The organism is Butyricimonas sp. (assembly GCF_019423355.1).
Classification (GTDB): Bacteria; Bacteroidota; Bacteroidia; order Bacteroidales; family Marinifilaceae; genus Butyricimonas; species Butyricimonas faecihominis.
In genome coordinates, this window is sequence record NZ_JAHZBP010000003.1 from 230,686 (window position 1) to 346,028 (window position 115,343).

The window sequence follows — 115,343 nt, forward strand, 5'->3', positions numbered from 1 at the left end:
ATTTCTTGATTACGGTGAAGTAAGCGAGTTTATAAAATAAATGAATAGAGGCTGCATTGGATGCAGCCTCTATTCATTTATTGTAATTGGAAATTAATAGGAACCGTGAAAGATACTCTCACCGGTTTCTGTCTTTGCTTTCCGGGAGTCCATTTCGGCATGGATTGAATGACACGAATGGCTTCCTTGTCTAGGGAAGGATCCACGGATCTAGTGACTTGCACGTTTGAAACGCTACCATCTTTCTCGATAACAAATTGTACAAAAACTTTACCTTGGATGTTATTTTCCTGAGCGATCATCGGGTATTTGATGTGCTTGGAAATCCATTTCTGTACATTGCCTCCCGGGAATTTGGGCATTTCTTCAACAACCGCGAATACTTCGGATTCCCCGGAATATTCATCCCCATACCCGTAGTCACCTTCGTACCCGTTACCCGTGCCGCTAAAGTCGTAAACTCCGTGGTTGGCAACGTTGGCTTCCACGTCCATGATGTCCAAGTTGTCGTCCAAGTTTATTTCTTCATCTACGATCTCTATCAGGTCGGTTAGCCGGGGTGCGGGAGGTGGTGGCGGAAGAGCGTGTTGTATTCGTTGGGTGACGGGTATGATCTCTTCATCCAATTGTTCTTCCGTGTTTATTACTATGAAGCCTTCTTCCATCTTCACGTCGACTTTCCACTCGAAAGCAAGGAATATGCAGGCTAATGCTACGATTAGTCCGATCTCGAAGAAGATTCCTTTTTTGTTTTCGAGGTTTGCCTTTGATGATTTCTTTACTTCCATAATGTTTATTTATGATGGTTAAGCTTATACCTCTAATATACAAAAAAATAGCCAGAAATCAAAATAAACGAATGGTTTTGTCAGAAAATAGGTGAAAGATGTATAATTATATATATTACTGATTCCCAGTATAAAAAAGGAGCGGCATCCAAATGTCGCTCCTGAAGGGGAAAGGGTCTGATTTCCCTATTTTTTTTTTCTTGATAGCACCTTATTTTGTCTCTTCGTCTATCTCGAAATCCCGGTACAAGAAATCGTTGAATGGGAAACGTGCCGAGTGAATGTCTTTGGCAATATCGTATATCTTTTCTTTCAATTCCTCGATATTTTCTTTGGATTTAGCTGAAATGTACACGGTTTCTCCTTCCTGTTTGGACATCCACATTTGTTTCAAGTCCTCTAGGCTATAGTTTTTCCGTTCGATAGGAGTGAGATCGTCTTCCTCCTTTTTCGTGTACGTGAAGGCATCTATTTTATTGAATACGGTAATCGTGGGTTTAGAATTATCCATTAGCTCTCCCAGCGTTTCATTTACAACCCGGATTTGATCCTCGAATTGGGGATGTGAGATGTCGACTACATGCAAAATGACATCTGCTTCTCTCACCTCGTCCAGCGTGGATTTGAATGATTCCACGAGGTGGTGGGGAAGTTTACGGATAAAACCGACCGTGTCCGCCAGTAGTAGCGGGACATTTTTTATGGCTATCTTGCGTACCGTGGTATCTAGGGTTGCGAAAAGCTTGTTCTCGGCGAATACTTCCGATTTGCTCAGGAGATTCATGAGCGTGGATTTACCCACGTTGGTATAACCCACTAAGGCTACTCGTACGAGTTTTCCGCGGTTTTTCCGTTGTGTGACCATCTGTTTGTCAATCTTGGCTAACTGCTCTTTCAGGCGGGTGATTTTGTCCCGGATGATGCGTCTGTCGGTCTCGATTTCACTTTCACCCGGACCGCGAAGTCCGATACCTCCTTTTTGTCTTTCCAAGTGAGTCCACATACCCGTCAGACGAGGAAGTAGGTATTGATATTGTGCCAGTTCAACTTGAGCTTTTGCTTCTGCCGTACGGGCTCTTTTGGCAAAAATATCCAAGATGAGATTGGTGCGGTCAAGGACTTTTCTTCCTTTTAATTCTCGTTCCAAATTTCTGATTTGTGTCGGGCTTAGTTCATCATCAAAAATGATCAAGTCAATATCGTTATCTTCAACGTATGTTTTGATCTCTTCCAATTTTCCTTTACCGACAAAGGTAGCCGTTACCGGTTTATCCAAGTTTTGCGTGAATATTTTCACGGTTTCCGCTCCTGCCGTTTCTGCTAGGAAAGCGAGTTCGTCTAAGTATTCACACATCATGTCGTAGCTGATGTTTTCTGATTGTAGCGCTACACCTACAAGAATGGCTTTTTCTGCTTCTTTTTTCGTGTAAAAATATTCGCTCATAAATAGGAAAAGAAGGGGCTGACGATGATCGACAGCCCCTTGTTATAATTTAACATGTCTTATTTACTGTAACTGGAAGTTGATAGGTACAGTGTAAGATACTCGAACCGGTTTACCTCTCTGTTTCCCAGGTTTCCATTTCGGCATGGCTTTTACCACGCGGATAGCCTCCTTGTCCAAAGATGGGTCAACGGATCTGGCAACTTTCACGTCGCTAACACTACCGTCTTTCTCGATCACGAATTGTACGAAAACTTTACCCTGAATGTTATTTTCTTGTGCGATCATCGGGTATTTTACGTTCTTCGCGATCCATTTTTGTACACTACCTCCGGGGAACTGCGGCATATCTTCTACTACTTGGAAAATATCAGCTTCTCCATCACTCTCTTCTTCTCCCCAGCTGTCTCCGTCGTAATCGAAGTTATAATTACTCTTGTTTTCAACATCTGCTTCAACGTCGTCGATTTCAAGTTCCTCGTCAATACTTAATTCATCTTCCACGATCTCGATCAAGTCCGTCAATTTCGGGGCTGGAGGAGGAGGTGGGGGCGGTTTCATCATTTGTTGAGTAATAGGAATGATTTCCTCCTCAACCTGCTCTTCTTGGGTAATAACAAACCCTTCTTCTACTTTCGTGTTGGTCTTCCAGTTGAAAGCACTCAGTAGAATCCCTAGAGCTATAACAAAACCGATCTCAAGGAAAATGGTCTTTTTCCCTTCAAGATCTGCTTTAGGTGATTTTTTTACTTCCATGTTATTAGTTTAATATTATAGTTCTGTTTTTCTCACAATTTGCGTGGGTAAAAATAGTCAAATTCATAATAAACCGCAATATTTCTCTCCTTTTTTTTGAAGAAAATGTTAAAATGATCGCTAAACTTCATTAAAATCTTCTTAAAAGTTTGGGTTGTTGTTCATATCAGGTTGATTTCATGTCGATGATAGCTTGGGAGAGGGAAAGTAAAAAAGGACAACCTTGATCGGTTGTCCTTTTTCGGAATGTTCGTATTGTATGTAAATCACTGTATGTTTCTCTTATTTTAACTGGAATGTGATCGGGATGGTAAACCGAACTCTTACGGCTTTGTCCCGTTGCATTCCCGGAACCCATTTCGGCATGGCCTTAACCACGCGGATGGCTTCTTGTGACAAATCTGGATCAGCGGAGCGTACCACGTTAATGGAACTGATGCTACCGTCTTTCTCTACCACGAATTCAACAAATACTTTTCCTCCGATGCCCATTTCTGCACATCTTGCCGGGTATCTTAAATTTTTCCTAAGCCATTTGTTCAAGTCTCCGTTAAAACGAGGCATTTTTTCAACTGTAATAAACGGAAGATCTCTCTCCCCGGGATCATCACCCTCGTCATCATACCCGCTCTGCCAGTCGGTAGCCTTACCCGTTAAAGAGCCTTTCGTATTTTCGTTATCATCAACAACGTCCATCTCATTTTCAAGATCCATCTCGTTTTCCACGACCTCGATGAAATCCAAAGGTTTCACGGAAATCTTGGGAAGTGGTTGTGAAGCTCTTTGTGGTACAAAAACGGGAAGAACTTCCTCTATATCACTCGTCTCTACTGGAAACGTGATCTCTTTGGCCTCTTCCTGGTAGTATTTTGTCTCAAAGGCAAAAAACACCGTAGCCAAGGCTACAATAAAACCGATCTCGCGGAAAATAAACCGCTTGTTCTCAAGATCGGAACGGGATGTTTTCTTTGCTTCCATGACGTTTCTTTAAATGTTATTTAAACGTTAATTTGATGTTTCAAAAATAGAAGATAAAAATGATATAAACAAGTTTTTTGCCGAGAAATGTGAATATTTTCTTAAAATTTTTATCTTGTAATTTTAAAATAACGTTAAGATGGCCGTGTTTATTAGGTTTTTTGGATTATTTGTTTTAGAAAAGAAAAATAGTTGTCTCTAACTTTTTTACCTTTGTGTTATGATTGAAGTATTATTTATTCAAATTCCGGCAGGAGCTAATCGGGATAAAATGTTTGTCGGGTTACGATCTGTTGTGTCTAAAGAATGTTGTGCCGAAGCCCTCGGGTATGGAAACAAGGAAGTTGCCCTTCGCAGGTTGTTAGGAGAGGCATTGGTTCGTTTTGCTCTGAAAAAATGTTGGAATTTGACCTCGGAAGATTATCGGATTGACCGGGGAGAGAAGGGAAAACCTTTTATTGTGGGTGTAGAAAATGTATTTTTTAATATTTCACATTCAGGGGATTACGTTGTTTGTGCCGTGTCTGATCGGGAGATCGGTATTGATATTGAAAAACGGGCAAAAGCTCGTATGGAGGTTGCGGGACGTTTTTTTCACGGGGAAGAGGTGGCACAATTGAAAATGTTGGAAGAGGATAAGCAGGATCAATTATTTTTTAATTATTGGTCTGTGAAGGAAAGCTTTTTGAAATATATAGGTACCGGATTGGCCCGCCCGTTAAATAGTTTTATTGTTTCGTTTTCCGGGGGAGGTGTGTCTTTATTTGAAAGGGGAAATAAGTTACCGCTATACGTGCATGCCTGTCCGGTGGATGATGGATATGCCTGTCATGTCTGTTGCGAGTACGAAGAATTAACGGGGATACATGAAATCTTTTTAGAAGAGATCACCGGGTGTTAGATGATCTCTTCGTGGGGTTATTACTTGATGCGTGTAATTATTCTTTCGACTTGTTTTGTTTGAGTCGGTTGGAGTTTTTTGCAGATCTCCTCCAAATAAGAACAAGCTTTCTCTTTCTGTTGTTGATTTGCTATTTGTTGGAATCCTTTGAGTTCTTGCAACACGTTCATTTGTTCTTTGGTATCTGTAATCCGTTCGGGTAGATCCCGTAATACCGTGAGAATTTCAGGAATCCTGTCTTTTTGCTTGTTGTCGATTATTTGGCGGAATAACATACAATATCTTAGTGAAAGAACTCCTTTGTAATGGTCTTTTTCAAAAAGTTTAAGGTCAGCGATACGTTTCTCGAAGTCTATTCCCATTGATTTAAAGATGCGGAATTCTTCTAAATAGGCCGACATGATTTTCTCTTCGACTTCTTGCTGTCCGATTTGTTTGCTAAAAGCTTTTCGATTGTCAACCAGATAGCGGAATAGAGGGGTGTCGACATTTGTTATTTCTGTTTTAATGAGGGACCAGTTTTCTGCTTCGCATAGTTTTTTGACTCCCAGTTGGGGCATCGTTTCTCCCAGAACGATTTGTAGTTTTTGTTTATCCTGTTTTTGCAAAATAGTTATATATTTTTTTAGAAATGCCTGCTCTCGGTTTCCCGCGGCGTACTCCTTGTTTAATTCTGTCAGTTCGATTGCGTTTTTGACTTTTTGCACGAAATTATCTTCGGGCTTTGACACGCCTCCCCCGTCCATGCGGCAATAGAGACTTCCGTCATGGTTGATAAACAAGTATGTCGGATAGATTTGTACGTTGTATTTTTGCGCAATATCAATCCCTTCTCCTTCTTGCATATCTTTCATGATGCAGATATAGTTCTTGTTGAAATATTCCCCGCATTCTTTTAACGGGAAAATAAATTTGACCATGTATTTGCATGGTCCACAGGTTTTCGTGTAACAGTCGATGAATAATTTCTTCCCGGTTGTTTTTGCTTTTGCTAGGGCTTCCTGAAAGGTTAGATCCTCGAAGTTCGTACCTTCTTGAGCAATGCTGTTGCTGGTTAGAAGAAGTAATAAGCTAATGATAGAAATAAATTTCATGGTTATGATTTTAAGATGTTTTGAATTAAGTCTTTCATTTCTTTGTCGGGACTAGGGGCAAATACGGTGATGATTTTTCCTTCTTTGTCTATGATGAAATAACGAGGTACTCCTACTATTTGATAATCTGTTTCAAAATGAGAATCTCCTGTGGGAGAGATAATAAGATTTATTAATCCGGTCATGTTGTTTTCCTTGATAGCTTTTAACCACTTATCCCGGGTTCTTTCTTGATCAATAGAAACTGTTAGGAAAATAATGTTTCCATTTTCTTGAAATTCATTCTTTAATTGAATGAACTTCGGCATTTTTTCAATGCAACTGCAACACCACGTGGCCCATACGTCTACAACGATGACTTTGCCTTTAAAATTACCGAATGTGTAGATGTTCCCATCCGAATCTTGTAATGAAGATAATGGTGCCGGTTTGCCTTGGCCCAAGAGTTCATATTGCGTGTATAGTTTTAATATTTCAAGTTTTAAGGGAGAGGATTCTACATGTGATTCTATGATTGGGCGTAGTTGGGCAATTTCTTTTGTACAGCCATTGTTTTGAAGAAGGAATTTTATTTTTTCCAGATAAATCTCATGTAATAATTTATTGTTACCGGAAAAGATTTCATTTAGTTTCGTGTAGTCATTATGATTGAGGGCTCTTGTGGGAAATTGTGTCGAGATGGTGATACCGTCTCTTGCTGCATCAAAAGACTCTCCTTCTTTTAAGGCGAGAATCATGTAATAATAATTCGTGAATTCTTCTGGAGAATTTTGTTGCATGAATGTGATGACCGAGGAGTCATTTAACACTATGGGTGAAATTTCCTGAAGTAAAAGTTGAATATCTTCTTTTTCTCCTTTACTGCAAATGATGTATTCTCCGCTTTTTAAGGTCATAAAGCAATTATTGATGGTAGTAAATGCTGCCGTGTTTGTTCGTTTGGTATTATTGTGATAAGTCTTGATAATATCTTTGGCGGAGGAAAAATTCTTTGACCATTCTTGCTTTAGATGCTGATATGCATTGAGGTTTTGTGCAAAAAGAGGAAAATATAATAGTTGCAGGAAAATTAAAATTTTTATCTTCATATCTTGTGAGAGATTATGTTTTTTTCGAGTTACTCCAACTCCCCTCCCGTGTAAGGAGAGGGGAGTTGTGGTGTGGGATTCGTAATTAACGAAAGGACTTTTGACGCACCTTATTTCTGAGGTCCTTTGGCTATTCCTTCGAGATCAATGTTGTAATTGTTTTTTATATGGTTTACTACGATCTCATATCTTGAGTTGACAAGAGGATATGTTTCCGGAGAATATTTTTCTTGAAATTCTTCTTTCGTGTAAAATATGGCTGCTCTTATGTAGGATAGATAGTCTCTATACGGGTAGGCTTTTGTGTCCCAACTTGCATTTGTATATTCGGATATACTATACGGCGAGCTTTCTTTACTAAAATCTCTGGCAAGAATGTTAATAAAACCTCGAGTTAAATAATAATTTGGCTTGTCTTTTTGACTGTTTGTAATTGCAGTGGTGTAGTCAATTCCTTGTTTAAAACTATCCGGTTCATTTATTACTTTGTTTTGTAAAGCCGCTTCAAACATTAGATAAAGTAATGTTGCTCTTTTGATTTTTAAATCTTGTGAATTAGGATGAGCAATTTGATCGGCAGTGAAGCTAATTGCCCAATAATCAAAACCGTCTGTTTTTAATCCTACAAAATTGCGGTCCCCCGTTCCTGTTCCGGTCCCTGTTCCTGTTCCTGTTCCTGTTCCCGTTCCTGTTCCTGTTCCCGTTCCGGTCCCATTGGGATCCTCTCCCGGGTACAATCCTCTTAAATTATCCAGCATATATATTTTGGCTGGTAACACTAGTTTAGCAATTTCCGGAGTTACATAATTGAGAACATGATTTTTGAGAAAGTCGACGTAATACGGTGTTTGTTCGTCTGTTAAATCATTCCCGTAATATAATTTGCCTGTACCCAAGGAAGTCCATTTGCGATTAAGATCTTGGGGGGTAATACCTTTATATAGTAAGTATACCCCATAGACATCGTGAATGTCCTTGATTTCTTTATCCCACGAATTGTTTCCTTGAGGGAATTCAAGTCGTAAAACCGAATAATTACCGGAAGGGGTAACATCACCTTCATTGTAACAGGAGGTTAATATGAAGATACTACTTATAGCTATTAACAATATGATCTGTTTCATGGCATACTATTTAATTAAAGGTTAATACCGTTGCGTGGTGCGGGGGCCAATGGGTTTTGTTCTAGTAAATTATTCAATTCCAAAGCATCGGGAGGTAATGGAATCGTGTATCCGGGATCATGTTCTTTGAGCGTGTAAACGAGCGTTGATTGCGCATCTGGGTGCCATGTGTGTTGAATTTGTGGCATTCCCCAACGGCGTAAATCAAACCAGCGATGATCCTCAAAGCAGAGTTCTCGACGTCGTTCGTTATGTATAAATGTAATTAATTTCTCGGGGTCCGTGATATTCTCGTTTTGATAATTTAAAGGAAACCGGAATCTTCTAAATTCATTTAGTGTATTTAGGGCTTCTTGTCCGGCATTCGCTACTCCGGCTTTGTAAAGCATGGCTTTTGCCTCACAGAAATTCAAGTAAGCTTCCGACAATCGAAGACTTCTACCAAAAGCATCATTCGTTGCAACCGGTTGATAATATGCCTTAGAACTTACGTTTATTTTCCCGAAAGCTGAGGGCATTGCTTCAAGCTCGTTATCTTCATTGATAATTTGAAATTTACTACGAATGACGTAACGTTCTTTACGCAGGTCGTTTTCTGTTTCGTCAAAACAATTCATGAGTTCTTTCGAGGCTCTAAAAAACGGATGGTCATTTGTTGAGGCGCTTGCGTTGTAAACATATTTGGTTACATCTGTAATATTTCCGTATACCCAAATAACTTCGCTCGACGTCGTGTAAGAGTGATAGTTTATGTAAGAGGGGATACTAGGGTCTTCTTCTGAGTATGTTTTGATTGTGTTCAGATCCAATAAATGAAAATTCCCGTTTGTAATGACATGATTTGCGAAGGTTGCGGCTTTTTCCCATTCTTCCATGTATAAATAAACTCTGGAAAGAAGGAGATGAACCATGGGAAGGCTGGTTCTTTTGTTGGGTTGCCATTGTTGATCGCTCGGTAAGGTCTTATATAAGCGTTCGGCTTCTAGAAGATCTTTTATAATTTGAACATACACTTCTTCTACGGTGTTTCTCTTCAGTTCGGATTCCTCAATACCACTATTTAACTTCAATGGAACACCTAGCGCTGTTTTATCGTAGTTGTAAGGGGTTCCGAATATGTTGATTAAATTGAAATAAAGGAATCCGCGAAGGGCTAAAGCTTGGGCTTTTACCGAATTGATAGCATTCTTGTCATCGTTTATATCATCAACATAGTCCAGAATAGCATTTGCTCCTAATATCAAGGCATAATAAGAGCTATAAAGGTTTGTGTATTTCTCTCCGGCAGAACCCATAATGTCATACATGTTGGATTGCCAAGTGTAAGGAGCATACCATCTGTTTGCATCTGAACCGACCTGCACTTCTTGATAAGGAGCTGGGGCGATATCGTCATCCAATAGGTGGAGAAATACATTTAATTCTGTAATATCGTTACGAGGATAAGCTTCTCCAAGTAAAAGTTCACTTAAGGAGTTGGCGTCTTTGGGAACAAATTCACTCTTGGATTTGGGTTCGAGAAAATCTCCACAACTTCCAAGAATTAGACTTACAATGCAAAGAAATATAATTCGTTGTTTCATAATGTTATCTTTAAAATCCTACACTTAAACCACAAGAAAAGATCTTGGGCATGACACTATCTCCTAACTCCGGGTCGAATCCATTGAAACGATTACTGCCAATGACGAATGGGTTATTGAGGTTTGCACTAATCGAACAATTGGTGGCTCCGAATTTAGAGCATATCCGGGGTGGCATATTCCACGATACTGAAATTTGATTACATCGTAAAAAAGAGGCATTAACAACCATTGCATCGGAATTTGCCCACATGGAGTAAATGGAATTGGATTGTGTTCCGTCAGGAAGTTGTATGTTATATACGTCTTCGACGGAAGTGTATAAAGCCGGGTAAATCGTGTGTTTTTCATCGCCGGGTTTTTGCCACCGTTTTAGCAGGTCTTTCGACAGGTTATGGTAAGGGTCCGGAAGTTTCCCGTAGTTGAAATTTGCATAAGGATTCGGAAGGCGTTTCTTGGCACCGAGTAACACGGAAAAATCGACACCTAATGACAGACTCTTGTAGCGCACACGTGTGTTAACTCCACCCGTGAAGTAAGGGTCCTTTTGACCGGAATATACCAAAAACGTGGTAGGATCAATATCGGGGTCGATTTCGTCGAAATCAATGCGGTTGAAGGTAGGGTAACCTGTTTGCGGGTCAAGTCCGGCAAAAGAATATGACCAGAAGGCACTTAGTGGATATCCTTTCTTTAATAAACGGTCAGTACTACCGTTAAGGAAATTATCTTTTGTCAGTTTATCTGCTTTTATCCGGACGTCATCGTTTTGGGCTTTATTCCAGTTTTTCGATGCGTTGATACCGACGGTCCATGCGAAATCTTTTCTTTTGTATGGAGTTAAATTTATAGAGTATTCAATTCCGTGATTATGAATCCGACCTCCGTTTAATTTCATAGTTGCTATACCGTATTCTTGTGCAATATCCTGATTGATAATGGCATTTGAACGTCTTCCATAGTATTCGAAACTCATGGTGATACCATTAAACAATTGCATGTCTAACCCTAAGTTCCAAGTTTTTGTGCGTTCCCATTTTAACAGGGGATTGGGCAAACTGGATATGCTCAAGTAATATTCGTCATAACCTTCCATAATTCCCCGGTACTGGGCGATAAGATCAGGGCTTACGGAATTTACAACATTTCCTTGAATCCCGTAGGTCGCACGTAAATTCAATTGGTTGAGCCATGACAGGTAGTTTTTTATAAATTCCTCCTCGGCAATTCTCCAAGATATACCGAAGGAATATGTCGGGTCAAATTGGTTGTTGACATCTTGCCCGAATCTATTAGATGCGTCTGATCTTATGTTGGCATTGAATACGTAGCGATCTTTTAAAGAATAGGCTAACGTAGCAAAAAATGACACGAAATTATTGGTAATACTTGTGTTTGCCCATCCTCCTTGGTAGAGTTTATCCAGCGCACCCCAGGAAATAGGGACGACTCCGCCAACGGGAACAATTTCTGTCGGCTTGGAGGGAGAGACTAATATCTCGCCTCGTTCGGGAACGTATCCCCAAACCGTGTTTGTGTTATTTTTGTTTGCTTCTGAACGGATTTCCATTCCGGCCATTGCGTTGATCCGGTGGAATTCGTGAATGGTTTTGAAGAACACGATTTTGTGTTGCATATTGTACGAGGTATTGTTTGTCTCGTTTGTGGCCAGTTCACCTCCGAATGGTAATAACGCTGCTTTGAATTTGGCGGAACCGGATGACTCTGAGCCATAAGCGTAACCTCGATAGTTGAGTTCAATGTAGGATGTTTTCTCTCCTGCAAATGATTCCGAATTATTCAGGTTGAAAGCAATACTTCCCACGAATTGGTATTGAAGCCAGGTAACAATATTCCAATTCACGTTAAGTGACATATTTACGTTTTTTGCTTTATTTTTAGAGTAACTGTTTTCCATCTCGTTCAAGATGTTGTAACCGTATTCAAGTTGTCCGGTTCTATTTAGTTTGTACTCGTAGTATTGTTTATAAAATACCCGATCTCCGTTTTCATCAACAAAAGGAATTGCCCGGCTGGTTTGTTTTGCGTAAGTTTCAGGACTAACTCCCGGTCCATATCCTTTCCTGTCAGTAAATGAATTACTTAGATTGAAATTAACAGAAAGAGATTCCAGTAGTTGGGCGTTGACATTCAATCGAGCGTTAAATTGTGTCATGTCATCACCTTTTTGCGTTCCGTGGCTTGAAGAGTAGCCAAAAGAAGCATTGTATGTCACTTTCTGGGAACCTCCGGTAATACTTAAGTTATGAGAATGACTGACAGAATTTCGACACAGGATGTCAAACCAATCAGTGTTACACGTTTCCAAGTATTCCATCTGTTTCATGAAATTTTCTTCGCTGATTTGACGATTATTGTACATGGCCATTAACCCTTCATAGGTATATATTTGAGGAAGAGGATCGCTCTGGTACCTGATTCCGGCGTCATAAGCTTCTTTACTGAATTGAATCCGTTCTTTGGAGTTCATGAAGTTGAACATCCCGTAGTTAGGACGGGCTCTAAATGATAAATTCGTTGAATAACGAATGCTTGTTCTCTCTGCGCTCCCTTTCTTCGTGGTAATCACGATGACCCCGTTGGAAGCTTTTGAACCGTAAATAGCCGTTGCGGATGCGTCTTTTAAAACAGTAATTGTTTCAATGTCAGCAGGATTTAACCATGATATCTGGTTCCCGATCAAGTTTTTCATATCTTCCGTTACAGCGGAGCTGGCATCAATGGGGAGTGGGTCTGGCTGGATGATGCCGTCAACGACCCATAGCGGATCCGTGTTTCCGAAAATAGTGGAAGTTCCGCGGATCGTGATTTTAGGTGAACTACCTATACGAGAAGAGGAATTGACGACAACCATTCCCGGAATCTTCCCTTGTAACATTTGGTCGATAGAATTGTATGCCGGCATCATAATATCTGCGGCTTTTACTGTCGTGTAAGAACCTACCATGTCCCGGCGATTGATGCTTTGATAACCTGTCACCACGACTTCATCCAGTTGGGCCTCCTCTGGCTCAAGGATTACCGTCACGGTTTTCCCGGCCATGCAGGAGACCTCTTTCGTTTGCATACCCACGAATGAGAAAATGAGAGTTTGTTCTTTTTGTTCATTTAACGTGATCGTGAAATTTCCGTTTACGTCTGTTGCGACACCCGATTTTGTTCCTTTAATAATTACCGTTACCCCGGGGAGCGGGTTGCCGGCTTGATCGACGACTTTGCCGGTGATCGTGTGTGTCGAAGTCGTAGGGGATGTTTCTTCCGTCTCTTTCACGACGACCACCCCTTCCACCATCGAATAGGTTAAACCGAAGTGTTTTAGTACGGTTTCAATAGCTTTGTTTACAGGTACATTTTTCAGTACGAGGTCTTTACATCTTTTATCTTTTACTTTTTCCAAGTTGTAAAGAAATTTTACCCCGGTTTGTTGCCGAAAAGAATTGATCGCTTCGACAAAAGAAACTTCTTTGTAGTTCATGTTTACTGCTTTGCCTTGTGCTTTTAAGTTCATATGACACGTAAGCAAAACAAATAAAAACAGAAAGCTTGCAAGAACCTGCATGATTCTTCCTTTTTTTTTCATAATTTTGAGACGTTTAGTTATATAAATTAAACCATATCAAACCGGATTTTAGTTGGCGCTTGGTCCGGTTTGTTTTTTTATAAACCTACTGTTAAAGTATTCCCTTTTAATGTTAGTTTTACATCAGCACTTTTTTCGAACATCTCGATGAAAGTTATAATATCCTTGAAACGACTGAGGTCTCCCGAAAAATGCAAATCTTTTACCTCTTCATTCGTGTAGAAAATGTGAATATCGTACCATCTGGACAATTGTTCCAGAATATCTTCCATCCTCATTTCCTCAAACAAGAACATACCATCTTTCCAGCAGGTGAAGTACTTGGTGTCCACTGTTCTTAACTTACTTTCTCCGTTCCCGTTGATCGATAATTGTTGATCGGGAGCAAGGACAATGCTCTTACCATTCGGTAGATCACAAGATACTTTTCCTTGTACTAACGTGGTTACGAGTTTCTCTTTTCCCGGATAGTTACACACGTTAAATTGAGTACCGAGAACCGTGATGTTTCCTAGGGACGTCTTCACGATAAAAGGTTTGCCTTCTTGTTTTGTAACTTCAAAAAAAGCCTCTCCTACCACGGAAACTTCTCTTGTGTTACCCGTGAATTGGATCGGGTACCTTAATTCAGAATCGGCATTCAGCCACACTTTTGTCCCGTCTGCCAACACTAACGAGTATTCTCCTCCCCGGGGAACAACCAGCGTGTTATAGAGGGTTGCCGTTTGCTGTTGAGCCTGTTCGGTATCATACCGTAGCCCCATGGAATCGATATGAATGTTAATCCCGTTTTGTTCGTCGATTTTCACGGAGTCTCCTTTCAATTCAATTTCCAGACCATCATGTTTAATCAAGAAAGCTTTACGTGTTCCCGGATGTACTTCGGTAAGAAAGAGTTCATCTGGGGTAGGTGTCAATTCGGGAAGTTGCTGGAAATACAGGAATGTCCCTGTTCCGATTAGGATAATAATGGCGGCTGCAATTTTTAATAAGCCGGGTGACACCCATCTTTTTCTTGGTTGAACAACTTGCTGGTAGGCCTTTAGGTAATTGAAGCGTTGTTGTTCCCGAAGTTTTTTGGATACGTAACCCTTCTCTTGCAGTTTATCTGCAAGTTGTTTTAGCATATTGTCATCGATAGGTTCTTCCGTGTGTTCTGTGATCTTTTTTAATAGCCACTCGGTCTTATCTGATAATGCATTCCATTTCATCGGATTCGATTTTTATGCGTTATTTTATCTATAAATCCGAAAGTGCTATATGCGGGTGACAGCTAGAGTAATTTTTTTACTTTAATATTTCTAGAATGTATATGAGAAGTAAACTTTGTTTTAAATTTTCTTTGAGAAACACGTAGGCTCTTTTCTTTTGCGTTTTTACCGTGTTGATGCTGATATTCAGTTGGTCGGCAATCTCTTGCACGGTCAACCCGTCAATACTCAATAGCAAGATGTTTTTACGTTGTTCCGGTAATTGATCAATGACCACGTGTAATTTGCGGATAAGCTCTTCTTCGACGGCTTGGTAGAAATCAACATCTTCAACATCGTCTTGTTCTTTGCTCCATCTTTGTAATCTTTGATTATCGACATTTTTATCCCGGAGATATTTTAAAGCGTTATTGTGTACCGAACGGTATAGATAAACCGAGAGGGCTTTCATCTCTTGGAAATGGAGCGAAGAATTCCAGATGGAGATAAAGCATTCTTGAACGATGTCTTCCGCCACGGTTTCGTCTACAACAATTTTGGTCGTGTAATTGCATAGAGTCCCGTAGAAATAGCGATATAGCTCTTTCCATGCATCAGATTCTTTCTGATTTATCCCTTTTAAGAATTTCTCTTGACTTGACACGGTGTGATTTCCAATTGTTTTTGCAAATAAACAAAAACTTATTGAAATAAAAAAGTTGCGGCCCCATGCACGGGCCGCAAAAGTCTAATCTTGGATGGTCTCTTTGATAAAATCTTCCATGTTGGAAGACTGGAGAGGGGCTTGTAATTCTATGATCTTTCCAGCGGGATCAATGAAAATAAATTGAACCATGCTGGCAGCACTGTAATGACATTTCTGTAAAAAATGTTTATCGAATCCCGCGTAAAGATGAGTCCCGACTTGTGCTTCCTCGTTTTGTATGGTTTGAACCCAGTTGTCTTTTTTATTGTCAATAGACAAGTTAACCAAAACGATGTTTTTCTTTTTAAATAGAGGTTGTAGTTTTTTCAACTCGGAAAATTGTTGTATTGCGGGACTGACACATGGCCACAAATAGAGGCAAACATATTTGCCCTTGAAGTCTTTAAGGGAGAATTCTTTATCTGAAATATCAACGGCTTTAAAATCCGGAGCAGGTTGTCCGGGGGAAACTGCGGCCCAACTATCATACGTCTGCTGGTATTGGGCAAGTAGTTCTTTGTCTGTCACGTGTTTCCGGTAGAAAGCATCCAGTTCCGTACTTTTCTGAATTCCGGCATCCTTGATATAATTGTTGGCAATAATGGTGAGTAAATTCTGTTTAACTTGTTCATCTTTGGTGTTATTGTTGATGTACTCCATTTGTTTCATGGCTTTTTCGTAGGGAGTATGAATAGGCGTTTTACGACTCATGATGAATGTGGGAACTTCGGTCATGAGAGTGCGATATTGCCATAGGCACAATGAATTTAGGTCTTCTTCCAACCAAGCTTTAAGCTCGTTGTAATAATCATCTCCCGGGGTATATTCAATCTTTGCCATATAGGGGTGCATCCGGGGATAGTCGAGTAATGACAAGCCTAGCATGTATTTAATCCGATTTTTTTCGAGTTTGATGAATTTACTGCTTTCCTTTGTCAAGGCTGGTGTCAGGCTGTCTAACAATTGTTGATTCTTCTTTACTTTTTCTTTCAGCAATTTCACAAAGTCTTTTATGTCTAAAGCGAAGTCCTTATTCGCGGGCCCTGATATTTTCACGTTCTTCAAGTAATCGGCAATGTTTTCTCGCACTCCCTCCATTTTTAGTGTTTTCTTCATGCTTTCTCCGTCAAAGGATAATTGGATGTGATCTCCTTTTTCGGCATAAATCGTCTTCTGCTCGGCAAAGCCGTTATGGAGGGTTAAGTAAATCGCATCCATATCTTCGATACGATATTCTGCATGTCCTTTGTCATCGAAATCCATACCAATCATGGACTCTTTCAAGTAGGAAATGACAAAACCCATTTCCGGGGTTTTCTCCACATCTACGGAGAGCGTGATGTTGTTTTGACTTCTTGCAGTATGAGTACAAGAGGTTAGTGCGATTAGAAAAATAATAAACTTACATTTCATGTTACAAGTTTTAAATTTACAATGATTTTACGATCACAGAACACGTTATTAAATCCGGAACGGGTAGTTGCGGGTGACAGTGTTTATAAAAAAAATGAAGGCCGGCAAATAATTATTGCTGACCTTCATTTTTAATAATGAACTTACGGGTTCTTACAAAAGATCGTGTTTGTACAAGTATTCCGCTATCTGCACGGCGTTTGTGGCGGCACCTTTGCGTAGGTTATCGGAAACTACCCACAGGTTGAGGCTGTTGGGTTGGGAGAAATCCCGGCGTAAGCGGCCCACGAAGACTTCGTCTTTCTCGTTGGCTGTGATGGCCATCGGGTAAAGGTTCTGGGCGGGATCGTCCTGCACGATGATACCTTCTGAATGGGCGAGCAGGTCACGAAGTTCGTCAAGGTCGTAATCCTGTTTGAATTCGATGTTTACACTTTCGGAATGTCCGCCCATGACGGGAACCCGTACGGCTGTGGCAGTTACTTTAATCGTGTCGTCATTTAATATTTTGCAGGTCTCGTTGACCAGTTTCATTTCTTCTTTCGTGTACCCGTTGTCGGTGAATGAGTCGCAATGCGGCAGACAGTTCCGGTCAATTGGGTGAGCGTATGCTTTTTTCACCTCCCGGCCTTCCCGTTCGCCTTCGAGCTGGTTGATTCCTTTCAAACCGCTCCCGGTCACGGATTGGTACGTGGAAACGACGACGCGTTTGATCCCGTATTTTTTGTGAAGAGGGGCTAGGGTGACCAGCATCTGTATTGTTGAACAGTTCGGGTTCGCGATAATCTTATCTTCTTTGGTTAAGGTGTTTGCGTTGATTTCGGGGATCACCAATTTCTTCGTCGGGTCCATTCTCCAAGCTGACGAGTTGTCTACCACGGTAATTCCGGCTGCGGCGAATTGGGGTGCCCATTCCAATGAGGTGTCTCCCCCGGCAGAGAAAATAGCGAGTTGAGGTTTCATGTTGATTGCGTCCCGCATACCCATGACCTTGTAGTTTTTCCCCTTGAAGGTAATTTCTTTGCCTACCGAACGCTCGCTGGCTACCGGTATTAACTCTGTTACCGGGAAGTTTCTTTCTTCCAGAACCTGCAACATTTTTCTTCCGACTAATCCTGTTGCTCCTACTACTGCTACTTTCATCGTGTATAATTTGATTTAATGATTAGATTCCCTTTCCGGGAGTCTTTTTATGAGTTAGGTTATATTAACGCCTCAAAAGTAGTGAATAAGCATTGCTTGAACAATAGGGGCATGTTATTTTTTCAACAATCATACGGGATGTTAAATTCTTAACTCTTTTTAATCATCTAATCATAAAATCACTTAATAGGAAATCATAGAATCACTCAATTGAACAGTCCATTCCCCTTTTGAGAATCATCTCTTTATCTTGTTTCTTCAATCCGACCTCGTAATAATTCACGGGTTGGTCGTGGTCTCCGAGGTACATACGTGGTCTCCGGACAAAACCGGGATTGACGAGCGAGTAAGTGGAGTCAAAATAAGGGGTCTGAATCTCGGCCATATTCAACAGGGTATGGAAGATTGAGGCGTTCGAAGAAATGGGGGCGCTACTATTGTAACGTGCGACCTCGTACATCCTCGGCCTAGCGTCGATGTAATTATCCGAGAACCACATCAGGAATGGAATGTGTATCTGGTAATAGGTCGGGATCGGTGAGGCGTGCAGGAATCTTTTCCGGCTGTCGTCCAGTAAATCCTCCCCGTGGTCCGGCGAGTAAATCATGGTAGCATCAGCTCCCGAGTTCTTCAATATCCCGATCAGGCTGTGCAGGAAGTAATCCGTGTACAGGACACTGTTGTCGTAAGCGTTGATGAGTTGGTCCTTGTTTTTGTACTCGACTTCCGTGGCGTTGGCCGGTTGGAATTTGGCAAATTCTTCCGGGTAACGTTCTTTATAGTTGAAGTGTGATCCGTAGGTGTGGAAGACAATAAATAGGTTCTCGCTCAACGAATCCACGTATTGCTGTATCAACGGGAGCATTTCTCCGTCGAATTTATTGACCGTGATTAACCCTCCGTCCGCTTGTGGACGTACATTGACATGAATGTCTGCCTCCGCGGCAAAGTAATCCGTGAATGATCGGTTCGGTGTCTGGTTTGACAGGAATATTGTTTTAAACCCGGCCTCTTTGAAGGCAGTTACGATGCTTTTATGCGTGTAGAGGTACTCGTAGTGGCAAGCGTCGGCGGCGGACAAGATGAGTGGTACGCTTTTGTGTGTCGTGTTAGATTGTGTTAAGGCATCTTTGTATAGTACCAAGTTATCCTCGTTTTTTAATAACGGGTTGGTTTCCCGATGATACCCCCACAGTTCCCAGTTTTCAGCCCTTCCAGCCTCCCCGATTACCAGCACGTATATTTCCCGGCGTTGATGAACGGAATCACGGGTGGCATGATAGACGAAATCTTTCGAGGTGACGGGGTAGTTCATGCTGCGGTTCCATTTCACTCCCGCGTAATATAGGTTATACATCACGTTTGCCGGGTATATATCTGTTTTTACCTCGTAGGTGTTATCCCGGTGTTTCTCGAAAGCGACCAGTCCGGAACCAATGATAAAGAAGATGATTCCCCACGTGATCATGTGCTTGCGGAATACGGCAGTACGTTTCACTTTATAGTGTACGGCAATAGAGGCCAGCACGATAACGGGGATATAAAGGACGCAGACAATGATAATGGAGGGCCATATATTTCCCAGCAATTCCCCGGCCTCGGAGGCGTTCGTGGTGGGTAGGTTCAGGAACATATCAACAGCGATGACCGACTCTCCGAAGAGATAGAACAAAACGAGCTGGAAGGCGTGTAAGATCAGTACCGGAATCAGTATCAATTGCATGAGGCCCGCCCGTTTGAACAGGGAGAACACGACCATGTAAACACCAAGTGGTAGCAGAATCAAGATCGTTTTGCCCAGTCCGGAGAGAGGTTCCGTGAAAAGCAGACAGAAATTCGGGACTAAATTCAATGCGATAAAGAGCCAAAACAATAGTTTTGGCCGTTTCACGAAATTCACGATCCCTTTAAAAAGCTTCGTTAATGCCGAAGTAGAATGCGCTGACGCCTTTGCCGAATCCATAATCTAATCTTACGTTTACTCTGTTTTTAAATTCCCAGCGATAACCTATTCCGTAGGTCGGCAGGGTTTGTTTCCACTTGAATTTGTCCATGTCGGGGAACACGTTTCCGGCTCCTGCCCATGCGGTGATTCCGTGGCGGTTGTATATCTTCTGGCGATACTCTACCTGAAATTGTATCAGGTCGTTGTCCCGGTATCTTCCCTCGTAATACCCTCGCATGGCGTATGATCCTCCCATGAGGGAAACCATGCTCCAAGGGGTATTCCCGTAGTTGAATGTTCCTTGTAACTGGCTGGCGAGTATGGCACCTTTCCACATTTTCTGGTAATATCTGAAATCCACGCTTGTGCGTTTGAAACTATCGTCATTTCCCAGCCATCCGGGGAAGAATTGTTGTTCCAGTTGGGCGAAAAAGCCTCTTGCCGGGTTCGGGATAAAGTCTCGCGAGTCATAAGATATAACGAGTCCCGGTCCGAAGGTGTTCACGTTTTTCTTGGCCCCGTTGAGGAACGTGATGTCATCGAAATTCCTTGCCGTGACATTGCGGAACATGAGGTTTGCCCCGGCGTACAAGTTGGGTGCGAGTTTGTATAGAAGTTCCAGTTTTACCTGTTGTTCCAATCGTTTGTACTCTGTCTTGTGATCCTCGTCTTTCCCCGCATCGTAGCCGATTCCCCAGTATTCACTGGGAAACGAGAAAAAGTACATATTGATGTTTGCCCGGAAACGGTCTTTCGGGAAAATCATGTTGCCCCGGATACCTAGCAGGTAAAAACCCGTGGTCGTGACATCCCCGTAAAGGGAAATGTTTGACGGGGAGATGGTTTTATCTTCCCGGTCGATGCGGAACAGTCCGGATGCGACCACGCCGAGTCCCAGTTTCGTGTCACTCGAAAAGTGCGGCCCGCCGATGATGGAGAAGTCGAATTTCTTTTCTTCTTTCACCTTGTTCGATTGCTCGAAATAACGATAGAGACGGTGAAAGAATCCATTCTTCAACGTGTCAGTTGTATTGTTCAGCGAATCTCTTGTCACGAGTTCCCCCGCCATGATGTCATGGAACGGGATAAACAATAAAAGGCATAACGACAATGCACATATTATTCGTTGAATCATATAATTAACCTGTAAAAATGTTTATAATCATTCATCTTGCGTCTTCTTGTACGCAATATCTATGCCAATTGTTTGCAAGGACGAATAATCATTAACGAGAAATAGGGGAAGTCTTTGCGTGTGATGTCGTTGTAAGCAGTCGTGTGTAGCTCGTCTGACGTGCCTACATTTTCGTAATAGTGGTACTCGTGGCAGGGACTTTTTTGCATGAAACGGTGTATTTCTTCCGTGCATTGCGAGAGTTTCATGATCACCACAACATGACCGTTGGAAAGAAGGGTGTCCAGTTCTTTGGCGGTGGTTATTCCCGGTAGGACGACGAGTTTTTCTTCTTGTTTCACAATGTGAAGGCCCGAGATGGCTCCTGCCGCGATAAAAGCAGGGACACCGGCCACGGTGGTAACGGGAAGGTTCATGGAAGCGAGTCTGTCGAACATGTAATTCACGGAAGAGTAAAAACCGGAATCCCCTTCCGCCGTGATGGCAACGTTTTTACCCGTGGCGACAAGGGATGCTATTTCCGTGCAAAGGGCATCATAGGCTTGATTGGCAAACGTGCGATCCTTGGACATGGGGACGTGGAAAAGTCGTATTCGTTCCATGGCCACGGGCAGGGCTTGCAGGATGTCCCGGGAACGGGATTTGGTCTGTGTGCCGGGACAATAGATAATGTCCGCTCCCTGTAAGGCTTTTAATGCCTTCAACGTGATCAATTCCGGTTCTCCCGGTCCCAACGATACTCCTAATACTTTGCCTTGGCTCGCCTGCGGCAAGTTACAAGTTACAGGTCCTTCCATTTTAGTTTTCTTTTTTCTTCGTTGCAAAAGTCGCTAAAAAAGGAATAGCCTCAAAATAATATTTATATATTTGCAGGCGTCTTGGTGCTTTCATGTTGGAAGAAAAGGGAATCCGGTGAAATTCCGGGGCTGTCCCCGCAGCTGTAAAGTCATTGCCCGTCCGAGAGGGCGGATCTTTTCGTTAGGCCACTGGTGATACCGGGAAGGGGAAAAGATGACAAGCCAGAAAACCTGCCATGAGACGTGATTAATTAATACTTTCGGAGGAAAAGAAATGAATGTAGTGCGTTTTTTTTATCTTTTATGCTTTTGTAGTGTTCTCTTTTGTTGCAAGTCGACTTCACGCAAACAGTCGTCGGGAGAACAGACCGTGAAAGAGAAGGTCGATACGGTTTCCCGGATTCATATTAAGTATGCTAAAGGTTTTTGGTTGGAGGAACGTGAGGGGTACGTGGTACTGAACATCAAGGACCCGCAGGAGAGTAGTCATACTCATTACCAGTACGCTTTGGTGCCGCGTGGATCGACGGTGCAGACCCCAAAAGATTTACCGGTGGTGGCGTTGCCCGTGCGGAGTGCCATTTGCATGACTTCGTTGCAGCTCTCCAATTTCATCAAGTTGGGGGCGATGGATCGGGTGGTGGGTATCACGAGTACTCGTTTCCTGTTTAACAAGGATATGCAACGGCAGGTGGACGAGGGGCTAACCCGTCGTATCGGTATCGAGGGAAATTTCGATAACGAGGTGATTATGAGTATTAATCCCGACCTGATGTTGATTTCCCCGTTCAAACGCGGGGGGTATGATGCCGTGAAAGATATTGGAATCCCGCTGGTGCCTCATCTCGGTTACAAGGAGATGACACCGCTCGGTCAGGCCGAGTGGATCAAGTTTGTCGGTCTGTTACTGGGCATGGAGGATGTGGCAAACCGGGAGTTCGACCGTATCGAGCAACGTTATAATTCTTTGAAGGGGATGGTGGGAGAGGTGAAAAGGCGTCCAGTGGTGTTTAGCGGGGAGTTACGTGGGGGTGTTTGGTATGCCGTGGGAGGAAAGAGCTTTTTGGCGCAATTGTTCCATGATGCGGGGGCGGATTATTTCTTGAAGGATGATCCCCGTTCCGGTGGTGTGACGCTTGATTTCGAGACCGTGTACAATCAGGCAGAGAGTGCCGATTACTGGCGGATAGCGAATAGCTTTGCCGGGGAGTATTGTTACGAGGCCCTGAAGGCGCAGGACGAGCGTTACGCGGACTTCAAGGCGTTCAAGGAAAAACACGTGGTCTATTGTAATATGCGGGAAAAACCGTTCTACGAGAGTATGCCTGCCGAACCGGAAGTCGTGCTGGCGGATATGATACGGGTGTTCCACCCGGAAATCCTTCCTGATCATGAACCGGTGTATTATGATATTTTAAAAAAGTGAGCCGATGAAGAGAGGTAAGTACACGATACTCGTTTTTGCGATCACGATTTCCATTCTCGTGTTCTTGTTGTTAAACTTGTTGCTGGGTTCAGTGGCCATCCCGTTTCGTGCGGTTTGGAATATCTTGACGGGAGGCGAGGGAGATCCGGTGGCATGGCAGAATATTATATTGAAATCCCGTCTTCCCCAAGCGTTGACCGCTTTGGTGGCGGGTGCGGGACTTTCGATAAGCGGTTTGCAGATGCAGACGATTTTCCGCAACCCGTTAGCGGGGCCGTCCGTGTTGGGTATCAGCTCGGGGGCAAGTCTCGGCGTGGCGTTCGTGGTGTTACTTTCCGGTCAACTGGGTGGGGTGGCATTAAGTCGTCTCGGTTTTATCGGGGAGGTAGCCCTGTCGATTGCGGCTATCGTGGGAGCCTTGTCGGTGATGGGGCTGATCGTGCTGGCATCCCGGAAAGTGGCGGGGAGCGTGACATTGTTGATTATCGGGGTTATGATCGGGTATATCGCTAACGCGGTGATCGGGGTGTTGAAGTTTTTTAGCGTGGAAGAGGATATTAAGGCTTACGTGATCTGGGGATTGGGGAGCTTTGCCCGGGTTTCGGGTAACCAGATGATGCTGTTCGTGACGATCATGGCCGTGATTATCCCGTTATCGTTTTTGCTGATCAAGCCGTTGAATTTGCTGATGTTGGGTGATGGTTATGCCCGTAATCTGGGGTTGAATATCAACCGGGCCCGGGTGTGGGTGATTACCTGTGCGGGGGTGTTGACGGCAATCGTGACGGCGTATTGCGGGCCGATTATTTTCCTTGGGTTGGCGGTGCCTCACTTGTGCCGGGCCATTTTCCAGACATCCGATCACCGGATGCTGATGCCGGCCTCGATGCTTGTCGGGGCATCGCTGGCGTTGCTCTGCAACTTGATTGCCCGCTTGCCGGGATTCGAGGGTGCGTTACCCGTGAATTCCGTGACGGCATTGGTGGGGGCGCCCGTGGTAGCGTCGGTGTTGTTTAGGAAGAGGAAAAGGCGGGATGCGGTGGAGTTTTAGGGATTCAGTGATTTCGTGATTTATGATTTTAGATTTACAACTACCCCCACCAGTTCCCCCTTGCACAGGGGGAGTTAGAGGGGGTAATTAATATGTTTTCAGTTATAACAAATATGAAACAGGCAACCATTCAATTAAGGAATCTGGCGATCGGGTACAAGGGAAAGAACGACACGAAGGTGGTGGCGAGCGATATTTGCACGGCGATTAATGGCGGGGAGCTAACCTGTTTGTTAGGGGCGAACGGGGTGGGTAAATCCACCTTGTTGCGCACGCTATCCGCTTTTCAACCCAAGCTGGAAGGGAAGATTGACATTATGGGGCGGGAGATTGGCACGTATTCCGACAAGGAGTTGTCCCGCACGATCGGCGTGGTGCTGACGGAGAAATGCGATGTCCGGAACATGACGGCCCGGGAGCTGATCGAGATGGGGCGCAGTCCTTACACGGGTTTTTGGGGTACGTTGCACGGGGAGGATCGGGAGATTGTCGAACGATCAATTGCTCTCGTGAAGATCGAAAATCTGGCGGATCGTATGGTTCACACGTTAAGTGATGGCGAACGACAAAAAGTGATGATTGCCAAAGCGTTGGCACAGCAAACGCCCGTGATTTTCCTTGACGAGCCGACGGCATTCCTTGATTTCCCAAGTAAGGTGGAAATCATGCAGTTACTTCACCAGTTGACCCGGGAGACCGGAAAAACGATATTCCTTTCGACCCATGATTTGGAGCTAGCCTTGCAGATCGCCGACAAAATCTGGCTCATGGATCGCCAACACGGCATCACGATCGGCACGCCAGAGGATTTGGCTCTTGAGGGACATTTGAGCGGTTTCTTCGCTCGCAAAGGAATTGTTTTCGACATGGAAACCGGATTGTTTCGCGTGGAAAACCAGTATTCATCCCAAGTGCGGTTAGTGGGCCACGGTCAGAAATACGCCATGGTGCGTAAGGCGTTACAGCGTAACGGCATCTTGGCAAACCGGAACGTGGAATCGAGCGTGTGGGTAGAAACGGGAGATTTAACAACTTCCGGTTTCCGGATCTGCCGGGAAGGGGAAAACGTGATTGAAGTGGGGACAATCGAGGAACTACTGGAACAATTGAAAATTGAAAATGAAAAAGACTACCCCCTTTGGCTCCCCCTTGCACAGGGGGAGAAACGAACGCAAGAAAGCGCCTCAATGTTTCAATGTAGCATGTCCTCCCCCTGTGCAAGGGGGAGTTAGAGGGGGTAGTTGGAAAGATTGGAGCTAAAAGATAAAAACTAAAAACTAAAAGATAAAAGTTGAAAATCTAGAAGGGTGATTTCGTGGGTGGAAATCTAAAATGAATAAACCTGTAACTTGCTGAGGGCAAAAAAATAAGGCAGATCCTTATTCAGATCCGCCTTATTTCTTTTGCGGTTATACACTTTCTTGGATTTGTGTACCCGGTTGATGTTCACCGGGTGGAGATGTTCTCGGATCTCCTCGTCCCGCCGGGCTTTTCTCATGGCTTTGAGGTAGTCGGCCCGGGTAATTTTAAACTTGCTTTTCATGCTTCAATTGTTTTAACGTGTTTCCAGTCACGTGTTTTTCAAGTACAAAGATAGCATTTATTTTCGGGATTATTCCGTGTCGGGAAGTGTGATCGCTTTATCCTCGGAAAAGGCCGTGTTATCTGTGCGTGCAAAGAATGGGTGGATACATACTTCACCGTCGTCATCGCGAAGGATGATTTCGCATTTCCCGTCTCTACGGGTAGCCCCGGTTTCTTTTTCGAGCGTGAAAGTGTCGCGGTAATCTGCATAGAATATACCTACCATCATGCGGTCTGTCGGGGCTGCGGAGGGTTCATCCCGCGGATCGTCCCACGTGATGGAGACAAGCGTACCGTTCCGTGTCGCTCGTAGGTTGAGGGGGAGGGCGAGAGGGCCAAGACTGACTTGAAAACCTTCCATATCAAGAATTTTCCCCTTTTCGTCTAGGTATTTATAGTTGGTTGATTGTATCAGGTTATCATCGGTCATCCCTCGTTGGGCTGCGGCAATCTTCCAGACGGGTAGATCCCCGAATCTCTTGCGAATGAAGGCGAACATATAGCGAGCAAAGGTGAATTTGGTGTTATTTTTCCTTTGTTTCGGTGTTCGATCAGGGATAATGTTGCCGTTCTCGTCTTTTCTTATCTTTTTCTTGAGAGTAATGCGCTTACTCGGGCAGGCTTGTAACTTGCCAAGCCTGTAATAATAGGTGATGCCTCCCACTCGGAAGCGTTTTTTCGGGGTTAACGAGGTGCCTTCTACTTGCATGATGATGTTTTTAGTGTTTTCGTGCGTGATTCGGAGATTCTTAAACTATTCACTTACTTCCCTCCGGTCCTTCGCTAATGTAAAAATAATCATTTAATTTGATATAAACAATACTTATACTGTATAAGTAGTATATGAATAGTAGAAGAGCAGTAGAAGAGCAGTAGATAAACTAAAGAGAGGCCAAAGAAGAGCCAGCGAAGGATTGGCGAAGAGCTATCGTTGGCTATGTTCGGGAACTAGCATAATATCTAGACTGGCGTGTGGAAGTAGTGGACGGCAGACGGCGAGACAGCGATCAACAAGTAGGGCGAAAAAGGCCGGTGTGTCGGCAAAAAGTTCCCAAAGTTCACGGGCAAGGGTTATTCCGGCGATGCGGGCAACGCTTTCCGGGGAGCAGTGGCTTTCACGGGCGAGGGTGGCGATGAAGTCCCGGTTCATGATGACGTTGCGGCTATGCGTGTCCAGATGTCCCTCGGCGAGCTTGACGGCTTTACCGATCATGATGCCCATCGTGAGGTGGGTGATGCCTTCCTCTTCGGCAAGACGGAGGGTATCTCCGATATAGTTGCCGTAATGTACGAAGGCTTGCGGTGGGAGGTGGGGAAAGCGGGAGCGGAGGTAATTTTCGCTCTTGGCTCCGGAGTTGATAACGAGTTCCGTGCATCCAAGGGCCCGGGCAACTTGTATCTCTTTGCGTATGGAGTTGACAAAAGCCTCGGAGGAGAAGGGACGGACGATGCCGGAAGTACCGATAATAGAGATTCCCCCGGTAATACCGAGTTTGGGATTGAAGGTTTTTTGAGCGAGTTCGCTACCTCCGGGTACGGAGATGCGGACGGACACGCCGGACAACGTACCATGAGTGTGGAGCAACCGTTCGATCTCACCGGTGATCATGCGGCGGGGTGTCGGGTTGATGGCGGGATCGCCAACGGGTATGCCGATGCCGGGAAGGGTGACCGTACCGACACCTTCGCCGGGCAGGAATCGTACTCCGGGAATGTCTGTGAGAGAGACGGTGGAAAGAATGGTGTAGCCGTTCGTGACATCCGGGTCGTCTCCGGCATCCTTGGTAACTCCGCAGGTGCAACTATCCTTGGTGAAAGTACACGAACTGACGGGGAGGGTTACTGTTTCTCCATCGGGAAGGGTAATTGCGGCGGAGTGTTGTGGAATTCGTGAAAGAAGGCCTTCGAGGGCAGCACGGGTGGCGGCGGTGGCACACGAGCCGGTGGTGAACCCGCTACGGAGAGGGTAAAAACCGGGAAGGAGGCGTTCCACGCGGTAGCGCAAGCCATGTTCACCGTTCACGACGTAGAAACTGTCGGGGAGCGGCGGACGGCGAATGACGATGACCGGGATGCCCAGTTGCCGGGCTGCGGTGATTTTTTCCTCGTAGTACCCGGATTCACCGCTTTCTTTGGTAAGGATAGCCCCGGGACGTAGCTGGCGGAACAGGGTTAGTTCGTCCTGTCCCTCCTGCCAGAAAAGGAGGTTTTCTGCGGGAAATCCTGCCCGGTGGGCGATCTCCCGGGAGTCATCCCGGTCGAGGACACGGAAATGGCAGGGATGTTTTTCCCAGTAACGTTGTAGTTTGGTTATGGTCTGGACCCCGGAAAGGGCCAACAGATCATGTATTTCGTGAGATTCGAGGTAATCAATGGCGTCATCGAAGGTGTCACACCACACGAGCGATTCGTCTCGTGGCGGATAACGACGTTCGAGGCGTATGACGGGCAGATCCAGTTGTTCGGAAACGGCAGCCACGGTGGTGTGGAGCAAAGAGGCGAAGGGATGGGCGGCGTCGATGATGAGGCATATGTCGTGTGTCGAGCAAAATTCCATCATGGCGTCATGATCCATGCCTCCCGCTACCCGGGTCCCATGTTTACATTCGATTTGCTGGGCATTGCCACGGGTGGAGTAGTAGTAGGGACTACCTGCCTCATCGAGTACTTTTACCGCTGTTCTTCCTTCTGTTGTTCCTCCGAAAATGAGAATCATGACGTTTTAATTTTAGATTTAAGATTCCAGCCACGCAAGGCCTTGCTAATTTTAGATTTTAAATTTTAGATTCCAACCGGGATTCGCCTTTGGCGAGTTACAGGTTTCTTTTACTTTTATCTTTTAGTTTTTATCTTTAACCTTTTCGACTACCCTCTCTAGCTCCCCCTTACACAGGGGGAGGATGCGCTACATTGAAACATTGATACGATTTCTTGCGTTCGTTTCTCCCCCTGTGCAAGGGGGAGCCAGAGGGGGTAGTTTTTTCATTTTCAATTTTCAATTCTCCATTTTCAATTTCTAAACAGGTGTTTGAACTGGTGTGAATAGAGTTTTGACAGGCCTTGTCGGTTGTCGATGGCGTCACCCACGACGATCATGGTGGTGAGGGTGAGATTATTCTCTTTCACGATCTTCGCCAAGTCTTGCAATTCTCCCCGGTATATCCGCTCGTCTTTCCACGTGAGATGGTAGCAGGCGGCGACGGGGGTGGTTGGCGGGTAGTGTTGCATCAGTTCGGATTGCACTTGATCAACGATAGAGGCACTGAGAAAGATGCACATCGTGCTTTGCGAACGGGCCAGCAGGTGGAGTTTCTCTTTTTCCGGCATCGGGGTACGCCCTTCTCCGCGGGTAAGAATGATTGTCTGCACTTTTTCGGGGATGGTGAACTGTGACTGCAAGGCCGCTGCCGCTGCAAGGAAAGAGGATATACCCGGTGTGATGTGGTAATCCATGCCGTATTCGTCAAAGAAAGCCATCTGTTCCTGAATGGCTCCGTAGATGCAGGGGTCCCCGGTGTGCAGGCGCACGATAAAGAGGCCCCGGTCATAGAATTCTTTCATGAGAGCGAATTGTTCTTCAAGGGTCATGTCGGCAGAACTGCGCACGGTGGCACCGGGTTTGGCGTAGTACGTGAGTTCCACGGGGACAAGACTGCCGGCGTAGAGGATGAGGTCGGCTTGTTCAAGGAAGTGCTTGCCTTTAACGGAGATCAGTTCCGGATCTCCGGGGCCGGCCCCGACGATCTCGATGAATCCCCGGCGTTCGACAGTACGATTCATGGCAACGGCAAAAGTAAAGTCATTGCCCTCACTGAGTTTACCTTTCTGTTTTTCAAGGAGCAGACGGGTATTCCCGGTAGATTTCAGGGCGGCGGCCTCGGCGACGCTGGGGGAAGAAGTTACTTCACATACTTTCTCCGAGGGGTTGGGAACGGAGATGTTCCGGAGTTCGTCGGGCGAGTACGAGTCCATTGAAAGTATTAAACTGTGAGTAAGAAGGTCGACAACAGGTTCATCCTTTTTGATGTCAATCGTCGCGAGGTTCGTGAGACTGGTCGGGGAGATTCCCGCCTCGATAAGACGTGCGGTGATGTATTCCCGTACACCCGACGGGTCACAGTTTTCCCGACACCCAAAACCGAGGGAAAGCACGTGTGGGCGATAGTAGAGGGTTGGGATAACGACGGGGTAGATGAAGGGGCTGACGATGAGCAGGGCCTCGTAACGATTCTGGTCTATTTTCTGAAAGGAGTTGTAAATGTCGACGTGAGGCGGTGCGGTACGTTCGAGGTTCCGGGTTCCGCTATCTTGGATGTCTAGGAGTAGGGCCACGGGACGGCGGTTGACGAACTTGTAGATGATTTCATTTATCGGCCCGACGGGTTCCGGGATCCATCCCTCGAACCTTTCGTGAATGGTGTCGAGGGCCCAGAGGTCGTTGTTGTCGCTTTGGGTGGTGATGACGGGGACGGCTCCGAGTATGGCAGCGAGCCGACGAGTAAGGGCATTGGCCCCACCGACGTGACCGGAGAGGACAGAAATGGCGTTCCTACCCATGGAGTCGATGCAGACGACGGCGGGGTCCGTGTACTTGGATTGCGTGCAAGGGGCGATGGCCCGGACACAGATGCCGAGAGCGCCGATAAAGACGAGACCTTCGTAGCGGGTAAAGTTGGTGGCGATGAAGGCCGGGATGGAGTCGATGGAGGTACAGGGATTTGCCTCTCCTTCGCCTGCGTAGAATAGTTCTGTTCCGGGAAGTTCCCGGTGTATGGTAAGGGCTGGTGCCAGTCCTTGACGGGAGGCTATGATGATGGCTATTTTTTTCATGGGATTATATTTTTTGTGCTTTCATGATTAATATGGGGTTGTGGTCGTCGATGGCCACGTGTTGGGTGCTGACGAGAGTGAAGCCGTGTTGTTTGACGGTTTCGGCGAATAATTCCTGACTTTGCTTAGAGACGGAATTGAAGACGATAATTCCGTCCGGGAGCAGGTGTTCGCTGACTTTCCGGACGATTTGATCCATGTGGCCGCCGTGGCCGCCGATGAATACGGCGTCGGGGGCGGGAAGGTCGTCTAGTTCAGCCTGCAGGAAGTCTCCGATGCGGGTGATGATGCCGGGCGTCCCGAAACGGGCAGCGTTGAGTTCCATGAGGCGCTTGCCCTCGGGGCGTTGCTCGAAAGCCACGACGTGCAGGTGAGGGAACTGGAGTTTCGCCTCGATGGAGACGGAACCCGTGCAGAACCCGATGTCCCACAGGGTTTGATGGCGACGAAGATCCAGTTGTGCCAGCGTGAGCAGGCGGATCGGTGCTTTCGTGATCATGTTGACACGTCCGTCGAGCAGTTCGAAGTCGCTTTCGGGAATGCCGAAATGCCGCTGACGCTCGTACGTGCGGTAGAGAATGAGGCAGTTCGGGTGGCGGAAGGTGAGGGCCGTGGCATCATCGGGAATGAGGACACGGACGGTTTCGGTGTCACTACCGAGAGCTTCACCGACGTACATGATGTAGTTGTCATACCCGTAACGGAGCATACGTTCGGCGATGGTGGTCGGCGTGTGTTCCCGGTCGGTAAGCACGCCGATTTTCTCCTGTCCCTCGATGAGTGCCCGGTCGAACTCGTGCCACGGTCTCCCGGTGAGGGAAACGACGTGCATATCATGGTAGGGGAGCAGGAGGCGGTGAGCCAGTGTCTGCAAGGAGTTGAACGTGGGAATCAGGGTGATCTTGGCATCGGGGAGACGTTTGAGTACGGTGTTGGCGAAACCGAAAAAGAGTGGGTCCCCGGAGGCGAAAACAACGATGTCCGGGTGGTTCTCGTATTGGCGGAACACCTCGTCCAGCGGGACGGTGATGTCGATCCAGAGGTGGGCCTCCGGCAGGTTGTCACGCATGATCTCGTGGTGCCTTTTCCCCCCGGAAAAAACGTGATGGGTGGCGATGGCCGCCCGGGCCTGTTCCGGTAATTCGGGATGATCCTTGTCATCTATACCGATGATTGTGAAGTTATTCATTTTAGATTTAATAATTTTAGATTTAACTCTCTCCCGGTTCCGCCGTACTCCCTCTATAAACAGAGGGAGAGTTGGATTACTCACCATCTTCGGGAATGGTTACCAGCTCCTCCTCTGTTTATAGAGGAGGTGGCAGCGTAGCTGACGGAGGAGTTTGTTGCGTTCCTTCAGCCAGTGCTATCCTTATCGTTTCGAGTATATTTTCCGGTTGTTCAAAAATTAGCTTGTTTTCAAAACGGAGAGTACGGATTCCATGTTTTTGCCAAAGAGATTCTGTCCGGCGTTCATCACTATATCCGCCATCGGGACTGAAATGACTTGCCCCGTCTAGTTCAATGCAAAGTCGGGCCGCCGGGCAATAGAAATCGAGAATATAGGTTTCGATACTAAATTGTCTACGCCATCTTAAATTATTTATTTGTCGTCCCTTGAAGAATTTCCAAAGAGTCGCTTCCGCTGGTGTTCCGTGCTGGCGTAGTTCCCTACGAATGTCCCGTTGTTTTTTCGTGTTGTGGGTAATTTTTGGGTTTGTCATGGTTTATCTTTTATGTTGAACTCCCTCCCCCTTCGGGTACTCCCTCTATAAACAGAGGGAGAGCTGGGTTACTCACTGGCTTCGGGAAATTTTCAATTTTCAATTCTCCATTTTCAATTCCTCAAAGGTCTCTTCCCGGTCGTAGCTGTGCGGCGTCATCGAAACAAAGGATGGCGTTGACGAGGGTGGCGGCGAGGTTACTACCTCCCTTGCGGCCCTCGATGACGAGCTTGGGTAGACGGGTGAAAGATTTCAGCATATGTTTAGATTCCCGAACGTTGACAAAACCGACGGGCGCACCGATAACACCGATCGGATGGGCCTTATCCTGGCGCATGAGCTTGCATAGTTCCATGAGGGCCGTGGGGGCATTACCGAAAACGTAGAGTGCTTCGGGATGTTCTTCCACGGCAAGGCGTATGCCGGCTTGCGTGCGGGTGATTTTGAGACGGGATGCCATTTCTGCCACGCGAGGATCGTCGAGGTAGCATTTGACTTCAATGCCGAGGCGTTCGAGGGCTCCCTTGCGGATTCCGGAGGCTGCCATGGTGACGTCGGTTACTATCATGCGAACCTTGCCATCGTGCAGGGCAGTATGGAGTGTTTCCACGGCGTCATTGTCGGTGTAGAGAATGTTCTCCATGTCGAAGTCTGCAGTGGTGTGGATGGCGTGTAACAACGCCCATTTACGGCCGAGGGGGATGTTTTTGTCCCTTAATTCGGATTCGATGGTGCGGAAACTGCGCATCATGATTTCCTGTCCGATACCGACGTTTTCGGTAGATTGTTCCCGGTAGTAACCGCGGGGAGTGATGATCTTGTCATTCCACGTGTAGGACTGAGAGTTGCCGATGATTACAATCGTGAACATATCGATCTCTTCCGGGTTGAAATCATGTAGAGTCGTGATCTTAATTTCTTGTTCTTCACGTCCGGCTTGGCGGATGTAGCCGACAGGGGTTTCCGGTTTGCGGTATTTGAGAAATAGTTCTTTCAGGCGATAGAGTTGCCAGTAGCGTCCCTCGCTTTTGGGGTTGTAGACGGCCGTCACGAAATCGGCAGATGCGGCGGCTTCTATGCGACGCTCGATCTTTTCCCACGGGGTCATGAGGTCGGAGAGGGAGATGATGCAAAAGTCATGCCCGATAGGGGCTCCCAGTAATGCGGCTCCTTTCTGGAAGGCGCTGATCCCGGGAAGAATTTCTACCTCAACATCACTCGCTTTATCCCGTTTCATTTCAAGAACGAGGGGTGCCATCCCGTATATTCCGGCATCTCCGGAGCTGACAACGCAGACGGTGCGTCCCTGTTCGGCATACTCGAAGGCAAGGGCTGCCCGGTCTTTCTCTTTTTTCATCCCGGTATCGATGCACTCCGTTTCGGGGCGGACGATGGATCGGATGAAGTTAAAGTAATATTTGTAACCCACCACGACGTCCGATTGCATGATGGCTGTCCGTACGGCTGGGGTAATGTCTTCCTCACTACCCGGCCCAATGCCGGCGACATATATTTTTCCGTGTTTCATAAATAAAGACGTTATTTCGAGCAAAGTTACGATTTAGTTTGTAAAGTTTATAAGGTTTGTAAAGTTTATAAAGTGACGGGAGTCCTTCGGACGGAGTTTTGGGCTGTCCAAGAAGTCATTTTATATCAAAAAACTCCTCCGTCACTTCGTGCCACCTCCTCTATAAACAGAGGAGGAGCTGGTGACTTTCCCTGAAGACAGGGAGTATTTCAACTCTCCCTCTGTTTATAGAGGGAGTACCCCGAAGGGGGGAGGGAGTTTGAAAAATGACTTTTGGGACAGCCCAGAAAAGGTACCTGCGGGGGACACTACTTTATGAACCTTATAAACTTTACGAACTTTATAAACCTGTTTTTGAGGTATTTCACCGAAAGTACGATTCCCGTGAAGGAGACAACAGCACCGCCAAGGAGAAGGGTCCAAATGACCACGGTCCATAGTGCGGGGCGCTCGACGAGAAATTTGATGTCAAGGGTGTGAAGACCACGGTAAAGCCAGCGTTTCCAGCGTCCGTTGGTGTCGTAGTGAACGGGACGGAAAGATTCAAGGTTATAGTAATAACAGTCCTTCGCCTTGTTGTCGAACGTGACCTTGTAGACAGGGAGCGGTAGAGGACGACGACGGGATATATAGTAGTTGTCGTACTCGTTCATCTTGGTGATGGAGTAGGTGGTTGAGTCCCCGGCGAGGCGTTTGACGGCAGCGAGGATCATCTCTTCCGTGATGCGGAAAGGACGAATCGTGTCAGTGGAGGCGTCCAAGGTCACTTCCTTGCTGACCGTGCGGAGACGATAGAGGGGAATACCTTGGTAGTGGGTCCACTCGATGGTTTTGACAGGATCATCCGGAGTAGCGGTGAGGGCAATGGCTTTTCGATAGTCCAAGGCATAGTCGGTAGGTGACGGGGCTTGTCTTTCAGCCGGGCTTTGGCGGAATCCGCGGGAGTCCTGTTTGCCGAAGAGCCACGAGGGAAGCGGGGCCATGGACATATAGCCGCTCAGAATCCACGTGAAGACAAATATACCGAAAAAGAAACCCGTGATGTGGTGCCATTTGAACCACCGTTTCTTGTACGGAGAGCGGAGAAAGCCTTTCCGGCGAGCGAGCCAGTAGGAACGTATGCCGAGAACGAATCCGGTAAAACACATGAACATTCCGAGATAACATGCCCAGTACATGAATTGTGTCCATAAGTTCTGGTTTCCTCGGATAACGGTGAAATACACCCAATGGGGAATGGCCCCGAACCATGCCCAGAAACGATTGTCGGAATCGGTAAACTGCAGGATATTGGCGGTTCGGGAAGAGACGTAAAGCTGGTACTTTTCCGGACCGTCGAAATAGAATTTGTAGATGGGAAATTCCCGCTTGTAGTGGGCGAGGGGTATCCACTGGTCGAGGGTGCGTAAGGTATCCATCCGGGTAATCTTTCGGTCGGCACACCAGCGAGCAGCCCGATTTTCACAGAGTGCGTAGTTAATAACGGGAGCCACGACATTCGTGTCCGCGTATAACTCAACGCTTTGGCGTCCCCCTCCTATACTGAATACGGGATCTCCATAAGGGTTGTTCAGAGAGAGTCCGTGGGTTGGCGTTTTGGCCGGGAGGCGGAGTAACACGTCTTGGATGGCGGGCAAGCCATTCGTATCAAGAATTTCCGCACGAGTGAACCGATCTTCTTGGCTTACACGGGGAAAGGAGTGGTAGATCATCACGATTCCGGATATGAACCATGAAAAGCACAGGATACAGAGAACTAACCCCAGTATCCGGTGGATATGGATAAACAATTTGGTTAACATGGGCGGGTTAGTCTATATCGTCTGTTTTCTCGTATTTCTTTTTCTTCACGGTGATGTCTTCCCGTTGGTGTTTGGTGGCGAATTTCACGTGTTGGATGAAAAGTTCCTGTATGGCGGGATATTCTCCCAGTCCTTTGAGCAGGACGTTTACTTTATAGCCTTTCTTTTCCAGTTCGTCTTTCCAGTCCCCGGCGATGTCATTCTTGGCATGATCTCCGGCCACGAACATGAAGGGTATCAAGGTCACTTCTTTTGCCTTATTCGCTTCGAGTTCGCGGATTACATCATCCATCGTGGGGTAACCTTCGATCGTTCCCACGTGGTAGTTCTTGTGTCCTTGGGCTTTCATCACGTAGTCGAGCATCCCGTAGGTTGAGTTTGCCGGGTGGTAGGTCCCGTGGCATACGAAGACGCAATCCCCTTTTTCCTTGTCCTTGATTGATGCGGCAATCGCTTTTACCACGGCTTGGTAATCCTCGGGAGAATGAAGAAGAGCTGTCCCTAAGCGAATGTCTTTGAATTTCGTTTGGTATGATGCAACTTCTTTTTGCAGGGCTTCCATTTCAATTCCTTCGATGATGTTCGTGGGTTGAAGGATCAAGTGGGTATAACCGTCGGCAATCAGTTTGTTCATGGCTTCCGTCGGGTTGGGTTTGGTCATTCCTTTTTCTTTCAGGCGGCGCATGATCATGCGGGAAGTGTAGGCTTCACGGACTTCCACTCCGGGGAATGTTTGTGACACTTTTTTGTTAATGGCCTCGATGGTCAAGGCTCGGGTGTCATCGTGAGTTGTACCGAAGTGAACCATGAGAATGGCTACTTTGTCATTAGGACCGAGAGTCTTGAATATATCGGAATGTTTGAAACCGTCGCCACCGTGGGCGAATGTAAAGATGCTTGTCAATAAGAATAGGGCTGTAAATATGTTTTTCATGGTGTTTGTTTATTTGGTGAAACGAATAACGAGACTGGCAAATAGTGTGCGTCCGGGGTTTAGCGTGGCATAGTTTACCCCGCTGGGACGATCGTCCGTCCAGTCAAAGATGTTGTCAATCCCGGCGTTGATTTCGAACAGGAAGTTACCCACGGGAGCGAAGGTGTGGGTGGTCGCCAAGTTCCAGAGCTGGTACTTGGGGGCGCTGACGTCGGTGTAAATGTCTTTCCCGGTTGTTTTGTCCGTGGTCTTTTTGTAGATGTATTTTGAACCTTGCATTCTCCCGTTGATGTTGGCCCGTAGTTTGTACTTGTTCCATTCATGGCTCCACCCGGCCCGGAAGGTTGCCGCGTGGCGTACCGATTCGCTCAGGCGGCGTCCGGAATCATCGGCGGCATACACGCAGTTGTAGGATCCGGCGGCAGAAAACCCGGCACCCAAGTAGCTATTGATCGTGACATCGAAGCCTTTGATACTGGCTTTGTCGAGGTTGTGGTACACGTTCCGGGTTTTTATCCCGTTCGCTTTATCCTCGTCGGTAACCCCAACGTCGTATTTCTCGATGATGTCTTTCACGTCGTTGATGTACCCGTTGACAGAGACATTCAGATATTTCCCGGCATATTCCACGTTGATGTTGTAGTAGTTTGCTTTTTCCGGTTTCAGGTCTGGGTTCCCGATGGTGATAGCCCCGCGGGCTTCGTAATCGTAATATAGTTCTTGTATGCTGGGGGTTTTAAAACCGGCGGCGTAGGATGTTCTGAAATTGAAGGAGCCGAGGGTGTACATCAAGGCTATTTTCGGGGTAAAGCGGTTCTTAAACATCTCGTTGTACACGTAGCGGAATCCCGGCAAAATTTGCAGGTTTTTCCAGAGGCGAATCTCGTCTTGTGCGTACAGGGCCAGCGTGTAGATCTCTTCTGGTTCTTCGAGGTTTCCGGGGTTTTTCATGTAGTCGTTCGTGTACTCGGTGCCTGCGGAGATTTTGTTGTATGAGCCGAGTTTAAACACGCCTTTCAGGTTCCCGTTGTAGTATTTTTGGCGTTTCGTCAATTCCTCGTCCCCCACGCGGAAGGTCGTGTCTTTTTTACTGACCTGTGCCACGGTGTACAGTTTGTTGTATTCGTAGTTGTCCATGTAGAGGTCCAGCGCGATGTAATCGGTGGAGTTTAGCTGGTAGCGTCCGCCCACGCCGATGTTGTAGTCCATGTAGGTTAGGTCATAGGTGTAGCCCCCGTCATCTTTTTTCTCCTGCACGGGACGGTTTACTTCCCGGTCAAAATACCCCCCTTGGGCGTACAGGCTTAGGCTTTTCACCGGGGCGTAGGTGAAGCGTTGATTGACAATGTTGGAATGGAACTTGCTGGAAGCTTCTCTTCTCGTGAGTATGGCTGTGTCCCCGTCAATCTCGTAAGGGCTTAATTGCCAGCCTCCCATCTGTCTCCTTTGGTAGGAGGTGGAAGAGGTGAATTTACCAAAGTGTAGGTCTACGCTGGCATTTTGCGAGAAGCTGGATTCTCCCCCGAAACGGGTCTTGGATTGCACGCTGATCGGGTCTTTCGGTTGTTCCGTGATGATGTTGATTACCCCGGCAATAGCGTCGGAACCATAGAGTGCGGATGCCGCTCCTTTCAGTATTTCGATACGCTTGACCCGGCTCATGTCAATACGGGAGAGGTCGGTGTTGTTGGACACGTCCCCGGCCACTTTTTTGCCGTCGACAAGGATGAGGATGTATTTGTTGCTCATGCCGTTCAGCGTGAAGTAGGAACCCATGACGGTGGGACGTATGTTGAATGAAGGATTCAGTAACAGGAGGGCATCTTCGAAGGAGTTCACGCCCGCACTTTTCAAGTCAGTACCGCTGATGACCTCGATGGGTACGGGAGAATCTTTCAAACGGCGGTGTGTTCCCGTTCCCGTGACGACAACTTGATTCAGGTTTACCGGGGTGGCCGTGAGCCGGAATAGAATGTCGTTTTTGTTGCTGTTGACTTTTATCGAGGCAACTTCGTAGCCTGAATAGCTTGCCCGTAGCGTGTACGTGCCATCCGGAATATTTTCCAGAATGAACTCCCCTTTGTTGTTGGTGGCAATCCCTATGCTTGTTCCGACCAGACGAACGTTTGCACCGATGAGGGCTTTTCCACTCTTTGCATCTGTGACTTTTCCTTTTAATGTGATCTCTGCAAACGAGGTACTTACCAAGGCTAACATGAATATCATGCCTAGCATTACAATTCTCTTCATTAGATGATGATGTTTTAAATGTTTATAATAGTATTCCTGACCCCGAGAATACGCTATTACCTATGTTTGTCTTGGCAGGTCTCCTGACTACGCCTAAGAAAAATACCTTCCCATCCGTGTGGACAGTGGTGTAAGAATCTTTCTTTGAATCTCCTTATCCGGAGAAACGGGCATCACAGTAGCGGGCACTGTTCCGGATTCTAACCGGCTTCCCTCTTGTGTGTTAATTGGGCATCAACACATCACCTAAGACGAGACAAATGTATATAATTTTTTATAAAAGGTTGTTGCCGGATGAAAAAAATGTATTACTTTCGCACCAAGTTTTGGTGCGGAACCTTCGGTCATGGAGGTAACGCTTAATAGGGAACCCGGTGTGAATCCGGGACTGTACCCGCAGCTGTAAGTTCCTTTACAAGGGATTTTGTACTTCAAATGTCACTGGTTATAAACTGGGAAGGCAACAAAATCCGGAACAAGTCAGAAGACCTGCCGAACAAGATAAACCATAGCTTTCGGGAAAAAAAGCGAGAGGGAAAAAGACGGATTTTACCTTAGACTCATGTTGCCCAAAAGACTATGTTAATAATGCTTTATTCATTATTAATATATAGTTGTATGAAAAAAGTTGTTGTATTAGCATTGTTGCTGTTTGTGTGTGTCGGTTCGCTTCTCGCTCAAGAGAACGACAAGCGAAAGAAAAAGAGTATCACGGATTCTTTATTCCGTATCGATCAGGTGGATGTGATGCAGAAAAAGAAGAGGATTGATTTGTTGGGATTGGATGTGCCTTTACGTTTCGTTCCGATAACGGTGAGCAAGTTGTCTAGTCAGATGCTTGACCGGAAAGGGATTGTCGATCTGATGGATGCCGTTAAGTTTTTGCCGGGGATTGTAGCGAAAGACAAGCAATACGGGCAATTCCAACAGTTTTCCATTCGCGGACAGGGGAGTGCGGTTGTTATGATTGACGGGATTCGCGATGAGCGGACGTTGAAGAATAACGTACCTTACGGGGATTTGGCTGCCGTGGAGTCTATCGAGTTATTGAAGGGTCCCGCTGCTATTTTGGCCGGACATTCGGCTATGGGTGGCGTGTTGAATATCGTGCGCAAGAAAGCATCTCCCGATTTCTCGGCCAACGCTCGTATCAGTTATGGTAGCTGGGATGAGAGACGAGCTACTCTTGGTTTCGGGGGAAAACTTGTGGGACCTCTCGAATATCGTGCCAATATCAATTATTCAACGGGTGACGGATGGCGTGAGGTGAATGCAAATCGTTTTTCCGTGTATGGTGTTTTGGGAGCTGATTTAGGAAAGTGGGGACGTATTGATGTGACCGGTAGTTATGCCGATGATGATTACACGACCGAGATCGGGGCTGCACCCGTTATGCCCGGTGATATGTTCTACGTGGACGGAGACAAACCGTACGCGCTGAAGGGGGATCGTCACCCGGAGGCGGATTACCGCGAGGTTTATAATGACTTTGCCAATAATTACATGAAACGGAAAGTATGGGATATGTCTGTGTCATACGTTTACCAGATCACGGATTGGATGAAGTTGAAAGAACGTTTTTCCTATTTCCACAGTGATTTGGATTATCATTGTATTGAGGGGCTTTCTTACCGCACTTCCAAAGACCCGATATACAAATGGTATTATAAAAAGTCAGAGACCGAGAAGATTTATGTTGACTTGGATACGGTTCAACGGGGAAATGCTGCCCGTCAGAACCCGTTGAATTTTAACCCGGACCATAAAAACGTGAATAACACGATCGAGTTGACCGGGAAGTTCGAGACAGGTTCCGTGTTGCATAACTACACGTTGGGATGGACGTACAATTGTTTTGATTTCGCCCAGTATAACGGTTATGGAGATGACGATTTGTGGGGGCCCGGTTTGGATGCACTTTTGCCTGTGCGGGATCCGCATATCGTGCAGGGGTGGTGGGACACGAAAGTTTCAGCCGTTTCCCTGCGCACGGAGAGAACGCATGGAATTTATTTGCATGACGTGATCGAATTTAATGATAAGTGGAAAATGATGGCATCCGGGCGTGTGGATTTGTATAGCCGGAAAACATCAAGTGCCACGATTGATGACGGGAAACAGAAATATGAAACGAAGAACAGGAAAGAATGGAAAGAGGTGGAGACCTCGGCATTCACGTATCGAGTGGGTGTCGTGTATTTTCCCATGCCTGAATTGTCATTCTACGGTTCTATTTCTTCTTATTTCAATCCTGTAACCACGACATATAGTCCTACCGTGATGTATTTGGACCGCAAGGGTAACGAGTTCAATCCTGACGAGGATGGGGGCGAAGTGTTCAAGCCGGAAAAGGGGTATTCCACGGAAGTCGGTGTACGTTACACCTTGAACGAGATGGTGGATATAAACGCAAGCGTGTTTTATATTCGTAAGTATAATATCGTGAAGAGTCTGGGAGACACGACGGTATTGGTGGATGGCGTGGCCACGGAGAAGAGTATCCGGGGACAAGTCGGAAGAGCCGACTCGCGAGGTTTTGACATTGAGGTGGTTGTTCGTCCGTTACCGACTTTACAAGTTACGGGAGGTCTCGGTTGGTCGGACTATCGTTTGCGGGAAATTGCCGAGAGCGGACGTTTCTCTAAATATAAGGAACAGAATAAAAATGTTCGTGCCACGGGAGTTCCTCGTACGACATTTTACGCTTATGCCGATTACACGATACCACGCGGGGTGTTAAAGAATTTGTCATTCCATTTAAGTGGGAATTTCAAGGATAAGGTGTTCCGGAATATAGATAACCGGTTGTACGATCCGGCCTTGTGGTTGATGGATGCGGGTATTTTCTACACGATCAAGAATCACGTAACACTGGCATTGAACATTAACAACTTGTTTGACAAGGAATATTTTGAGCGGACCACGATCATGGCAAAGCCCCGGAATTATCAGGCATCGGTTTCCTATACTTTTTAATTAAAGAAAGGGAATTTGAAAGAAGTCAAGGATAGGGGTGTCGAAAAAGTCATTTTTAAATAACTACCCCCACTAACTCCCCCTTACACAGGGGGAGTTAGTGGGGGTAGTTTGTAGATACTGGATAAGACTTTTGGGACAGCCCTTTTTTGTTATTGGCTAACGTAAATATATTCAGCTTGTCAGCTTGTTTTGCGGTTCTTTTTATACTTTTGCAGGCAGACAATTAAATCACAATCAATATAAAAGATATGAAGAGAACAGCATTTATTTTATTCGCCTTCGTTTTCGGAGGGTACATGATGGCCCATGCGCAGCAGAATACGACGGCACAGGACACGACAAAGCCTGTAGGCTACCAGTTTACTGATATCAAGAGATTGCCCGCTACCTCCGTGAAGGATCAGTATCGTGCCGGAACTTGTTGGTCATGGTCAACGTCCTCTTTCCTAGAGTCGGAAATGATGCGAATGGGGAAAGATTCGGTGAATTTGTCGGCCATGTATTTCGTGAAACACGCTTATTCGGATAAGGCGGATAAATATGTTCGCTTGCACGGGGTGTTGAATTTTGCGGTGGGAGGAGCCTCTTCGGATGTGACGAATATGGCAAAGAAATATGGGATTGTGCCTCTTGAGGTGTATCAAGGATTGAATTACGGGGAACCGAGTCATGTTTTCGGAGAGATTGATGCTGTTTTGAAAGCTTACGTGCAGGCGGTAGTGGAAAATAACAACAAGCGGTTGAGTACGGCGTGGAAACGGGGATTCGATGCTATTCTGGATACTTATCTCGGACCGGAGCCGGAGAAGTTTGAATATCAAGGAAAAGAATATACACCGCAGACTTTCGCTAAAGAGGTGGTTGGTTTAAACATGGATGACTATGTGAATTTAACCTCTTTCACGCACCATCCTTTCTACACGGAGTTCGCTATTGAGGTTGAGGATAACTGGTCTTGGGATAAGGCTTATAATCTTCCGTTGGAAGAGTTGGTGCAAGTGATGGATTATGCTATTGATAATGGTTATACTTTCGTCTGGGGTGCTGACGTGAGCGAGAAAGGATTTGCTACGAAGGATGCAGGGGTTGCCGTGATCCCCGCAACGGACACGAAGGAGATGAGCGGTGCGGAAATTGCTAAATGGGAAAAGTTGCCGAAGGGACAGCAGATGATGGATGCTTTCAAGCAAGGTCCGGCTCCCGAAAAGACGATCACGCAGGAGATGAGACAGGAAGAGTTCGATCGTTACCTGACAACTGACGATCACGGAATGCATATCATTGGTAAAGCAAAAGATCAGAACGGAACTCCTTATTTCATCGTGAAGAATTCTTGGAATAAGTATAACAAATTCGGAGGGTATTTCTACGCATCTTATCCTTATATGGCTTTGAAGACAATGGATATTATGGTTCACAAGAATGCTATCCCGAAGGCGATAAGGAAGAAATTGGGAATCAATTAATTTTAAATTTAATAATTTTAGATTTTAGATTCCAGCCGCACAAGGCTGACGCTTTAACTACCCCCTTCGGCTCCCCCTTGCACAGGGGGAGAGACGGACGCAAGAAATCGTATTAATGTTTCAATGTCGCGCATCCTCCCTCTGTGTAAGGGGGAGTTAGAGGGGGTAGTCGGAAATTTAAAATCTAAAATTTAAAATTAGCGAGTTGTTTTGTGCGTGGCATACACGCTGTCCAGTAGTTGGCGTCCGAGACAGGGGCGATAGTGCGAGCCTTCGTAGTAGTTCCGGATGTTATTTGTGTATTTGTTGATGCCGGAAAAGTCATAAACGTTTTCAGCTCCGAATATTTCTTTCAATTGCTTCACGTCCGCCGGGTTCAGACGTATTTGTTTGTATTCCGGGCTAATGATGATTTTGTACTTCGTGTGGTGATTTTGGAATACTTTTGCGATTTCCGATAACAGTTTGATTTGTGGTTTCATTAATACCGGAGGGTGAACCCGGTCTTCCCCGGGACGGGGACGGAATCTCTTTTTATGTTTTTCCCAGTAATGGTCACCGAGTTGTTCTATTTCGTGTTCCCGCGGGTTCCACAAGTCGTTTGTGACAACATTGCGGATGTTTTTGTCGGGATTCACGATTCCTCTCATGTAATTGCGGTAGCGTCGGCATACCCGGTAATCCATGTAGGGAACCAGAAATTTCGGGTTGAAGAATTCTTGTGTGAACTGGGATTGGAATTTGAATTTATTCATCCCGCTGACTTCCGGGGGAAGTAGGTGCATGTAGCCCGTGGATAACTGATATTCTCGTAATAGGGTGGCATCGACGATGAGCAGAACATTTGCAATATGTTCCTCTTCCTTGTCAAGAGCCATCACTTTCCGGTGTACGGCAGCCAATCGTTCAGCCGTCCCGTACAAGCGTATAGCCTTACTCCCGTTGAGGTATTTTTCCCAGTCGGAGGTCAGAAATGCCATCGTACAGGAATTTCCTAGGATGAAGGAATCGAAGTGCAGGGAATCCCGGTAATTCTTGTATGTCTTCCAACCGATGTAATCTTCGTTCAGGAAGATCGGATCATTGTCATATTTTTTGTATTCCCGCAGAACCTTGAAGGGATCATCGTAAAAATAGAACCCAGCGAGGACAAAAAAGGGAACGAGAAAAAGCACGCATTTTATTATAAATCCTTTGAAAGTTCTCATGGCTAAAACTGTAAATAAATGAAATCTTCAGATCCGAATTGTCCGAATAGGAACATGAGTAGTACGAGCAGGTAGTAGACCCCCCAACGTATGATTCTGTGGCGTTCGCTCAAGGCTTGCAATAGGTCCCGTTTCGACATAAAGTATTCGTATAGGAAAAGCACTACGACGGCAACCCCGGCAACGATACATTCTTGGTCGGTCATCCCTAGTCGCAGTTCTTTAATCGAGGTGTGCAGGTTGAAGGAGAGGTGACTGATCATGTATCCGGCATCGGATAGCGAGGGCAGACGGAAAAATAGCAGGGAGAACGCAAAGAGCAGGTAGGTCCGGAGGATAGAGTAAACCCCGAACACGTGTTTCCCCACGCTTGTTTCCACTTTATTCCGGTAGGCCACGGTCACCATCTCGTAGCTGATGATAAGTCCTTGGATTAACCCGTATATCACATAGTTCCAACCAGCCCCGTGCCACACGCCGAGTAACACGAAGGTTACCACAAGAGCGTAGACGATGCCCCACTGTCCCCAATATCGTTTACTTGCCGCGATGGGTTGGTAAAGGTAATCCCTGACCCAGAAGGAGAGGGACATATGCCAGCGGCGCCAAAAGTCGGTGATTGTCTTTGCCACGAACGGACGGTTAAAATTGGGTGACAGGCGATAGCCGAACATCATGGCTCCACCGATGGCCATATCCGTGTAACCGGAAAAATCGGCGTAAAGCTCGATCGGGTACAATAACCCGGCGAGTAATAGCTGTGCCCCGGAAGCATCTTGTACGGAGGCAAATATACTATCCAGATGCGGAGCCAGTCGGTCGGCAATCAGGACTTTTTTCATCAAACCGATCAGCATGAGTTTCAGACCGTAGGTAACCGTGTCGTAGTCGAAACGTTTCTCGATTTTCAACTGCGGGAGCATATCGAAGGCCCGTTCGATCGGTCCGGAAAGGAATTTCATGAAAAATAGCATATAGAGCATGAAGTCCGGTAGTGAGCGTTCAGGTTCTTCCTCTTCCCAGTAGACATCAATAAGATAGCCGAGTGCTTGGAAGGTATAGAACGAGATTCCCAACGGGAAGAAAACAGAGGTGATGGCTCCTTTCCAGTCCACGCCGAACCAACCGAGTAGCACGGCGATGTTTTCCCCGATGAAATTGAGGTACTTGAATGCCACGAGGAACAGGACGAGAAAGACGATTCCCCCGACGAAGACTCTCCGGCGTTTGTTTTCCTGTTCCTGCATCCCGATCCAGCGCCCCCAGTAGAAGGTTATTGCCGCAATGAGTGCGGCTATCAGTAGGTATGCGATGTTGAAATAACCGACAAAGATGCAACTGGTTAGTAACAGGACCGGTTTCTGGTAGCTGCCTTTTACCGTGTAATATAGGATCAGGCAACAAGTAAACAGAATGACAAACGGTAGAGAGAGAAACATCATAGGCTACTTCTTTTTAGCTTGGATGGATGCGCACAGGTCACCCACGTGTTTGAATTTCAGTATTTCACGCAGGCCGAAACGAATGTTGTAATGTTTTTCGATGGCCGTGATGAGGCGCATATTCGTCAGAGAATCCCAGCCGTCCACGTCTTTTGCCGTGGTCTCGGGAGTTAACGTGATGTTTTCGTTTTTTAGAATGTCACGAAAGATCATGTCCAGTTTGCGTAAGATTTCTTCGGTTTCCATAGTTTTTTATATTAATGTCGTTAATGCTTTCCGGTCAATTTTACCGCTGGTGTTTAACGGGAATTCTTCTAAAAAGTGAACTTCGGTTGGTAACATGTAGACGGGTAAGTGTTCCTTCAGATAATGGAGCAAGGTTTCCCGTTCATGGGGTGTTGTCCCGACGAACAAGTGCAATTGGCATCCCCCGTCATTCTCTTTCTTGGGAACGACGACGGCATTGGTCTCGTTCGGGAAGAATTTCTTTGTCCGGTATTCGATCTCGCTGAGTTCAACCCGGAAACCCTGCACTTTAACTTGGTAGTCTTTACGTCCGCGATAGATGATGTCCCCGTCCGGATCGATAGAACATAGGTCGCCTGTTTTATAATACTCTTTTCCGTTGAACTGGGCGAATACCTGTCGGGACTTTTCCTCGTCTTGCCAGTAGCCTCGCATGACTTGTTTCCCGCTTACCCATAATTCTCCTTGTTCTCCGGTCTGCACGGGTATTTCCTTCTCGTCCATAATCAGGGTGTCGATTCCGGTGAAGGGGTGGCCGATGGCGATCATTCCGTTGTGTTGCTTGCAACCTTTGGGAGGAATCCGGTAAGCCGTACAATAAATTGTGGCTTCCGTGGGACCGTACAGGTTTACGAACTCTGCGTTGGGGGCGCAGGCCCTGAAACGTTGGAGAAGATCGGCATTTGCCGCTTCTGCCGTCACGATAAGGTATTTGAGTTTTGGAACGTGAATCTCGTCAAAGTAAGGGGACAGGAATTGTAATAGGGAGGGAGGCATGGCCACGAAAGTCAGTTCCTCATCTTCCATCAATTCGTATACTCTCATGTATTTCAACTTGCTTGTTCCTACCGTGTAAACGCTGGCTCCGAGGGTTAATGGGTAGAGGGTGGACACGACCGAAACGTCGAATGTCAGTTCGAACATTTGCAACATCCGGTCTGTCGGCCCAAGTTGCCAACCCAGTTGATGGTAGGCGGCATAGAACGCATTCAAGTTTTTCCGGCTGATCGGAACTCCTTTGGGAACTCCGGTACTTCCGGAGGTGAAAATGATGTAGGCATTCTTGTTTGTATCTTGCGTTTGCTCTCCTGTTAGATGGTCTATATTTTCATCCCGTAGCTCTAATGTTGAAATACATTTGATCTCGTTGGGGAGGCCTTGCTGCGTACCGGATTCGTGACCGTATAATACCCGTTTCATTCCGGTGGATTCCACAATGGTCCTGTTCCGACTGTCCGGGTAGTTGGGATGGAGGATTACGTAAGTTTTTTCGGCTAATAAAACAGCTAGAATAGAGGCATACGTTTCAATGCAATCTTCCGCGATGATTCCGATAATGTCTTCCGGGCAATCCTGCACGAAGGGCATAATTCCTTGCACTCGGGCAAATACCTCCTGATAGGTGTAAGAGGTATCATCAATTACAAAAGCCACATGATCCGGGTAATTTCTGTAAACCCGGACGATGTCTTTAATCATGTCCATTTCCTTCATAAATCATTCCTTTATACTTGAAGCCCGCTCCCGGTGTCCATTCCGAAAGTTTATCCATGTTGCAACCGCCTCAAATATCGTAACGCTACAAAAATAGGCTTTTATTAGAAATATCCAATGTTATTATATTTTTATTATTTCGAGAAGTTTTATCTTTGCGTGTAAATGCTGAAAGAAATGAAACAGAAACCATTCATCATGATCGGGGCTGCAAGTTCCGGTAGCGGGAAGACGACATTCACGTTAGGTCTGTTGCGATTGTTGCGGAACCGGGGAATGAAGGTACAACCTTTTAAGTGCGGGCCGGATTATATTGATACGAAACATCATGCCATGGCCGCAGGAGAGGAATCCGTGAATTTGGATACTTACATGGCATCGGCGGCACACGTGCGGGAGCTGTACGCCCGGTACGGGACTGCGAGTGATGTCTGCGTGACGGAAGGGGTGATGGGGTTGTTTGATGGGTACGATGGGATGAAGGGGAGTAGTGCGGAGATTGCCGAGTTAATCGGTATTCCCGTCGTGTTGGTACTTAACGCAAAGTCCACGGCCTATACCGTGGCCCCAGTGTTGTATGGTTTTAAACACTTCTATCCGGGAATCCGGGTTGTCGGGGTCGTGTTTAACTTCGTGGCATCGGTAGCGCATTATGCTTATTTGCAGCAGGCTTGTGCGGATGCCGGAGTGGAGGCATTGGGGTATATCCCAAAGGATGAAAGTATTGTTATCCCGTCCCGTCATTTGGGATTGTCGATTGATGAGACGTTTTGTTTTGATACGTTCGCGGATCGGGTGGCAGAGGTGATTGACAAAACCGTGAATGTCGATCGTTTACTGGAACTTTGTACGGTGGAATTTTCCGGTGAACAGACGGAAGATGTCGTTTGTTTCGGGAACAGGAAGATCGCTATTGCCCGGGATGAGGCTTTTAATTTCATGTACCGGGAGAACGTGGAGGCATTGAAACGAGCCGGGGAGGTGGTGTTTTTTAGTCCGCTGCGTGATAAAAGTCTTCCGGAGGCCGATATGGTCTATTTCCCCGGAGGGTACCCGGAACTACATTTGGCGGAGTTGGCAGCTAACGAGGGAATGAGACAGTCTGTCCGGAAGTATTGTGAAAACGGGGGGCGAGTACTGGCAGAATGTGGTGGAATGATGTATTTGTGTGACACGATTACAGACGGTGACGGGAAGGTTTATCCTATGGCGGGCGTGTTGAAACAAGGGGCGACAATGGAGCAGATGAAATTGAAATTGGGTTATCGGGAAGTTCGTGTAAACGGTCAACGTATTCGGGGGCATGAGTTTCACTATTCCCGAATATTGCCTACGAATGAGAAAATACCTGTGATTGGCACGATATATAATGCCAAGGATATGGTGGTTGATACTCCGGTATATACCTATAAAAACGTGTTGGCAAGTTATATTCATTTTTACTGGGGAGAGTGTGGTATTGATCATTTTTTAATGTTAATGAGTCAAAAATGACAAAATGTCTTAAGCTATATTTTTAATGACATAATTTTGGAGTGGCATGTAATTTGTTCGTTCTTCAAACGATTTGGAAGAGTGAATATCAAATTTTAAATAAACAATTATGTTGAGCGAAAATTTAGTAAAGGCGTTTAATGCTCAGATTAATGCTGAGATGTGGTCATCCAATTTGTATTTGTCAATGTCCGTGTATTTTGCACAGAATGGTTACGACGGGATGGCATCATGGATGAGAGCGCAATCAAAAGAGGAATTGAATCATGCTTATGAAATGATTGACTTCGTGATCAAACGGAACGGGAATGTAGAAATTGGTCAGATCAACGTGGTACCGACAGCATGGGGTTCTGTTTTGGAAGTCTTCGAGCATGTTTATCAACACGAGTGTCATGTTTCTAAGTTGATTGATGATTTATTGGATGTAGCTATCAAGGAGAATGACAAAGCTGCCCAGAATTTTATCAATGAGTTCGTGAACGAGCAAGTGGAAGAAGAGTCTACTGCACAGACTATTGTTGATAGAATCAAGATGATGAACGGTCATAACTTGATTTATCTGGATGATAAATTAGGAGAACGGAAATAAATTAGTTCGAAAAAAAACGAGGGGTCACTTCAACATCGGTGGCCCCTCGTTCTTTTATATCAATGGTATGAAAACAAGGCAAATAAGGATTACCGTGATCAGGCATACCGATTGATTGATGCGGGCGGCACGTTTGTAATCCCTAATCGATAATTCCCTGTCGTTCGTTCCGATGTAAGGCTTTTCCACGAGTATTCCGTGATAAATGTTCGGTCCCCCGAAACGGCAATCGAGGATTCCGGCCATAGCGGATTCCGGGTAACCGGAGTTGGGACTGGCATGTTGGCGGGCGTATTTTCGGATGAAGGAAAAGATCCCTTTCCGGTAGCCGGACAGGACGATCAGAAGTGCTGTTAGCCGGGCCGGGATATAATTCAGTACATCATCCAGATGAGCCGAACAGCACCCGAAATCTTTGTAACGTGCATCTTTGTACCCGATCATGGAGTCGAGCGTGTTTACCATTTTATAAGCCATCATGGCAGGAAATCCTCCCAAGGCGTAAAAGAATAAAGGGGCAACTACCCCGTCACTTAAATTCTCTGCCATGGTTTCCAGCACGGCGGTATATATTTTTCTCGGGGGAAGTTGGCTAGTGTCTCTACCGACAATCCACGACAAGCGTTTTCGTCCGGCGTCCAATCCTTGTTCTTCAAGGGTTCGAATAACTTCTCCGCCTTCCTGTATAAGACTGTGGTTCGCCAATCCGTAGAAAACGAACACGGAGGCGACGCAGTAATACACGAAGGGGTGGAGCATCCAGCTTCCTAAGGCGAGAAGTCCCCCTAAAAGGAGTGTGGAAAGTGGTAGGATGATGGCAATCAGGCACCCGTTTCGTTTTTTGTGTTCCCCTTTGTTGAAATGTCGTTCACACCATCCGATAATATTTCCGAAGGCTACGATCGGATGAGGTAATTTCCGGGGGTCTCCAAAAATGAGATCGAGAAGATACCCGATGATGAGAGGGACGATGACGATTGAAAACGAGAACATGGTAACCGATTATAAATCAGTGATGGATAATAATCTCAACGCCCGGAGTAGCATCTGATTTTTTTCATCCGAGAGTGTGTTTACCCGGAAGTAATGTTCGTCCAGACCTCTGAAATTCGAGGCGTCCCGTATCAGAATCCCGAATTGTTTCAATAGTTCCTGTTTTAACACGTGGGATTTATGTATCGTGTGAATAAGGAAAAACGAGGTTTCCGAGGGGACGGGAGAGTATCCGGGAAGTTCATCGAAAGCGCGGACAAAATTCTCCTTACGCTTGAGCAACCTGCCCGTGTCGGGTAGAAGGTACTTTCCATTTTGCAGTAGGAATTTTCCGATCTCGATGGCTAGTGCATTCACGTTCCACGGGTGGGTGAAGCGTTTGATCCGGTCTATCAGGTTTTCGCTGCCCAACATATAGCCTAAACGTAATCCGGGGATGGCGTAACTTTTCGTCATGGAATGAATGACCAGTAGATTAGGGTAACTGGCTAATAACGGTTCGCATGGTTGTGCCGTGGGGGCAAAGTCAATGAACGATTCATCCACGACAAGTGTCATTTGAGGGTATTGTTGTAAAATATTTTCAATCTCTTCCAGCTTCCACACGTACCCGTCAGGATTGTTGGGGTTGCAGATAAACATTAAGTCTGCGGGGCCTGCCTGAAAGTCTTTTATGGGTACGAATATCTGTTGGTGCCTGTAAAGGGTGCAAGCGTCTTCGTACTCCGAAAAAGAGGGAATGGGAAGGATGGTTTTACTCCCTTCGAAAGCGTGTGCGATCAGGTAAAACAGTTCCGTGGCACCGTTTCCGGCAATCACGTTTTGTGGTTGCAGGTTGTGGAACCGGGCAACTTCCCGTACGAATGATTCGGCGGCAGGCTCCGGGTAATGGAATATTTTGTCGATTTGGGTGATCAGCATGGAACGGAGAATATCCGTGTCCGCGTCATACCATACGTTGGTGGAGAAATTAGCTTTTATTTCCGAGTTTGATTTGTATATGTCATCTCCGTGTCCGTTCAGCATATTACTTGGTTTTAAGGGTGGAATAAATGTATGGCAGGTCAACGTGTGCGCGTACGTGATCGGCCAGTTTGTTATATTGTTGATCTTTGAAATCGGTATAATTGAAGGTTGTGGGGGTTGCTTGGGTCAGTCCTTCTGCCAGTTCGTTGAGGACGATGTCATTGTCCAGAATTCCGTGGAGGTAACTACCCCAGCATCTTTCGTTTAAGATATAGCCGTCCGTTCGCCCGTCGTGTAAACGGTTCAAGGGAGATTCCGGAACCCCGTCCAACAAGGTTGTTCGACCCATGTGAATCTCGTACCCCTTGCAGGTTTCCGGGTGATTGCGGAAGGTGAATTGGTCTTGGCGAGTGACTTTTTCAGGTTCCATGATCGTGACAAGAGGAAGGATGCCCAAGCCGGGAATGGCGGTCATGTCACCCTCTATCTGATCCGGGTCCTCGATCCGGGCGCCCATCATCTGGTACCCCCCGCAAATACCGATCACTTTTTTACCTTCCTTGTGAGCCCGGATGACTGCCTCCGCGATACCGTTTGCCCGGATGTTTCGCAGATCGGAGATTGTGTTTTTCGTTCCCGGTAGGATAATGATGTCGGCTTTGCCAATTTCTTCCACGTTATTCGTGTAGTAAGCATGAAATCGTTCGTCTCGTTCCAGTACGCTGAAGTCCGTGAAATTGGAAAGGCGTTTCAGGAGTACGATGGCCACGTTAATCTTGCCGCTCCCGGCTTTGGTGTTTTTGGTTTCCAGTGAGACGGAGTCTTCTTCTTCGATATAAATGTCCTTGAAATAGGGAATCACGCCGACAACAGGTATACCCGTGAGGTCGTGGATAATCTTTCTTCCCTCGTCGAAAAGAGATATATCTCCTCTGAATTTGTTGATGATAATTCCTTTAATCAATTTTTTTTCTTCCTCTGAAAGCAAGGCGATGGAACCGTAGACGGAGGCAAACACTCCCCCCCGGTCGATGTCCGCCACCAGATACGTGGCGGCATTTGTGCGCAATGCCATCCGCATATTCGTAATGTCTCTTTCCCGCAAGTTGATTTCCGAGATGCTCCCGGCTCCTTCCAGCACGATGGGAGAGTAGCGGGCTTGCAGACGCTCGTAGGCGGCGTATGCTTGGTTGAATAATTCGGCTTTGTTGTTGGATATGAAGTATTCTCTGGCAGACATATTCCCGATAGGTTTTCCGTTGAGTACGACCTGCGAGCATTGTTCGTTCGTGGGTTTCAACAGAACGGGATTCATATCGCTCTCCGGGGTAATGCCACACGCCTCGGCCTGTACCGCTTGCGCCCGTCCGATTTCCAGCCCGTCGGGAGTGGAATATGAATTTAGTGACATATTCTGCGCCTTGAAGGGGGCCGGGTGGTAGCCATCTTGTTTGAATATTCGGCAAAACGCCGTGTTAACAATGCTTTTACCCGCATCCGAGCAGGTCCCGACAAACATGATTGAACGAAGAAAAGACATGTATATTTTAGATTTAATGATTTTAGATTTTAGATTCCAGCCGCACAAGGCGAACGCTATTCATTGATTCTTTTTTTTGTAAAGGAACGCTTTCCATCTCTCTTCTTCCGCACCTTGCTGATCCATTTCCCAGCGGGCCATGGTAAATAGTAAGTCCGAGAGGCGATTCACGAATCGCAGGATAAGTGGGGGAACTTCGTCTGTTTTGTTTAGGGTACATAATCTTCTTTCTGCCCGGCGGGCGATCGTGCGGGCCACGTGGCATTGGGCTGAAATCAGCGTTCCGCCCGGCAGGATGAAATGGGTGGACGGGTGTTGCATCTCGCTGTTCATGCGGTCGATTTGTTGTTCGCAATACCGGTCTATATCTTCCGGTAGGATGTTCTGGTTTTGTTCCCGGATGTTTGAGGGAGTTGCCACTTGTGACATGACTATCATTAACGTTCGCTGTATGTATGCCAGAATTTCTTGCCGTTTATCCTTCTCGTCTAGCAAGGCTCGAATGACACCTAATGTGGCATTCAGCTCGTCAAGGGTTCCGTTTGTTTCAATACGAATATTATCTTTGTCTACCCGGCTCCCGCCGAATATTCCTGTTGTTCCTTTGTCCCCGCCTTTCGTGTATATTCTCATGTTAATTGAAAATTGAAAATTGAAAATTGAAAATGTGGAGATTCAATTTTCAATTGGGTTATACTGTTTGGTTGTCGTCCACTAATGTAAAACGTAGGCAACTTGTGTTTTCCATGATGGGAAGGTCGATCATGTCAATAGCCTTTTTCCCGTTGAGGTATGCGATAATTGCCCGGTTGAATGCTCCGTGTCCGATGGCCACTACCCGTTGGCCGGAGAAATTCTTTTTTAAATAGGCAATGAAATCAATAGCTCTTTGGAAGAGAGCGTCTAGGGATTCCACGCTGGGAGGCAGGTTGGTCCAGTCCACGTCATCCAAGCGCTTACCCGTGTATATGCCCCAGTCCATTTCCCGCAGGAGGGGAGTTGGGTGAGGAGTCAGCCCATGTTTCCGGGCGACGGCGACCGCCGTGTTATAACTTCGGGCCAGATCACTGGAAACAATGTTGTCAATCGTTTCCTCTTGGAGCATCTCCGCCAGTCTCTCGGCTTGGGCTATCCCCAATGGAGATAAGGTCCCGGGAAGTTGGCCTTGGAGTATATGTTGTTGATTTTCTAATGTTTCCCCGTGTCGGGATAATATGAGTTCCATCATCACTTCTTTTTAGACTTCTAACTCACAAAGTTAGTAAACAATTTTGAATCTTTAGAGTATTTGTCGGGGTGCTTGATTGTTTTTGTTGGGAATCATCGTGGATGGTTTGCTGGGATGGAGTCGGAAATAAAGTTGTAGATTTTTCGGGCGATTACTTTGTATTTCTTGAAAAAACAGAGAAATTTGTCGTCATGATGAAAAGAAAAATAATTTTAGTTACGGGAGGACAAAGATCCGGGAAAAGTCGTTATGCCCAAGAGCTTGCGCTAAAATTGGCAGAGAATCCTGTATATCTGGCTACTTCGAGGGTGTGGGATGATGAATTCCGGGAACGGGTGAGACGTCATCAACAGGACCGGGGTCCGCAATGGACCAATTTGGAAGAGGAAAAAGCGATTAGTCGATGTGACGTGTCGGGGCGGGTCGTGGTCATTGATTGCGTGACCTTGTGGAGTACCAATTTCTTTTTTGACAATGATTCCGACGTGGATAAATCTTTGCGGGAAATAAAGGAAGAGTTCGATCGGTTTACCGGGCAGGAGGCAACTTTTATTTTCGTCACGAACGAGATCGGAATGGGGGGAGTTTCTGTTGACCCTGTTCAGCGGCGGTTCACGGATTTGCAGGGATGGGTGAATCAATATGTAGGAGATCGGGCGGACGAAGTTGTCCTGATGGTTTCCGGAATAGCCATGCGAGTAAAATAAAATGATAATATAATCTGAATTGAAACCTGAAAGTGTATATCTCATTTTCAATTTTCAATTTTCAATTTTCAATTGTATGAGAAGTTTTACAATAAAAGAGACCGACAAGGCTTTGTCTGAGGCTTTGATAGATAAGATTAATAATTTAACCAAGCCCAAGGGATCTTTGGGATTACTTGAAAAAACAGCACACCAGATCGGGTTGATACAGCAAACGCTTTCCCCGGAGTTACGGAACCCCCAGAATATTATTTTTGCGGCCGATCACGGGATCGTGAAAGAGGGGGTTAGCTTTTCGGCTCCGGAAGTGACCGCCCAGATGATTTTTAATTTCATCAAAGGGGGTGCCGGGGTGAATATGTTTTCCCGTCAACATCATTTCGGGATTAAATTGGTGGATTGTGGGGTAAATGCGGATTTCGAACCTATGGAAGGGCTGATTGATCGTAAAATCCGTAAGGGGACTTCAAATTATTTGTACGAGGCCGCCATGACCCCGGAAGAATTTGACCGGGCAATCGAGATCGGAGTGGAGATCGTGGATATGGTTCATGATGAGGGTTCGAACGTGGTGAGTTTCGGGGAAATGGGTATTGCCAACACCTCTTCTTCTTCCCTGTGGATGACTTACCTGACAGGTATTCCTTTGAGCGATTGTGTCGGAGCGGGTAGTGGGTTGTCTAGGGAAGGCGTTGAACACAAGTATAATGTGTTGAAACGGTGTATGGAAAATTACGAGGGGGATGGAACTCCGAAAGACATTATCCGTTATTTTGGCGGCTTCGAGATGGTGGCTGCCGTGGGAGGTATGTTGCGTGCTGCCGAATTGGGTATGGTTATTATCGTGGATGGCTTTATCATGACGAATTGTGTTCTTGCCGGAAAAATGTTGTACCCCGCTTTAACGGATTATTGCATCTATGGTCACCAAGGTGACGAGTGTGGGCATAAATTAGTTTTGGACTTCCTACACGCCCAACCTTTATTAAATCTCGGTTTGCGCTTAGGTGAAGGGACGGGAGCCATTTGCGCTTACCCCTTACTTGTTTCAGCCGTGAACATGATCAACGAGATGGCCTCTTTCAAGGCAGCGGCGGTCACGAAATACTTTAAATAATTGAAAATTGAAAGTGGAAAATTGAAAATGAAAAGACACCCCCCTTGGAAGATAAAAACTAAAAGATAAAAGTTGAATGTAGTAAATCTAGAAGGGGTGATTTCGTGGGTGGAAATTTAAAATTTAAAATCTAAAATTAGCAAGGCCTTGTGCGGCAGGAATCTAAAATCATAAATCATTAAATCTAAAATCAATATGCGTTCTCTTTTGGCAGCGATCATGATGTTTACCCGGCTACCTTTGTGGCGGATTGTCAACGTGGACAAACGTTATTTCACGGATGTCATTAAATACTGGCCTTTGGTCGGTTTTTTGACGGGGACCGTGACGGGGGGCGTTTTATGGCTGGCGGCACAGATTGTACCTTTGGAGGTGGCGTGTATTTTGGCGATTATTGCCCGAATCCTGTTGACCGGGGCGTTGCACGAGGACGGGTTGGCAGACTTTTTTGACGGGTTTGGTGGAGGAACTTCTAAAGAGAAGATTCTAGCCATCATGAAAGATTCGCATATCGGGTGTTACGGGACCATCGGTTTGGTACTCTACTTTATTCTCTATTATTCCTTGTTGTCCAGTTTCGACCCGGCCATGATTTTCCCGATCGTGATTGCAGCGGATTGTTTTTCCAAACTCTGTGCGGCCGTGATGGTAAATACGTTACCTTATGTCCGGAAAGAGGAAGAGAGTAAAATAAAACTTGTTTACAGCAAGGTGCGCACGTTCATATTCGTGATCGTGGGGGTGATCACGCTGATCCCCTTCTTCTTCCTGAAAGATGCGAGTTTCTGTTTTGCAATGATCCCCGCCATATTGACTGCCATCGGCTTACGTTTCTTCTTGAAAATCAAGATCGGGGGTTACACGGGAGATTGTTGCGGTGCGTCTGTGTTAATCATTGAACAGGTCTTCTATTTGAGCGTGTTGGTTATTTGGTGTCGCCATCAATTTTTGTTTTAGACAGGGAGAATGTTGTCGAGTAGGACTTCCTGATCCAGAGTTTCATTCGGATGGTGCTTTTGTACAGGTCGTGTTCCGTTATGTTCGGAGCATTGTTGGGCAAGACCCCACAGTTACCCCACAGTTAAAAGAAGTTTTGATAATAATCGGTGACAATACATATTCGGCTAAAGAAATCATGGAGTTTATGGGGTTGAGAGATAAAAGTAATTTTTTGAAAAATTATCTTTATTCTTAATCTTACTAATTCTTTTGGTATCATGGGAGAAAACTATCTTTTTAGATTTAGCAATATAGTCTGTTTTTAGTCGATTCTAAAATCAGAAAAAGTATTGAAAAATGAAAAAGTATTTATATATTTGCAGGTATGATACGAATAGGTGGGAGAGCCTGCCTTTTAAAATATTGTGAGTTAGTGCTAATCTTTATCTGAAAATCGCCAATTGAAGGAAATAGGATTAGACGGTGAATTCACGCTGGTTAGGCGTGGATCGTTGTCTATTTATTTCCGGGCGTTTGGCGATAACCTACATAAGCCAATGTAATGAATTGATAATTAAAATAAAAAGCCCGCTTGTCATGAAAGCGGGTAACAATCCAGTAACAAAACGGCCATTTTTATTGCCTTTGGCGGGCTTTTCTGATACAAATATAAGAAAACATTTGAAGCCCCCAAAATAAACCTACCGATGAGGAGCCAGTAAACGGTTACCGATTCAGTAACCCAATTACCCAAGACTACACGACTTGACACGTGAAATGATGTCTATTAGACACTACGGTAAAAACCGGGTAACAAAAACGTGGGTATTTTGTTACTCGTTTAAATTTGACGTATCAGGTTTTCGCTTGATTTCTCAAATAAAAATCCCCGGCCATGATTGAACCGGGGACGCTTACAAGCAGGATGGGTGGTACTAGTATCTATTCAGGAAATCCTTAACCCGTTTCAGGTTACCGGGTTCACAATAGAGGTTTACCAGTTCTATTTTGTTGCTTGAAACGGATATACTTCCCGATTCTTCCAACCTGAAAATGACGTGATCATCACCAAAATACCATCTGCAAACCTTGTCACCGTCCTCTAGCTTGTGTATAACCGGGTGGGGGATGGTTTCAATGTACTCGTTAATGATCGTGTCGTTATCGGCCTGTATCGTGATGTAACCGTCTCGTTGCACGTGTACAAACACCCTGAATCCATTAAAATCATCTGCATAGATGGTTGTGGATCCATTTTTGCAAACTCTCGTTAGGTGGTATGGCCAACTCTTTAGACTTTTGTAAACATTGTTCATTTTGATGGTAATTTAGGAATAAAAAAGCCCATTGCTTAGGTGTCCTCGGTGCCATCAGTCACCGTGTGGGTGTTTCCACTACCACCACCATGCAAGGGGCAAAATACGTTCATTACAACCGCTTTAGGCGGTCGCTGATGTTTTTTTTAGGAATGGCAAATCTAGCTATTCTCTTTTGATGCTCAAAATTTAGTTTTAAGAAAAATATAAGGTTTTATAAGGTTCTGAGGTTTTATGAGGTTCTGGTGTATGTTTTTCTTCTCGCTTTCACGGGAAAAGACAGGAAAGTTTATCACGATCTTTTTGTTGTTGCCCGTGAAGAAAATCCCCGGTTCTTTAAAATCAATAATTGAATGATGAAAAAATTATTATTCCCAATATTGCCGTTGTGATTGTTGAAAATATGCTTTTACCCTTGACCTAACCTTGACTCTTTTACCCTTATCCTGACCTTATCCTATTTTTTGTTCAATCCTTGCCGTGATTCTCGCTCTACCCTTGCGGTAATCTTGTGGTAACCCTTACCGTGATCTTACCGTGATTTCTTGCATCTCTCACCGTGATCTCACCGTTGTACCACCGGGAAAGCGTGGATGAGGGGAAAGCCCGTTTTATCATGCAGCCTCAAACAATCCCATTTTAAAGCATAAATCATCAGTTCATGATAAAATTATCATGCCCACACCTCAAAATGTCTCAAATGGAGGGAAACGGGCTTTAAATCGTGTTTTCATGTCTCGTTGATTAATCCTTTATCACCTGTCTAATCATTCCATCGTCTCCAAACATATTAACGCCGGGATGATCTTTCTTGTACTCGTTGATGTAATCCAACCCCTCATCGGTTCCCAGAAACTCCTTGAAACTACTCCCAAAACCCAAGATCCTGACAACATCATCGGCATTGAAAAATATCTCCCCGGTTTTCTTGTCTTGAATCACTTGTACCGGGGTGTCTTGAAAGTGATCCATAAAATAAATGTAGTTTTTATCCTCTCCCGTCTTTTGCATGGTGTTTTATTTTTTATCTCTCACGGTTACCAAATCGGTAACCAAATACAAGTAATCAAGCACGATTAAAATTCACGTGTCAAAATCTCGTTTTTAACATTTGGGTTACCGATTCAGGAACTATTTACAACTTAGTATAGCACGAGCGGTTTTTGCCGCTTTCATTTTAACATTTGGGGTGTCGATTTACCGGTAATATTTCACGGCATTTTTGACCTTTTTATCAAGTTCTGTTATCGCATCGTTTGACACGGTTAACCCATCTTTTATGTTACAGGCATCGTTTACCGCTTGCCTCAAATCGTAGGCTTGTTTCTTGGATAAAACGCCCTTCTTTTGAGCCTCGTTTATTTGCTCGATCATCTGCACCTGACCGCCTACCCTTTCAATCAATGAAAGTATGCCCATTTTATAAAGTTCTTGCTTTGTCCTCATCGCTTGTAAATTTAATGATACATCGTTTATTTTCCTTATGGTTTTGTACGTCTCCTTCCATCGTTTCATTATGCCGATGTAAAACGCCTCGTTGTAAAGCAATTCCCCGGTTACACGTTCCACGTTAAAAGTGGACGGTAAACGCTGCAAGTACCTCGTTTCATACCTTAACACGTTCCTGTTCTCGTACAATTCAGGGATTATCTTTCCCTTGGCTTTTTGCTCCCTCACCTTGTCGTAGAATATAATCGTGTTCTTGTGATTGAAATAATATAACGCCCCTTCTGGAATCATGGGGGATCGTTTGTAATACTTCAATTCTCCCAGATGGTTAAAGTAGTTTTCCACTGGTTGCCTCATGATGAAGTTTTGAGCCAAGTCTATCCTCGTTACCGTTGCTTTATCCACGTGCAAGTGCAAAGTGTCTGATAACTTCTCTATCGCCCTCTGCGTGTCTCCCCGGCCTAGCGTTTGGAAATTATCCCCAAGGTAAAACTTGCAAAGGCTACCGCCCGTGATGTTAACCCCGTCTTCCCTGACCGCTATTTTATACCCGTCAAGGTTCCCGGTTATAACCGTGCCATCTACAAACGTGTGTTCTCCCGTCACGTTGAAATAGCACGGTGTTTCACCTAGAAAATCCACGTTTACCCCGTCACTCTTTCTTAACTTGAAATCCAGATTGTCATACATGGCGGTTACCGATTTAGTAACAGAATCCAGTTTGTTATAGTGGGGTGTGGATTCAATCCAACCCCTCACCAGTGGCGGTTACTGATTTAGTAACCCGCTCCCTTAACCCTTGCAACTCGTCATCGTATTCCCCCTCGCACACGGCGTTATAAAGTGCCTCCCGGTTATTTCTCTGCCCCCTCGCTATGAACACTTCCACGATCGCCCCCGGTTGTATCTTCCCTTCTATGAACTTTGCATTATGATGTACAAATATGAAGGCGTCAGCCGTACCTTTCATGTCCCCGTACCAGTAGGGTAACTCTAAATCTGGATTGTAAATACTACTGATGTGGGACCCCTTTGACAACGCCAAATCTGCCTTTCTTTGTTCCCCCGCCTTGGTGTGCGTGTTATCCCCGATGTAAATAAACAACTCACGTGTTTTGTTCCTCAACATCTCTAGCGGGGGATAGCTGCCAGTTGATGAGGTGCAGTCTATCCTTAACTTGCTCTTTTGGTTGGGTAATTTCTCAAAACGGTAGTAGTCAGTGAATATCATAGCCTACCTCCCTTCTGTTTACCCGTTACAACGTAGTTAACCGCTTTTTGCCCCGTTTCTTGTTGCGTGGCTACCCGGTTCTGTTTCATCCATGCCTCTAACTCTATCCGGTCAAAGTAGATTTGCTTGCCGTTGGGCTTGTAAAATGGTATCTGGTGGGTACACGTTAGGCGGTACAGGTGTGATTTACTTAACCCTGTCAATAACGCCGCATCTTCCAATGTTAGCACGTTTTTAGCGGCCAACAATGAATAGACTAAAATTTGATCTATCTTTTCTTCCATTGTCTTTCATTTTGTGACATTGGAACTATGTACACTTGCCCCTCTGCCTGTTAAACATGACACAAAGATCGACAATGAAAGCAATAAAAAAGGGGTATATCACCCCGACTATCACGGTGATATCCCCCCTTGCAAGCCTTCCCCGCAAGTCTATTTTTCCTTAAAGACCTCAATTATAACATTACCCCCTTTTACAATTCCTTTCTCTTCTTTTGATTTGTAACGGCTTTTGGATAAACCGCTAACATTCCAAAGCGTTTCAAATGGCTTGTATTTATGATCCAACCCTATTTTATCGCTTAAGATTTCTGCCAGTAACGCTTTCTGTGGCTTTGTCCTTGTCTTATCCGTTGTCGAGTAATCAGCGTTCAACAACCCGCCATTAATAGCCACTTGCAACCATTTTCTTGCCTCATCGGTACTTAATTCTTTAGATAATGTTTTTAATTTGGAAGAGTTAATATCACATCCTTCCATTTTATTCTTTAGTAAATTCATCGCTTGATCATAACAAAAATCGTAAGCGATACCAAATTCTTTCTCGTAAGCATCTTTATAATCAATAGTATTGTAAACATCTCCCGTTATACAGTTTTTTTCCTCAATTAACTTGTACTCTTTCCAGCCGTTTTTTATTTTCTTATTTATAACATCTAATCTTTCTTCATCAATATACATACAATGATACATTGATATTTCATGCCACACTATTCCAGTCCTATCCTTATCAAAACCTTGTGTTTTCTTTTCCAGATAGTTGTATACATCTAATTGGGATAGTTGCATTTTGTAATCAAAGGTGGAATTTTCAATTTTATCTAATTGTGATTGTATTGTTTTGTTTTCTGGGTGTTTCAAGGTCAAACACGTTAAAAAATCACGTATCTCGTCATACGTACCCCGTATCTCATCCTTTTCCATATCCCCATTGTCATTGAATATTTTAAGTTCAAAAGAATAAACCTCTTCCATTCCACAAAGCAACCTAACAAACTCTTCTATCGTTAAATCATATAATTCTTTCTTCATTATTACCCGCTATTTATTTGTTGAATATATCATTTACAAGGTTCACCGCCTCATCTTTTTTCTTATCCACGATCTTAGCGTAAATCTGGGTGGTTTTCACCTGTGTATGCCCTAGTAACTTGCTTGTCGTGTACAAATCTGCCCCCAACGTGAGCATCATTGTGGCAAATGTATGACGGGCAGTGTGAAAAGTTATCGTTTTGTTTATCCCGCTATTTTGCGCCCACGTTTTTAATACCACGTTGATATAAGTGGGGTATGGTAGATAGAAAACCTTATCGGTATCTTTGGCCTCGCCCCGTTCTGGCATCCATTTTAAAGCCTCACCAGACAGGGGTAAATAAAGGGTCTTTTGGGTCTTCTTCATCACTATTTTTGCCCGGTATTGCTCGCCATCCTGAATAATATCTCCCCATGTTAACGCCTGAATATCACCCAGCCTTAACCCACAAAAACAACTGAACAAATAAGCCTGTTTGGTTGGCTCGTTGATACACGTTGAGCCGATCAGCTTTTTTATTTCCTCGACGGTCAGGTATTCACGTGTGCTTTCTGGGATCTTTATTCTATCATCTGAATTTACTTTTGTGATGGGGTTGTAGGGTATTATTTCCTCCTTCACGGCAAAGTTCAAGGCACAATTCAAGCACCTAAAATAACCTGCCGTTGTGACCTTGGCCATGAGTTTACCATCTTTCCTTTTGGCATTGTTCAGGTAGTCAATAAAGCCCAAGCAAAAAGCTTTATCAACTTCTTTCATGGTGACGGTTTCACCCTTGTACTTGATTAAATGTTTGATCGCTTTATCTATTTGAACGTGGAAAGCGGCACTTTGCCCCGTTTTTAACTTGTGATCACTATAATACCTCATCCAGTCTATTAGAAGCATTTTTGATCGTGTGGTAGTCTTTACCACTCCCGCCTCATCGTTTGTTAGTTCTATGACTTTTTGAGCCTTGATTGCGTTTGCCGCTTGTAGCGTGTTTAGATTCCTTACCTTGGCTGTCTCGTCTGTTTCTGGAATAAGGTAGAGTTTTAAAAACTCGTACTGTCGTTTACCATCCCTGTAAATATCCAAGTACAGGCTTTTGTTACCGTTTGCAAGCTCTTTGAATCGTAGTCTGATAGGCTCCTTGGCCTTGACCGCTTTCTTTTTCTTTGCCATGATGTTTTACTCTGAATTGTTACCACTACAAAGATAGTCATTTTTTGTTACCTGACAATGACGAGTAACAAACAAGTAACAAAAATGACACAAAAATAACAAAAACAAAGACAAAAATAAGTTTCCAGAATGTCGGCAAATATTGTTTAAATTACTGATTTATATTGTTGTTAATTGACTTTTGTTTGAGTGTGATTTTGCTAGTGTAGGTTATTGGCGATGCCTCAGATAAGATAGAGTTGTTGACGGTCCTCGCTTTTTTTATTGTATCATTTTTTGTTTTGGGGATCGGCACTATAAAAGAAATTTTCGATTGATAAAGGATATTAAGGTTGCAACTTGATTAAAATAAACGGAATGAACAAATGCCCAAAATTTATAAGCCATGAAAAATTAGAGAGATTTTTCTTATTAGAAAGATGAAAAAAGAGGGTGAATCCTAAACTTTGCACGTTGAATATCACCCCCTTGCATCATTAGTTTTATAAACCAATTAATTATCAAAGTTATGAAAAAAACTTATGACAGGAAATTTTTTCGGCAAAAATTGCTATCGGAAAAAAAGACCGTCACCTCGGTTTCCCGCTTACTTATCATTTTATTGTTGGTTTTTCCCTTGTTGACAAGAGCCGAAACGAGTGGTTTAAGCCGGGGAGAGACTGATCCTTTATCGGGAATTTCCATGCGGCAGGACTCGGTTGTTGTGGCAGGAAAACCGGGAAATCAGAAACTAGGATTTTACGAGGGAGAAGTCATGGACACGGAGGGCAATCCGTTACCCGGCGTGACCGTTTTGTTGAAAGGGACCCAAACGGGTACTTCCACGGACACGCACGGTGCATTTCGTTTCCCGGCAACAAAGGCGGGGAAAACCATGCTGGTCTTCTCGTTTATCGGGATGAAACCGGTGGAAAAGGACGTGACTCCGGGAAAGAAAGTGATCGTCACGATGGAAGAGGAGGTGGAAGGCCTTGAGGAAGTGGTCATCACGGGTATCTACTCCCGGGATAAGAATAGCTACACGGGGTCGGCATCTACCTATTCGGCCAAGGAGTTGAAAATGGTCGGTGCCCAGAATGTCATCCAGAGTTTGAAAACGCTGGACCCGGCCATGATGGTCGTGGAGAGCAAACAATGGGGATCGGACCCGAATCGTATGCCCAAAATTGAAATTCGAGGAAAGACGAGCGTGGTCGGATTACAAACAGAATTTGAGAACGATCCCAATCAACCCTTATTCATTTTGGATGGTGTGGAGACCACGCTGGAAACCATCATTAACCTAAATATGGATCGGGTGGCAAGCGTGACGATCTTGAAGGATGCAGCGTCCACGGCTATCTACGGGTCGAAGGCGGCTAACGGGGTGATTGTCGTGGAAACGAAGTCTCCGGAATCGGGGCAATTACGGCTATCATACAGTGGGAATTATGGGATCTCGTTTGCCGATTTGTCTGATTACAATTTAATGAATGCTTCCGAAAAACTGGAGTATGAGTTATTAGCCGGGCGTTATTCTCCCATGGAAGGATATGACGGTTTTGTTGATAAACTACAGGAAATGCAGGATTATTATTCCCGGTTAAAAGAAGTGTTGAGAGGGGTGGATACTTATTGGTTAAGTGAACCGTTACGAACCGTTTTCAATCATTCTCATAACCTGTACATTGACGGAGGTGACCAAGCCATGCGTTACGGTTTGGGTATCAGTTACAATAACCGTGATGGCGTGATGAAAAAGTCCAACCGTGACGGTATGGGAGTGAACATTGACTTGATTTACCGTAAAAAAGGGTTACTCTTCTCGAACAAGGCGAGTATGGATCTTACGAACCCTCGCTACCCAAGGAGACGGGAGGAACGTTGACGAGGTATAAAGTGGTGGATGATCCGAATAATATTATTGTGGAGGAGGTTCCCGGCTTTAGCTGGTCCGGGTTGTGCAAGATCAAAAGTATTGATTTCAAAAGATATTAGTATAGCTGTTTGAATTTTGAGAAAGGCACCATTCTAACGTGGAATACACGGGAGAATGGTGCTTTTAATGTCCGAGATGATGCATGATTAGTGCTGACGTTAGTTCCGATTACATTTTTATTAGTTGATGAATACCGGATGATTACCGTCATAAACCTTATAGATATCTTATAGAAACCTTATATGAACCTTATATAAAATAAGGTTCATAAAGTATATTAACAAGTTATTGAAAATATTGTATTAGTTAGTGATCAGGTATTGATCATCTATCGTAAACAAATTCAGAATTGACGTTGGCATGAATAAGTACAAAAGGCAGCATGAAGATTTGTATTGTTTGAATGATAAATCGGTTAAAAGCAACGTATTTACAGATATTTGTGATAAATTTGTAGGATACCAAAACAATTTATGGAAATGAAATCAATGATGATCTGTTTTTGCTTTTGTTGTTTGGGCTTTTGGGGGCATACGCTTTCTGCCCAAGAACAAGTTCGGGCGCTGCGGCCGTTGGAACAATGTACTTTGGTTACCGATCTGGCGGACTGGATTGAGGAAATACAAGTGATCCCGATTAAACAGCGTTTTGATGCCGAGTCATTGGAATGGATGCGGAAAAAATTGCTGATCGGACCTGATGGGGATTTGTTTCTCGTGTACGGGCGGGAGGTGATGTGTTTTGATGCTGCCGGGAAGTATCAATTTTCAATGAAATATAATCAAGGGAAAGAATGTCCTTATCATCAGGATGCCTGTATCAGCGTGGATCAGAAAAAATTGTTGTTTGCGCATGGAGATAGTGAAGTCGTGTTTTTTGATTTAAGTGATGGGCGTGAAATTGAGCGTCTCCCGATGAACAAGCCTCTACAATTGTTTGAAGAGATTGCTCCGGCTCCGGATGGAGGGTTTTATTATTATTCGATCTCGGCTCCTTGTACCAATAATTTTGAACGGGGACACCTCTTAGTGACCCGGTTTGACAAAAACGGGAAAAAGTTGGAGAGTTCAATTCCGCAGGTAGGGTTCACGGTAAATATTTTTCTCGTATCGCAGGCCGTAGGTAATACTTATCTGATCCGCACGCAAGGAGGTGATAACGCGTGTTACCGGGTGAATACGAAAGGAGAGTTGGAGAAGGCCTACACCTTTGATTTTGGCAAACGGGGGATGCCGGATACTTACGGGATGTTAAAAGGTGATTTGATGTTACAAGATTACATGAGGGCAGATTATTACAAGATGCCGATTTATTTGTGTGAAGGCGGAAAATTCTTTTATTTCACCAGTTGCGGACCTCATGCAGAGGCGTATAATTTTCTTTATGCCCGGGGTAAGGATTCGGGGATTTATTGGAAAGCGGATCCCGATTTGGAAATTCATTTTCTCTCGGCAGATGAGGACTATTTTTACGCTTTTTTAGAACCCGTTCCGGAAGAGATGATCCGGGAGACGCAAGACCCGTTATTACGGCAGATATTTAAACAGTTTGCGCTTTCGTTGGGAGAAAAAACATCCACTCGATTGGTGAAGATCAAGTTTAAATGCCCGGATAAGGGGCTTCGGCTTTTGTAGTGTTTGTATTATCAAAAAAAATAGCGAATTTTGCGGAATAAACGATTTATATATGGAAGTATGTTTGATCAGACACACGAAAACGGCGGTTATTCCGGGAACGTGTTACGGGAATTCGGATGTTGACGTGGCCGATTCTTTCCTCGAAGAGGCAGGGAAGGTGAGGGAGAGACTGAAAGGGGAGAGATTTGATGAGGTATATTCCAGTCCGTTACAACGTTGCAGAAAGTTGGCGGTTTACTGTGGTTACGAAAATCCGATTCTGGATGACCGGCTGAAGGAATTGAATTTTGGGAGCTGGGAGGGGCAACGTTGGGAGGAGATTCAAGACCCTCGTTTGCAGGAATGGTATGATGATTGGTTAAGTATACCTGCCGGGGGAGCGGAGAGTTTTTTGGAACAATATAACCGGGTGTCGGCTTTTTTGGATGATCTGAAAGAAACGGGCCACGAGAAGGTATGCGTGTTTGCTCACGGGGGAACGATTCGTGCGGCATTGATTTATGCTGGGAAATACAATTTTAACCAAGCATTCACGGATGATGTGAATTACGGTGCTCAGGTGAAGATGACGATATAGAAATTATTCCTTTTCCTCTTTCAGTTTTTTGCGAATGCCTCTTTCGATAGCTAGAACGAGAATGATTACTAGCGTGATGATAATTACGCTGATCCAAGATTGGTATGATAACTCGGTGAAATCGGTCATGGCCAGTTTCGTGATGGCAGCAAGTATCAGGATATATAGGCACGTGCGCACGTTCCGCAACTTCTTCTCTGTGGTAAGTTCGGCATTCTTTTCAGTGACATCCTTTTTAATTTTCATGATCTGTTTGTTGAGATACGTACTGCTTTGTAAAGATATGAAATTATATTCAAATTGTTTGGAAAGGAGAATAAATAAAAAACCACCCGAAGGTGGTTTTGAATTATTCTATGGTTTTGCTTCTTCTCTTTCTTTCGTTTTCATCGAGGTAGATCTTGCGAAGTCTCATTGCTTTTGGAGTAACTTCCACGTATTCGTCCTCTTTGATGTATTCGAGAGCCTCTTCCAAGCTGAAAAGGATGGGAGGTGCGATGTTTGTTTTTTCGTCAGAACCGCTGGCACGCATGTTGGTCAGTTTTTTAGACTTGCACACGTTGATCACGATGTCATCCTGACGGGTACTTTCTCCGATTACTTGTCCGGCGTAAACCTCATCTCCCGGAGTAATGAAGAATCTACCTCTATCTTGAAGTTTATTGATAGCGTAGGCAAATGAATCACCTGTTTCCATGGCGATCAAAGAGCCGTTGGTACGCATTTCAATTTCTCCGGCATAGGGTTCGAAACCTTTCAAACGGTGAGCGATTACGGCCTCTCCGGCAGTAGCGGTGAGTAGGTTACTTCTCAGGCCGATGATTCCCCGTGAAGGGATATTGAAAGTCAGGTGTACCCGTTCGTTACGGTGTTCCATGTTTGTCATGACACCTTTACGGCGGTTCACCATCTCGATAGCTTTTCCCGATACCTCTTCCGGTAGGTCGATGGTCAATTCCTCAACAGGCTCGCATTTTACTCCGTTAATTTCTTTGATGATTACTTTCGGCTGTCCTACTTGTAATTCGTAGCCTTCACGACGCATGGTTTCGATCAACACGCTCAGATGAAGTACGCCTCGTCCGAACACGATGAAAGAATCGGCACTTTGTCCCGGTTCAACCCGTAAAGCAAGATTCTTTTCCAGTTCCCGGTCCAAACGTTCTTTGATGTGACGGGAAGTCACGTATTTACCGTCCCGGCCGAAGAATGGCGAGTCGTTGATGGTGAACTGCATACTCATGGTTGGTTCGTCGATAGCGATAGGGGCCAGTGCTTCCGGATTCTCGAAGTCGGCGATGGTATCACCGATCTCGAATCCCTCGATCCCGACAAGTGCGCAGATTTCTCCACATTGTACCTCGTCAACTTTCTGTTTTCCCATGCCTTCGAAGGTCATTAAATCTTTGATGCGGGTTTTTACTAGTGTCACGCCGTCTCTTTTGCAGAGGGTGACAGGCATGCTGGATTTTAATGTTCCGCGGGTCAGTTTACCAATGGCGATTCGTCCCACGTAAGAGGAGTATTCCAAAGACGTGATTAGCATCTGCGGGGTTCCTTCCTGTACTGTCGGGGCGGGAATATCTTTAATGATGGCATCCAATAACGGGGTAATGTCCGTCGTGGGTTTGTGCCAGTCGGTGGACATCCAACCTTGTTTGGCACTACCGTAAACTACGGTGAAGTCCAATTGTTCTTCCGTGGCATCCAAGGAGAACATCAAGTCGAATACTTGCTCGTACACGAAGTCCGGACGACAGTTCGGTTTGTCTACCTTGTTCACGACAACGATCGGTTTCTTGCCGAGGGCAAGCGCTTTTTGAAGTACGAAACGTGTTTGAGGCATGGTACCTTCAAAAGCGTCAACCAATAATAATACTCCGTCAGCCATGTTCAACACGCGTTCCACCTCTCCACCGAAGTCAGCGTGGCCCGGGGTATCGATAATATTAATCTTGTAATCTTTATAATGAACGGATACGTTCTTGGCTAGGATGGTGATCCCTCGTTCTCTCTCCAGGTCGTTGTTATCCAGCAATAGATCACCCGTATTTTCTGTTTCTCTGAATAAGTTTCCTTGAAAAATCATTTTGTCGACCAATGTGGTTTTCCCGTGGTCAACGTGCGCGATAATCGCGATGTTTCTAATCTTCTGCATTTTGCTCCTATGGTATTAAATCCAAATAGGGCGCAAAGTTAGTATTTTTTTTAAAGAAAAGGGGCTCATTGAGCCCCTTTTTTTATTCTACCCTGTTGGCACTTCCTAAAACGTGTACCGTTTTGTGCTTGTATAATTCTTTTAATGCATCTCTGGCGGGGCCTAGGTACTTACGCGGGTCGAATTCTGCCGGCTTGTTTGCGAAGACTTCACGAACGGCTGCGGTCATTGCCAAACGACCGTCGGAGTCGATGTTGATTTTGCATACGGCAGAAGTTGCGGCTCTACGCAATTGTTCTTCGGGGATACCTACGGCGTCTTTTAATGCACCGCCATATTTATTGATAATAGCAACTTTGTCTTGTGGTACGGAGGATGATCCGTGAAGAACGATCGGGAATCCGGGGATACGTCTTTCGATTTCTTCCAAGATGTCGAAACGTAATGGGGGAGGAACGAGGATTCCGTCTGCATTACGGGTACATTGTTCCGGTTTGAATTTGTTTGCCCCGTGGGAAGTTCCGATGGAGATGGCTAATGAATCCACTCCGGTTTTCTTCACGAAGTCTTCCACCAAGTCCGGGCTGGTGTAAACGCTGGCTGCGGCAACCACGTCGTCTTCGATTCCGGCCAGAACACCAAGTTCACCTTCTACGGTAACATCATATTTATGAGCATATTCAACCACTTTCTTGGTTAATGCCACGTTCTCGTCATAAGGAAGGGCCGATCCGTCGATCATGACAGAAGAGAATCCCATTTCGATACAAGATACGCACAACTCGTACGTGTCGCCATGGTCTAGGTGAAGACAAATTGGAATATTGCATCCAAGTTCTTTGGCATATTCAACCGCACCTTGTGCCATGTAACGTAAAATGGTTTGATTTGCATATTTACGGGCACCGCTGGAAACTTGTAAGATAACAGGAGATTTAGTTTCCACACAAGCTGCAACAATTGCTTGCATTTGCTCCATGTTATTGAAATTGAAAGCCGGGATAGCGTATTTACCTTCCATTGCTTTCTTGAACATTTCTCTGGAATTAACCAGTCCTAAGTCTTTGTAATTAACCATAGCTGCTATATTTTATATTCGTGCATCAAAGTTAAGCATTAAAAACAGAGATATGCAAGGAAACGAAGGAAAAATTTCAAACGTTTGCGGAGATTGAAAATTCCCTGAATTTTCAAGTTGCAGGTTAACGGGTTACAAGTTACAGGTTCGAAGTGTGAAGGTCATGTTTTGTCCGAATTTGCAACTTGTTAACCTGTAACTTGTAACTTGAAATCGCAGGGGTAAAAAAAATAGAGTGGTTACCACTCTATTTCTTTTAATCCATGCGATTTCAAATAAGCATTCGCCTGACTGAATTGGTGATTGCCGAACCAGCCGCCCCGGTTGGCAGACAAGGGGGAGGGGTGTACGGATTTCAGCACCAAATGCCGTTGGGTGTCGATGAAGGCACCTTTGCGTTGGGCGTAGGAACCCCAAAGGAAGAAAACGAGGTTTTCTTTTTTCTCGGAAATGATTTTGATGACGGCATCGGTGAAGGTTTCCCAACCTTTGTTCTGATGTGAACCAGCCTGATGGGCTCTCACGGTCAATGTAGCGTTGAGTAATAGCACTCCCTGTTCTGCCCAGCGTTCGAGGTTGCCGGACGTGGGGACGGGTTTACCCAAATCGTTATTTATTTCTTTGAAAATGTTCTGTAATGAAGGTGGTTGATCGATGCCTTCCGGAACGGAAAAACAAAGCCCGTGTGCTTGTCCGGGACCATGGTACGGGTCTTGCCCGAGAATGACAACCTTGGTTTGTTCCGCGGGACAATGATCAAAGGCATTGAAAATGAGTTTTCCCGGAGGATATATCTTCGTGGTCTTGTACTCGTTTTTCACGAATTGGATCAACTCGGAGAAATAAGGTTTCTCAAATTCATCTTTTAAGAGTTCTTTCCAAGAGGGCTCGATTTTTACGTCAACCATAGAATTTTGATTTTAGATTTAATGATTGGGTGATTGCCGATTTCGTGATTAGGTGATTCCTACATCACTGAATCGGAAATCACAGAATCACTCAATTATTTCGTTTTTATCTCAAATAACTTTGGCCAGTGTTTTCCGGTAATGTAAATCGTGCCCTTCTTTTCGTTGTATGCGATACCGTTTAAAACATCGTCGTTCTGGTCCAGTTTGGCTCTTTCGGAGGCGGTGAGTAGATTCGGGAGTAGTAGGTCCTGTACTACTTCGCCTGATTCCGGGTCGATGATGACAATCCGGTCTGTAAGCCATTCGTTTGCCCAGATATAACCGTTTATGTATTCCAGTTCATTTAAGTTGGTCACCGGACCTTTGTTGTCGAAGACTTCCACGGTTTTGACTACGCTGAAGAGGTTCGGGTCCAGGTGGTATAAGTTGTGTGAACCGTCACTCATGACGAGTTTGTCGCCCATCGTGGTCAGTCCCCAGCCTTGCTCCATGGAGTAGTCGAATGTCGTTAACAGGGTGAAGGAGGCCAAGTCGTACACGAACGCTTTCTGGGAAGTCCAGGTAAGCTGGTATATCTTATCCTTGTAAACCGTGATCCCTTCTCCGAAATATTGGCTGTCCAATCCCAGCATGGCGAGTGTCTTGTTGTTCTCCAAGTCGATCTTGCGCAGGGTGGATTGGCCTTTGATCCCGGTTCCCTCGTAGATAATGCCGTCTATATATACTAATCCCTGCGTGGAGGCATCCGTGGCATGGGAATAGGTTTTCACCAGTTGGTATTGAAGTGGTTGGGGTGCCTTATCCGGTTTCACGATAAAGGATTGGGTAGCTACCCCGCATTTGTTGTTGGGGTGGAATGCGATTACTTTGAGCGTGTTGGTACCACATTTTTCTTTCGGGATTTTGAACACAAATTCCCGGGTTGCGCTGTCGAGCGTGGCAATCTGTTTCTGGTTGAAGAACAGGTGGGCGGAGTCTATTTTATAGTGCTTGTTGTTCGCATATACAATTTTAAGTTCCTCGTTGAACCGACAGGTGTCGAATTTCATGGGGTACACGAATTGCACGCTTTTCACGTATTTAGGTCCCGTCGTTTTGCGGCTTTGGGCGCTGTCTACCGTAATCTGGTTCTGGTCCCCTTTACTCTTTTTTTCTCCCTGACAGGCAGAGAGCAACAGGAGCGAAAGTAGTATGTAGTAGAGATAAGGCATAATATATTATGTGATTTAGTGATTTATGATTTGGTGATTCTTGTGTTTACGATCAAGTGTAATCACTCAATCGTAAATCACTTCATCTGCAATCATTCAAGGTTCCATTCGTAACCGTCCTTCGTGTCTTTTATCTGGATGCCTGCGTTTTTCAGCTCGTCACGGATGCTGTCGGAGGTAGCCCAGTCCTTGTTTGCACGGGCGGTTTTGCGCACGTTCATCATAGCGTCGATCACCTTGCCTAGGGCTTGGTTGCTGGCGCTGGAGTCCTCTTCTCCCTTGAGGCCGAGGATGTCGAACACGAAGCTGTGGAACAGGTTTTTCAACATTTCCAAGTTTTCTGCGTTGATCTTTTCCGAGCCTGCCGCGATGGAGTTGATGATGCGGACACCTTCGAACAAGTGGGCGATTAATATCGGCGTGTTCAAATCGTCGTTCATGGCCTCGAAACAGTTCGTCTGTAAAGTAGCGATGTCTACCGTGTTCTCGTTGGACACTTTCAACCTGTTAAGTTGTGACACGGCTGCCATCATTCGCTCGTAGCCTTTCTCCGCTGCCTTTAATGCCTCGTTCGAGAAGTCAAGCGGGCTGCGGTAGTGTGCTTGCAGGATAAAGAAACGCACGGTCATGGGGGAGTAAGCCTGTTCCAGCACGTTGTTGTCGCCCGTGAAGAGCTGGTCCAGCGTGATGAAGTTTCCTAGGGATTTACCCATCTTCTGCCCGTTGATGGTCACCATGTTATTGTGCATCCAATATTTTACTGCCTCGTGTCCTTGTGCGGCCACGTTTTGGGCGATTTCACATTCGTGGTGCGGGAATTGCAAGTCCAAACCGCCCCCGTGAATGTCAAATGTTTCTCCTAGGTATTTCTGACTCATGCAGGAACATTCAAGGTGCCAGCCCGGAAATCCTACACCCCAAGGTGAGGGCCAGCGCATGATGTGTTCCGGGGAAGCCTTTTTCCACAGGGCGAAGTCAAATGGGTTACGTTTTTCCTGTTGTCCGCTCAGTTCTCTCGTGTTGGCAAACAATTCGTCGATTTTACGACCGGATAGTTTACCGTAGTGATATTTTTGGTTATAGCGTTCCACGTCGAAATAGATATTTCCCTCGCTTTCATAGGCAAAACCGTTTTCGATGATCTGTTTGATTAATTCCTGTTGCTCGATGATGTGACCGGACGCGTGTGGCTCGATGCTGGGGGGTAGCGTGTTCAGTTGCTCCATGTTTTTGTGGTAACGGTTCGAGTAGAATTGTACCACTTCCATCGGCTCCAGTTGTTCCAGTTTGGCTTTTTTGGCGATCTTGTCTTCTCCTTCATCCGCATCATTCACGAGGTGACCCACGTCAGTGATGTTGCGGACGTATCTTACCCGGTACCCCATGAATTTAAGATAACGGAACAACAAGTCAAAGGTGATTGCCGGACGGGCATGGCCCAAATGAGCGTCCCCGTATACGGTCGGTCCACAAACATATAATCCTACGAAAGGCGGGTTAATGGGTTCAAATAACTCTTTTTTTCGACTTAACGTGTTGTATATCGTTAACTTGTTTTCCATGATACTATAATGCTTTATTGATATGATTCAACAAAAGTAGAAATTTTCTCCTTGAAAATGACGGGAAAGGGTAAATTAATGCCTTATTCTTGTCATTCATGGTTTGTTTCCCGTTTGTTGTTGCTCTAGTTTTTCTTGTATTTCAACGCTTCCGGGATGACCGATTTTAGTTTGGCAATCCGTTTTTCGTCGGCAGGGTGAGTGGAAAGGAATTCGGGCTGCTTGCCTGTTGATGCGTTTGCCATACGGGTCCAGAAAGCGATAGCCTCATTCGGGTCGTAACCGGCCATGGCCATGAAGATCAGTCCCAAGTGATCCGCTTCGTACTCGTGCTTGCGGGAGAAGGGGAGTGTGATTCCCACGTTGGTTCCCATTCCTATCGCGGCAGCCAAGATGGCTTTTCTCGCGTCACTTTGGTCGTGCCCAAGGATTTCAGTGGCAGCGGCCTGCCCGTATTGTATGAGTGCCTGCTGGCTCATACGCTCGTTGCTGTGGTGAGCCACGGCATGGGCGATCTCATGCCCCATGACGACAGCGATTCCCGCATCATTCTGGCAGTAGGGTAATATTCCCTCGTAGAAAACGACCTTACCTCCCGGCATACACCACGCGTTGGGTTCGTTGCTGGCCACGAGGTTGAATTCCCATTGGAAATTGGCAATCTGGTCTTGCAGCCCGTTGGCTGTAAGATATTGTTCAACGGCTTTCGATATCCGAGCCCCGACATTTTTGATCCGTTGTTTGTTGACTGCATCGGTGGATAGTTTGTTTTCCTTTAAAAAACTACTGTATGAGGTTAAACTCATGGAGACCATCTGGTCTTCCGGGAATAGGATAAGCTGGTGTCTTCCCGTAAGTGGCACGGTGGCACATCGGGAGAAAAGCAGAACGATCCCTACGATGAACGTAAGGTGTAAAATTGTTCTTTTCATAAGCTGAGTAATTGAACGGTTATATTTTAAATGCTAAAATATAATACGGATTTGATATTTGCAATGTTTGTTAAAGAATGTCGTTTAGATTATTCTACATGAAAATATGACTGTTCCTTGGCAAGTTCTAGATAAAGCGTCTTTGTGCCTTCGATTTGCTGGTAATGTTCTCCGACTTTGTGACAGAAATTCCAGCATATTTTTCGAGGGTTGAAGATGATGGTTGCGTCTTCCGGGTAGAATTCACACCATTGGTTTATAGATTCTTCATATTGTTTGCCTTGGAATAATGAGGCTGTCCCATTTTCAATCATAAAGATGAATTGTGAGAAGCCGAGTAGTTGGAAGTTGTTGGAAAGAAGGTAGTAGGTTTGTCCGTCCTTTTGTAAGGTGAATATTTTCTCGATCTTTACGTATCCGGTGGTATCAATGGCTGTGGTATTCCAACCACCTTTGCCGTTTTCGTAAAGGAGGAATGAATACAAGGGGTTGTATGACCATTCTTGAAAGTTTATGACTCCGACTTTGTGGTCTGCAGAGGCTACGTCAGCTAATAAATGCACATCCGGACATAGGCGGGCTGCTTGTTCGAGAAAACGAAAGAAGAAGCCTGTTTCTTCGGTTGTCAGCTCTTCACCCCGATGGTTCTGGCGGTAGCCTAATTCATGTCGCATGAGTTCCAAGGCTGCTTGAACCTCTTCTGTTGGGTAGTATTTACGTTCTCCTATTTGATATTTTTGTAGGAGTGCTACCGTGTGTATGACTTTTTGCTGCTCGGTGGAATCTGTGTGATAGGGAATGAAGAAACCTTGTTGTTGTAAGGAATCGAAATATGCCGTGAGATTTTTAGGTGCCGTGCTTTCTTGTATTGGGCCGTGTAACAGAAAGGATTGTTCCGGTTTTTGTTTATTTTCCGAGCGATTCCGATTTGAGTTACATGAAATAATCAGGGCTGTGTTCAAGATGAATAGTAAAAGTATCAACGGTCTCATGGCTTATATCTTTTTTTAAACAAGCAGTCCGTTGTCGGACTGCTTGTTTAATGTTTGAAATGATACTTTAGTTCAATTCTGCCAGTTGTTGTTCAATGGCTTTAATTTTTGCTTCGGCATCAGCTTGTTTTTTACGTTCGTTCTCGACAACCTGTGCCGGGGCTCCACTGACAAACTTCTCGTTCGAGAGTTTTTTCATCACGGATGCCAAGAAGCCTTGGGCGTAAGCTAGATCAGCTTGCAGTTTGGCTCTGACTTCTTCTGTGTTGACTTCTCCTACTGCGGGGATGAAGTATTCAACCGTGTCGCAGATAAAGCTCCATGCTCCTTTTACCGTGTCGTTGACCATTTCTACATCTTGGATATTACCCATTTTACAGATAATACTCTCGAATAGTAGCGGGTAGCGGTCATTACTTTTCACTCTTAAAGAAATCGCATCCTTAAAGGCAATGTTGTTTTGCTTGCGAATCGTGCGGATTCCGGCGATCACTTCTTTCGTGTTTTCAAAGGTATTCAAGAAGTTTTCGTCGTATTTTCCGGGGATTGGCATCACGGAAACCATGATACTTTCTCCGTCTTTCCGCTCTCTCAAGTTCTGCCAGATCTCTTCCGTGATGAACGGCATGAACGGGTGAAGTAATTGTAACATTTCCTCGAAGAGGTAAATGGTCTTATCATAAGTGATCCGGTCAATCGGTTGCTCGAATCCCGGTTTGATGATTTCCAATAACCAAGAGGAGAACTCATCGCGGAATCCGGTGTACACGGTCATAAGAGCCTCGGAGATCCGGTATTGCTCAAATTGGGTGTTCAAGGTTTCTTTGCACTTGTTCAAGTATTGTTCGAACCATTCAAGAGCTAATTTAGAATGCAAGGGTTGTTCCAAGTCTGCGACTTTCCAGTTGCTGACTAGGCGGAATGCATTCCATATTTTAGTCGTGAAATTACGTCCTTGTTCCGGAAGACTTTCATCAAAAAGAAGGTCTCCCCCGGCGGGTGCGCACAATAACATGCCAACCCGTACACCGTCTGCCCCGTATTGGTTGATCAGGTCAATTGGGTCCGGAGAGTTACCAAGAGATTTGGACATCTTGCGATGCAGTTTATCTCGAACGATTCCAGTGAGGTACAGGTTCGAGAACGGTTTCTCGTGGCGATATTCATAACCGGCCATGATCATTCTTGCCATCCAGAAGAACAGAATATCAGGTCCGGAAACTAGGTCATTTGTCGGGTAGTAATAGTTAATATCTTCATTGTCCGGTTCCAAAATGCCGTTGAACACGGAGATAGGCCACAGCCAAGAAGAGAACCAAGTGTCCAAACAATCTTCATCTTGACGTAACTGATCTGCCGGGATGTCTTTGCCGAATTTCTCCTTCACCAGTTGTACTGCTTCCGTGGGTGTTGCGGCAACCACATAGTCGTTGCTATCCGGCAGGTAGTATACCGGAATCTGGTGGCCCCACCACAATTGGCGGCTGATACACCAATCTTTCACGTTCTCCATCCAGTAGCGATACGTGTTCTTGTATTTTGTCGGAGTTAGGAGAATGTCATCGTTCATCACGGCATCCAATGCTGGTTTGGCCAGCTCCTTCATTTTCAGGAACCATTGCATGGATAGCTTGGGTTCTATAACCACGTTAGTCCGCTCGGAATACCCCACCTTGTTATTATAGTCTTCTATTTTTACAAGGTTACCCGCTTTTTCCAGTTCGGGAATGATTTCTTGACGTACAACAAAACGATCTTTCCCCACGAAAAGTTGAGCATTCTCGTTTAATGTACCGTCATCGTTGAAAATATCGATGGTTTCCAGATGGTGTTTATAACCGATCTCGTAGTCATTGATGTCGTGGGCCGGGGTGATTTTTAATGCTCCGGTACCGAATTCCATATCCACGTATTCGTCCTGAATAATCGGGATCACACGGTTTACCAAGGGAACAATACATTTCTTGCCGGCCAGATGACGGAAACGCTCGTCATTGGGATTCACGCACACGGCACTATCACCCAAGATCGTTTCCGGGCGGGTCGTGGCAATGATGATATATTCATCCTCCGTCCCTTCAATACGGTAACGTAGGTAATATAATTTGCTATGCTCTTCTTTGTAAACAACCTCTTCATCGGATACGGCTGTTTTGGCCGATGGATCCCAGTTAACCATCCGGACTCCTTTATAGATAAGTCCTTTGTTATACAGGTCGATAAATACTTTTATCACGCTGGCGGAACGAATCTCGTCCATCGTGAAGCAAGTTCTGTCCCAATCGCAGGATGCTCCCAATCGCTTTAATTGTTCGAGGATGATCCCCCCGTGCTTTTCAGTCCATGCCCAAGCGTGTTTTAAAAACTCATCCCGGGAAAGGTCCCTTTTCTCGATGCCTTCACTTTTAAGTTTGGCTACCACTTTGGCTTCCGTGGCAATGGAGGCATGGTCGGTTCCCGGAACCCAACAAGCATTTTTACCCAGTAAACGGGCGCGTCTGACGAGTACGTCCTGTATCGTGTTGTTCAGCATGTGTCCCATGTGCAGGACTCCCGTGACGTTAGGTGGCGGGATTACAATACAATACGGAGTTCTCTTTTTATCAACAGTGGAATGGAAAAATCTATGTTCCATCCAATATTGATACCATTTCTCTTCGCTCGTTCGCGGATCATAGTTTGTTGGGATCATTTTAATTCAGATTAAAATTATATATTCGTAAAAAGGCTGCTTTGTCGAGCAGCCTTGTTTTTTATTCTTCTGATTTTCTAAGTCTTCTTCCTTTTTTCTTTTGTGCATCAAGGAGAGCTTCAAGGTCTGCTTTTTGTTGCGAACCGTCGTAGTCACAGATGTATTTATCGATGAGAATACGACCACAGTACTCGCAGACGATGATTTTCTTCCGAGAACGGATGTCTAACTGTCTCTGTGGCGGGATTTTGTTGAAACATCCACCACACGCATCACGGTCAACGGTAACAACGGCTAATCCATTGCGGGCGTTGGAGCGGATACGGCGATATGCCGTCAATAGACGTTCGTCGATGGTAGCAGCAAGTTCTTCTGATTTTGTCTGTAAAGACTCTTCATCTTTGTGTGTTTCATTGATGATGTCATTCAGTTCGCCTTTTTTAGCTTCTAGATCAGATACTTTATCTTCATAACGCTTTTTGGATTCTTCCATCAGCGCTTCTTTTTCTGCTTTTGCTTTTTGAGCCTCCCGGATTCTCTTTTCCTGTAATTCAATTTCCAGTTTCTGGAATTCGATTTCCTTGCTTAAAGCATCGTATTCGCGATTGTTGCGAACGTTATCCAATTGTTCACTGTATTTTTTGATCGCTTCCTCGGCTTTCTTGATGTCCATTTTCCGAGTGGAAGAGGTTTTGTCAAGTTCACCTAATTCAACCTTCAAGTTTTCGATACGTGTTTCCAATCCCGCGATCTCGTCTTCAAGGTCTTGAACTTCTAACGGTAATTCTCCCCGTAGAGTCTTGATTTTATCGATCTCGGTGTCAATTCTTTGTAATTCATACAGGTTCTGCAGTTTTTCTTCAACTGTCAGTTCTTGCATTTTCTCATTGTTATTCGTCACCATATATTATAAATACTTAATCGGATTTGTATTAATCTCAGAAAACTGAACCGCAAATTTAGATATTTTTTTTGTAAGTATCTCATAAAATATCTCTTTTGTGAATTGTTCGCTTTCGTAATGGCCAATATCGGCAATCATAATGCGGTTTTCCGTGAGGAAAAAGTCGTGATATTTGAAATCCCCGGAGATGTATATGTCGGCCTGTCCGGCTAGGGCCTGCTTGAAAAAGGAGGCTCCGGCTCCGCCACAAACAGCCACCCGTTGTATGGAGGGCGTGTGAGGTGTCGTGTGACGTAACCTATCACACCGGAATATTTCTTTTACTTGCTGCAAAAAAGCCATGCTTTCAACGGGTTGTTGTAACTTGCCGATAATCCCGAAGCCGTTACCGGCCATCGGGTCCCCTTCCGGTTGAAGAACCTGCCGATGGTACAGGTCTAGTTTATCTGCCATACGTCCGCTTACACCGTTGGCTACCACGTCCATGTTCGTGTGTGCGGCGTAAATAGTGATGTCGTGTTTGATGGCATCGATCACGCAACGCTCCACGTAAGTTGCCGGAGTGATATGTTTTAGCCCGCTGAAAATGAGTGGATGGTGGGAAATAATTAAATTGTGTCCCTTATCAATCGCTTCCTTTACAACCTCTTCGGTAACATCAATACATAGTAGTATGGATGTTAATTCCCGTTCCGGGTCCCCGCAAAGTAATCCGGAATTATCGAAACTTGCCTGAAGTTTTAACGGGGCATAGTCTTCTATGAGCGAAATAATCTCTTTTATATACATATTTGGAATTTAAAATTTAGAATTTAAAATCTAAATTATTACGGTAGCTGGTTTTTGATGGATAACAGCTCGTCCTTAATTCCTTTCAGGCGTTTTATGACCTCGAAGTGTAATTCCGTTTCGTCTTTCCGGTTCTTGAGTTGTTGCTGGGCTCCTTTTAGTGTCATTCCTTTTTCCTTGACCAAATGGTAGATCAGATGGAAATTATCGACATCCGCTTTCGTAAATTGACGATTCCCTTTTTTGTTTTTGTGGGGTTTAATCACGTCGAATTCTTTTTCCCAGAACCGGATCAGTGAAGTATTGACTCCGAACATCTCGGCTACTTCTCCGATAGAATAATACAACTTTAATGATTCTTCAGCCACCATGGTTTAATTGAAAATTGAAAATTGAAAATTGAAAATTAGCTTTTCAAGTTTCGTTTTTCGGTGTTATACATTCATTTAGAATTCTAAATCTAAAATTTAAATTGGATCAGTCCATGCTTTGTCCCGTGTTATTTGCGGTCTCCACTAACAACTCGAACTCGTCGGGGGTGAGATCGTTGAAATAAAAGTTTATGGGATCTATCGGCTTGTCATTTTTCCGTACTTCATAGTGTAGGTGAGGTCCCGTGGATAGTCCGGTGTTGCCCAAATATCCGATAACGTCCCCTCGCTTGATTTTTTGGCCTTTTTTAGCCAAGATTTTATCCATGTGGGCATATAGCGTTTTGTAACTGAATCCGTGGTCGATAACCACGTGACGGCCATATCCCTTATCAAATTTACTTTCGATAACTACACCGTTACCTGTTGCGTAGATTGGGGTCCCGATGGTACCCGTGAAGTCCATGCCAGCATGGAATTTCGGGGTCTTGTAAATAGGGTGCATCCGGTAGCCGAATGAAGAGGTTACCTGATGTGTATTTTTGTCTTTTAACGATACCGGAAGGATAGCTGGAATGGAGGCTAACATGTCGATTTTGTTTTTGGCCAGTTCTTCAATCTTGTCAAAGGATTTGCTTTGAATATAGATTGCTTTTGATAATTCATCTATTTTCTTGGCAGTCCCGATAATCAGATCCGCATTGTCGATTTGTCTCAGATGTTCGTACTGGTCGACCCCCCCGGAACCTGCCCGGCGAATGGATGATGGGATGGGATCGGTTTCGAAAATAACCCGATAGATGTTGTCATCCCGTGATTCCATGTCTTTTAGGACGTTGTCCAGATGTTCTACTTTGTTACTTAATAGGCTATATTGAGTAAGAACTTCCTCGTATTTCCGTTTTAAAAGTTTTTCTTTTGGGGAATCAATGAAAGCATATACCAAGTATAGCATGACAATAGCCAAGGAGAAACTGGAAAAGAATTTCTTGAATAATCTCCAAAGCCTTTTTCTTAAAGATGATTCTATTTTATCAAAAGATAATGTGTCCGAATTAAAATGATACCCTGCTTTTCGCATAGTTGCTAATAAAAAATAGTGTTTGCGATGCAAAGTTAAAGAAATAATCTAAATTTGCAACTTGGTAAACAAGGCAGATCAAAGTGATAGCATGATCATCCCGGTTGAAATGCGCTTGGTAGGAAAGATGTCAGAAAGGGATCTGAATTTCTTTTCGAGCGAGGATTTGGGCAATAAGCATGGAGTTGATAGAGAGTGAAAGACAGAATCTGCGTATGTCATTTTTAAATTTAGAAGGTATGAAATCAGCAGAAATCAGACAGAGATTTTTAGATTTTTTTGAGAAGAAATCACATACAATAGTACCATCGGCACCGATGGTGATCAAGGGGGACCCTACTTTGATGTTCACGAATGCTGGAATGAATCAATTTAAAGATATAATTTTGGGAAATGTGCGTCCGAAGGCAACCCGGGTGGCAGATTCTCAGAAATGTTTACGTGTTTCCGGAAAGCACAATGATTTGGAGGAGGTGGGACATGATACCTATCATCACACGATGTTTGAGATGTTGGGCAACTGGTCGTTCGGTGATTATTTCAAGAAGGAGGCGATTGCTTACGCTTGGGAGTTCCTTACGGGAGAGATGGGGTTGGATAAAAATCGATTGTATGCAACCGTTTTTGAGGGAAGTAAGGATGATCGTTTAGAAGAAGATAAAGAGGCGTTGGAGTATTGGAAATTGTACTTGCCTGAAGATCGGATTCTGTACGGGAATAAAAAAGATAATTTCTGGGAAATGGGAGATATGGGACCTTGTGGACCTTGTTCGGAGATTCACATAGACTTGCGCTCGGAGGCAGAACGGGCATTGAAACCGGGACGTGAACTAGTGAATAAGGATAACCCGTTAGTGATCGAGATCTGGAATCTGGTGTTTATGCAGTATAACCGTAAGGCGGATGGTAGTTTGGAGAATTTGCCCAGCCATCACGTGGACACGGGGATGGGATTCGAGCGTTTGTGTATGGCCGTACAGGGAAAGACGTCCAATTATGACACGGATGTATTTACTCCGATCATCGGGGAGATTGCTCGATTGAGTGGAAAAGAATACGGGAAGGATGCGGCTGCGGATGTCGCAATGCGGGTGATTGCAGATCACTTGCGTACGATCGCATTTTCAATTACAGACGGGCAGTTGCCTTCGAACGTGAAAGCCGGTTACGTGATCCGGAGAATCTTACGTCGGGCTGTTCGTTATGCTTATACATTCTTGGATCAGAAGGATGCATTCATGTATAAGTTGGTGCCGGTGTTGATTGAGGTTATGGGGCAACATTATCCGGAACTCTCTTCCCAGCGGGTATTGATTGAGCGGGTAATACAAGAAGAGGAAAATGCCTTCTTGCGTACATTAGATAAAGGTATTAAGTTGTTGGATAAGATTATTGAGAAGACCAAGGCGGAAGATTTTTTGACTGTACCGGGGAATGTGGCCTTCGAGTTGTATGATACTTATGGGTTCCCGTTGGATTTAACCGAGTTGATTTTGAAGGAAAACGGATTGGTGGTAAATCGTCGAGAGTTCAAGGCCGAGATGGAAGCTCAGAAAGAACGTTCTCGTTCGGCTGCAGCTGTAAGCACAGATGATTGGGTGGAATTGATTGCTGATGATACTCAGGAGTTCGTGGGATATGACTACACGGAGACGGAAGTGCAGATTACCCGTTATCGTCGGGTGAATACGAAGGGGAAAACGCTTTATCAACTGGTGTTTAATATAACCCCATTCTACGGAGAGAGTGGAGGACAGGTCGGTGATCGTGGCTGGTTGATTTCAGAAACAGAAAAGATTAATGTTTTAGATACCCATAAAGAAAACGGGTTGACTGTTCATATAACAGATCGTTTGCCGGAGGATTTGACGCAAGTGTTTACGGCCAAGGTGGATTTGGACAAGCGGATTGCCACGGAAAACAATCATACGTCAACCCACTTGTTGCATTACGCTTTGCGGAAAGTGCTGGGAACACACGTGGAACAAAAAGGATCATACGTGAGTGATGAGTATTTGCGTTTCGACTTTTCACATTTCCAAAAGGTGACCGACGAGGAGTTGGAGCAAGTGGCTGCCATCGTGAACCAGGAAGTTCGTAAAAACTACCCATTAGAAGAAAGTCGAGCTATACCTATCGGGCAAGCCAAGAAAATGGGCGCAATGGCCATCTTTGGAGAGAAGTATGGAGATTTGGTGCGTGTGGTGAAATTTGGGGAATCTGTGGAATTGTGTGGAGGTACACATGCCCATGCCACGGGGCAAATCGGGTTTTTCAAGATTATTTCAGAGAGTTCCGTTTCAGCCGGGGTCCGTCGTATAGAAGCCATTACGGCAGCGAAGGCGGAAGAATATATCTTGAATTATTTCAAGATGATGAAGGAAATCGACAGTATGTTTAAATCTAATCGTGGTGTATTAGAGAATGTTAGAGAATTGTTGAACGAAAACGAGGGGTTGAAGAAAGATGTGGAAAAATTCACGCAAGAGAGTTTACGAATCATGAAAGAAGGGTGGAAGAACGAAAAGTGTGTTATCCGTGATATTAACATGATTGTGAAGACGGTTATGATGCCTCCGGCCAACGTGAAAGATATTGCATTCCAGTTAAAAGGAGAGTTGAATAACCTTATCTTGGTGATCGGTGGCGTATTTAACAACAAACCTCATTTGACCGTGATGTTCAGCGATTCTCTGGTGAAAGATTTCGGATTACACGCCGGACAAATCGTTAAAGATGCGGCAGTGGAAATTAAAGGTGGTGGTGGTGGACAACCATTTTTCGCAACTGCCGGAGGATCAAATCCCGATGGGGTTAGTAAAGCTTTGGAAAGAGCCGAGAAATTGATTTTGGATAAAATTCATTAGTTTTTGGTACAAAATTTGTGTAGCCTTTTATATATTAATAAAAAATTATACATTTGTTTTGTGAAAAAGGAAGTGAACTAATTTGAGTATTACAATAAAAATTAAGACGAGTATGAAAAAAACATTAGGTTTTGTTGCCGTTGTTGCCTTATCTGGGTTAATAACTGTGTCCTGTTCTTCATTGAATAAAATGAAGAAACGTGCAGGAGAAATCACGTATTCTGTTACTCCGGAGACATTAGTGGCTAAAGGAGGAATGGTTGATTTGAAGATAGACGTAACTTTCCCGGCTAAATATTTTAACAAAAAAGTGGCTATTGAGGCTACCCCTGTATTGCGTTTCAAAGGAGGAGAGAAAGCTTATGAAATGAAAGCTATCCAAGGTGAGAAAGTTCAGGGTAATGCAGAAGTGATTCCTTACGAAACTGGTAAGACCGTTTCTTACATGAGCCGTATTCCTTACGAGGATGCAATGAGACTTTCTGATTTGGAAATCGATATTACCGGGGCAAAAGGCGCTAAAACCGTGAAATTCGATCCGAGAAAAATTGGTGATGGTGTGATTGCTACTGAAACTTTAGTAGTAAATGCTCCTGCAACTTCAGTCGGAGAGGATAAATTCCAACGGATTATCAAACAACAAGAAGAGGCTGCTATCTATTATTTGATTAACTCTGCAAACATTCGTTCTAAAGAAATGACTTCTGAGGAAATGAAAAAGTTAGAGGCTTACATCAAAGAAGCTGCAGCTAAAGAAAATATGAACTTGAACGGAATTGATGTTAGATCATACGCTTCTCCTGATGGTGCTTATGACTTCAACGAGAAATTAGCTAACCAACGTGAAAAGAGTTCTTCTACTTTCTTGAAAAAACAAATGAAGAAAGGTAAAGTTGATCAGTATAAAGACGAGAACTTCTTCAAGAATTTCGTTGTAGCTGAAGACTGGGACGGATTCAAAAAAGCTATGGAGGAATCAAATATCCAAGATAAAGAATTGATTCTTCGCGTTTTGTCTATGCACTCTGATCCGGAAGTAAGAGAAAGAGAAATCAAGAATATCGCCTCTGCTTTCGCAGTTGTTGCTGATCAGATCCTTCCGAAATTAAGAAGATCTTTGTTTGTTGTAAATACTGAATTGATTGGTAAGTCAGATGATGAATTGAAAGCTTTAGCTAAATCAAGTCCTGCAGAATTGAATGTTGAGGAATTGCTTTATTCTGCAACTTTATTCGATAACAACAATGACAAATTGGCTATCTATGAAACTTGCATGAGACAATTCCCGAATGACTGGAGAGGTTTCAATGATGCTGGTATGATTCAATTTGAAATGGGTAATATCGCTGCTGCTCAATCTAATTTCAATAAAGCTAACTCTATGTCAGCTAACAATCCGGTTGTTCAAAACAACTTGGGTGCAGTAGCTTTGAAGAATGGTGATTTGAAACAAGCTGAAATTTATTTCGGTGCTGCTACCGGTGCTGGTGACGAAGTTAACTATAACAAAGGTATCGTGGCTATTAAGAGTGGTGACTATGCTGCTGCTGTAAATTATTTCGGTCAATGCAATTGCGTGAATGCTGCTTTAGCTAACGTGCTTGCTGGAAATAATAACGAGGCATTGAAGAAATTGAATGCTGAAAACAAAGAATGTCCGATGTCTTATTACTTGAAAGCTGTTATTGGTGCTAGAACCAATGATGCTACTGCAGTAATCGAGAACTTGAGAAAAGCATGTTCTTTGGATGGTTCATTCAAACAATTGGCTGCAACCGATATGGAATTTGCAAAATTCTTTGAAAACAACGACTTCATTGCAATAACAAAATAATTATCTGTTAAGATATGCAAAAAGGCAACCATGCGGTTGCCTTTTTTATTTACCTTTTTTTTAACACATAGTTTTTTGCTGAATATATATCTTTGTATTCTAAAAATTAATGTGTTGACGCATGAGGAGTTTTGTAGGTATAATAATTATTATTCTTTTCGTTGCTTGTACCCGTAATAAAAGCGTACAAGTGTCGGGCCGGGTAGAGACGGGTGATACTGTTGTTTATTTTCAAGTAAATGATAGCCTTCATAAGTTTCGCTTGGATGAGAAACATTATTTTTCCGGTAAGATAGAACTGGAAAAGGGTACCTATGCTCGTTTCATTCCTTATTCAATTCAAGTTTTTTTAACACCCGGAGAAGATTTAGAAATCAGTATGAATAACGTGAGGAATGTGTCCAATTCCTTGCAGTTTAAAGGTACGTTGAGTGCGATCAATACTTATTTGAAGGAACAACAAAATCGATATCATATTTATGATCCTAATTTATATAAACTGAACGAAAAGGATTTTGTGAATAGGATGCGGGAAAATATTAATACTAGTATCGTTTTGTTAGAGGCAAAGAACTTGGGAGAAGAATTCACAAAGCAGGAACGGGAACGGATTAGGTATCGTGTTGCAGAACAGGCAATACATTATCCCCGTAGTCATGTGGCTTTTGATACATTGTATAAACCGGGAGCATTGTATGATAATTTCGTGTCCGAGTTTGACATTAATAACGAAGATATGTTAGCTTTTGATAGCTATCAACGTTTTGTTTTGACTTATATTTATTACAAGGGACAAAACTTCAGTATGCGTCGCTTGGTTAATTATATCCGCTCAAATGTCAATAGTGTAAAGGTTCGGGATTATTTATTATCCGAGGTTGTTTATAATTATTTTCAGGAAAACGGGTTAAAAGATGCCGATTATTTATTGGCAGTATGTTGGAATGAAGTGTCTGACACCAGTAAAATGGTGAAGATAAAACAACTGGTAGATCGCTGGCGTAAGCTGTCTCCGGGGGCTACCGCTCCGAATATTTCTTTACAGGATAGTGACGGGAAAGCATTGTATTTAAAAGATTTGAGGGGTAAATTCCTATATATATATGTTTGGGCTTCTAGCTATGGAGAGATGGATAAGGAGGTTCAGGCTGAGTGGACAAAGCTTGTTGAAGAGTATAAGGATAAGAATATTCTTTTCGCTACTTTTTGCATGGGGCCTTCCCAATGGCTGGGACAAGTAAAAAGTCTCCCCGGAGAACATTATGTCGTAAACAACACGTATGCTTTCTATTCTCGCTATATGGTTACTGTAATGCCCCGCTATATGCTGATTGATCCGGAGGGGCGAATTGTCGATGTTGATGCACCGAAACCATCAAGCTCTGCTAAATTACTTTTAAGAAGTGTGGGGTTATAAATTTTTTTGTATATTTGTCCATGTTTACAGGGGGTAATATTGCTCGCTGTGATGTATGGTTTATTATAAGAGCTTGATAAAATAACAGATGAAATTTACATTCATGGTAAAACATGGATGGGAGATAAAACTTATTTATTATGAAAAGATTTAGTTTATTTTTAGTACTTGCCACACTTTTGTTCTGTGCATGCGATAGTGATACGGTAAAAGTACGGGGAGAAGTAGAAGGACTGAACGGAACTGTAAAATTACTGGCAGAGATGCCGGGCGAACCGGGTTTGACGATTTTGGCTCAACAAGAGGTGAAAGATGGTAAAATAGATTTAAGAACAGATCAGTTTAAAATCCCGGGAAGAGTATGGGTTGATATTGATGGAAAGGCTACGGTTGAGGCTATTCTGGATACAAAAGATATGATCTGGATCAAAGGTAAAATCAAATTCCCGGATCAAATCGAAGCTGATGGTTCTGGTTTGATGGATGAGTACAAGGAAATCAAGAAAATGTACAAGGAAAGATTTGGTGAAGATATTGCCAAGATCGACAAGCGTATCGAGAAGATCAGCAAGAAAGAGAAACTTTCCAAGGATGACGAGGTTATGTTGGGTATTCACCAGTTGCAAAAACAACGTTTCCTGAAAAAACAAGCCAATTGGACAAGAGATTTGATTGTTGCTAACCCGCGTAAAGAAATTTCTTTATTTTTGATTAAAGACCAGTTAGTGGATAGTTTGGATTTGCAAAAGAAACTGTTCAACAAAATGACTGTTGAAAATAAAGAAAGTAACATTTATAAAGTGTTAGAGAGCAAACTGAAATAAAGCATAAAACCATTATGGTGGTTTTAATTTTCCCGTTTTTATTACTTAGTTGTTTTTTAGAGGTACCTTACCCGGGTACCTCTTTTTCATGATATTTTCTTTTCAAGTCATTGCATGATGAAATAAAAAATGCTATTTTCGCTGATTGTATATGGCAGCTTATGATTAAAAAAATAATAATCAGAATATTATCTATCATTATGCTTATCGCTTTTATTGCGGTGGTGAGCGTGCAATGGATTTGGATGAAATACAGTATGCGGGAAGGTGAGGCTCGTTTCACCTCAAAGGTGTACGATGTTTTAGGGAAAGCTGTCAATCTGGTCGAGCAAACCAATAATATCCGTCTTTTTAATGATTTGAAAGAACGCTACACGCAGGTGGAGGAAGTTATTTCTACAATGAATCATGCTCAGGATTCTGTATTGGCGGATGAAGACCCGGGCAATAATGGAATCTCTCTTTTTTCGCTTGCCTTCTCTAAAGGTAAAGTTGGAGAAGGGCAGGGAGGGAATATCTCTAGTATGTTGAGGATTTTTATGAATCCGGGAGGACGGATGGGTCCCGGTTATATCTTGGAAACTGACCGGGATAATAATATCCTTTATCAAGTGATGCGTTCTGCGACATCGGAGGCCGAAAGATTAGCCGATTCATTAGAGCGCCAGCGAATGATGGATCTGGTACGGGAGTTTGTAATTCGTTATTTGAGGGAGAAAGATCCGCAGATGGCGCAGGTGGAGAAACGCTTGGAGAATGTTGATTTGAATCCTTACTTGAAAGAGGAAATGATCAACACGGGAATTGATAACCCGTTCACGTGGAAGATTATGACCCGGGAGCAGATCGTACAATATATCAAGGAAAAGGGAACAAAAGGATTCTATTACGTGGAGTTGTTCCCCAATGACCAGACCACGAAAGATGCTAACCTGTGTGTGATGTTTGATACGAGAGATTCTCTTTTCTATAATAATATGGGATGGATGTTTATCGCTTCGGGTTTTTGTATTATCGGTTTGATGAGTGTGTTTATTATCACTATCGTGATTATCATGCGGCAACAGAAATTGTCCGTGATCAAGAATGATTTTATCAATAACATGACACACGAGTTTAAGACCCCTTTGGCAACGATTTCACTGGCCACGTCAGCCATTGAAAAAGAGAAGGTGTTGAACGATCGAACCCAGATATTGAAGTTTAATTCGATGATCCGTAACGAGAATGAACGGATGAATAAATACGTGGAAAGAATCTTGTTGCAGGCTAAGTTGGACAGGAGAGAAGTACATTTGAAAAAAGTTCCTGTAAACTTGAACGTGCTGGTAGATGAGGCCGTAGAACATTTCAGACTACAAGTCGAAGAGAAGGGAGGAGTAATTCGAGCTGAGCTAGACCCGGAAGGTTATGTAATATCTGCGGACGAGGTACATATGTTGAATGTTGTCTGTAATTTGATTGATAATGCCATCAAATATTCCCATGATTCGTTGAATATATACATATACACGAAACAGGAGGGTAACCGTTTTATTATTGGAGTTCGGGACACAGGAATCGGAATTCCGAAAGAGGCGCAGGACAAGGTGTTCAAACGTTTCTATCGGGTGCCTAGCGGGAACGTGCATAACGTGAAAGGGTTCGGATTGGGGTTGAGCTATGCGAAATCGATCGTGGAATTGCATGGTGGAGAGATCCAGTTAACCTCAAAGAAGAATAAGGGGACTCAAGTAGAGATTATTTTTAAAATGGAGAGTTGAAATAGTAAATATATAAATAAATAGATATGGGACATAAAATACTCTTGGTAGAAGACGATCCTTGCTTCGGGTCGGTTCTGAAATCTTATTTGGAGTTATCCGATTACGATGTGATACACTGCACGAACGGAGTCGATGGCTTTGAAGCATTTCGTAAGGAAAAGTTCGATTTGTGTCTATTGGATGTGATGATGCCCGAGATGGATGGTTTTACTTTAGGAAAGAAAATCCGGGAATTGGATGTTACAGTACCTTTCGTGTACATCACCGCTAAAAGTATGAAGGATGACATGAAATTGGGGTATGAGATTGGGGCAGATGATTATATTGTTAAGCCATTTGATTCTGAGTTGCTGATCTTTAAAATTAAAGCTATTCTCAGCCGTTGCGAGCACGAGGAAACGGAAGTGAAACCTAAATTGATAGAATTGGGAGCTTACCTGTTTAACACGGAGTTGCGTACGATTACAAAAGGTGATGAAGTTATCAAGTTGACCCCGAAAGAGTCTCGTTTGCTGGAATTATTATACTATCATCGGGATGGCCTGTTACAACGGGATAAGGCGTTGAACGAGATCTGGGGAGCCAGCGATTATTTTACGGCCCGTAGTATGGATGTTTACGTGACCAAATTGAGAAAATATTTTAAGGATGATCCAGCAATCAAAATTGAGAATGTACACGGATCAGGTTTCCGTTTAATTCTGGAAGAAAAGTAAGATGATTATAAAAAGAAAAGTTGAGGATCAAATCCTCAACTTTTCTTTTTATCTATTGAATGGTGACACTTCCCGCGTCGCTGTTCGCTGAATATTGTGGAGCATAGACACATTGTAATGTGGCAATACCATCTTGATAAGTTCCTCTTTGGGCGATCCACACCGTGTACTCGAACACGTGCGTGCCTTTAGGAAGAAAATCAAAGAAGAAATTTGTTGCAACATCCGTGGTTTCTTGGTAGTAACCAAGATTATCTTGCCAGCGGTTACCCGAGAGTTGTTCCGTGGGTTCGAAGCATCCGGCTCTCAGATCTTTCAGATGTACGAATTGCATATCTTGATCATTGGTTACTGTGATACGGATGCAAATTCGGTCTCCGACCTGTAAATTCTGTCCTGTCAGTGGTGTCAATGTATTTCCATTATCACCTTCTTTCTGGATGAAGAGATCTTTCTTCACGGAGATTCCACCTGAATGACTGGTAATCTTGTCTAATTTCTCAAAGTATTGTAAATATAAACCTCCCCAACTTGCTTGTTGCCGTTTCTTTGAAAGGGTTACGTTCATCATCTTCGGGGTAATTTTTTTACCCGTGAAAGTCTGCTTGATGTAACCGAGCGTTGTTTCTTCCGGGGAGATGTTCAAGTTCTTGTTTCCGAGTTTGACGCTTAGATCTTCCGGAGAAGCTAATTGATTATTGCCAGTGAGTAACAAGGCATAAACGGCATCTACTGTGGTTGGGGTTGATCCCCAGCTTTGAGTTTGTTTCTGGCGCAGTAACCATTGTTTCATTAATTCCGTGTCCGTGGAATTACCTTCAATTTCCCGGAAGGCGCTCATGACAGCCACGTGGGTTTGAATGGCGGAATTCGTGAACAGGCTAGAACGGTTGTTTGCCCAGTACATTCCCATTTCGGGAGTTATCGTGGAATATTCTTTCAGAGAACGAATGATTTGTTTTGCAATATCCGTTTTCCCGTAACGTTCCATGGCAATGGCGGTCAAGGCCTTTTCGTAAAGGGAAAGTTGTGTCCATGACGTCTCCAGTTGATTGAGATAATACTTGTGAGCTTCCAATGCATTTGTTAATGGAATATCCCGGTATGCGCTACGTGTGTACAGGTACAATATCTGAGAATATCCGGCTGTCTTCACGTGTTTGTATGATTCCTGTATTTGTTTATCCAGAAATTGTAGTGCTTTGATCTGCATCTTTTTCACCTGCTCCGGGTGACTTGTGATATTTAGTGTTACAAGTCTTGCCATGGCTTCAAGCACGTTTTCTGTCATGAATGTGCTGGAAGTAAATCCTTTAAACCAAGACCACCCGCCATCTTCATTTTGTAGTTCGGCAAGTTTGTTGATAGCCTGTTGCGAAATGTAGTTTTGACGGTTGACATCCAAAAGTTCTCCAAGGGAACGCATCTGTTGGGTTTCATTCTGGGCTTCGGTTACCCAAGGTGAAAGTTGCAACAGGATAGATTTCAATTCCTGGTTCTTTTCTAGCGGAGAGGTCAGTGCTGCGTCTGGTTTCTGCATCCATTGCTGGATGGTATTTGTGATTTGCGGGTTTGCGTTAGCAATAGCCGTGGCAAGTGTACTGACATAATAGGATGCCGTGATCTCCGTTACGTTGTCTGTCTGGGGCGTGTTTATTGTCGGTAATGCCAATACCGCGTACCATATCGGATTGGCCGTGAGTTCCAGTGTCAGACGGTACGGGGTAAAACCTTTCGGGGCATTCAGCTTGAATGTTTGTTGCCCCTGTTGGTGCGTGAATATAGGTAAAGTCTGGGTAACTAGGGTTGCATCGGGAACCACGGGTAGTACATGCTGTTCTCCATCACTGAATTCCGAAGAAGAAGCAACAATACGGCACCCGAGTAAATCCATGTTTTTCGGGGCGGTGAATTCAAAACTGATGGTTTGATTTTCCTCAGCCTTCACGTTAAATGCAACCTGTTGTTTGCTGACTACGGCGTTCGTAGAGGGAACAAATAACTCAAGGTAAGCTTCTCCTTGTTGCTCTTCCGGTGTGAGATTGTTGATCGTGGTTTGTAACACGACTTTATCACCTGTACGTACAAAGCGTGGTAAGTTCGTGTTGACCATAAATTTCTTGCTTGTAACGACGAATTTTTCAATTTGTCCGAATTGCATGGTCGGTGTGTGTGCCAAGGCCATAAATTTCCATGTAGTGTTTGATTCCGGTACTGTAAATTTGATTACCACGTTACCGGTCGAATCTGTCAGGAGCTGAGGGAAGAAAAAGGCTGTTTCTTGGAAATTTTGTCTGATTTCCGGGGAAGCAAGTTCGCCGGCTACAAAGGCCTCGTCTCCGGATTCTTTAAAAGAAGATAAGCCTCTGAGGTAGAATCTCGTGTCGGAATTACTTAAGTTGGAAACTCCTGCTACTTTTCCGAAAGCAACAACCGCTACGTCTTCTGTCGTAGATTCTTCCGCTAAGGCTCCCGGTACTCCATCGTATCCTCTTACCATGATCTGTGCCTCGTTAGAGAATCCAAACTGATTTAGGCCATATAGATTTAATACATCATATTCAAATCTGGGGACATTTGCCCATTTGATGCGTTCGCTTAAATAACCGTTTAGCGGATAGGTAGTATATCTCCATCTGGGGGGCATGCTATAGGTGGAATAGACGGGATTGAAGTTCCAGCGATGTGAATGGATTTTATCCAGCGAGGCATCGTACATACTTGCCATCATTTCAGCTATGGCAGCTTTTCCTTGTTCTGTTTTGACCACAAATGACCATTCTTCTTGTTGTCCGGGGGTAAGGTGATCCCGGAATGTTTTCGTGGTAATATCCAGTTGTTTGCTTGTTTCTTTACGAGTTAAAGTAATGTTTTCTAGGAAGAATTTGTTATCCTTTATGTAACTGATAAAGACATCTGCTGTTGGACCGTAAGTTTCCTTGTAAGGAATAGACAGGGTTGTATTGGAATTATTCAGCATGAAGCGTTTGCGTTCCATGAATTTTTGATTGGAATATACTTCATATAATACATATACCTCTTTAGCGGACGAACCTATCAGAATTTTGGCATCTTCGCCGGGGGCACATACCGTTTTCTCTTGCACGCACCAATAGTAAGTCGGATAGGGAGGGCGTTCGTCTTGAGTGGAATACAGATAGACGATTCTTTGGTAAGTAATATCTTTATCGTTTCCTGTTCCCGCAAATTTCAACAAGTATGCACCGGAAGGCAAGGACGACAAGTTCATTTCCAGTTTTTTGTCTTCTCCAGTCGTGAACGTTCCTTCTCGAACTTTTTTGTCAATGGGTGGATTCCCTTCGTCGTATTGCTCTCCTAACTTTTGTAACGGTTTAAGAAAGAATAGTTCGTATGTGATATTTTCTGTCAAAGGATAACCGAGTTGATTTTGGGTTGTAACCAGAATCTTACTTGGAAGATCTTTATTGATTTCAGGGGTTATGAGGGAGTTTAACTGATAACGTTGATTTGTGATGATAATCGGGTATTGTGCTTCCTGAGTTTCCCCGTTGGACGTTGTAATCGTGACGGAAACTGTGTAAGTTTCGAATCCTCTGTATATTGTAGGTGTATTGGGTGATTCTTTCGTTTGGAAAGAAATTTCAAATTCTCCTTTTGCATTCGTTTGTGTTTTTCCTGTTGCAATCGTATTTTCCTGAAGGCTCCAATCAAAAGTACGGGTTTGTACGGTATAGGTAACCTTGCTATTTTCGATGTTGACACCGGAATAAGTTTTGGCAATACCGGAAACGGTAAGCCGGTCCCCTAATTTATAGGCATCCTTTAGCGGGGTAAACGTGATCTCGAATTTCGGACGTTTGTACTCTGCCACGGTGATCATTTGGCTACCTCCATCGGTAGAGATGATAAACATACCATTCAATACTTCTTTGGGCAAGGTGAACTTTCCAGCGAAGGAACCGAACTTGTTTGTCCGGACTTCTTGTTCCGCGATAACCTGTTGATTCACGTCTTGTAAAGTTACCGTGTAGTTTTTCCCGACAATCGCTTTGGATGCGTTTTGGGTGGCTTCCCAACTGATGCCGCTGAAATATACTATTTGTCCGGGGCGGTATATTGCCCTGTCCGTGAAAAGGTTTACCGATGATGATCGCTCATCCGTACGGCCAAAGTATTGGTAGGGAAGGCGATTTATCGTGCCGTGATTATCTTCTCCCAAGGTTACTTGGTAATAATTGTCAGGATTGGATTCATTCAACGTGGCAATCCCGTTTCTGTCGGAAGAAAATTCTCTCGCGAGACTGTACTTTTGTCCGTTTCTCTTGTAGATTTTTACTTTTGCGCCTTCGATGGGTTTCCCGCTGATGAGATCACAAACGAGGACATTATAAGTTGTTTCTCCCGTTTTACGGGCAATGGTAGATAGATGGCTGGAACTGAAATAGGATGAGTCCGCTTTGGAATTATTTGCGTAAGACACGGTTAACTGGTAGCGTCCCGTGTTAGGTACGGGAAGTCGTAGAATCGTGTCCTGAGAATCCAGTCGCTTGGGAAGACGATACGTGTGAGTCGATATTTTTTCCAGTTTCGGAACTCTTTTGTTCAAATTCAAGTATTCCAGAGTGGGTTCCGTGATTTTGTACAGTGAGATTGAAATCTCTGATAAGTTTTTGAAGGATAGGTTCACCTCTTGTTTGTGTCCCGGGTACACGTTGGGATTTATAGAATAAGATAGGGTAGTTTGGGTGATTTCCTTGGCTAATTGTTTTAAAATGTCTATCCGGAAATACTTGGGAAACTGACGAATACCGCTATTACATATATCTAAGGCTTTTTGAGTATCTCTATTACTTGAAATATAATTTCCTTGGTAATAATATTGGGCAAGTTTGTAAAGAATTTCAACTTTGTAAGGGTTCTTGCTATATTGTTGTGATAATTGTTCTAAAGCCTGAATGTATAAGGAATCGTTCAGACTTAAACCGATGATATTGTTTGCGTACTCCAAACGGTCCAGATCGGAAATAAGAATGGCATCCGTGCGTTGAGCCGCAATTTCAGATTGTAATAACGATTGATAAAGTTTGAGCGTGTTTGAATAAGCATCCATCTTTTTTACCTCGATGGGCATTTGGACAAATTCCTTTACCGGGGCGAACAGTAGTTGCTTGTTCGTGAGCAGTTCCTGTCTATCGTAACGAGAAATAGTGTTTAGAATGTCAATACTGCGATACACGAGAAAATCGTACATCGTTGGGCGAAGTGCCGGAGAGTTTTTCCCGAGTATAAGAATTTCTTTATAGGTAAGACAATTTACCTCGGAGAGTTGGGCTTGGGCTTTTACCGCGTCCAGTGCATGTTGGAATATTTTTTCTCTATATATGTTACCTGTCCATTCTGCCATATTGCGAGGTATGTAACCCGTGATTGGTGTCCTGCGATTGATCTTGCCTCGCTGGGTATCGAAGTACATTTGATAAAGTTCTGCCAATAACGAGTGGAGAATGCTTTTTTCAACAATATTTTGGTCTGTTTCAATGTATTCTTCCAAGTTTTGCAACATGGGAGGAATACTGTCCATGTCAATCAAAGATTGGTATTTGATCTGGCGGATTAATGATTGAATCAGTAGCAGAGAGTTTTTTTCTTTTATTGCTTTCTGATAATCCTTTTGTGCCTCGATTAAGGCTGTTTTCGGTGCTGCCTCGTTCTCTTTGTCGGAAACATCTCGTTGTCCGAAAGCGACGAGTGCGCCGAATAATAATACCGTGATAATAAGTAATCTTTTCATCATATCGTGATCTGTTTAATTATACTTTTCCTTTCTATGTTTATTCGCAATTCCCGGAGGAAATGTTATTACATAGATGCGGGGAGAACAGAAATTCCATAAATGTAAGATAAATAATTGAAGTTTTTTAGAATTATGTAATTGATATTAAGTCGAGAAATTTAAATCTTTGGATATTGGTGAATTTTACTATATATTTGTAGTGGTGGAAATAATAGCGTGATTTATTGATTATTAGTGATTTATATATATACTTTTACATTTTAGAGAATGATGAATCGGCTCACGGAAAAAGTCTTGTTTGAAAAATTGCAACAAGGAGATCAAAAGGTTCTGAAGAATTTCTTTGATGATACCTTTGCTTTGTTTGTTGCTTTTGCTCAAGATTTTTTAGGGCGAGATGATGCTTGTGAGGATATTGTACAGGATACTTTTGTTACTTTTTGGGAGCAGAAAGAGTCCTTTGAAAACATCTACTATGTAAAAGCGTTTTTTTATAAAACAATACGTCATAAATGCTTGAATCATATCCGCCATCGGAGAATTGCCTCTAAATATGCAGATTCTGTCCAAAAGGCTCAAGGGGAACTTGAAAGTACAACTTATTATGTGGATGCTGTTATTCAAGAGGAAGCATCTCGAATGGTGTATGAAGAAATTTTAAAATTGTCTGAAGTCGGTCGACAAGTGATGTTGTTGGCATTAGAAGGATATTCTAATGATGAGATTGCAGAAAAGTTGGGAATCTCGGTAAATACGGTCAGGACACACAAGGCACGAGCTTATCAATATCTTCGGGGACGTCTGAATGAATTACGAATCTTGCTTCTCTTGTTACAGCCATGGTAGCGTAATGTCGTGGTGATTTTTAGAATATTTCATATTTGATCCGTTTGTAATCCATTGATAATTACTTCTGTGTAAATAATTCTTTAAAAAAATGTCGTTTTTTTAAAGAAAGGTGTCGTCTTGTTTTTTCTTACGAGTGTTGTAGGCATTGAAAAGGAGAAATAAGATGATGAAAAAGATTGTTGATGTAATTAAATTAGGAGAGAGTGTTGGAAGAAAACTGTCTGATAATGCGACTGAAACAGATAAACGGAGAATTTCTGATTGGGATGAAACCGCATCTGGTAAAGAGGAGGTGTTAGAAAAATTATCAGACCCGGATTATATCCAGGAAAAAACATTGTATTATAAAAGTTTTGATATAGCGGGAGCCTGGAAACGGGCAAAAGTCCGGAAATTGGCTCAACAGAAGAGCATGCACTCTAAGATGCGGAAGTTGGTCTGGGGTGCTGCGGCAGCTGTGACCGTTTTGTTGAGTGCTACCGTTTATTTGTTTCAACAGGATGATATTGTAAAGGAAAATGTGGAGGTCCATCAAGCGATTGCCAATATATTACCGGGACGTGGAGTTCCTGTTTTATATCTTGATGATGATAGACAGATTGCCTTGAATGCAGACACATTAGATATTGAAGGAACAAGAGGTATAGAAGTTGGAAAGAAAATGATCACTTATTCAAAAGATCAGATCGAAAAAGAAGAAAAATACAATAAAATTGTTGTTCCTAAGGGCGGAGAATTTCATCTGGTATTGGCTGATGGCAGTGAAATCTGGTTAAATGCAGAATCTACATTGCAATATTTTGTGCATGATATAGCAAAGGAACGTGTTGTATATCTTCAAGGGGAGGCTTATTTTAAAATTGCTAAAAACGAGCAACGTCCTTTTAAGATTATTTCCGGCGAGCATGAGGTGAATGTGTTAGGGACAGAGTTTAATGTTAATGCTTATTTAGGGGCTCCGATGATCTACACCACGTTAATTGAAGGGAAAGTAAATGTGGGTGTGGTTAATCGTCCGGATATAGGGCAAGTTCTACAAGAAAATGGTAGACAGAGTGTTTATAACCCGAACAATAAGAGTATCTCTTTACGCCATGTTGATCCCCGGATTTATACGGCTTGGAAAGATGGTTATTTTATTTTTAGATATTCGACATTGAGGGAGGTTATGCAACAACTATCTCGATGGTATGATTTTGAATATGAGGTGCCTGATATGCTTTTGGATAAATACCATTTCTCCGGAGAGTTTAAACGTTTTGATAATCTTGATCGAGTGCTTGAAATTATTCGCTCGACAGGTATTCCTTTCGTTTTAGACATTAAAAATGGTAAAGTAATTATCCGGAAAGAAGCATGATAACTATTTATACTTAAATCAATTAATTCATTAACTTATGATTAAACTTTTGCGAGGGAAAAAAAGAAAGTATCCTGGAAAAAGTCGAAATAACATTTTTGTTTGGCGAGCTATTTTCGGGGTCATGATTCTGGTTGGAAGTTCTGTATTGGTGGCAGCACAGACCGGAATAAAGAAAAATGTACAAACTCGTGATGAGAAGGCAATCCTTGGAAATAGTTTCAGTGGGAATCAATTGAAACGTTTTCATCCGACTAATCTCTTGAAAGCTTTGCAGGTAGTGGAACCCTCTATGATAATAGATAGGGCTGAGGAGTGGTATGGCTCTGAGCCTAATTACGTACCGTCTGAAATTACTTTTCGAGGTGTAAAAACAATTTTGGGAAAAGAGGGAGGAGTGTTACCATTGATTATTGTTGATGGCTATGAAATATCGATGGATCGCTTGGCTGATTTCGATATAAATCGGGTGGAACGTGTAACCGTTCTCAAAGATGCAACCGGAACAGCTATTTATGGTGTCCGAGCCGGGAATGGTGTAATCGCAATTACAACTAAAAAAATGCAAGCAGGAAGTCTTCGCTTGTATTATCGTTTTGATGGAGGAATTGATGTTGCAGATCTGAGTAGTTACGATATAATGAATGCTTCTCAGAAACTGGCATTAGAGAAAAGTATGGGTATGTATGATGGGAATGATGCTCTTTATCAAGAGCGGCTGAAAAATGGTAACACGAATTGGTTGAAAGTACCTCTACAAACACCATTCCGGCATAAACATCAACTTGAAATAGAAGGAGGGGACAGTTCAATCTTGTATCGGGCCTATTTCTTGGCAACACCGGGTAATAAAGGTGTCATGAAAGGCTCTAAGCGAGATCATTATGCTATCGGAACCCGTTTAGATTATCGAAATAGTAAGTTATATGTTTCTGATGAGTTACGTATAGATGTGATTTATGGAAAAGAGTCTCCTTATGGTGTATTTCAGGATTATATGTTGATTAATCCATATTATCGTAAGGGAAGTGGGGGACAACACTCCGCATCTGTTATGGGAGAGGGAACTTTTAGTGAACAAGTATCCCCGTATTATGAGGCCTCTTTATCCAGTTTTTCAAAATCGAGAGCTACAAGGGTAATGAATACCTTGAATATGACTTGGCAGATTATGGAACATCTGGAGTTATCTGGTAATTTCACTTTTACCAAAGATTTTAATAAGTTCGATCAGTATATTTCTTTTAAATCGGAATATTTTAGTGATCTACCTTTAGATAGTGCCGAGCTAGCCGGTCAATATAAAATTCGTCGGGAAAATACCACAATTTATGAAGAAGATTTGGTTTTAAATTATTCGAATCAGTTTGATCGTCACCATTTGAACGTGTCATTAGGGATTCACGGGTATGCGGAAAAAGATTATAGTGATAATTATATAGGTGTTGGTTTGCCTAGTGATCATATGGACTATATTTCTTTTGCAAAGACTTATGCGTTTAATACAAGACCGGGAGGCCGGGAGGCATTTGATCGTCTTTTTAGCGGATATTTAAGTGGTAGCTATAATTTTGATCAGCGTTATGGGGTGGATGTTAGCCTACGGGCGGACAAGTCATCTCGTTTAGCTCCTAAAAAACGAGTTACAATGGCTTGGTCCGTGGGGGGATATTGGAATGTTCGTAACGAGAAATTCCTGCAAGAGAGCAATGTTCTAAATCAACTTGTATTGTCGGCAGGTATTGGTATGACTCCGGGATTTCAGTTCGATTACGATCAAGTGAATCCAATGTATGCTTATGATATTGATAATCCTTATTTGAATGCGACAAGTAGCTCCAATAAACTGGGTTTAGTGACATTGAATCCGATCAATGATTATAATAAAAAATTGAAATGGAGAAGTGATCATAACTTCTACGTTGGAATCCGGTTTACTCTGTTCGACCACTTATCAGCAAACGTACGTTATTACAATACGTTGAGTAAGGATGTTGTTACCCGGATAAAGGATAATGTTGTAAATGGCTCCGCTTGGAAATGGAATAATGGGGGAGAAATTCGGAATAGCGGGTTAGAGTTTGGGCTAAATGCAGACATCTTGAAAGATGTAAACGGGTTGTCTTTAGGCCTTTTATGGAATGGAACATTCAATAAAAATAAACTGGAAACTTGCCCGAATGATTTTATGGCTGAGTGGAATGAAAGTAATCAAACATCAACTCTTCAGCTAAAGGAAGGGAAAGCGGTCAATGCAATTTATGCCGTAGATTCAAAGGGAATTGATGCACAAACAGGTAAAGAAATCTTCATTACACAGAATGGAACCGAAACGAATCAATGGGAGGCAACGAACTTGGTCTATCAAGGAGATCCGACTCCTAAGTTGGTAGGTAGTTTTGGTTTATTGGGAAGTCTGAAAAATTGGAGTTTTAATTGTATGTTCCGTTATTCTTTCGGATCTAAGATATACAATATAACGGCGGTGAGATACGTGGATGAGGCCTCTATTGGACAAAACGGACCGGTTGATATGATGGATAAATGGCAAAAGACCGGGGATCAGACCGAATATTTAGGCTTTGATAATTCCATGACGTTACCAACATCTCGTTTTGTTGAATCAAGGAATATGATTTCTTTAGCATCTTTACGGGTGGATTATCAATTTGATAAAAATCTGGCAAATAAATTATATATGCAGGATTTGCATCTTGGATTAAGTTGTAATGACTTATTCCATTATTCATCGGTTAAAATGCCTAGAGGGTTGATTTATCCTTTTGCCCGCAGTTTCACGTTGTCACTTCAAGCTACCTTTTAAAAAGAAATAATTATGAAGAAATTACTATATATGGTAGTGGCGGTATTGGCGCTAAGTTCATGTAACAATTGGTTTGATGTCGCCCCGAAAGAGGAATACATAGATGAGGACGCTTTGTTCAGTAGTGAATCTGCATTTCGTAATGCACTGAATGGGATTTACACGGAATTACGTTCATCTGAGTTGTTTGGTTCAAATTTAGGTTTAGGGGGAATAGAGTTTATGGGACAAACTCTTGTGCCTGATTCAGAATTGAAACCGATTGCAGAATTTGATTACGATTCTCAGATCATGAAAGAAAAAATAGAGCAGGTTTGGGCATCCATGTACCATGCGATCTATTCATGCAATAATTTGCTCCGGTTATTCGATAAGAATCAAGATGTGATTTTTATAAAAGGAGCAAGAGAAGTCATGTTGGCAGAATTAAAAGTGTTGCGGGTGGCAATGCATTATGATTTGGTCCGTTTGTTCCATCCGGCATATACCTCTGAGTCTTCTTTTAAAGGCATATATTGGAAAGAGAGTACGGGGGATGAACTGCAACAATTGTCTACGCAAGAATTGTGTACGAAAATGTTAGCTCAATTGACAGAGGCGATTGCAATTCTGAAAAAATATGATCCTATTTATACTGGTGAATCTTTGAATTCAGATGGGTTGTTCGGAATGGCGCCTTCTAATCGGGTGTGGAAAATGAATTATTATGCAGCTTTAGGATTAAAAGCACGTATTGCATTAGCGTTAGGGACGGAAGCCGGATACCTTGATGCCCGGGCTTGTGTGGATGAAATCCTTGAAGGCGGATATTTTTCTTTTGCAACTTCTGCCGGGACTGATTTGGCATTTTCTAGAGAACATTTGTTGGGGTTACCTTCTCCGAAAGGGGGATTACAAGCATTAGGATACACCTTATTCCGAGACAAAGGGGTCGTTTTATCTCCTATTGTGCAGGTTGGGGAATGGAAACAGGAAGCTCCTGATGATATTCGTTTCAGGTCAATGAATAATACTTTACAAAACTTACTTCCTAAATATGATAGTTTAAGTATTGCCGTGTTTAGTGGGGCTCCGCAACAGATTCCCTATATCAAGTTAGGAGAGATTTATTTAATAGGTGCGGAGGCAGCTTTAAAATTGAATGACCTCTCCGGGGCGTATGCTTACTTGAGTACGTTTGTGGATAAGCGTTTCTCCAAGACTTCTATCGTGGAAACTTCAACAGCCACGGAACTTATGGAAGAGATTGAAAGACAGTATATACGGGAATTTTTGGGAGAAGGGCAGTTGTTCTATTGCTATAAACGTTGGAATTTATCCTCTATTCCGTCTTATGATGGTCGGAATATAGAGATGACAAAGGCTAAGTATGTGTGGCCGATTCCTGCGAATTAACTCTATTTATGGAATTGTAAATGGAATAAGATGATGAAGGAAAAATTAGATAATTTGATCAAGATCAGGAATAGAGAGGGATATATCCTGAAAGTTATTTTGGGTGTATGCTTGTTCCTCTTTTTGCAAGGGACAATGGTAACCCGAAGTTATGCCCAGACGACAAAGGTGAATCTGAATGTACAAAATGTGGAATTGGAATCTGTGTTTATGATGATTCAGCAACAAGTCGGATATAAAGTATTTTATAATAATGAATTGGTGGATGCCAAACAAAAAGTGTCAATACGGGTGACGGATGTATCGCTGGATAGTGCATTGCACACATTACTTACCCCTTTGGATATGACTTACAAGCTTGTAAATAAAACAATCGTTGTATCCAATTTAAAACCGGTTACGGCTAAAGCTCAGCCGGAACTTTTAGAAATTACAGGTTTTGTAAAAGATAAGAAGGGTATGCCAATACCGGGAGTAACTGTGATTTACAAGAGTACGCCTACGCTAGGGCGGGCTACTGACGAAAAAGGTTTCTACCGGATTTTAGTTCCTTCTTTGGATGGAGAATTGGTTTTCTCTTTTATCGGAATGAAAACACAAACTGTAGCAATAAAAAAACGAGTAAAGATAGATGTTACGATGGTGGAGGAAGCGACAGAGATGGATGAGGTTATCGTAACAGGGTATGTTCCGAAAGCAAAAAATAGTTTTACGGGAACAGCCGTACAAGTGAAAGGAGATGATTTACGTAAGGTTAATCCGACAAATCTATTTGCCGCTCTGAAAGTATTTGACCCGTCTTTTGCCGTTTTGGATGACGAAGGAATGTTTGGATCTGACCCTAATAGAGTTCCGGACAAAATAGAGATTCGGGGCCAGAATAGTATGCCTGACATTTCACAGGGGAATTTACAGACTTATACTTCTTTGCCGATTTTTATTATGGATGGTTTTCAGATTACCGTTCAGCAAGTATTTGACTTGGATATGAATCGGGTACAATCCGTGACGATTTTGAAAGATGCAGCGGCAGCATCTATCTATGGTTCCCGTGCTGCTAATGGTGTCATTGTGATTGAAACGAAAGTTCCGGAAGGTGGAAAATTACGTTTTTCTTACACCTTCAACGGAAGTATTCAGGTGCCTGACTTGACTTCTTATAATTTAATGAATGCGTCTGAATTATTGGAGTATTTTGAAAAAGCCCAGCTTTTCAATAATGGAAATAAAGGAGATAATACCTCTACGAATATTTATGAAGATTTAGTTGGGGGAAATCCGGGGCGTCAAAACTTGTACACCTTGCTATCTAAAGAAGTCGAGAATGGTGTGGATTCCTATTGGTTGTCTCAGCCACTTCAGACATCTGTTCAACATTCCCATTCTTTGATGTTGGAAGGTGGCGTGCGGTTTGGTGAGAAAGACCGGAGAAGTATGCGCTATCAAGTAAATTTGTCGGCAGCTCCGAGTAACGGTGTTATGAAAGGCTCAAAGCGAGATCGTTATGGGGCCGGCTTGAAGTTATTGTACAATGATCTTCATGTGCAAATAACAAGTGACATACAAGTTGCTTTAGTGAAGAATACAGACTCTCCTTATGGAAGTTTCTCAACGTATTCAAATTTGTTACCTATCTATCGGATGAAAGATGAGAATGGGAAATACTTCCCTAGACTTTCTTACGAGAATATTCCAGCCTACGAGGGACTGCCTGCCCCGGATTTTACGGGAAGTACTTTTTCAGCCCAATTGAATCCGCTTTATGAGGCGAAATATCTGAATAGTTTCAGTAGAGGGGAGACAACAAATCTGACTTACAATCTGGGCCTAAACTGGGAAGTCATAGAAGGATTACGAGTAAGAAGTACTTTCTCGATTAGTAATGTACAGGATAAAGCTGAAGTGTATCGTTCTCCTCTTTCAGCGGATTTCTTTGACTATACCTCCGTGACAGACGGGGAGGAAACGAATGACGGGTATAATTTGGAGAATATCTACAAACGGGGAACTTATACGATGACAAATTCATCCCAGTTTGATTATTATGGTAGCATAAATGTTTCATATACCAAGTCATTCGGGAGACATTTGGTACAAGGAATCGTGGGGGGAGAACTGAAAGAGACGAATTCTGAGAGTGATGTATACAAGACCGTTGGTTTCTTGGATGACCCTCTAGGATACCCTTCTTACGCCGTGCAATTTGATTCCTATACAGGACCTTCAGGAAGTAGTTCTATTTCTCGTTCAGCTGGAATGTTTGCGAACTTCAATTATTCATGGGATAATCGTTATTTGATAGACTTGACGGGACGTATAGACGGTTCATCTAATTTTGCAAGTAAACAACGTTCAGCACCTTTTTGGTCAGCCGGAGTTCGTTGGAATATTTATAATGAGAAATTTATGAAGACTCATGGTTGGTTTGAAAACTTGGCTGTTCGAGCAAATATTGGTACCGTGGGGAATCAAAATTTCCAGTTGAGTCAGATCATGACGCTTTATAATTTCTTGAAAATGTATGATGGAGTAATGGGAGCTGAGATTATGTCGATTGCAAACCCGGAATTGAAATGGCAAACTACTTTAAATCGTAACATTGGATTGGAATTTAGTTTATTACAAGGTTTAGTGAACTTGGATTTCAATTACTACTCAAATATAACAAAGAACAATTTGACGGATATTGCGATTTTACCTTCTACCGGTTTCTCTACTTATAAAGCGAATATGGGTAAAGTTCGTAACCAAGGGTATGAGTTTAGCTTGAGTATAACTCCGATCAAGAAGAATGGTTGGATTGTCAATGCTTTTGTGAATGGCGCTCATAACAAGAATAAGTTATTAAATATTTCTGATGCTTTAAGAGATTATAATGAAGTGATTAAAGAAAATCAGACAGCCCATTTGAATTATGCGGGGTACACTCAATTGGAACGAATTTTCTTATTTGAGGAAGGGCAATCTCTGAATTCGATCTTTGCCGTGCGTTCAATGGGAATTGATCCGGGAACAGGGCAGGAGATTTTTGTTACGGCAGATGGTGTTCAGACATTCCAATGGAATGCTGCAGATCAAGTTGTCGTTGGGAACACGGAACCGACCTTGAAAGGGTATTTTGGTCTTAATGTTGACTATAAGCGCTGGAGTTTCGGGGCTAATTTCCAATATTCTTTCGGGGCGGATCGTTACAACAAGACTTTATACGAAAAGATTGAAGGAGGTAATTTTGCTCAAAACGCAGATCGCCGGGCTTTAACTCAGCGTTGGACAAAACCGGGAGATGTTGCGAAGTATCGCGGGTATGGAAATACGAGTCAATTGAAACCCACGTCTCGTTTCGTTCAAAAAGATGATTTCTTGTCCATGACGTCAGCGAGATTGAGTTATACATTAAATGCAAATGATTTACAGTCGCTTGGCATTTCGTTGTTAAAGTTCACGCTTTCAACAAATGATCTGTTCTATGTTTCAACAATTAAGCAAGAACGTGGATTGTCTTACCCGTTTGCCCGTACCTTCTATTTTTCATTACAAGCTAATTTTTAAAAGAGAAAGCGTATGAAAAGAATATGTGTTTTACTAAGTATAACGTTCGGACTTCTTCTGTTTAGTTCCTGTGGAGATTGGTTGGATGTACTTCCGAAGTCTCAAATGACGGAAGAGGGGATTTTTGATAATGAAGACGGTTATTATTCTGCATTAGCCGGTATATACGTGAAAATGGCAGATAAAAGCGCCTATGGAAAACATATGACGGTTAGCTCGGTTGAAATCATGGGGCAGACATTGTCTATGTATCAGGCCTCATTTATTGAACCTTATTATGATCAGGGATGGTTTAATGGTCTGGCAACTTATTATTATGAACGGACAACCCGTTTTAATCAAGTGGAGGATGCAATAACGGGAATGTGGAAAGCGTCCTATAATGCAATTGCAAATGCCAATGAATTGATTTCTAATTTGGAGAAGCAAGATCCTTCGATTTTTGAGGAAGGAGCGAGAGATGTCGTGTTGGGAGAGGCTCTTGCTTTGCGAGCTTATATCCATTTTGATATGTTGCGTCTGTTCCAGCCTCCTTATTTGACGGAGGAAGGAAAAACTCAGAAACGAATCCCGTACAAAACGGATTTTGGAATGGAATTTACCCCTTCATCATCATCTGATGAAATATTGAGTTATTTGGTTGGGGACTTGGAGCGTGCGGAAAAGTTATTGAAAGATACCGACCCAATTTCTTCCGGGAAAACTTATAATGCAACCATTTTAAAGAGTGAACGCAAATATAAGATGAACTACTATGCAGTAAGAGCATTGCAAGCGCGGGTTTATCTTTTTAAAGGAGAGTATAAAGCTGCCTATGATGCAGCTATGGAGGTTATTGGTGCGGCAGAAGGTCTAGGTATTCGATTCTTGACAAATGCGGACTTGGGGAGTACGGATTCCGGTAATAATTACGTGAATCGGAGTTGTCCAATGGAAAATATCTTTGGCTTGCTTGTCGATGAGTTAGGGGATTATATCGAAGAGGACCACACGACAGGGAATTCTTATTATGAACGTTTCCGGTTACAATCAACCCGTTACCCGAAATTCTATTCTTCCACGGGTGACATCCGGATTACGGCATGGAAAAAAGGTTCTGGTTCAAGTATGTATTTGGCAAAATATGAACGCCCTACATTAAAGAAAGATTTGGCTCTTTTCCCGCGGCCTATTGTTTCTATGTTGAAATTAGGAGAAATGTACCTAATTGCGGCAGAAGGTGCTGCGGAATCTGTTTCTACCGGAGAGGCGATTCGTTTGTTGAACATCTTGCAACAATCTCGTAACGGAGGAATATTCACGAGTGATGATAAAGAGGCGATTATCTCGGAAATATTGAAAGAATATCGACGTGAAATGATCGGAGATGGGCAGGTGTTCTATGCGTATAAACGACGTAATGTACCGGAAATTGAAAAGGGGTATGCTACAAGTGGTGTTGTTACCATGTCGGTTGAAAAATATACTCCTGATATTCCGACGACGGAGTTTGATGGAGGAAGAACGTATTAACTTAAAAACGAGAAATGATGGAGACTATAAAACTATTGATTTTTTGTTTGTTACTCGGTGTCTGCATAAATGCATGTAGTAGAGATGAGATCATGATTTTTAAGGAAGAGCAAAATAGTTTGAATTTCCCTAAATACCAGTATCTTTCCACGACCTACAAATATGATAGCCTTCAATTTTCTTCCGTGTTCAGTGGAGGAAATGAAGTGGCTGATTTTTATATTCCTATTCGTGTGGCAGGATCGGTGTCAGATCAAGATCGTGAATATAAATTACGGGTGAATCCGGAAGAAACATTTGGTATCAAGGAGAATACTCATTATACCTTGGAAACAACACAATTATTCCGAGCCGGAAGATATATAGATTCAACCGTGGTGAAAATCAATGTACAGGCAATAAAAGATGATGCGGTTGAAGGAAGGATATATATAGAGTTGGTTCCTAATGAAAACTTTGTACGTGGTTTAGATTTTTATCAATATATGATTGTAAACGTATCTGGAGTGGGATTAAGTAGTCAGCCCACTCTCTGGCGAACAAATTCTTTAGATACCTATGGTGGAACCTATTCGTCCGTGAAAGCGGAAAAGTTCATTGAACTGAATGGTATATTGGAAGAAAACTGGAAAGCTCCTAATAAGGCAATACTCTACGCCTATGCGAAGAAAACTTACGAATGGTTTGAGAATAACCCGACGTATGACAATGGCGAGTTAGTGGTATTTAAAGGAACGATAGAATATTGAAAAAAAACAGGTCTATGAAAGTGATAAAAGATTTTATATGTATGTCCTTTGTTTTGATGCTGATCATTACGGGATGTTACGAGGATAAGGGGAGTTATAACTATTCCGAGTGGACGGGTATCGATTCCGTGACCGGAGTAGAAATTCCGGGAAGTTCTTACGGACGTATCTCTTTGTCCGAGGGAGAACTTTTAGAGATAGATCCTAAAATCACCTTTAAGGAGGGGACGAATCCTAATGATTTCGAGTATGCATGGGTTATGGGGGGTGACACTATCGGAACCAGTCTGAAACTTTCTTGGGAAGTTGCTTTTGGGAATATCGAATTCTTGAGTGGTGAGGCTTATTTCTGGTTGGCTATTCGTAATAAAGTGACCGGGGAAAGCTGGAAACATTATGCTACTTCCAATAATGGTGCTTACATGGTAAAGGTCAAGATTGTCCCGACGGCGATTCCGTTGATTGGAGTGATGATTTACGAGAAGGCCGATGGAACCCTTGAATGGGGATCTATTAAAGGAAGTAACCGGGCAGCTCCGCAACAATTTACAACGGTTTTCACCGAAATGTTTAAACGTTATAATTCGGATAAAGTAATCAAAGGCCCGTTTGTCGGGGCAACGTTTGATACAAGACAATTAAGTATTTACACGCAAGATCCGGATGGATATGGCACGATGATTCAGGCTGCGGATGGACAAACCTACCCGTTTGGTCAGGTAATGGGTTCTGTTCAAAGTCTTACTTTCACGGAGAAACCGACGGCTGTTGTAAAGGCTAAAAATGCTTATTTCAACCATATGCAGGAAATATTGATCGGAAACGAATTATTCCTTTCTACCATGAATAGTGATTATCCCTATCAGTTAATCAATCCGAATTCTCCGGGTGAAGAGACGGGAGTGGAGCAAGTAATTGGGGCTTTGCCGTATAATCGTAATGCTCCCGTGACCTTACAACGCTTAACGGATGGCAGTATCTATTATTATTTCTACAATGCCAATAAAGGATATAGTCGTCAGCCTTTGTTCGATAGCAATGGAGAGGTCGTGAGATTGGATAAAATGGTTGGGTTATACCATGAGCCGACAGGACAATCGAATACCAAATTGAAATTCTTCCTTGTGGGCAAAAAAGGCAATGAATATAAGATGTATATTTACGAATATCAACAATTTGCAAGAGCAACAGATGTTATTTCTTACCTATCGGAAAAAGATGTGACCCAATGGGCAGGTGGAATGACGGATAACGCTATTTGGTTCACCACGGTTCTGCCTGTTGGTTGGAACTATGCTTACATTGCCAAGGGTAAAGATTTGTGGCGGTATAGTTATGAAGGGTTGGAAACTCCCACTATTGTCAAGAGTTTCCCGGATGATATTGTTTCGGTTGTACCAACACCGAATGCTTCTCTTTTCGGAGATGATGAAAGTAATGAGTTATACACGGCAGTATTTACTTATAATTCAACAACTCAGACAGGATCAATGTACATTATCAACCCTCGTACAACGGTTGTGGAAGAATTCGCATCGAGCGAGAACTCCATACCGGGTAAGGTATTGATGTACCTGCCTTATTTGTCGAATTAAGTTATTCGAGTGATTGAAATTTATTGTGTTTTGGAAATAAATTAAGAGGGACAAGGCTATCGGAGGTAGCCTGTCCACCTCTAATCTTTTTCTTATGGGTATTCTATTGTTTGGAAATAGACGTTTTGTATGTAAAAATTATATATGTTTAAAAAAATGAATTATGGAAGAGAATGTGATTGAGTGTAAAAACCTGACTCATTACTATGGTTCCCGATTGATCTATGAGAACTTGAATTTTTCGGTGAAGAAAGGGCATATCATGGGATTGTTGGGGAAAAATGGGTGTGGTAAAACGACCACGATCAATATTTTGAATGGTTTTCTTCAACCTCGTTCCGGAGAATGTTTGATCTATGGTGAGAGTACACAGAATCTGAGCCCGGAAACCAAACGTCGTTTGGGATATTTGATAGAAGGGCATATTCAGTATTCGTTTATGAATATCTATCAGATCGAGAAGTTTTATTCCGGTTTTTACAAAAATTGGAATCGGGATGCTTATTTCGAACTGATGAACCGGATGAAAATATTACCCTCGCAAAAAGTATCGAGTATGTCTTGTGGACAGCGGGCTCAAGTGGCATTGGGGTTGATTCTGGCACAGGACCCTGATCTGTTGATTTTAGATGACTTCTCGTTGGGACTGGACCCCGGTTACCGTCGTTTATTTGTTGATCATATGCGAGAGTATGCAAAATCCGGGAATAAAACCGTATTTCTGACTTCTCATATTATTCAAGATATGGAACGTCTGATTGATGATGTCTTGATTATGGATTATAATCGGGTATTGATGAGGGGATCGGCATCCGAATTTATGGAAAAATTCCATCAGTTTACTTTTGATCTAGACAGGGATGATCTGGATTTTAAGTCAGACCCTCTGATTGTTGAGGCTGATCGTATAAAAAATCACTATGAAATTTACACTTATGCTTCAGAAAGTGAAGTAAAAGCAATGTTAGAAACGAAAGGATTGGCGTATCGAAATTTTGCATCCGTAGAGATGACGTTGGAAGATGCATTTATTGGTTTAACTGGAAAATATTAAAAATATGATATTACACCTTTTTTATAAGGAATGGTTAAAGACCCGGTGGGCAGCTTTTTTTGTCTCTCTCGTTGGTCTGGCAATTGTTGTCTATATATTTTTGGATGTGGATAACAACGTGCGAATGAAAGGTTCGTTCAATTATTTGATGAGTGTTTTCTACGGAATGCCTCAGGCAAACTATTATAATGCTCTGATCAAATATGTCCCTTTATTAATCGGGGTTTGTATCGGTTTGTCGCAATATGTACCGGAAGTGTTGGATAAACGAATCAAGTTGACACTTCATCTCCCTTTGCGTAACACGATGGCTTTGTACACGATGCTTTGTTATGGATTTCTTTTGTTAATCTTGTCGTATGGAGTGGTGTTTGGGACATTCTTTTATTTGAATAACAGCTATTTCCCTTTCGAGGAAAGTTGGGCGGTACTTATTTCCATGATGCCTTGGCTCTTGGGTGGAATTGCGGCTTATTTCATGATTGCCATGATCGCCATGGAACCTAATTTATTCTACCAATTTATTTATGCACTTGTGGCCTATTATCTGGTGAAACAATTCTATATCGGAGTAGAACATGCGGATACCCGCCATATCATTCCGGCGTTGGCCATCATGGCTTTCGTGCCGTGTACGGCATTATTGTATACATCATATCGGTTTATGAAAGGAGAGAGATAATTATGACAGCAAAAGTAGTACGAATCATAATGATACTATTGACGGTTTTTATAGCGTCAATAGTTCTACCGGATTTTTATAAAACCTCGTTCAGACGGAATGTAAAATATGTCTCGCTGAATTATAGTGAGGTGACTAAACAGTTTGTGATATGGGGACTAAAAGATGGAGTTCTGTTAGATACGCTTGGAAATGAATATTCTCGTCAGGAATATGAACGGATGGTACCTTTCTCCAGTATGCCGCAATTACTAAAACGGAATGAATTCCCGGATACCGTGGCCGGTGTACCGGTGACACCTCAGCTTGTGGCAGAAAATAATTATCGGCACATCGTAAATCTGACAGAGCGGGGTCGGTATTATGCCATGTCTCCGCTTGTTCACGGGGGGACGGATCGTGTCGGGTATATTTACACAAATGATATGATGCGGGTAAACCGGAACGGGATTGAATTCTATAACTGCGAGGATGGACGAGTAGATAAAGAAAAAAGTGCCCTTTTTGATCAGGAACTACGGAAATTGGGCTATTGTCCTCCGGCAAAAAAATTGTATGGTCGATCTGCTACCGGGTATAAGCGGGATGACGGTTTATTCTTTGTGGATAGTAAAGATCAGTTATTTCAAGTACGCTACCATGCTTATAAGCCGGATTGCCGTAAAATTGAACTTCCCGATCAAATCAAATTGCGAAGAGTTGAATGTGAACCCGATCATCCGGAAGTTGTGGCTTATCTTTTTGGAGATAATAACGGAGTATATATTCTGACCGTGGACAATCAGATTATCAAGTTGGATTTGGATGAGTTTAACTACGATCAATTTAAAGTTTTTGACGTGATGGGTAATCTCTTCTACCACATGATCTCTATCCAGAAAGATGGTTACGAGAAACTATATATTTTTGACCGGGACTATAAACTACTGGATAAATACGGGGTTCATTCCGACGTGTATGAAGAATCGGCTGCGGGAGTTGTTGAAGGTTTCCTCTTCCCGTTTGTAACTTCCACCTACTCTTATATTAATGGATATTATATAAGTTCCGAGGGGCAACCATTCGTCAAGTTCATTTGGTTGAATCTCGTGTTAGCTGGAGTTCTATTGTATATAAAACGACGTAAAGGTTTGAATGTGAAGAATCCGTTCCATATCATTGATCTATTCATGGTCGTGGCATTTGGAGTCTTTGGATTCATAAGCGTGTTGATTTATCCGATTCGAAAATAAATTAATCTAGATAGTAATGGAAGAAAATATAATAGAGTGTAAAAATCTGACCCACTATTATGGGAAACGGTTAATCTATGAAAATCTCAATTTTTCGGTGAAGAAAGGGCATATCATGGGATTATTGGGAAAAAACGGATGTGGTAAAACGACCACGATTAATATATTGAATGGCTTTCTGCAACCTCGTTCCGGGGAGTGTTTGATTTATGGGGAATCGACCCAGAATTTGAGTCCGGAAACAAAACGGCGTTTAGGATATTTGATCGAGGGACATATACAGTACTCGTTTATGAATATTTACCAGATCGAGAAATTTTATTCCGGTTTTTATAAAAACTGGAATCGGGATGCCTATTTTGATCTGATGAAAAGGATGAAAATACTTCCTTCTCAAAAAGTTTCCAGTATGTCATGCGGCCAGCGGGCTCAAGTGGCTTTAGGACTAATTCTTGCTCAAGATCCGGATTTGCTGATCTTGGATGACTTCTCTCTAGGATTAGATCCCGGCTATCGTCGCTTGTTCGTGGATCATATGCGTGAATATGCCAAGGCCGGAAATAAAACCGTATTCTTGACCTCTCATATTATTCAGGATATGGAGCGATTGATCGACGACGTGTTGATCATGGATTATAACCGGGTATTAATGCGAGGATCGGCATCTGAATTTATGGAAAAGTTCCACCAGTTTACATTTGATCTGAACCGGGATGATGTGAATCTTAAAGAAGAATCACTGACTGTTGAGATGGATCGAATTAAAAATCACTATGAACTTTACACGTATGCATCGGCAGAAGAAGTACAGGCCATGTTGCAGGCAAAA

89 protein-coding genes, 1 pseudogene and 3 riboswitches (2 of these 93 only partly in view) are annotated in these 115,343 nt (G+C 43.6%); of the genes and pseudogenes, 34 read left to right on the top strand and 56 right to left on the bottom strand.

Features of this window, described 5'->3' with window-relative positions:
* Nucleotides 1–23: the 3' end of a tyrosine--tRNA ligase gene (gene tyrS / locus QVC79_RS05960; protein ID WP_270594288.1), read on the top strand. 1,270 nt of this gene lie to the left of the window's left edge; 23 of the gene's 1,293 nt are visible here — the last part of the coding sequence; its start codon lies off the left edge, out of view; its stop codon occupies nucleotides 21–23.
* A 54-nt stretch (nucleotides 24–77) separates the two neighbouring features.
* Here the strand turns inward: tyrS and QVC79_RS05965 are convergent, their stop codons facing one another.
* From QVC79_RS05965 to QVC79_RS05980, 4 genes are all read right to left on the bottom strand, one after another.
* Entirely contained in the window at nucleotides 78–788 is a 711-nt protein-coding gene (locus QVC79_RS05965) for an energy transducer TonB (protein WP_124316907.1), read from the bottom strand.
* A 211-nt stretch (nucleotides 789–999) separates the two neighbouring features.
* Complete coding sequence (hflX, locus tag QVC79_RS05970) at nucleotides 1,000–2,232, bottom strand: GTPase HflX (RefSeq protein WP_124316908.1); 1,233 nt, start codon at nucleotides 2,230–2,232, stop codon at nucleotides 1,000–1,002.
* A gap of 63 nt (nucleotides 2,233–2,295) precedes the next feature.
* Entirely contained in the window at nucleotides 2,296–2,988 is a 693-nt protein-coding gene (locus QVC79_RS05975) for an energy transducer TonB (RefSeq protein WP_124316909.1), read from the bottom strand.
* 282 nt (nucleotides 2,989–3,270) lie between these two features.
* Nucleotides 3,271–3,966: an energy transducer TonB gene (locus QVC79_RS05980; RefSeq protein WP_124316910.1), complete on the bottom strand. Its 696-nt coding sequence runs from the start codon at nucleotides 3,964–3,966 to the stop codon at nucleotides 3,271–3,273.
* A gap of 220 nt (nucleotides 3,967–4,186) precedes the next feature.
* Between QVC79_RS05980 and QVC79_RS05985 the strand changes: the two genes are divergently transcribed.
* On the top strand, nucleotides 4,187–4,867 hold the full coding sequence (locus QVC79_RS05985) for a 4'-phosphopantetheinyl transferase family protein (RefSeq protein WP_270594286.1): 681 nt from the start codon (nucleotides 4,187–4,189) through the stop codon (nucleotides 4,865–4,867).
* 20 nt (nucleotides 4,868–4,887) lie between these two features.
* Here the strand turns inward: QVC79_RS05985 and QVC79_RS05990 are convergent, their stop codons facing one another.
* The 12 genes from QVC79_RS05990 to cobI form a co-directional block, all read right to left on the bottom strand.
* Complete coding sequence (locus QVC79_RS05990; protein WP_270594283.1) at nucleotides 4,888–5,961, bottom strand: thioredoxin family protein; 1,074 nt, start codon at nucleotides 5,959–5,961, stop codon at nucleotides 4,888–4,890.
* Nucleotides 5,962–5,963: 2 nt separating this feature from the next.
* Nucleotides 5,964–7,049, bottom strand: coding sequence for a TlpA family protein disulfide reductase (locus QVC79_RS05995; RefSeq protein WP_124317360.1), 1,086 nt, complete (start codon nucleotides 7,047–7,049; stop codon nucleotides 5,964–5,966).
* A gap of 110 nt (nucleotides 7,050–7,159) precedes the next feature.
* On the bottom strand, nucleotides 7,160–8,173 hold the full coding sequence (locus tag QVC79_RS06000) for a hypothetical protein (RefSeq protein WP_287642449.1): 1,014 nt from the start codon (nucleotides 8,171–8,173) through the stop codon (nucleotides 7,160–7,162).
* A gap of 14 nt (nucleotides 8,174–8,187) precedes the next feature.
* Nucleotides 8,188–9,756 carry a RagB/SusD family nutrient uptake outer membrane protein gene (locus tag QVC79_RS06005; protein WP_287642450.1) on the bottom strand — a complete coding sequence of 523 codons (1,569 nt, stop codon included), beginning with the start codon at nucleotides 9,754–9,756 and terminating at the stop codon, nucleotides 8,188–8,190.
* 10 nt (nucleotides 9,757–9,766) lie between these two features.
* Nucleotides 9,767–13,357 (bottom strand): SusC/RagA family TonB-linked outer membrane protein, encoded by a 3,591-nt coding sequence (locus QVC79_RS06010; RefSeq protein WP_270594278.1) that lies wholly within the window; start codon nucleotides 13,355–13,357, stop codon nucleotides 9,767–9,769.
* A gap of 77 nt (nucleotides 13,358–13,434) precedes the next feature.
* Nucleotides 13,435–14,568: a FecR family protein gene (locus QVC79_RS06015; RefSeq protein ID WP_270594277.1), complete on the bottom strand. Its 1,134-nt coding sequence runs from the start codon at nucleotides 14,566–14,568 to the stop codon at nucleotides 13,435–13,437.
* A 76-nt stretch (nucleotides 14,569–14,644) separates the two neighbouring features.
* A complete protein-coding gene (locus QVC79_RS06020) occupies nucleotides 14,645–15,211 on the bottom strand; it encodes an RNA polymerase sigma factor (RefSeq protein WP_158571808.1) in 567 nt (188 codons plus the stop codon).
* A gap of 84 nt (nucleotides 15,212–15,295) precedes the next feature.
* Nucleotides 15,296–16,666 carry a redoxin domain-containing protein gene (locus QVC79_RS06025; RefSeq protein ID WP_124316941.1) on the bottom strand — a complete coding sequence of 457 codons (1,371 nt, stop codon included), beginning with the start codon at nucleotides 16,664–16,666 and terminating at the stop codon, nucleotides 15,296–15,298.
* A gap of 153 nt (nucleotides 16,667–16,819) precedes the next feature.
* On the bottom strand, nucleotides 16,820–17,809 hold the full coding sequence (locus tag QVC79_RS06030) for an aspartate-semialdehyde dehydrogenase (protein ID WP_118303607.1): 990 nt from the start codon (nucleotides 17,807–17,809) through the stop codon (nucleotides 16,820–16,822).
* Between the two features lie 202 nt (nucleotides 17,810–18,011).
* Entirely contained in the window at nucleotides 18,012–19,772 is a 1,761-nt protein-coding gene (locus tag QVC79_RS06035) for a phosphoethanolamine transferase family protein (protein WP_124316940.1), read from the bottom strand.
* Nucleotides 19,717–20,889 (bottom strand): BamA/TamA family outer membrane protein, encoded by a 1,173-nt coding sequence (locus QVC79_RS06040; protein ID WP_124316939.1) that lies wholly within the window; start codon nucleotides 20,887–20,889, stop codon nucleotides 19,717–19,719. The genes QVC79_RS06035 and QVC79_RS06040 overlap by 56 nt, the downstream gene beginning before the upstream one ends.
* Nucleotides 20,890–20,948: 59 nt before the next feature.
* A complete protein-coding gene (gene cobI / locus QVC79_RS06045; protein ID WP_270594275.1) occupies nucleotides 20,949–21,686 on the bottom strand; it encodes a precorrin-2 C(20)-methyltransferase in 738 nt (245 codons plus the stop codon).
* 65 nt (nucleotides 21,687–21,751) lie between these two features.
* Nucleotides 21,752–21,939, top strand: a riboswitch (cobalamin riboswitch).
* A 21-nt stretch (nucleotides 21,940–21,960) separates the two neighbouring features.
* On the opposite strand from cobI, the gene QVC79_RS06050 reads away from it, so the two are divergent.
* The 3 genes and pseudogenes from QVC79_RS06050 to QVC79_RS06060 all read left to right on the top strand — a co-directional run.
* Nucleotides 21,961–23,112, top strand: a complete 1,152-nt coding sequence (locus QVC79_RS06050; RefSeq protein ID WP_270594274.1) for an ABC transporter substrate-binding protein — start codon at nucleotides 21,961–21,963, stop codon at nucleotides 23,110–23,112.
* Between the two features lie 4 nt (nucleotides 23,113–23,116).
* Nucleotides 23,117–24,163 (top strand): iron chelate uptake ABC transporter family permease subunit, encoded by a 1,047-nt coding sequence (locus tag QVC79_RS06055; RefSeq protein WP_270594273.1) that lies wholly within the window; start codon nucleotides 23,117–23,119, stop codon nucleotides 24,161–24,163.
* A gap of 113 nt (nucleotides 24,164–24,276) precedes the next feature.
* Nucleotides 24,277–25,275 (top strand): annotated as a pseudogene (locus tag QVC79_RS06060) (ABC transporter ATP-binding protein); the annotation flags it as partial.
* A gap of 215 nt (nucleotides 25,276–25,490) precedes the next feature.
* On the opposite strand, the gene QVC79_RS06065 reads toward QVC79_RS06060, so the two are convergent.
* The 10 genes from QVC79_RS06065 to QVC79_RS06110 all read right to left on the bottom strand — a co-directional run bounded on the left by QVC79_RS06065 (nucleotide 25,491) and on the right by QVC79_RS06110 (nucleotide 38,815).
* Complete coding sequence (locus QVC79_RS06065) at nucleotides 25,491–25,706, bottom strand: hypothetical protein (RefSeq protein ID WP_124318440.1); 216 nt, start codon at nucleotides 25,704–25,706, stop codon at nucleotides 25,491–25,493.
* A gap of 69 nt (nucleotides 25,707–25,775) precedes the next feature.
* Entirely contained in the window at nucleotides 25,776–26,456 is a 681-nt protein-coding gene (locus QVC79_RS06070; protein WP_270594268.1) for a hypothetical protein, read from the bottom strand.
* A 216-nt stretch (nucleotides 26,457–26,672) separates the two neighbouring features.
* A complete protein-coding gene (gene cbiD / locus QVC79_RS06075) occupies nucleotides 26,673–28,463 on the bottom strand; it encodes a cobalt-precorrin-5B (C(1))-methyltransferase CbiD (RefSeq protein ID WP_270594267.1) in 1,791 nt (596 codons plus the stop codon).
* A gap of 293 nt (nucleotides 28,464–28,756) precedes the next feature.
* On the bottom strand, nucleotides 28,757–30,577 hold the full coding sequence (gene cobM, locus QVC79_RS06080; protein WP_270594266.1) for a precorrin-4 C(11)-methyltransferase: 1,821 nt from the start codon (nucleotides 30,575–30,577) through the stop codon (nucleotides 28,757–28,759).
* 4 nt (nucleotides 30,578–30,581) lie between these two features.
* Nucleotides 30,582–31,766 (bottom strand): precorrin-6y C5,15-methyltransferase (decarboxylating) subunit CbiE, encoded by a 1,185-nt coding sequence (gene cbiE, locus QVC79_RS06085; protein ID WP_270594264.1) that lies wholly within the window; start codon nucleotides 31,764–31,766, stop codon nucleotides 30,582–30,584.
* 118 nt (nucleotides 31,767–31,884) lie between these two features.
* A complete protein-coding gene (locus tag QVC79_RS06090; RefSeq protein WP_270594263.1) occupies nucleotides 31,885–32,301 on the bottom strand; it encodes an endonuclease domain-containing protein in 417 nt (138 codons plus the stop codon).
* 121 nt (nucleotides 32,302–32,422) lie between these two features.
* The gene (gene cobJ, locus QVC79_RS06095; RefSeq protein WP_270594262.1) at nucleotides 32,423–33,829 is read right to left on the bottom strand and encodes a precorrin-3B C(17)-methyltransferase; all 1,407 of its coding nucleotides are present in this window, start codon (nucleotides 33,827–33,829) and stop codon (nucleotides 32,423–32,425) included.
* A gap of 308 nt (nucleotides 33,830–34,137) precedes the next feature.
* Nucleotides 34,138–35,631: a PepSY domain-containing protein gene (locus QVC79_RS06100; protein ID WP_270594261.1), complete on the bottom strand. Its 1,494-nt coding sequence runs from the start codon at nucleotides 35,629–35,631 to the stop codon at nucleotides 34,138–34,140.
* Nucleotides 35,632–35,638: 7 nt separating this feature from the next.
* Nucleotides 35,639–36,565, bottom strand: a complete 927-nt coding sequence (locus tag QVC79_RS06105) for a sirohydrochlorin cobaltochelatase (protein ID WP_270594260.1) — start codon at nucleotides 36,563–36,565, stop codon at nucleotides 35,639–35,641.
* A 9-nt stretch (nucleotides 36,566–36,574) separates the two neighbouring features.
* Nucleotides 36,575–38,815, bottom strand: coding sequence for a TonB-dependent receptor (locus tag QVC79_RS06110; RefSeq protein ID WP_270594258.1), 2,241 nt, complete (start codon nucleotides 38,813–38,815; stop codon nucleotides 36,575–36,577).
* Nucleotides 38,816–38,871: 56 nt separating this feature from the next.
* Nucleotides 38,872–39,080: riboswitch (cobalamin riboswitch) on the bottom strand.
* A 44-nt stretch (nucleotides 39,081–39,124) separates the two neighbouring features.
* A riboswitch (cobalamin riboswitch) is annotated at nucleotides 39,125–39,326 on the top strand.
* Nucleotides 39,327–39,433: 107 nt separating this feature from the next.
* Here QVC79_RS06110 and QVC79_RS06115 point away from each other — a divergent pair.
* Complete coding sequence (locus tag QVC79_RS06115; protein ID WP_270594256.1) at nucleotides 39,434–41,791, top strand: TonB-dependent receptor; 2,358 nt, start codon at nucleotides 39,434–39,436, stop codon at nucleotides 41,789–41,791.
* Between the two features lie 251 nt (nucleotides 41,792–42,042).
* Nucleotides 42,043–43,260: a C1 family peptidase gene (locus QVC79_RS06120; RefSeq protein WP_270594255.1), complete on the top strand. Its 1,218-nt coding sequence runs from the start codon at nucleotides 42,043–42,045 to the stop codon at nucleotides 43,258–43,260.
* Nucleotides 43,261–43,457: 197 nt separating this feature from the next.
* Here the strand turns inward: QVC79_RS06120 and QVC79_RS06125 are convergent, their stop codons facing one another.
* From QVC79_RS06125 to QVC79_RS06140, 4 genes are read right to left on the bottom strand one after another with little or no spacing between them, the layout of a single operon-like run.
* The gene (locus tag QVC79_RS06125) at nucleotides 43,458–44,468 is read right to left on the bottom strand and encodes a histidine kinase (RefSeq protein ID WP_124316575.1); all 1,011 of its coding nucleotides are present in this window, start codon (nucleotides 44,466–44,468) and stop codon (nucleotides 43,458–43,460) included.
* Between the two features lie 2 nt (nucleotides 44,469–44,470).
* On the bottom strand, nucleotides 44,471–45,910 hold the full coding sequence (locus QVC79_RS06130) for an MBOAT family O-acyltransferase (RefSeq protein WP_270594253.1): 1,440 nt from the start codon (nucleotides 45,908–45,910) through the stop codon (nucleotides 44,471–44,473).
* 3 nt (nucleotides 45,911–45,913) lie between these two features.
* A complete protein-coding gene (locus tag QVC79_RS06135; protein ID WP_270594252.1) occupies nucleotides 45,914–46,156 on the bottom strand; it encodes an acyl carrier protein in 243 nt (80 codons plus the stop codon).
* A gap of 6 nt (nucleotides 46,157–46,162) precedes the next feature.
* The gene (locus tag QVC79_RS06140) at nucleotides 46,163–47,650 is read right to left on the bottom strand and encodes an amino acid adenylation domain-containing protein (protein WP_270594251.1); all 1,488 of its coding nucleotides are present in this window, start codon (nucleotides 47,648–47,650) and stop codon (nucleotides 46,163–46,165) included.
* 177 nt (nucleotides 47,651–47,827) lie between these two features.
* Between QVC79_RS06140 and QVC79_RS06145 the strand changes: the two genes are divergently transcribed.
* Nucleotides 47,828–49,144, top strand: coding sequence for a cobyrinic acid a,c-diamide synthase CobB (locus QVC79_RS06145; RefSeq protein ID WP_270594249.1), 1,317 nt, complete (start codon nucleotides 47,828–47,830; stop codon nucleotides 49,142–49,144).
* A gap of 109 nt (nucleotides 49,145–49,253) precedes the next feature.
* Nucleotides 49,254–49,736, top strand: a complete 483-nt coding sequence (locus QVC79_RS06150) for a ferritin (RefSeq protein WP_124316570.1) — start codon at nucleotides 49,254–49,256, stop codon at nucleotides 49,734–49,736.
* A gap of 54 nt (nucleotides 49,737–49,790) precedes the next feature.
* On the opposite strand, the gene cbiB is transcribed toward QVC79_RS06150, so the two are convergent.
* Genes cbiB through QVC79_RS06175 form a run of 5 tightly spaced genes read right to left on the bottom strand, consistent with a single transcriptional unit; the run spans nucleotide 49,791 to nucleotide 54,463 of the window.
* A complete protein-coding gene (gene cbiB / locus QVC79_RS06155) occupies nucleotides 49,791–50,729 on the bottom strand; it encodes an adenosylcobinamide-phosphate synthase CbiB (RefSeq protein ID WP_270594247.1) in 939 nt (312 codons plus the stop codon).
* Between the two features lie 9 nt (nucleotides 50,730–50,738).
* Entirely contained in the window at nucleotides 50,739–51,755 is a 1,017-nt protein-coding gene (locus QVC79_RS06160) for a pyridoxal phosphate-dependent aminotransferase (RefSeq protein ID WP_270594246.1), read from the bottom strand.
* Nucleotide 51,756: 1 nt separating this feature from the next.
* Nucleotides 51,757–53,235: a cobyric acid synthase gene (locus QVC79_RS06165; RefSeq protein WP_270594245.1), complete on the bottom strand. Its 1,479-nt coding sequence runs from the start codon at nucleotides 53,233–53,235 to the stop codon at nucleotides 51,757–51,759.
* Between the two features lie 60 nt (nucleotides 53,236–53,295).
* Nucleotides 53,296–53,868: a cob(I)yrinic acid a,c-diamide adenosyltransferase gene (locus QVC79_RS06170; protein WP_270594244.1), complete on the bottom strand. Its 573-nt coding sequence runs from the start codon at nucleotides 53,866–53,868 to the stop codon at nucleotides 53,296–53,298.
* Nucleotides 53,869–53,926: 58 nt separating this feature from the next.
* Nucleotides 53,927–54,463: a histidine phosphatase family protein gene (locus tag QVC79_RS06175; protein WP_124316565.1), complete on the bottom strand. Its 537-nt coding sequence runs from the start codon at nucleotides 54,461–54,463 to the stop codon at nucleotides 53,927–53,929.
* Between the two features lie 194 nt (nucleotides 54,464–54,657).
* Between QVC79_RS06175 and QVC79_RS06180 the strand changes: the two genes are divergently transcribed.
* The 4 genes from QVC79_RS06180 (at nucleotide 54,658) to QVC79_RS17760 (ending at nucleotide 57,482) form a co-directional block, all read left to right on the top strand.
* Nucleotides 54,658–55,170: a bifunctional adenosylcobinamide kinase/adenosylcobinamide-phosphate guanylyltransferase gene (locus QVC79_RS06180; protein ID WP_270546901.1), complete on the top strand. Its 513-nt coding sequence runs from the start codon at nucleotides 54,658–54,660 to the stop codon at nucleotides 55,168–55,170.
* Nucleotides 55,171–55,246: 76 nt separating this feature from the next.
* Complete coding sequence (cobT, locus tag QVC79_RS06185) at nucleotides 55,247–56,287, top strand: nicotinate-nucleotide--dimethylbenzimidazole phosphoribosyltransferase (protein ID WP_124316563.1); 1,041 nt, start codon at nucleotides 55,247–55,249, stop codon at nucleotides 56,285–56,287.
* A gap of 195 nt (nucleotides 56,288–56,482) precedes the next feature.
* The gene (gene cobS / locus QVC79_RS06190) at nucleotides 56,483–57,244 is read left to right on the top strand and encodes an adenosylcobinamide-GDP ribazoletransferase (RefSeq protein ID WP_270594241.1); all 762 of its coding nucleotides are present in this window, start codon (nucleotides 56,483–56,485) and stop codon (nucleotides 57,242–57,244) included.
* A gap of 70 nt (nucleotides 57,245–57,314) precedes the next feature.
* Nucleotides 57,315–57,482: a Fic family protein gene (locus tag QVC79_RS17760; protein WP_333562708.1), complete on the top strand. Its 168-nt coding sequence runs from the start codon at nucleotides 57,315–57,317 to the stop codon at nucleotides 57,480–57,482.
* A 679-nt stretch (nucleotides 57,483–58,161) separates the two neighbouring features.
* On the opposite strand, the gene QVC79_RS06195 is transcribed toward QVC79_RS17760, so the two are convergent.
* The 7 genes from QVC79_RS06195 to QVC79_RS06225 form a co-directional block, all read right to left on the bottom strand.
* Nucleotides 58,162–58,542, bottom strand: coding sequence for a hypothetical protein (locus QVC79_RS06195; protein ID WP_270594240.1), 381 nt, complete (start codon nucleotides 58,540–58,542; stop codon nucleotides 58,162–58,164).
* A 744-nt stretch (nucleotides 58,543–59,286) separates the two neighbouring features.
* Nucleotides 59,287–59,553, bottom strand: a complete 267-nt coding sequence (locus QVC79_RS06200) for a hypothetical protein (protein ID WP_270594239.1) — start codon at nucleotides 59,551–59,553, stop codon at nucleotides 59,287–59,289.
* A 186-nt stretch (nucleotides 59,554–59,739) separates the two neighbouring features.
* Nucleotides 59,740–60,750, bottom strand: coding sequence for a phage/plasmid replication domain-containing protein (locus QVC79_RS06205; RefSeq protein ID WP_287642451.1), 1,011 nt, complete (start codon nucleotides 60,748–60,750; stop codon nucleotides 59,740–59,742).
* Nucleotides 60,734–61,222 (bottom strand): hypothetical protein, encoded by a 489-nt coding sequence (locus tag QVC79_RS06210; protein WP_270594237.1) that lies wholly within the window; start codon nucleotides 61,220–61,222, stop codon nucleotides 60,734–60,736. The genes QVC79_RS06205 and QVC79_RS06210 overlap by 17 nt, the downstream gene beginning before the upstream one ends.
* Entirely contained in the window at nucleotides 61,219–61,506 is a 288-nt protein-coding gene (locus QVC79_RS06215; protein WP_270594235.1) for a helix-turn-helix domain-containing protein, read from the bottom strand. The genes QVC79_RS06210 and QVC79_RS06215 overlap by 4 nt, the downstream gene beginning before the upstream one ends.
* Nucleotides 61,507–61,656: 150 nt before the next feature.
* Nucleotides 61,657–62,535, bottom strand: a complete 879-nt coding sequence (locus QVC79_RS06220; protein ID WP_270594234.1) for a hypothetical protein — start codon at nucleotides 62,533–62,535, stop codon at nucleotides 61,657–61,659.
* A 13-nt stretch (nucleotides 62,536–62,548) separates the two neighbouring features.
* Nucleotides 62,549–63,700 carry a site-specific integrase gene (locus QVC79_RS06225; protein WP_270594233.1) on the bottom strand — a complete coding sequence of 384 codons (1,152 nt, stop codon included), beginning with the start codon at nucleotides 63,698–63,700 and terminating at the stop codon, nucleotides 62,549–62,551.
* A gap of 508 nt (nucleotides 63,701–64,208) precedes the next feature.
* Between QVC79_RS06225 and QVC79_RS06230 the strand changes: the two genes are divergently transcribed.
* From QVC79_RS06230 to cobC, 3 genes are all read left to right on the top strand, one after another.
* Nucleotides 64,209–65,567 (top strand): carboxypeptidase-like regulatory domain-containing protein, encoded by a 1,359-nt coding sequence (locus tag QVC79_RS06230; RefSeq protein WP_270594231.1) that lies wholly within the window; start codon nucleotides 64,209–64,211, stop codon nucleotides 65,565–65,567.
* Nucleotides 65,568–66,091: 524 nt separating this feature from the next.
* A complete protein-coding gene (locus QVC79_RS06235) occupies nucleotides 66,092–67,252 on the top strand; it encodes a 6-bladed beta-propeller (protein WP_287642452.1) in 1,161 nt (386 codons plus the stop codon).
* A gap of 52 nt (nucleotides 67,253–67,304) precedes the next feature.
* Nucleotides 67,305–67,832, top strand: a complete 528-nt coding sequence (cobC, locus tag QVC79_RS06240) for an alpha-ribazole phosphatase (protein ID WP_270594228.1) — start codon at nucleotides 67,305–67,307, stop codon at nucleotides 67,830–67,832.
* A 3-nt stretch (nucleotides 67,833–67,835) separates the two neighbouring features.
* On the opposite strand, the gene QVC79_RS06245 is transcribed toward cobC, so the two are convergent.
* From QVC79_RS06245 to QVC79_RS06305, 13 genes are all read right to left on the bottom strand, one after another.
* A complete protein-coding gene (locus QVC79_RS06245) occupies nucleotides 67,836–68,078 on the bottom strand; it encodes a hypothetical protein (protein ID WP_124316800.1) in 243 nt (80 codons plus the stop codon).
* Nucleotides 68,079–68,181: 103 nt separating this feature from the next.
* Entirely contained in the window at nucleotides 68,182–69,990 is a 1,809-nt protein-coding gene (typA, locus tag QVC79_RS06250) for a translational GTPase TypA (RefSeq protein ID WP_270594224.1), read from the bottom strand.
* Between the two features lie 82 nt (nucleotides 69,991–70,072).
* Entirely contained in the window at nucleotides 70,073–71,068 is a 996-nt protein-coding gene (locus QVC79_RS06255; protein ID WP_087419689.1) for a class II fructose-bisphosphate aldolase, read from the bottom strand.
* A 239-nt stretch (nucleotides 71,069–71,307) separates the two neighbouring features.
* Complete coding sequence (ung, locus tag QVC79_RS06260; RefSeq protein WP_124316798.1) at nucleotides 71,308–71,976, bottom strand: uracil-DNA glycosylase; 669 nt, start codon at nucleotides 71,974–71,976, stop codon at nucleotides 71,308–71,310.
* Nucleotides 71,977–72,071: 95 nt separating this feature from the next.
* A complete protein-coding gene (locus QVC79_RS06265) occupies nucleotides 72,072–73,190 on the bottom strand; it encodes a glutaminyl-peptide cyclotransferase (RefSeq protein WP_270594221.1) in 1,119 nt (372 codons plus the stop codon).
* A 92-nt stretch (nucleotides 73,191–73,282) separates the two neighbouring features.
* Nucleotides 73,283–74,752 (bottom strand): cysteine--tRNA ligase, encoded by a 1,470-nt coding sequence (gene cysS / locus QVC79_RS06270; protein WP_270594219.1) that lies wholly within the window; start codon nucleotides 74,750–74,752, stop codon nucleotides 73,283–73,285.
* A gap of 125 nt (nucleotides 74,753–74,877) precedes the next feature.
* The gene (locus tag QVC79_RS06275; RefSeq protein WP_270594218.1) at nucleotides 74,878–75,684 is read right to left on the bottom strand and encodes a M48 family metallopeptidase; all 807 of its coding nucleotides are present in this window, start codon (nucleotides 75,682–75,684) and stop codon (nucleotides 74,878–74,880) included.
* Nucleotides 75,685–75,773: 89 nt separating this feature from the next.
* Nucleotides 75,774–76,676 carry a hypothetical protein gene (locus tag QVC79_RS06280; protein WP_270594216.1) on the bottom strand — a complete coding sequence of 301 codons (903 nt, stop codon included), beginning with the start codon at nucleotides 76,674–76,676 and terminating at the stop codon, nucleotides 75,774–75,776.
* A 67-nt stretch (nucleotides 76,677–76,743) separates the two neighbouring features.
* Nucleotides 76,744–79,368, bottom strand: coding sequence for a valine--tRNA ligase (locus QVC79_RS06285; RefSeq protein WP_270594214.1), 2,625 nt, complete (start codon nucleotides 79,366–79,368; stop codon nucleotides 76,744–76,746).
* 61 nt (nucleotides 79,369–79,429) lie between these two features.
* On the bottom strand, nucleotides 79,430–80,272 hold the full coding sequence (locus tag QVC79_RS06290) for a zinc ribbon domain-containing protein (RefSeq protein WP_087419705.1): 843 nt from the start codon (nucleotides 80,270–80,272) through the stop codon (nucleotides 79,430–79,432).
* A gap of 3 nt (nucleotides 80,273–80,275) precedes the next feature.
* Entirely contained in the window at nucleotides 80,276–81,061 is a 786-nt protein-coding gene (locus QVC79_RS06295) for a Nif3-like dinuclear metal center hexameric protein (RefSeq protein WP_270594213.1), read from the bottom strand.
* 38 nt (nucleotides 81,062–81,099) lie between these two features.
* On the bottom strand, nucleotides 81,100–81,432 hold the full coding sequence (locus tag QVC79_RS06300; protein ID WP_124317814.1) for a MerR family transcriptional regulator: 333 nt from the start codon (nucleotides 81,430–81,432) through the stop codon (nucleotides 81,100–81,102).
* Between the two features lie 106 nt (nucleotides 81,433–81,538).
* Complete coding sequence (locus tag QVC79_RS06305; protein WP_027200388.1) at nucleotides 81,539–82,513, bottom strand: M23 family metallopeptidase; 975 nt, start codon at nucleotides 82,511–82,513, stop codon at nucleotides 81,539–81,541.
* 239 nt (nucleotides 82,514–82,752) lie between these two features.
* On the opposite strand from QVC79_RS06305, the gene alaS reads away from it, so the two are divergent.
* The 6 genes from alaS to QVC79_RS06335 all read left to right on the top strand — a co-directional run bounded on the left by alaS (nucleotide 82,753) and on the right by QVC79_RS06335 (nucleotide 91,937).
* Nucleotides 82,753–85,380 carry an alanine--tRNA ligase gene (alaS, locus tag QVC79_RS06310; protein ID WP_270594212.1) on the top strand — a complete coding sequence of 876 codons (2,628 nt, stop codon included), beginning with the start codon at nucleotides 82,753–82,755 and terminating at the stop codon, nucleotides 85,378–85,380.
* Between the two features lie 190 nt (nucleotides 85,381–85,570).
* Complete coding sequence (locus tag QVC79_RS06315; RefSeq protein ID WP_287642453.1) at nucleotides 85,571–87,214, top strand: tetratricopeptide repeat protein; 1,644 nt, start codon at nucleotides 85,571–85,573, stop codon at nucleotides 87,212–87,214.
* A gap of 121 nt (nucleotides 87,215–87,335) precedes the next feature.
* Nucleotides 87,336–88,631 (top strand): TlpA family protein disulfide reductase, encoded by a 1,296-nt coding sequence (locus QVC79_RS06320; protein ID WP_124317862.1) that lies wholly within the window; start codon nucleotides 87,336–87,338, stop codon nucleotides 88,629–88,631.
* Nucleotides 88,632–88,771: 140 nt separating this feature from the next.
* Complete coding sequence (locus tag QVC79_RS06325; RefSeq protein ID WP_124317861.1) at nucleotides 88,772–89,455, top strand: hypothetical protein; 684 nt, start codon at nucleotides 88,772–88,774, stop codon at nucleotides 89,453–89,455.
* Nucleotides 89,456–89,616: 161 nt separating this feature from the next.
* A complete protein-coding gene (locus tag QVC79_RS06330) occupies nucleotides 89,617–91,218 on the top strand; it encodes a sensor histidine kinase (RefSeq protein ID WP_229783008.1) in 1,602 nt (533 codons plus the stop codon).
* A gap of 26 nt (nucleotides 91,219–91,244) precedes the next feature.
* Entirely contained in the window at nucleotides 91,245–91,937 is a 693-nt protein-coding gene (locus QVC79_RS06335; RefSeq protein WP_087419711.1) for a response regulator transcription factor, read from the top strand.
* A gap of 52 nt (nucleotides 91,938–91,989) precedes the next feature.
* Here the strand turns inward: QVC79_RS06335 and QVC79_RS06340 are convergent, their stop codons facing one another.
* Nucleotides 91,990–97,713 (bottom strand): alpha-2-macroglobulin family protein, encoded by a 5,724-nt coding sequence (locus tag QVC79_RS06340; protein ID WP_270594207.1) that lies wholly within the window; start codon nucleotides 97,711–97,713, stop codon nucleotides 91,990–91,992.
* Nucleotides 97,714–97,980: 267 nt separating this feature from the next.
* Here QVC79_RS06340 and QVC79_RS06345 point away from each other — a divergent pair, with 267 nt between their 5' ends.
* From QVC79_RS06345 to QVC79_RS06400, 12 genes are all read left to right on the top strand, one after another.
* The gene (locus tag QVC79_RS06345) at nucleotides 97,981–98,559 is read left to right on the top strand and encodes an RNA polymerase sigma factor (RefSeq protein WP_270594206.1); all 579 of its coding nucleotides are present in this window, start codon (nucleotides 97,981–97,983) and stop codon (nucleotides 98,557–98,559) included.
* 166 nt (nucleotides 98,560–98,725) lie between these two features.
* Nucleotides 98,726–99,922: a FecR family protein gene (locus tag QVC79_RS06350; RefSeq protein WP_270594204.1), complete on the top strand. Its 1,197-nt coding sequence runs from the start codon at nucleotides 98,726–98,728 to the stop codon at nucleotides 99,920–99,922.
* 37 nt (nucleotides 99,923–99,959) lie between these two features.
* Complete coding sequence (locus QVC79_RS06355) at nucleotides 99,960–102,746, top strand: TonB-dependent receptor plug domain-containing protein (RefSeq protein ID WP_270594203.1); 2,787 nt, start codon at nucleotides 99,960–99,962, stop codon at nucleotides 102,744–102,746.
* A gap of 12 nt (nucleotides 102,747–102,758) precedes the next feature.
* The gene (locus tag QVC79_RS06360; RefSeq protein ID WP_270594202.1) at nucleotides 102,759–104,141 is read left to right on the top strand and encodes a RagB/SusD family nutrient uptake outer membrane protein; all 1,383 of its coding nucleotides are present in this window, start codon (nucleotides 102,759–102,761) and stop codon (nucleotides 104,139–104,141) included.
* Nucleotides 104,142–104,171: 30 nt separating this feature from the next.
* Nucleotides 104,172–107,690, top strand: a complete 3,519-nt coding sequence (locus QVC79_RS06365) for a SusC/RagA family TonB-linked outer membrane protein (protein WP_287642454.1) — start codon at nucleotides 104,172–104,174, stop codon at nucleotides 107,688–107,690.
* 12 nt (nucleotides 107,691–107,702) lie between these two features.
* A complete protein-coding gene (locus QVC79_RS06370; RefSeq protein ID WP_270594200.1) occupies nucleotides 107,703–109,202 on the top strand; it encodes a RagB/SusD family nutrient uptake outer membrane protein in 1,500 nt (499 codons plus the stop codon).
* A gap of 14 nt (nucleotides 109,203–109,216) precedes the next feature.
* Nucleotides 109,217–109,951, top strand: coding sequence for a DUF4843 domain-containing protein (locus QVC79_RS06375; protein WP_287642455.1), 735 nt, complete (start codon nucleotides 109,217–109,219; stop codon nucleotides 109,949–109,951).
* 14 nt (nucleotides 109,952–109,965) lie between these two features.
* Nucleotides 109,966–111,546, top strand: coding sequence for a PKD-like family lipoprotein (locus tag QVC79_RS06380; protein ID WP_270594198.1), 1,581 nt, complete (start codon nucleotides 109,966–109,968; stop codon nucleotides 111,544–111,546).
* 163 nt (nucleotides 111,547–111,709) lie between these two features.
* Nucleotides 111,710–112,600 (top strand): ABC transporter ATP-binding protein, encoded by an 891-nt coding sequence (locus QVC79_RS06385; protein WP_270594197.1) that lies wholly within the window; start codon nucleotides 111,710–111,712, stop codon nucleotides 112,598–112,600.
* 4 nt (nucleotides 112,601–112,604) lie between these two features.
* Nucleotides 112,605–113,282, top strand: coding sequence for a hypothetical protein (locus tag QVC79_RS06390; protein ID WP_270594196.1), 678 nt, complete (start codon nucleotides 112,605–112,607; stop codon nucleotides 113,280–113,282).
* 2 nt (nucleotides 113,283–113,284) lie between these two features.
* Nucleotides 113,285–114,514, top strand: a complete 1,230-nt coding sequence (locus QVC79_RS06395; protein WP_270594194.1) for a DUF4857 domain-containing protein — start codon at nucleotides 113,285–113,287, stop codon at nucleotides 114,512–114,514.
* A gap of 16 nt (nucleotides 114,515–114,530) precedes the next feature.
* A protein-coding gene (locus QVC79_RS06400) for an ABC transporter ATP-binding protein (protein ID WP_087419723.1) crosses the window boundary here: on the top strand, nucleotides 114,531–115,343 show its 5' portion. Its footprint extends 78 nt past the window's final position; 813 of the gene's 891 nt are visible here — the first part of the coding sequence; its start codon is at nucleotides 114,531–114,533; its stop codon lies beyond the right edge, outside the window.

Excerpts from the sequence above, each read along its gene's own strand:
- QVC79_RS06305 (WP_027200388.1), bottom strand. The coding sequence starts at position 82,513 with ATGCGAAAAGCAGGGTATCATTTTAATTCGGACACATTATCTTTTGAT.
- QVC79_RS05965 (WP_124316907.1), bottom strand. The coding sequence starts at position 788 with ATGGAAGTAAAGAAATCATCAAAGGCAAACCTCGAAAACAAAAAAGGA.
- QVC79_RS06320 (WP_124317862.1), top strand. The coding sequence starts at position 87,336 with ATGAGGAGTTTTGTAGGTATAATAATTATTATTCTTTTCGTTGCTTGT.
- cobT (WP_124316563.1), top strand. The coding sequence starts at position 55,247 with ATGAGAAGTTTTACAATAAAAGAGACCGACAAGGCTTTGTCTGAGGCT.
- cobS (WP_270594241.1), top strand. The coding sequence starts at position 56,483 with ATGCGTTCTCTTTTGGCAGCGATCATGATGTTTACCCGGCTACCTTTG.
- QVC79_RS06245 (WP_124316800.1), bottom strand. The coding sequence starts at position 68,078 with ATGAAAATTAAAAAGGATGTCACTGAAAAGAATGCCGAACTTACCACA.
- QVC79_RS06280 (WP_270594216.1), bottom strand. The coding sequence starts at position 76,676 with ATGAGACCGTTGATACTTTTACTATTCATCTTGAACACAGCCCTGATT.
- QVC79_RS06105 (WP_270594260.1), bottom strand. The coding sequence starts at position 36,565 with ATGAAAAACATATTTACAGCCCTATTCTTATTGACAAGCATCTTTACA.
- cobJ (WP_270594262.1), bottom strand. The coding sequence starts at position 33,829 with ATGAAACACGGAAAAATATATGTCGCCGGCATTGGGCCGGGTAGTGAG.
- QVC79_RS06005 (WP_287642450.1), bottom strand. The coding sequence starts at position 9,756 with ATGAAACAACGAATTATATTTCTTTGCATTGTAAGTCTAATTCTTGGA.
- QVC79_RS06370 (WP_270594200.1), top strand. The coding sequence starts at position 107,703 with ATGAAAAGAATATGTGTTTTACTAAGTATAACGTTCGGACTTCTTCTG.
- QVC79_RS06200 (WP_270594239.1), bottom strand. The coding sequence starts at position 59,553 with ATGCAAAAGACGGGAGAGGATAAAAACTACATTTATTTTATGGATCAC.
- QVC79_RS06015 (WP_270594277.1), bottom strand. The coding sequence starts at position 14,568 with ATGAAATGGAATGCATTATCAGATAAGACCGAGTGGCTATTAAAAAAG.
- QVC79_RS05990 (WP_270594283.1), bottom strand. The coding sequence starts at position 5,961 with ATGAAATTTATTTCTATCATTAGCTTATTACTTCTTCTAACCAGCAAC.
- QVC79_RS06135 (WP_270594252.1), bottom strand. The coding sequence starts at position 46,156 with ATGGAAACCGAAGAAATCTTACGCAAACTGGACATGATCTTTCGTGAC.
- QVC79_RS06000 (WP_287642449.1), bottom strand. The coding sequence starts at position 8,173 with ATGAAACAGATCATATTGTTAATAGCTATAAGTAGTATCTTCATATTA.
- QVC79_RS06170 (WP_270594244.1), bottom strand. The coding sequence starts at position 53,868 with ATGAGAATATACACGAAAGGCGGGGACAAAGGAACAACAGGAATATTC.
- QVC79_RS06330 (WP_229783008.1), top strand. The coding sequence starts at position 89,617 with ATGATTAAAAAAATAATAATCAGAATATTATCTATCATTATGCTTATC.
- QVC79_RS06395 (WP_270594194.1), top strand. The coding sequence starts at position 113,285 with ATGACAGCAAAAGTAGTACGAATCATAATGATACTATTGACGGTTTTT.
- QVC79_RS06100 (WP_270594261.1), bottom strand. The coding sequence starts at position 35,631 with ATGTTAACCAAATTGTTTATCCATATCCACCGGATACTGGGGTTAGTT.
- cbiE (WP_270594264.1), bottom strand. The coding sequence starts at position 31,766 with ATGAATAACTTCACAATCATCGGTATAGATGACAAGGATCATCCCGAA.
- QVC79_RS06335 (WP_087419711.1), top strand. The coding sequence starts at position 91,245 with ATGGGACATAAAATACTCTTGGTAGAAGACGATCCTTGCTTCGGGTCG.
- QVC79_RS06195 (WP_270594240.1), bottom strand. The coding sequence starts at position 58,542 with ATGAACAATGTTTACAAAAGTCTAAAGAGTTGGCCATACCACCTAACG.
- QVC79_RS06120 (WP_270594255.1), top strand. The coding sequence starts at position 42,043 with ATGAAGAGAACAGCATTTATTTTATTCGCCTTCGTTTTCGGAGGGTAC.
- QVC79_RS06235 (WP_287642452.1), top strand. The coding sequence starts at position 66,092 with ATGGAAATGAAATCAATGATGATCTGTTTTTGCTTTTGTTGTTTGGGC.
- QVC79_RS06070 (WP_270594268.1), bottom strand. The coding sequence starts at position 26,456 with ATGCAAGTAGAAGGCACCTCGTTAACCCCGAAAAAACGCTTCCGAGTG.
- cobI (WP_270594275.1), bottom strand. The coding sequence starts at position 21,686 with ATGGAAGGACCTGTAACTTGTAACTTGCCGCAGGCGAGCCAAGGCAAA.
- QVC79_RS06110 (WP_270594258.1), bottom strand. The coding sequence starts at position 38,815 with ATGAAGAGAATTGTAATGCTAGGCATGATATTCATGTTAGCCTTGGTA.
- cbiB (WP_270594247.1), bottom strand. The coding sequence starts at position 50,729 with ATGTTCTCGTTTTCAATCGTCATCGTCCCTCTCATCATCGGGTATCTT.
- QVC79_RS06285 (WP_270594214.1), bottom strand. The coding sequence starts at position 79,368 with ATGATCCCAACAAACTATGATCCGCGAACGAGCGAAGAGAAATGGTAT.
- QVC79_RS06150 (WP_124316570.1), top strand. The coding sequence starts at position 49,254 with ATGTTGAGCGAAAATTTAGTAAAGGCGTTTAATGCTCAGATTAATGCT.
- QVC79_RS06115 (WP_270594256.1), top strand. The coding sequence starts at position 39,434 with ATGAAAAAAGTTGTTGTATTAGCATTGTTGCTGTTTGTGTGTGTCGGT.
- QVC79_RS06350 (WP_270594204.1), top strand. The coding sequence starts at position 98,726 with ATGATGAAAAAGATTGTTGATGTAATTAAATTAGGAGAGAGTGTTGGA.
- QVC79_RS06355 (WP_270594203.1), top strand. The coding sequence starts at position 99,960 with ATGATTAAACTTTTGCGAGGGAAAAAAAGAAAGTATCCTGGAAAAAGT.
- QVC79_RS06130 (WP_270594253.1), bottom strand. The coding sequence starts at position 45,910 with ATGATGTTTCTCTCTCTACCGTTTGTCATTCTGTTTACTTGTTGCCTG.
- QVC79_RS06365 (WP_287642454.1), top strand. The coding sequence starts at position 104,172 with ATGATGAAGGAAAAATTAGATAATTTGATCAAGATCAGGAATAGAGAG.
- cysS (WP_270594219.1), bottom strand. The coding sequence starts at position 74,752 with ATGGAAAACAAGTTAACGATATACAACACGTTAAGTCGAAAAAAAGAG.
- ung (WP_124316798.1), bottom strand. The coding sequence starts at position 71,976 with ATGGTTGACGTAAAAATCGAGCCCTCTTGGAAAGAACTCTTAAAAGAT.
- QVC79_RS06315 (WP_287642453.1), top strand. The coding sequence starts at position 85,571 with ATGAAGAAACGTGCAGGAGAAATCACGTATTCTGTTACTCCGGAGACA.
- QVC79_RS06140 (WP_270594251.1), bottom strand. The coding sequence starts at position 47,650 with ATGAAGGAAATGGACATGATTAAAGACATCGTCCGGGTTTACAGAAAT.
- QVC79_RS06295 (WP_270594213.1), bottom strand. The coding sequence starts at position 81,061 with ATGTATATAAAAGAGATTATTTCGCTCATAGAAGACTATGCCCCGTTA.
- QVC79_RS06325 (WP_124317861.1), top strand. The coding sequence starts at position 88,772 with ATGAAAAGATTTAGTTTATTTTTAGTACTTGCCACACTTTTGTTCTGT.
- QVC79_RS06360 (WP_270594202.1), top strand. The coding sequence starts at position 102,759 with ATGAAGAAATTACTATATATGGTAGTGGCGGTATTGGCGCTAAGTTCA.
- QVC79_RS06025 (WP_124316941.1), bottom strand. The coding sequence starts at position 16,666 with ATGAAATGTAAGTTTATTATTTTTCTAATCGCACTAACCTCTTGTACT.
- QVC79_RS06220 (WP_270594234.1), bottom strand. The coding sequence starts at position 62,535 with ATGAAGAAAGAATTATATGATTTAACGATAGAAGAGTTTGTTAGGTTG.
- QVC79_RS06255 (WP_087419689.1), bottom strand. The coding sequence starts at position 71,068 with ATGGTTAATTACAAAGACTTAGGACTGGTTAATTCCAGAGAAATGTTC.
- QVC79_RS06375 (WP_287642455.1), top strand. The coding sequence starts at position 109,217 with ATGATGGAGACTATAAAACTATTGATTTTTTGTTTGTTACTCGGTGTC.
- QVC79_RS06275 (WP_270594218.1), bottom strand. The coding sequence starts at position 75,684 with ATGAAAAGAACAATTTTACACCTTACGTTCATCGTAGGGATCGTTCTG.
- QVC79_RS06035 (WP_124316940.1), bottom strand. The coding sequence starts at position 19,772 with ATGGATTCGGCAAAGGCGTCAGCGCATTCTACTTCGGCATTAACGAAG.
- QVC79_RS06390 (WP_270594196.1), top strand. The coding sequence starts at position 112,605 with ATGATATTACACCTTTTTTATAAGGAATGGTTAAAGACCCGGTGGGCA.
- QVC79_RS06055 (WP_270594273.1), top strand. The coding sequence starts at position 23,117 with ATGAAGAGAGGTAAGTACACGATACTCGTTTTTGCGATCACGATTTCC.
- cobM (WP_270594266.1), bottom strand. The coding sequence starts at position 30,577 with ATGAAAAAAATAGCCATCATCATAGCCTCCCGTCAAGGACTGGCACCA.
- QVC79_RS06210 (WP_270594237.1), bottom strand. The coding sequence starts at position 61,222 with ATGATATTCACTGACTACTACCGTTTTGAGAAATTACCCAACCAAAAG.
- QVC79_RS06030 (WP_118303607.1), bottom strand. The coding sequence starts at position 17,809 with ATGAAAGTAGCAGTAGTAGGAGCAACAGGATTAGTCGGAAGAAAAATG.
- QVC79_RS06215 (WP_270594235.1), bottom strand. The coding sequence starts at position 61,506 with ATGGAAGAAAAGATAGATCAAATTTTAGTCTATTCATTGTTGGCCGCT.
- QVC79_RS06265 (WP_270594221.1), bottom strand. The coding sequence starts at position 73,190 with ATGCCTTATCTCTACTACATACTACTTTCGCTCCTGTTGCTCTCTGCC.
- QVC79_RS06175 (WP_124316565.1), bottom strand. The coding sequence starts at position 54,463 with ATGATGGAACTCATATTATCCCGACACGGGGAAACATTAGAAAATCAA.
- QVC79_RS06225 (WP_270594233.1), bottom strand. The coding sequence starts at position 63,700 with ATGGCAAAGAAAAAGAAAGCGGTCAAGGCCAAGGAGCCTATCAGACTA.
- QVC79_RS06065 (WP_124318440.1), bottom strand. The coding sequence starts at position 25,706 with ATGAAAAGCAAGTTTAAAATTACCCGGGCCGACTACCTCAAAGCCATG.
- typA (WP_270594224.1), bottom strand. The coding sequence starts at position 69,990 with ATGCAGAAGATTAGAAACATCGCGATTATCGCGCACGTTGACCACGGG.
- QVC79_RS05995 (WP_124317360.1), bottom strand. The coding sequence starts at position 7,049 with ATGAAGATAAAAATTTTAATTTTCCTGCAACTATTATATTTTCCTCTT.
- QVC79_RS06345 (WP_270594206.1), top strand. The coding sequence starts at position 97,981 with ATGATGAATCGGCTCACGGAAAAAGTCTTGTTTGAAAAATTGCAACAA.
- QVC79_RS06090 (WP_270594263.1), bottom strand. The coding sequence starts at position 32,301 with ATGACAAACCCAAAAATTACCCACAACACGAAAAAACAACGGGACATT.
- QVC79_RS06145 (WP_270594249.1), top strand. The coding sequence starts at position 47,828 with ATGAAACAGAAACCATTCATCATGATCGGGGCTGCAAGTTCCGGTAGC.
- QVC79_RS06010 (WP_270594278.1), bottom strand. The coding sequence starts at position 13,357 with ATGAAAAAAAAAGGAAGAATCATGCAGGTTCTTGCAAGCTTTCTGTTT.
- QVC79_RS06385 (WP_270594197.1), top strand. The coding sequence starts at position 111,710 with ATGGAAGAGAATGTGATTGAGTGTAAAAACCTGACTCATTACTATGGT.
- QVC79_RS06340 (WP_270594207.1), bottom strand. The coding sequence starts at position 97,713 with ATGATGAAAAGATTACTTATTATCACGGTATTATTATTCGGCGCACTC.
- QVC79_RS05985 (WP_270594286.1), top strand. The coding sequence starts at position 4,187 with ATGATTGAAGTATTATTTATTCAAATTCCGGCAGGAGCTAATCGGGAT.
- QVC79_RS06160 (WP_270594246.1), bottom strand. The coding sequence starts at position 51,755 with ATGCTGAACGGACACGGAGATGACATATACAAATCAAACTCGGAAATA.
- cobC (WP_270594228.1), top strand. The coding sequence starts at position 67,305 with ATGGAAGTATGTTTGATCAGACACACGAAAACGGCGGTTATTCCGGGA.
- QVC79_RS05975 (WP_124316909.1), bottom strand. The coding sequence starts at position 2,988 with ATGGAAGTAAAAAAATCACCTAAAGCAGATCTTGAAGGGAAAAAGACC.
- QVC79_RS06165 (WP_270594245.1), bottom strand. The coding sequence starts at position 53,235 with ATGTCTTTTCTTCGTTCAATCATGTTTGTCGGGACCTGCTCGGATGCG.
- QVC79_RS05980 (WP_124316910.1), bottom strand. The coding sequence starts at position 3,966 with ATGGAAGCAAAGAAAACATCCCGTTCCGATCTTGAGAACAAGCGGTTT.
- QVC79_RS06040 (WP_124316939.1), bottom strand. The coding sequence starts at position 20,889 with ATGATTCAACGAATAATATGTGCATTGTCGTTATGCCTTTTATTGTTT.
- QVC79_RS06300 (WP_124317814.1), bottom strand. The coding sequence starts at position 81,432 with ATGGTGGCTGAAGAATCATTAAAGTTGTATTATTCTATCGGAGAAGTA.
- QVC79_RS06125 (WP_124316575.1), bottom strand. The coding sequence starts at position 44,468 with ATGAGAACTTTCAAAGGATTTATAATAAAATGCGTGCTTTTTCTCGTT.
- QVC79_RS06290 (WP_087419705.1), bottom strand. The coding sequence starts at position 80,272 with ATGGTGACGAATAACAATGAGAAAATGCAAGAACTGACAGTTGAAGAA.
- alaS (WP_270594212.1), top strand. The coding sequence starts at position 82,753 with ATGAAATCAGCAGAAATCAGACAGAGATTTTTAGATTTTTTTGAGAAG.
- QVC79_RS06380 (WP_270594198.1), top strand. The coding sequence starts at position 109,966 with ATGAAAGTGATAAAAGATTTTATATGTATGTCCTTTGTTTTGATGCTG.
- QVC79_RS06180 (WP_270546901.1), top strand. The coding sequence starts at position 54,658 with ATGAAAAGAAAAATAATTTTAGTTACGGGAGGACAAAGATCCGGGAAA.
- hflX (WP_124316908.1), bottom strand. The coding sequence starts at position 2,232 with ATGAGCGAATATTTTTACACGAAAAAAGAAGCAGAAAAAGCCATTCTT.
- cbiD (WP_270594267.1), bottom strand. The coding sequence starts at position 28,463 with ATGATTCTCATTTTCGGAGGAACAACAGAAGGAAGAACAGCGGTAAAA.
- QVC79_RS06230 (WP_270594231.1), top strand. The coding sequence starts at position 64,209 with ATGAAAAAAACTTATGACAGGAAATTTTTTCGGCAAAAATTGCTATCG.
- QVC79_RS06050 (WP_270594274.1), top strand. The coding sequence starts at position 21,961 with ATGAATGTAGTGCGTTTTTTTTATCTTTTATGCTTTTGTAGTGTTCTC.